Genomic DNA, 108,571 nt, shown 5'->3' with positions numbered 1-108,571 from the left:
CAAAGCCACCAGCACGTTGGTGGCGACATGCCAATGCCGCAGCCGTGTGCTGCGACCGATCAGGGGTTGGATCACCGTTGAGCTGAGCAGCAGACCGGTGAGGATCCAGCCCATCCAGAAGTGGGATTGCCAGAACAATCCTGTCCAGGGCTGATCACTCAGCCGTTCCACGGCCGGTTGAAGCCCCAGGGTCAACATCCCTCCCCAGGAGATGGCAGCCGCCAGCAGCCGCTGCCAGATCAGGCGGCTGCGCAGTAAGGAGATGTACCCGATCAGCACCACAAAACCCGACAGCAGCACGAGGCCGATCTCTGCTCCTGTCAGGCTGTGGCTGAGGCCGATCAGCACCGCCACCAGAACTCCGCCGGTCACCCAGGCGCCGTGCTGGGCATGCTCAAGGGGCACCGTGTCCGCAATCGGGTTGATCTCCAATCGCCGTTCCCGCGCCAGGATTCCCAATCGGATCGTCGCTCCCGTCACGGGGTAGACGATTAACATCATCACCACCGGATGGATCAGCCCCCACCATTGATGGGAGCTGAGGTTCTGCAGAGCCTCAGATTCAGCCAAAAACAATTGCAATCCTTAGACCAGGGTCGCTCATCGGGGGCACAGGGGGGCAAAGCGCATCGGACCTTGCGGTGGACTTGCCTCACGATCCATATTCGTTGATCTTGATTTTCCGCCAGCGCTCACAACGACCGATGTTATTGCACTAAGCACGTATCTTTAACGTGAATTCTTTCGATAATGCGAAAGGAAGTTTAATGAGGTTCTCATTGCTTTATGTAAAAATAAATCATTGTCAATCGATTGAGGTGAGTTGATAGGTTTCGTCGTCCCAAAGGATCAATGAAAAGCAGTTCCAGAGTTGATGAAGTTGCAGTCGCTTAACGCTGCTGAATTTGTTCTCATTATATTCATGGCACATACGAAGGCGGTAATTAGGGATTCTTTCGGACAAGTGGTGAACGTGATGGTAGGCAATGTCTGCTGTAAACCAGTTGAGTATACGAGGCATAATTAAAAAAGATGATCCGTCAATTGCTCCCTTGAGGTAACTCCAATCTTTGTCGCCGCTAGCATATGATTCTGGGAAATTGTGCTGAACAAAAAAGACAGCGATCATAATTGCGGCGCTGACGCTCATGATGGCTGAATATAAAATCCAAAAATGCCAGTGACCAATCGTATTTCCAATCCAATACCAGGCCAGTAAAACACAGATGCTATTGGCAGTTGTGTCATAAACTTCTCCTTTAGTGTAAAAGAAGCTTGACTTATGACTGTTGATAAATGAGCTTATGTTGAATGTTTGCCCGCTTGAAAGTTTGCAAAATGCATCCGAGAATGCGTTGGCGGTGAGCTCAATAAGGCCAAGCATTAGTGCTGCTCTTGGTTTGAGAACAAGATAGTAGAATCCCCCTGGGAGAAGTATTGCTGGATGACGTAAAAATTGGTACATGAATTGAGAGCTTTTGTTTCTTGCGTTGTATTCGCGACGTGTTGTGAGAGCGGACGGGCCTCTGTATCGATTCCAATTACCGTTGTGTTTGTGGTGAAATGCATGGCCTCTTGACCAGGGGTGATGAGGCATTGCGTGGACAATGCTCAACAGAAAGGCGGCAATTCGATTAGCAGTTTTCGATCCAAATAAGCTGTGGTGACCACAGTCGTGCATCAGTGAAAAGCTTCTGCTCAAAAATAGAATGATTAATATAAAAAGTGCTGGGACTAAAACGAGCGAGACTGATGTTAGTTCGTTGGTGAGATTGCCAATGGCAATGCAGCATATGATCAACGGGATTATCGTGTTGATAATTTGCCAGGTCGCAATTCCGTCGTCGCTTTGCATGTAAGGCTTGATGTTTAAATCAATGCGCCTAAGGGCTCTTGATGACAGGTTTGTGGTGGCGTCATGTGTCAAGGGAATGAGCTCAGTTGGATTGTTGATCTTGAAATAGTTCGTTCGGAACGCTTGTCTGAATTGTTTGAGCTGAATTCTTAAGGATTTGATCTGTATTGATGCATTGGGACGTCATTCTCTCGAATGACGCTAGATTGTTCAATATGTTAATCGATTAATCCATGATTTGGATGGACGACCAGGGCCTTCCTCAAAAAAAACCAAGAGCTCTTACTTACTCGGAGATGATGAATGGTGGTCGCTCCCGGATCGATGAGAAAACCCATAAGCGTGAGCTTGAGATGCACCGTCGTGAAATTATCCTGGAAAGACACGTCAATCATTTAGAGCAGTCTTTGAAAATCGCCGAGTGACTGTGACTTCTTGGGATCAGGTTTTTTTGGCATAAAAAAACTCCTGCCAACCCCTGGTGAAGGTGGCAGGAGTTGAAAGAGCTTTCGGCACAACCAAGGCTGTGGCCAGAATTGAAAATCAGACCTTTTTGAGTAGTCCACCTTTTTAGTACTGTACTGCTTTTTGAGAAATTTTGGAGAGTTTGAGTAGGGTTTGAGCAAATGCCTCATTCCGTCAGGCACTTGGCTCAACAAAGACAGATAGCGACAAGCCTGCGCGAATGATGAAGCGAGGTTGTTACGCACGTTCATAGGCTTGACACGGGCGTATGATCTGTCTGTAGCAACTGCTACAAAACGTTCACCTCTGTACGCAGGGGCGCAGACACTCCAAGCCACGGAACGGGGACTTGGAATTTTCTGAGGGACAAACCATGACTGCTCTTCTCTACAGAGGTCACTCCTACGAAGCCCAAGCACCTTCGCTCAAAGCTTGTGTCGAGCTGACCTACCGCCGCGAGCACTACAACACCTGCCGCGAAGAAGTCGCTCGCAACGCTCATCCACGCCTGACCTACCGAGGTGCTTCGTACACCAAGTGATCAAGGCTGAATCAGATCCCAAGCCCCTGCCTCAAGCGGGGGTTTCTTTTTGGTTGGACTAGTTTGACGAGTTGATTAGGAATGCGCAGTGAATACGGAGGCGGCGCTGTTCAGGAACTAAGCCGGAATCACTCTGGATTGGTCTCCTGAAGTTGCTCAACGATCTTTCTTGCTGATTCGACTTGGTCATCGCCAAGCAATTCCTCAAGAACTCTCACTGCAACCTGAAGGCCGCCCTCCAGTGAACTGGTGTCGTACTTCTCGACAGCATCCTCTTCACCGGTGTAGGTCTCGCCCTCGCCGTAAAACTCGTAGGAGCCTGAACTCAGGCTGAAGCCTGCGGTCCATGTGCATTCCACGAAGCTCTTGTCTTCTGCGATGAAGAGTTCTGCTGTTGGCTCTTCTTGGACTGCTGCTGACTCGATGCCTTCCCAGCCCATGCAGACCAGTGCATTGACTCTCTCGAAGTCACGATTGCCGGGATGCGCCTCTAGCTCTGAGAAGTCAGTCAAAGCGAGCTGAGCTCAACGTTCTGCCCGTTCAATTAATGTCGATCACGTTGTGCGTTCCACCGAAGGCTCTGAGGCCAGCTGGCCCAGGCGCCCTTCTCAGAAGAGTTGCAAGCTCTGGGCACCAACGTGGCGTGCTGAAACTGGTTGGGCTCCTGAAGCTGGCTAATTAGTTAGTCAGGCCTGAGCTTCCAGCAGCTCAAGCTCGATTTCACGTCCTTTCAGCCTGTTGAGCATGTCTTGGCTGTGATCAATGGGCGTTCCGTAGTACTCATACTCCATCTGGTACTGCGGCAGGACGGAGCGCAGTCCACGGCGTTTCTGCCGAGCCAGATAACGATGAAAGCGGTTGTACGACCTTGATCGACTCATGGCACCTCCTTCAGTTGTAAGTCCGTTGTAAAGCTCCTTTAGGGGTGTGAACTGTATTGGATCGAACCATCTGGAAAACTTCAGCACGCATAAAAACCGGTGCAAGCTCTAGCACCAACTTGGCGTACTGAGGCTGGTTGGGCTCCTGGAGCTGGCTAAGCGTTGGTTATGCCGCTGACCTTCTGACACAGAACGCTCCAAGGATCTGAACCGCTGCCAACACTGATTTTTAGCTAGCCGCCCATTCGCTTGGTTGAGCCGAGGTGAGATCAACGCCGTGACTATTGATCCACTCTGCGTACTTGGCAATAAATGCCTCAGCAGCTCCCAATACAGTGGTCAACGAGATCTTGATTGCTCGCCCTTGTGAGTGGACGCTTGACACACTAGATAAGCAATAAATAGACATTCTATTTCACTATCGATTACGTTTTAATTATCATTAAAGCGCTAATGCCATGCCACTCTGTCGTACTAGATACTAAAATACGGTTGACAAAGAGGCTAATATTGAAAATGTCAGTATTTAAAGCTATGGCTGGCTTTTTCAGGCCTGGAAAATCGAATCGAACAAGTATTGAATTTCTTTTGGCCGATTTCATAAATGATAGAGATTCAAATAGTTTGCTTGAACCTTTTTATGATAAGAAATTGGATTTACTTGCCAATAGTCAATGGGGAGAAGAAGGTCCTTTGGAAAGAGTTGTAAGATCGAATAATGATTTAAAAGAAATTCTAAAATATCCTGGAATTTATAGAAATTCTATTTGTATAATAGAGCCCGCTAAGCATGTCGGAGTAAATCCATATGGGAATGAGGTTAAAGCATCTATAAATATTGCGTACTTGTCTCAATATATAGCCGACTGCGATTCAATATTGATACCACTCTGGGAGGCTGGTCCTTTAAATAATGAACTTTTAATAGAATTGATTAAAAACTGTATTATGTGTTTCGTAGAGGGGGGTTATCCAACTTTAAAAGATTGCAAAAGCTTTGATGATACAAGTATTAAGCTAGAAGATTTGCAAGAAGTTGCTGAGGAAATTATACTTTCAAGGGATTCAAACTCATCTCCTGCTATATTTATTTGCCTAGGTCATCAACTTGCTGCTCAGGCTCATATAGAGATAATTAAAAGAGCGACTGATGACTGTTTATCATTTTTGATTAATTGTGAAGATAGTAATTACTATCTAGACAATCTCAGGAAGAAGTGTACGGAAATTATCTTGGTTGGAGAAAGTTTATGTGTTTATAGAAATGAAAAGATAGTTGCAAAAGGCTGGAATGATAGTTGTTTTGCAGTTGCGCTTAACCTTAAGCCTGAGGTCGGCAAAGTAGACCTAAAGAAATATTCGCATTCTGGACTGCATCCTAGTGATGAATTTTCAAATTTACTTATGTGTCATGAGCTATCTCACGAGCATGAACTGGGTGTTGTCGAAAAATTTATTACTTATGAAAAAAACCTCCATATAGAAATGTTTCATAGCGATGTAGTTAACCAGGAAGCAATTCTTTTTGCTAATTGGGCATTTGGAGAATTGCACAAGGCAGTTTATCCTATAAGAAAGAAGATATTGATATCAGATCTATCTTGGATTTTGAATCTACCAACATCTGTTGAAATTGTTTGCTCAACTCGTATAAATGGAGAAGTCTGCACAGAAGTAGCAGCTACTTGCATAAATTATTTAGATTATCAAACTCAAAAAATACGAAAATCGTTTACTTTCCAATTTCATCCTGAATTGCTAGATGATTTGTCAATTTTTTACAATAATATGCCTGATTTTAAAACTTTGAAAGATGACGATGGCATTAGATTGCTTTCAAGGGTAATGTATCAGGCACTAATTAATTAGACAAAATGGTGTTTAACTAAAAGGAAAAAATCAAAAAAAATCTCCTGATACCGTTCAATAAAAACGGTATCAGGAGATTGAATAAAGTTTGAATGGGTACTCGTAAAAAGCTGAGAGCTCTCGTTATGAACCGAACTTAAACCTTTCTGGAGTAGTACTCCACCACCAGCAGTTCGTTGATTTCCAGGGCAACCCACTCGCGTTCACAGCGACCGGTGACCTTGGCACTGAGCTTGGCCTTGTCCAGTTCCAGGTGGGTCGGCACGTTGGCCAGACCGGGGAACTCCAGGTTGCCTTCAGCCAGCTGTTTACTGCACTTGCGCTCGCGGATGGCGACCACATCGCCGGGTTTGCACTGGTAGCTGGCGATGTCGGTGACACGGCCATTCACGGTCACGTGGCCGTGGTTCACCAGCTGACGGGCGCCGGGCACGGTTGGACCGAAGCCGAGGCGGAAACAGACATTGTCGAGACGGTTCTCGAGCAGCTTGAGCAGGTTGGTTCCGGTGGAACCCTCCTGGGCGCGCGCTTTCTTCACGTAACGCACGAGCTGACGCTCGGAGACGCCGTAATTGAAGCGAAGCTTCTGCTTCTCTTCGAGACGGATCGCGTATTCAGAGCGCTTGCGACGGGCTTGGCCGTGCTGACCGGGGGGATAGGACCGCTTTGCGGCCTTCCGGGTGAGACCGGGGAGGTCTCCCAAGCGCCGCGTGATCCTCAGACGAGGGCCGCGGTATCGAGCCATGGATGGGAAGGTAGAGGTTGGATTCGTGCCGGGCTTGGCCATGCTGGAACCGGATCAGTCCCAGGTGACGCCGCAAGTGCACGAACCAGCCACTGTATCGGTCAGCCCATTGGGTTCCGTACTCGCTGCGATCAACGCCGCGCTGGCCTGGCTGATGCTGGCTGGAATCAATTTCTACAGGCGTTTCATTTCGCCGCTGATCGGTCCCCGCTGTCGCTTCACCCCCACCTGCAGCGCCTACGGCCTGGAGGCGATTCAGCGGCACGGCCCTTGGAGGGGTGGTTGGCTCACCGTGAAACGGCTGCTGCGCTGCCACCCCTTCACCCCCTGCGGATGTGATCCGGTGCCGGACTGATGCAGGTGTTGGTGCTGTACAGCCGCCAGGGCTGCTGTCTCTGTGAGGGGCTCGAACAACGATTAATGGCCCTCAACCTGGCTGGGCTTGGGATCACGCTGCAGGTGATTGACATCGACGGCCACGACTTACCCACCGAGCTGAAGGGCCGATACGACCTGGAGGTGCCGGTGCTGGTGGCCCAGGGCCGGGAGCTGCCACGGGTGTCACCGCGGTTGGCCGGTGAGGGCCTGTTCAACTGGTTGCAACGGACCCTGTCCAACCCTGCTGGATCGGCTTAGAACGAGCCGAGTTGTGGCCGATCGGATGGGTCAGTCGTTGCATGACCTGCTGCGGGATGTCGGCCTGGATGTGCCTGCCGGTCTGGTCGATCCCCAGCTCATGTCCATCACCAGCGATTCGCGCCTGGTGGGTGAGGGATCGTTGTTTCTGGGCCTGCCGGGGGAGCGCGTTGATGGCGGTCGTTTCTGGAGGCAGGCATTGCAGGCAGGTGCTGCCGCTGCTGTGATCGGACCTTCCGCCGCGCAGGAGCTGCCTCCCGCCGCCGATCAGCCGGTGTTAGTGCTGCGCGAGCCAGTGGCGCGCAGCATCGGTGAATTAGCGGCTTCCTATTGGGGGCATCCCTGCCGCCGGATGGCACTGATCGGTGTCACCGGTACCAATGGCAAAACCACCACAACACACCTGATCGAGCATCTGGCGGCTCGAGTTGGTCAGCCCACCGCCCTGTTCGGCACCTTGGTGAACCGTTGGCCTGGCCACAGCATCACGGCCACCCACACCACATCGGTGGCTGATCGCCTGCAAGCCCAGCTGGCAGAAGCAGCAAGTGCCGGCAGCCAGCTGGCGGCGATGGAGGTGAGTTCCCACGCCCTTGTTCAGGAGCGGGTGGCGGGGTGTCGCTTCGCGGGGGCTGTGTTCACCAACCTCACCCAGGACCACCTTGATTACCACCGCACGATGGAGGCCTATTACAAGGCCAAGGCGCGTCTGTTCACGCCTCCCCTGCTGGACGGGGACGGACCTTCGGCGGTGGTGAACAGCGATGACCCCTGGGGGAGCCGTCTCGCCGAGCAGCTGGGGGGTCGTTGCTGGCGCAGCTCCTTTGGAGACCCGCAAGCGGAGCTGCAGATGGTCGACCTCGAGATGACCGGACAGGGCGTCCATGGACGCTTGCTCAGTCCCGCCGGATCCGGCGCTTTCTGTTCTCCGCTGCTGGGGCGCTTCAACCTGATGAACCTGTTACAGGCGGTGGGCGTACTGCTGCAACGGGGTCTGCCCCTGGAGCCGCTGCTGGAGGCTGTCGGCAGCTTTCGGGGCGTGCCTGGTCGGATGGAGCGGGTGGTCGTGAACGGTGCTGAAGCTCCCGCCTTGCCCACTGTTCTTGTGGATTACGCCCATACTCCTGATGGTCTTGAGAATGCCCTGGCAGCGTCTCGGCCTTTCACCGATGGTCGGCTGGTCTGCGTGTTTGGCTGTGGTGGCGACAGGGATCGGGGCAAGCGGCCTCAGATGGCAGCCATTGCTGCTCGCCTGGCGGACCGGGTGGTGGTCACCTCCGACAACCCGCGCACGGAAGATCCCGATCAAATCCTTGCCGATGTGGTGGCGGGGATCCCCTCCGGTACCGACCTGAGCGTGAAGCGCGATAGGGCCACGGCGATCGCGGAGGCCATTGCTGATGCGTCAGCGGCGGACCTGGTGTTGATCGCCGGCAAAGGACATGAGGACTATCAAATTCTCGGTACCGAGAAAGTGCACTTCGATGATCGGGAAGAGGCGGAGCAGGCCCTGAGAGGACGACCGTAAGTGGCACGAAATAGGTGAAATATCAGTAAAATATGTTTTCAATATTGTGCAATCGCTGTGGTCAGTGCCTTGGTCTCAGCCTCTGTTGTGGTCACGTGGGTGCAGGCGCGCAGGCAGCTGGGATCCGCCAGGCCGCGGATCCACAGGCCCTGTTGTCCGAGCTGCTGCACCACCTCTGCAGGGGCTGCGTCATGGCGCAGTTGAAAACTCACCAGGCCGCTGGCGGGGGGCACCTGCAGCAGCGGCGTCAACCCGTCCAAGTTGTTCAAGGCCTGCCAAAGCGCTTCACTGCGCGACTGGATCCGAACCCAGCGTTCGTAACTCGTCCCCTCCTGATCCAGTAGATCAAGCGAACAACGCAGACCGGCCATCAGGGGCACGCAACTGGTGGCCACCTCAAAACGGCGGCTGTCGTGATGAAACGGATCTGAGCTGCTCAGGTCTGCCTTGCTTTCATCCCGCAGGCTGCGCCAACCGATCACGGTGGGTTGGCCCTGTTCCAGCACCCGTTCGGACAGGGCCATGCCCCCCAGACCCTCCGGGCCGCAGGCCCACTTGTGGCCGGTGAAGGCATAGATGTCTGCGGCAGCAGCGGCCTGCTGCACAGGAATCTGTCCGAAGCTCTGGGCCGCATCCACCAGCAGGTAGGGCGACTGAGGGTGCAGAGCAAGCCGTTCCGCAACGGCGGTGATGGGCATGATCTGACCGGTGTTCCAGAGCAGATGGCTCAGCACCACCAGCCGCGTGCGGGGGGTGAGGCTCTGCTCAAGAGCATCCATCACGCCCGCATCGCTGCTGGGTTGATCGCCTCGCAGCTGCTTCACCGGCAGCGTGTCGATCAACAGGCCCTCACGCCGGGCCAGCTCCACGCAGGCTGCGACAACGCCTGGGTGCTCGCAGTCGCTGATCAACAGGCGATCGCCTGCGATAAAGGGCAAACCCCACAGCGGCAGGACACAGCCGCTGGTGACGTTTTCACTGAGGGCCAGGCGATGGGGCGCCACCCCACAGAGCTGGGCAAGGCGTCTTCGGGTGCTGGAGACTTCGGCGCCGATGAACGGCCACACATCGGTGGTGAACGGACCGAGTTCCTGAATGCGTCGCCAGCTGGCCTGGATGGCCTCCAGCGATGGTGTTGGCAGGGGCCCCTGGCCGCCATAATTGAAGTAGGTCTTGTTGAGCAGGGCTGGACATTGTGATCGCAACTCGTTTGTGTCCATCTTGCTTTTTCCTGACTAGGGTGTGACTAAAGCTGTGACTAAAGGTGCCTTTTCGGAAGCATCCGACATACGTGCGTCAGGCCCGCAATGGCTACCAGTTGCAGCGTGGCGTTCCCAAGGACGTTCAGCCAGTCATAGGCAAAACGATTTGGGTTGAGGCTGCTGGATCGACCTACCGCGTCGCACAGAGGCTCTCAGCTGCATTTGCAGCAAAGACAGATCGACTGATTGCTGAGGCTCGCAATGAGGTTTCACTGACTGGCGACGAGCTAATTGATTTTGTTCCTCAACGGTTTGATCTGTCTGATCCAGAAATTGTCGAAACGCTGCTTACTGGCTGTGATGTTGAGGTTGAGGAAGGGTCGATAACTCTCGATCAAGCGGCCAGATACAGAGCGATTTTGAAGGGTGAGAAGCAGCCACCAGACCACCTGTCCAAAGAAGAGCTGATCCAGCAGGCCAAGGCACTGAAGTCACCTGCAGCACGGACGGAGATCGCTTGGAAGGCTGCCTTGGACGATTTCTTGACACACTCTGCAGTCACGTACCCAACGTCTGCTTCACGCCAACACGCCGTTGCTTATCGCTCCTCGTTGCTGTCACGTCTAAGTCCTTCAACTGTCAAAACGCGTCTCGCATTTCTTTGTGGACTCTGGTCAGTGCTTTGTGAACTACGACCGGATTGCACCCATATATTCAAGGGCTTAAATACGCGGATCAAGGTCGTTAAAGTCAGAAAACTTGATGTCACAATCACTGATCCATCACAGTGGAATGGGTCGGGTGAACAGATAGAGATTTTCAAGTTCCTTTATTTCACTGGTGCTCGACTTGCTGAGATTGCTGGCTTGCAAGCAGAAGACCTGCTTGATGACCGGATACTGATCCGACCCAATGCGTTAAGACCCTTGAAGAGCGATTCCTCTGCGAGGTCAATTCCAATTCATCCAAGATTGAAGTCTTTGTCTATTGAGATGCGCGAAAGGAAAGATCTTTTGTGGCCGGGTCAGTACCAAGGGGCGAATAAGCGTTGGGGAGTCAATCTTTCAAAGCCGTGTAGGAAAATAGTTGGAATAACTCCCAAAGGTTTTAGAGACAGAGCGGCAACCATATTGAGAGCACATAACATGAATGAGGCTGTTGTCGTTACTTTGCTTGGCCACACACCTAATTCTATTTCTATGGCATATGGCGCTACTCCTTGGAGTGAATTGAAGCGAGCTGTGAATCTTCTCTAAGACTTTGAAGAAACAAAATGGACAAGGCTGTCCAGCATCATTCGTAAGCCTACTCAAATACTACAAAAGTTCAATCAATTTCACACTCACTAGCAATTACTTGTAATCGGGTTCAGGCGGCATTGTGAGCACGTCAAGTTGAAGCAGTCAAATCACGCAAAATGGAAGAGTGGAATGAAATGCTTGCTGAATGGCAAGACGACCCTCAAGCTGCTGCAAATCACATGGTCTTTGGTATGAATATTGACCAAAGAAGACAAGCAAGAGGTAATCCTATGACCTCAGTCCCCACCTGGGTTTAAAGCGGTCCGACACGTATACAGGGGGAAGAGAGTGGGTGTACTCTTCTTTCTGTACCTTTGGGGATGACAAACCATCCCCTTTATTAATGTCCAGGTCGAGCGCAGCGAGACGGACATTCTGTAAGTACCGCCCAAAGACAAGTAAACCAAAAGACACATTGATTTAACTTGTACTAACTCCTGGTTGATTTTGGAAACGCTTTGTGTTACTACTTATCAACTCTTTGTTTACTCGATGGACAAAATAAACAACATGTTTAATAAATAGGTTTGCTTGATCTTTTTGCCAAGCTTGAATCTGAATATCACTATGTCCATTGAAGGGACATCTTGATATTACTATTCATACTGTATGGATACAACAACCTTCAAGCGAATAAAAAACAGGAGCATTACCTGTTGGTTGTCTTAGCTAACGGAGGTGATTGGCCGTTAGCAACCATTGGGTGCACTGGTTCATCTAAATCACATGTCATAAAAAAAGCCGTCCTTATGGATGGGTATGTTTAGCTCAACGAACGTCTGGTGACCTTGCATTGGTTCAATTCCAATGGTTCGTATTGGTATTAGTCTCCTACGTCCTTCGTGATGTAGGTGAACTAATACCCAATCTTTAATCTAACATCTGATTAATCAAAATCACAATAGTCATTTATCAATGTACAATCAAATCAATAGTGATCACATCCAGAAAAGCAGAGAACAGGAGTTGTCAAACATGACTTATCAGAAAAACGAGCTTGAACAATTGGCTGACTACATCAGAAGTCAAGGTTATAAGCATCCCCTTCTACACCAGACAAAGGTACTAAGAAAGTGAAGCACGCAAGAGAAATTACGCCAAGAGTCTTCGATCAGATCTGCAGGGTTGACAGGTAGCAACTGCATCCTGTCAATTCTGTAGGTTTTATCTTTTCGTGCCCCGCCTTCTCTTTCTATGGCTCACTGAAACCAGAGCCAAGCCAGGATGTCTCACCGAAGAGACCGGTGCCTTGTTAAGATATATGGACTTTGATTCACGCAAATGTCAGTTCTCCATCACACGCTTCGTTTAGGGGCTGCCGCATTGTCCCTAAGCCTGTTGACCTCTACGAGCGCTTTCGCAGGAGGTCATATGGGTGATAAGGATCACACCATGCCCTCCATGGACATAGTTGACACGGCTGTTACTGCGGGCAGCTTTGAAACCCTAGCGGCAGCGCTTGGTGAGGCTGGATTAGTAGGAGCACTCAAGGGTGAAGGTCCTTTCACCGTTTTTGCACCAACAGATGAGGCCTTCGCAAAGCTTCCTGATGGGACAGTTGCATTGTTGTTAAAGCCTTCAAACAAAGAGAAATTAACTGATATCCTTACGTATCACGTTGTTGCTGGAAATGTAAAAGCTGCAGATGTCGTCAAGTTGTCTAGTGCTGAAACACTCAATGGTAAGTCAATTACAATCAAGACAAAAGATGGAATGGTTTTTATTGACCACTCCACAGTCACAAAGGCAGATATCAAAGCTACGAATGGCACAATCCACGTGATTGATACTGTATTGATCCCGGAGTGATCATCTATAGGACGACATTTGTTACAGCAAGTATCAAGAAGCAGCTGTCTCTGCAGTAAGCTGCCTTGTGATCGGGAATGCATAGGTAGCACCGATAAAGCACTCGATCAGCAAGGTATTAACAATTGTAGTCTTGATGTCTGAGAAATTAAATTCAATAACCGTGTCAGGACAGTCATTGAGTGCCAGTCCTGTGGAGCCACAACGTACGTCAACGCAGGAATAGACACCATGACAGCCAAGGCTGCCATGGAACGCACCTGCAAGGTATGTAGCCCACCTCAGAACCTTCCAAGTAATCAAGGTTGGTGGCTGGAGTTTGGTCTTGATAAGAATCCTGGAGTTTATGGACCGATGCCATGGCTACGAACTGGCCGTAGGTATCGCATGGAGGAAGCTAGACGCATGGGAATGATGGCCTGGGTTTGGCACGATGAGTATGAGGAGGACCGTAAAGGTGTTCAACCACAATCATCAATAAACAATTAAAACCAATCTATCAGTGTCAAATTATTTAGATCAACTACGTGAAAAAGTCAGGCTCAAGCAAATGGGATTGAAAGAACCAAAGAAACAACCTTCAGGTCTACCTTCTATCTATGATCACATCAATACAAATACCAAGGATTCAAAGAAATGAATGAACCAATGTCTGACTCCTACAAACGAGAAGTAGAAGAGTTCAAGAAGTGGGCTGACAACTCACTGGGAAGGTGTGAGGACTTCAGGAATGGTGTGTCTCCACGTCCTAGATATGAACGACCTTATGAACCTCCAATGTCGGTCGGAATGGTCAATCACGATGTGAACTCCTTTACAACGGTCATAACGGCTTGAGCGTCATGACCTTTACGGAATTGGTTAAACAGATCGTTACCAGTGGTACTTCCTTGATGGAGAAGCTCCATTGCTCTAGCGAACTGGTATCTTGTGATGTCTTTGGGGTCGACGTTGGTTCGGATCTCAGTCCACTTGCTGACCGCATTTGGATCAGGCATTAATGCCTTAGCCCACTTCCGAAACTCAAAGCGCATCCACTGATTGGCTTCGTAGGTAAGACGCCACTCGCCATTAAGCCACTCGTGTACCTTCTCCCACTCAATGCGACCAAGAAACTCTTGTTCAGTGGTAGCTGCCACATCACTGGCGCTGTATCCGTAAGCGAAATCCTCGAACTCTTGAGATAAGACTTCGTTGGTCTTTAGGCTGTTTGTTATCTCAGCATTAATTCCTGTAGATCTAATCGAAGCCAGCTCTTAACTGCAGCAGCGTTCTGATCTGGAGTTGCAGTCTTGTCATCCTTCAGTACCAACTGGAGGTGCCATTCAGCCTGAAGGGTTTCGACTTTAATGTCCATTGACTTGAACGATTAGTTGGCAGTTGAATTAATAGCCCTTTTCAAAGATACATGCATTTACTGGCGTCCGCCTCGCTTGCAAATAACAACCTTATTGTATCACATTCTATGATCACAAAATAAAAATGAACCAAGAACCAACACCGAAAGAAGCTCTTGACCGATTCAGGTCAAGCAATCAAACAAAAGCTACTGAGATCAAGCCAAAATAATCTGAGCTGGCTTTACCAAGTCTTCTTGATGTGCTTGAGCATCTGAAGGGCGCACGCTAGTTACAGAAACTAACATGACTACCTTAGATCCCTTGCTTTGACTGGGATCTGCCTCGCTTGTAGTCAATAAGCAAAGCAAATCACACGACTTTGATCAGCCAAAAGCTTTTGCTCACCTACTGCGCGTTAGTTTCTATGACTAACGTGCTCTTTTGCGGGTGCTATAACTATTTCAACGATTCATCCAATCGATGACACCTGGTAGAAACGTATCCGTACAAGAGCTTCTCGAGCATCTTGCTTCAATTAAAAATGCAAGTAGTCAGCAAGCTTTTAATGAAATACGTGACAACCTTCAGAGGTTAGGGATATACGATCTATTGCTAGACGCTGAGGAGAAATACAAGGAGTTCTGGGACCACCTAGGGGACATCAAGATCATTGAAATGTTTGAGCAAATCGACCTTGATTCAAAGGAGATTAACTCTGCTGAGCATAAGGAGATTTTTAGCTTAGAGAGCAAGCCATATCTCAACCAGCAAACTAATGTGTACAAAGCCTTTGCTGCCTGGCATCTGCATAACATTGAGTCGGGTCAGAACGAACCAGTCTTTACGCCAGACCAGCTGCGAGGGATGGCTGATCGTTCTTACTTACAGTTAGAGGAGGAGATTGAATCTGAGGATTCCAATAACGTCCTGACTGATCCTGAGACGGCTGGAGAAGATCTCAAGTTCGCAGTCCGTGCTGATATCCTCCGATTGCTGGATGTGATCGAAACGCTTCGGGTTCTAGACGTCGAGATGCCAGCTCAGGTCATCTCTTGCTTCCTATTCATAGCCAGTCGTCCTGACGGTTGCACTACAGCTGAGATGCAAGAGGAGCTAGGTCTTACGGCTGCCAGCATGTCGCGCAACACAACGTGGCTAACTGGTCAGCACCGGAGCAATCCGGATCGAGGACTGAACCTGATCACCAAGAAGGTATACGAACCAAACAAGCGGCTACGTTACCTGCGACTTACACAGCAGGGACGCAACCTAGCCAATAAGTTGTCCACTCAACTTAATGGCTAAGTTTGCCTTCACTATGTGACCTGCTTACTATGAATCAGCTCAGTAGTTCAACCGACGCCAATGTCACGCCGAGCTTTTGCCATTGCTGCGGCACTGTCTGTACTTGCACTTGAATCTCCGTTTATTACTTTCAATGCAAACCCATTGCCAAGGCAGTATTTCAATCAAGGAGTAAAGAAATATGAGGCAGGCAATTATCGAGGAGCAATTGATGATTGGAGTAAGGCAATAGAGATTAATCCTCAGGATGCAATTGCCTACAATAGTCGTGGTATTGCCAAGGATAATTTAGGTGATTATCAAGGAGCAATTGCTGGTTTCAACAAGGCAATAAAGTGTTAGGGATTGGTTCTATAATGCTACCTTCTATTACTGAAGTCCAAAATAGTTTTTGGCTCGTTGAAGCCACTCATTTGTCTTTTTTGTGTTGCTCGGCTCGTCGCTTCAGGTTGTCAGCTATTTCTTCATGTTCCTTGACATATTTATCGATTTGTAATGCAGGTGCATATTTTTGCTGTATCTGATTAAGGCGACCTCGCATTTTTAGCGCCCACCACAGTGCTGCCCCTGCCGACCCAGAACTCAAGGCAACCAGTAACCAGCTCATCGAGCTACCCATAGCTTTGACTATTCTGACAGGGTCATCGACTCATACCCTTGCCGCGCCGGTCGGCCACGTCTGCGCTGTTCACGCGATGTCCATAGACAAATTGATATAAGGAAGCCAATCAATGTGGCAAACCTCTTATCAACCAGGACTCATAGACAAAGAAAAGAAGAAAGAAGGTGGCGATACCGCCGACGAGGAGTTTTCCGTTCATTGGTCCTCCTCTGGTGGCAGCGGTCGTTCTCTACGAAGCTTCTCTGTCCATCTCTCAATCAGCCGTTGAAACAGCCAACCCTTTTCTCGTCTCCATATTTCTTCTCGCCGACGTCTTGCTTGACGTTCTTCTTTGTTATCCTCAAAATATTTACTCCACTCCGGTGGTTCATATCCATGGATTTTCATATATGTCGCGCGTAAATTATTGATCAGCTCCGAGTAATCAAGGCTTGTGAAACCGATTTCTTGAGTGAGCCAGCAGATTTCAGCCAGACTTTGCTTAGGAGTGTAAGGACCCCAAACTTCAGTCTTGCCGGCTGGGATGCAGTAGCTGCAGTGTTGCTGAAGCAGTTCTCGCAGTGCGTAATTCTCTTCAGGCTCAGGGCCGTAGTTGTTTTCCTTGAAAGCGACTAGATAGAGTTGAGCCATGTTTTTTAGAGCTTTGACTCCAGAGTCGAATCTTGATTACTATTTTATTGTATTAGCTTCCTCAAAAATTTCAAGAAAATATTTCTGAGTGGTCATTACGTATTTGACTGCACCTCACTTGCCCAGGTCAGCAACGTGTAGCAGTGTTGGTCGCTGACATAGGAGAAGAGCTGTCAGGTCATACAGACGCATGAGGTCCTGGCTTACTTCAGACCATCCACAAGGTCCCATTTCTCTTCCGTTTAGATCGAACTTGCGTCCAGCACACCTGTTCTGCATCTGCTTCAGGTGTTTGGGTCAAGGGGGGGGGGATCTGGCGAAAGTGATGCTAGTGGCGCCGAACGATGAGTTACAGCAAGATAAGGACTGGCAAAGTCCAGTTGTCGTGCACACTCTCCGAGAAAAACTCTTCCACTCGTTGAACTCTGCGGACGAGCAAGGAAGGGCGACTAATGCCGTCAAGGCAATAGGTCTGATGATCGTCTTGTCCATTGGAGTGGCGATCATCGCTACGGAACCTGTTATTCGATCATCACTGGGAGATTTACTCGTAAAAGCTGATGTCGCGTTATCAATAATCTTCCTGATCGAATATGTAGCGCGACTCTGGGTCGCTCCACTTAGGGACGGAGCAAGAAGAGGCATTCAAGGTGCTTTGGACTACGCCATTACGCCTTTGGCAATCCTGGATCTAATTGCAATCGCACCAACCATCTTTGGTCTCATCTCCCCTGAACTGTATTTGCTCAGGATTATTAGACTGACGCGGATCGGAAGAGTAGGTCGTTCAAAGCGTTTTCGGAAAAGCATCAAGTATTTCAACCAAGCACTGACTGCCAAAAAAGAAGAACTTCAAATTTCCGCAATTTATTCGGGAGTTGTTATTTTTATTAGTAGTGTATTAATGTTTTTAGTGGAAGGGCGTGTACAAGAAGAACAGTTTGGATCAATACCAAGATGCCTGTGGTGGTCTGTAGTTACAGTGACGACAGTTGGATATGGGGACACCTATCCCATAACAGCACTGGGGAAACTTGTGGCAGCATTGACTGCCATATGCGGGATCGCTGTGATTGCAATCCCAATCGGCATTATCTCGGCAGGTTTCACTGAGTTTCTGGGATCGGAGATTTCTAGAGAAGATCCTTGAATGCCGTTAAAGCATTAAAAAACTCTTCTGCAATTTTTCTTTATTTGAGCCATACAAGGGATCTCAAAGAATAATAAAAATTTCTTAGAGGTCTTTACGTATATACGAAGGAGCTGATTGACCCCCATACCCCGTCGTTCTAAGGCTCAGCAGAGGGACCCAGACAGCCTCTACAAGGTATCCAAAATACAAAACAAAGGGATTCCATCACGGAAGGATCTAGCAATCAATAAAGACTCGTATGGCGTCTCTCTTCGGGATGTCACGGACTAGTGCTCAACTAGTTACTAGTTCAATGACTTGGTCACAAAATCAAATCTGCCGAATCAATATCGACACTCCCCTTTATTCGAGCCACTTCAATGTCATTGGAATCACAAATATAGGTTCGTTTTTTCCAGTATTCCCAGGAGAAGTCTCCACTAATTCCACTTAGGTCTAGCTTGTCTTCAAAGATTTTAAAATCTTTAATGTAAGCCCGATAGCCATCCTTGAGAATAAACGTGTCTGAGCCACTACCACCTTTTACAACATCGTATTTACCTTTTTTCCATAAACCAGAATCAATGATGTGATCGCATTCCTTGCCATCAATCTTATCAGCGCCTTTGTAGCCGAATATTTTATCTGCACCATTGCTTCCTTTTAGCTTGTCTTTCTTGTTGCTTCCTTCAATGATATTCATGCCATTCGAATTATCTTGTTGATCATTTTGAGGTATCGAAAAGTCTTGGCCAAAACTCTCAGCTTCACTAACCGTTACGCTGATATCTGAATTTTTAATTTCTTTCCAATTATCATTGTATTCGCAGGTAGAGTAAAATTTATTTTTAAATTGCCATAGCCCAGTATTTGTGCCATTAATATTTTCTAATGCAAGCAACTGCCATTTTTTGCTTTTTCTAGAATGAGTTCCGTCAGGTGTTAGTACATCAAACGTGCCGGAACCATTTGCATTTTGCGCATAATAAAGCCCATTATCATCTATCAAAAGATGTGTATCACCATCCTTCTCTACATAAGTACGATCTGATGTTGTCGGAGTAGGTGTTGGTGTCGGAGTAGGTGTTGAGTCTGAGCTATTTCCTGAGTTGTCGATGACTATTACATTGGACCCATCGTCATCGTAGTTGCTATCATCTTCATAGTAATAGTCGTCGCCGTAGTCAATATTATCTTCATAGTAATAGTCGTCGTCGTAGTCACTATCGTCTTCATAGGAATAGTCATCAGTATTAGTATCAGAAGTAGGTGTTGGTGTTGGAGTAGGTGTTGAGTCTGAGCTATTTCCTGTGTTGTCGATGCCAATTATTAAGTTGTCGTTGACAATTACATTGGACCCATCGTCATCGTAGTTGCTATCATCTTCATAGTAATAGTCGTCGTCGTAGTCACTATCGTCTTCATAGGAATAGTCATCAGTATTAGTATCAGGAGTAGGAGTAGGAGTAGGAGTAGGAGTAGGAGTAGGTGAGGGTGAGGGTGTGGGTGTAGGTGAGGGTGTGGGTGTAGGTGAGGGTGTGGGTGATGGCTGCGCATAACTGTCTTTAAAAAGATCGTCTAATTCTTGCTCCGAGTAATTATCTGAATTAATCGCAATATTTGGTCTGCTGTATCTATTTGTCTCGAAAAGGCCTGAAAGAAAATTCCATCTAAAATCAATATCTTCTGGAGTTGTCTGCCTGAAGACGTATAATATATCTATTAACTGGCAGTCGCTAAGGCAAAGAACAGAAGGAAGAACAAAATAATGCCAATAACGAGATGTTGATCAGAGATTTCCTAATCTCAGATGAACTCAATTGCTTGAGATAGTGATTCGAGATTAGCATTCTTCCTGTCAAAAAGAATAAATTTGGCATCCCACCAATCAATCTCATCGGCACTATCAATACTCAATCCGTTGGCAGAGCCATTTTCATTGTAATATAGAATATCATCGTAGAGAATGAATGAAGTGCTGCTCTGTGCAATTTCGTAAACCCCTTCTATAGACCTCGCTGTTGCAAGAGCGTTATCATATTTATTAAAGAAAGCGGAATCGAATAAAAGTTTGTCACCAGTCAAAGGGTCAAACTCACTAAGCCAGTATGATGAAGAGTCTAATTTTTCTACACCATTTCTATTGACACGATAAGAAGGAGGAATGTCGAAGACCAACAAGTCTGAACCCATGCCAATTCTGATTATGTCAAATATATAAGCTTGCTCATAATATCTTTGCACCTCAATTATGTCGTCTTCCCAGGTACCTCTAATGTTTCCCTTTTTTCTTGGAATAGAAGACTCCCTGGCTAGCTCTAAATAATCAGAAGTGTTTTCAGAAGTATTGGGCTCTACGGATTCACGAGTCTCTCCACCTTCAACTTCAACGTCTTCAGGATTAGTCTTTTTCACCAGGACTGATCCACCTTCGTGCTCAATTATTGAATGCTTTTTCTTTTTGGAAATAATGAATTCTCCATTGACTTGAATTGAATCTCCTTCGTCTGAGTCATAATCTTTAACTATGTCTCTACCGTAAAGACAAATAAAGAGATCTTTTCCTCCCTTGCCTTTAATCTTGTCATTTCCAAGTCCACCGTTGAGTATGTCGTCTCCGTTGCTACCTGTGATTTTATCGTTCCCATCCATTCCATAAATACTTGCATTTATGGATTCCGCTTTAAGTTTGTCGTTGCCTTGTGTACCACGCACCATATTGATTTCTTCCGCTGGAGTTGTCTCAGGTGTCGGTGTTGGCTCAGGTGCAGGAGCAGGAGTTGGCTCAGGTGCAGGAGCAGGAGTTGGCTCAGGTGCAGGAGCAGGAGTTGGCTCAGGTGCAGGAGCAGGAGTTGGCGCCGGAGTCGTTCCAGAAGCAACAAAAGTTCTAGCTAACGTAAGGGCTGAGTTCAGATCTAGATAGTTACCATCTTCTACTAAAGTGTTAAGTTCACGATATTTGACTGCACTCTCTGTGAGAATTTCTTCAATATCAGCAGGAGTGAAATTGTTATTCTCTGCTTTAATTAATGCAGCAGCTCCGGCAACAACTGGGCTTGCCATGCTCGTGCCACTTAAATCAACGTACGCTGAATTTGTGACTGTGCTTAAAATTCCGCTACCTGCAACTCCATCCAAATTTCCACCTGGTGCTGCAATCGTGACAGAAGATCCATAGTTTGTATACCATGACTTTTCGCCTGTATTTGTAACAGCAGCTGTTGAAATGACACCGTCTAAAACACTGCTAAAAGCTGCTGGGAGTGTTAGATGTATGCTGTTGTCGAGATCATCATTTCCAGCTGCGATTACGACTGTGCAATCATTATCAACAGCATACTTTAATGCTTCATAGTAGCTTGCGTATCCATTGGGATCTACAATACGCCATTGGTCAATTGTTGAGTATTGATATGTACCCCCCAATGACATGTTAATTACATGTGCGCCATTATTGACCGCATAGTAAATAGCTTCAATCAGATCCGAAGTGTAATAATTATCGTATCCACTAAAAACATCTAAGGACATCAGCTGTACGTCCCAGGCAACTCCTGCTACACCCCTGCTATTATTGCCTTTTGCACCAATTGTTCCGGCTACATGTGTTCCGTGGTCATCAGGAATTACGTAGGGTGAATTTGTGACGAAATTCCAGCCGACCAAGTCATCTACATAGCCATTTCCATCATCGTCTATTCCATTTCCGAAGATCTCGTCCGAATTAATCCAGATATTTTCTTCAAGATCTGGGTGGTCAGTTTGTATGCCTGTATCTATGACAGCTACAACGATTTCTGACGCATTTGTTCTGTAGCTCCATGCTTCAGGAGCCATAATGTCTTGATCGTCAATTCCACCAGCTTGTCCTGTATTGATTAAGTGCCACTGACTTGGAAATAGAGTGTCATCGGGTAATACAGCGCTTTCATAATAGCTAACACTATCAAACCCCACGCTGAAACTTGAATCTGAATTGTAGCCATCTAAATCCTCGTAATGTGAAATCTCTAGAATGTAATCTCCAGGGACTAGTCCTTTAAATAGTGTTTCATCGGAGCTGCCTTCTTCTTGTGCCGTAGCAATGTTTTCGTACTCGTTAAGTACGCCATTGTATTTGAAAAGAGTAATATCTAGGTCGTCGGTAAAATCATACAAATCAAAATATGTGTATATAGTCTGTGCTCCGCCAACATTGAAGTAAATGTCGTAGAAACCTCCAGGCGCTACGGATGCTTCTAAGAAACTATTTTCATTGACTGAATGTTGTCCCCATTCGTAAATATTTCCAGAAGTTTCGTCAGCCGATGCAGCATTCTCGTAGTAGGTAACACTATCGAATCCCACGCTGAAACCTGAGTCTGAATTGTATCCGTCTAAGTCTTCGTAGTGTGAAATTTCTAGAATGTAATCCCCAGGAACAAGCCCTTGAAATAGTTCTTCTTCTGTGCTCCCTGCTTCTTGCGATTTTTTAATACTGTCATACGCTTCCGTCAATTCATTATACTTGAAAAGGTCTAGGTCTAGATCGTCGGTAAAATCATACAAATCAAAATATGTGTATATAGTCTGTGCTCCACCAACATTGAAGTAAACGTCGTAGACGCCTCCAGGCGCTACAGATGCTTCCAGATAGTAATTCTCGTTTGCCGAATGTTGTCCCCACTCGAAGTAATACTCGGACATTTCAACTGAAAAATCATCTTTTTATCCTTAGCATATTACTTTTGTAATTGCAACATTTGATAAAACTGCTTGTCTTCAGCACTACGACTGCTTGTCTTCAGCACTACTACGAGTCGGTGTGTATGTGCAAATCTCTCATCAATTCCTACCTATCGAAAAACAACAACAATTTCTGAGAGGTCATTACGGATTACGAAGTAGCTGATTGACCCCATACCCCCGTCGCTCTAAGGCTCAGCAGAGGGTCCCCAGACAGCCTCTACAGGCTTCCATCCCACTCGCAGCAAGTCTCTCCAAAGAGCTTCTGCAACGTCCCTGCGCAGCCATACACGGGTCTTCAGGAGTGGTGGCTCGCCTGGAATGGGGACGCCTGTATCGACAAAGACCTTGGGGTCTCTGATCCAGCTCCTCTCGTCTCGATGGAACCGCTTGGTTTCTTTGGTCGCCGGATCTTGAATGAAGCCCTCTGACCCCATAGCCTGACATCAGTACATACGTACCAATATATGTCTGGTAGCTGGGTCTGCTCAAGCTTTCAGCAGCATCTGCTCAAACAACGCCTGAAAACAGCTGGCGCGACTGGTCCTCAGGACTATGGAGTCCAAATTCTGTGACTAAAGGTGTGACTAATGCTCTCAACGCTATTCTCTAAAAGCCGTTGTGCTGCAGTAGATCTAGGCTTGTCAGAATGGTAGTGCGTCCTAGTTGAAGTAGGTCTTGTTGAGCAGGGCTGGACACAACTCCCGAAACGCCATCTGGCAGACACCGCTGGATCTGCTGAAACTAGGGGAGTTGTGCACTTTTCACGGTCTGGAGATGTCTCAGCAGCCTCAGCCGCATCATCCGCTTCTAAGAAGTGCACTCTGGATGAATGGAGCGGCTCCTCTGCGCCATGCCCTGGGGCCCTATCCAGGGGCCTTGATTTCGCTCAATCTCTTGGCGGCCCTGTTCAGCCATGCGCATTCAGATGCCTCGATGCGCATCCTCCATGGATACAGCTCCATTGGGTTGATACCCGGTCTGCTGACCTGTGGCCTGGCCGTCAGATTGATGCTGAAGGATCGTCAACGTGCCAAGTTTGCGCTTGCCGTGATCTGGTCCCTGATTAACGGCATGCTGCTGATTGTGAATACCTGGATCGCTTTCCAGGGGATGGGAATTCCCAACGGCAATTTCTTTCATCTGGCACTGGCTGCGGCGATTGCCATCAACTTGCGCTTGGCCTGGCGCATCAAGCAACGCCCAGTGTCTTTCGGAACGGTCTCTGGCCGAGACCTGTGGAGAACCCCATGACCACCAGCGACTGGCTCTGGATCCTGCATCCGGCCCTTGCGGTGGTGCTGGTGTATCCCCTGCTTGGGGTGGTGGTGCGACTGGCCTGGCAAACGCGGCAGCGGCGGTTGGCCGGTGTGAAGCATCCGGTCACGGTGGGCCGCGATCACAGCGATCTCGGCCGTTGGCTTGCAGCGGCTGTGGTGCTGATCGTGCTCGTGCCCCTCACTGTGGTGATCGGCACCAAAACCACCCCAGCTGAGTTCGCCGGTGGGGCCTGGCGGGCTGCGCAACTGCTGATGGTGTTGGTGGGCACCGTGGCCAGCCTGGTGGCCTTGCTCCGCTGCAAGGCCGCATCCCTGCGTCTTGCCTTCAGCCTGATCACCTGGATCGGTGTGCTGAGCCTGGGCGCCCAACCAGAAGTCTGGCGATTGTCGGATAACCCCTTATCAGCGGCCTTCTGGCAGTCCCACTACTGGTCCGGCGTTGGCGTCACCGGACTGATGCTGTTTTCCCTCGGTGCCAAGCCAGAAATTCTGAAGGACCAACGGCTTCGTCGCCTGCACATCACTGCCTCGGTTCTGGCTGCGGTGCTGTTTCTGGGCCAGGCCATCAGCGGCAGCCGTGATCTGTTGGAAATTCCCCTGAGCTGGCAGAAGCCGGCGGTGTATTCCTGCGATTTCGCAGCCAGGGAGTGCCCTCCCGTGTTGGTTCAGGAGGCCTCGTAAACCCAGACCTCTCTTCCGTCGATGAGCTCCCGTCGGCAGCGTTGGTAGACCCTGGGCACCTCCTCCCAGGCATCCAGTGCCAGCCAAAAGGAGTCAGGGATCCGATAAACCTCACCCTCCACCTGAGTAGAGCCGGCCCGCAACATCGGATATCCGTCAAATTCGATCAGGTCGACCTGATCCAAGGCCCCTCCCGCCTCGGCAAGGGCCCCGAGTACCAGTTGATGAGCGCTGCCGCCGGCTTTGAGGCTGCCGTAAACGAACAGGCGATCCACGAACAGCCCTGGTTCAGAGCACCTGTACCACTTCGCTCACCTCGGGGATGGACTCACGCATCTTGCGCTCGATGCCCATCTTGAGGGTCATAGTGCTGCTGGGGCAGCTGCCGCAGGCGCCCTGCAGCCGTACCTTCACGATCGGCCCATCCAGTTCCACTACTTCAACGTTGCCGCCGTCGGCCATCAGGAAGGGCCGCAGCTCATCGAGCACCTTTTCCACGTTCTCCAACGTCAGGGCCATGGTTTCGGTGCTCATCGGGCTCAGGCAAGGATCAGCTCGCCAAGCCTACGGAGCGGCCCCATAGGGTGACGAGAGCGGTTATCACCCTTTCTCGGTGCAGCAGGACGGCTCCTTCAGCGCAGACGCTCGCTTCGATGCCGTGCTGGTGGGCGCCGGAATCATGAGCGCCACCCTGGCGGCACTGCTGCATGAGCTGGATCCAGGGCTGCGGCTGCTCCTGGTGGAGCGTCTGGAAGGTCCCGCCCGGGAGAGCAGTGCGGCCAACAACAATGCCGGCACGGGTCATGCCGCCAACTGCGAGCTGAATTACACCCCGATGCAGGCCGACGGCACCGTGGCCACGGCCAAAGCGGTGGTCATCAACGCCGGTTTCGAGCGCAGCCTGGAGTTCTGGGGCTCCCTGCGGGAACGCGGCGAGCTCGACACCAGCACTTTCCTGCATCAGGCCGCCCACATCAGTGCGGTGTGGACACCGGTGAACATCGCCTTTCTGCGGCAGCGTTTTGAGCAGTTGAGTGAGATTCCGGCCTTCGCTGCGATGCGTTGGAGCGAGGAGCGCACGGAACTCACCGACTGGATGCCGTTGGTGATGGCAGGGCGGGATCTGAAGCAGTCAGTGGCGGCCACTAGGATCGAGCGTGGCACTGATGTGGATTTCGGCGCCCTCACCCGCGCCTATCTCGAGCCGCTGCAGCGCAGCGGTGCGCTCTGTGTGGAGTACGGCACCCAGGTGCGTGATCTCAAGCGTCTGCGCCGGGGTGACATGAGGGAGGCCGATTGGCGGGTGATCCTGCAGGGTCCCTCCGGCAAACGGGAGGTGCGGGCGCCGTTTGTGTTCCTGGGGGCAGGCGGTGGCGCCCTGCCGCTGCTTCAACGCTCCGGCATTCCGGAAGCGGATGATTTCGCAGGCTTTCCGGTAAGCGGTCTCTGGTTGGTGTGCGGTGATGCCCAGCTGGCGGCCAAGCAGCGGGCCAAGGTGTATGGCAAGGCGGCGGTGGGGGCGCCACCGATGTCGGTGCCTCATCTCGATACCCGCTGGATCGATGGTCAGCGCTCACTGCTGTTTGGTCCCTTTGCGGGATTCAGCAGCAAATTTCTCAAGCAGGGGTCGCTGTTCGATCTGCCGGCTTCCGTGCGGCCGACCAATCTGCTGCCGATGCTGCAGGTGGGCGCCACCAACATCGAGTTGGTGCAGTACCTGATCAACCAGCTGCGCCAAAGCCCTGAAGAACGCCACGACGCGCTGCAGCAGTTCATGCCCACGGCCCGTTCGGAGGACTGGAGCCTGTCGGTGGCGGGCCAGCGGGTGCAGATCATCAAGCGCAGCAAACAGGGGGGACGGCTGCAGCTGGGCACGGAGGTGGTGGCCTCCAAGGATGGTTCGCTGGCGGCGTTGCTGGGGGCCTCGCCCGGAGCCAGCACAGCGGTGACGATCATGCTGGAGGTGCTGCAGCGCTGTTTCAAGCAACAGCTGGAAAGTGCCTCCTGGAACGAGCGTTTGCAGGCGTTGTTGCCGAGCATTCACGGCGACCCGGTTCAGGATCCTGCGTTGCTGCTGGCGATGCGTCAGCGCAGTGATGCCCTGCTGGACCTGAAGGGCTGAGTCCTATTTGGCCAGATTCACCAGCACCACACCGGCGGTGATCAAGCCGATGCCGATCAGTTGGGTTGGATTGAGCAGTTGGCCGTAGGCGAAGCGGCCCACCAGCACGATCACCACGGTGCCGATACCGCTCCACAGGGCATAGGTGATGCCCAGGGGAATGCTCAGAACCACTTTGGAGAGCAGAGCCATGGCGATGGCATAGGCCAGAAAAACCAGCAGGGTCGGTACGGGCTTGGTCATGCCCTCCGACAGGCGCAGGCAGGAGGTGCCGATCACCTCAGCACTGATCGCCAGCAGCAGCAGGGTCCAGGGATTGCTCAGAGACATCGGTGGTTCATCGGCACTGGTGACCCCTCCTTAGGATTGGTTCAACGAAGAACCTTGGACCCGAGACGGGATTCCGCTGCTGCATGACCGACGCCCCCGTCTCACGGATCCGCAACTTCTGCATCATTGCCCACATCGACCACGGCAAGTCGACCCTGGCTGATCGGTTGCTGCAGGACACCGGCACGGTGGCCAACCGGGACATGCAGGAGCAGTTCCTGGACAACATGGATCTGGAGCGGGAGCGGGGGATCACGATCAAGCTCCAGGCCGCGCGGATGAACTACACCGCGGCCGATGGGGAGGAGTACGTCCTCAACCTGATCGACACCCCTGGCCACGTGGACTTCTCCTATGAGGTGAGCCGCAGCCTGCAGGCCTGTGAAGGGGCGCTGCTGGTGGTGGATGCCAGCCAGGGCGTGGAAGCCCAGACCCTGGCCAATGTGTATCTGGCGCTGGACAACGATCTCGAGATCATTCCGGTGCTGAACAAGATCGATCTGCCTGGGGCGGATCCGGATCGGATCAAGGAGGAGGTGGAGGCGATCATCGGGTTGGATTGCGACAACGCCATCCCCTGTTCGGCCAAGACCGGCCTTGGTGTTCCTGAAATCCTGCAGGCGGTGGTGGATCGGGTGCCCCCACCGAAGGATGCGGTGGAGGAACCCACCAAGGCGCTGATCTTCGATTCCTATTACGACCCCTACCGTGGCGTGATCGTTTATTTCCGGGTGATTAGCGGCCGGATCAACTGCAAAGACAAAGTGCTGTTGATGGCCAGCAAGAAGACCTATGAGCTCGATGAAATCGGGATCATGGCGCCGGATCAGAAGAAGGTGGATGAGCTCCACGCCGGTGAGGTGGGCTATCTGGCGGCTTCGATCAAGGCCGTGGCGGATGCCCGCGTTGGCGACACCATCACCTTGGTCAATGCGCCGGCGGATGAGGCCTTGCCCGGATACACCGAGGCCAAGCCGATGGTGTTTTGCGGTTTGTTCCCCACTGAGGCCGATCAATATCCGGATCTGCGCGATGCCCTCGACAAATTGCAGCTGTCTGATGCGGCGCTGAAGTACGAGCCGGAAACCAGCAGCGCCATGGGCTTCGGCTTCCGTTGTGGCTTCCTTGGTCTTCTGCACATGGAGATCGTGCAGGAGCGGCTTGAGCGTGAATACGACCTTGATCTGATCGTCACCGCGCCATCGGTGATCTACAAGGTGAACATGATCGATGGCTCCGAAGTGATGGTGGACAACCCCGCCACGCTTCCCGATCCGCAGAAGCGCGAATCGATCGAAGAGCCCTACGTGAAGATGGAGATCTATGCACCGAATGAATACAACGGTGCGTTGATGGGCCTCTGCCAGGAACGGCGTGGTGAGTACATCGATATGAAATACATCACCACTGACCGGGTCACGTTGATCTACGAATTACCTCTGGCGGAGGTGGTGACCGACTTCTTCGATCAGATGAAGACGCGCACCCAGGGCTATGCCTCAATGGAATACAGCCTGATTGGTTACCGCAAGAACCAGCTGGTGCGCCTGGATGTGTTGATCAACGGCGAGCGGGCCGATGCCCTCACAACGATCGTTCACCAAGACAAGGCTTACAACGTGGGCAAAGCGTTGGTGGAGAAACTCAAGGAACTGATTCCTCGCCAGCAGTTCAAGATTCCGATCCAGGCCTCGATCGGTAGCCGCATTATTGCCTCCACAAGCATTAGCGCTATCCGCAAAGATGTGCTCGCCAAGTGCTACGGCGGCGATATCTCCAGGAAGAAGAAACTGTTGAAGAAGCAGGCCAAGGGCAAGAAGCGGATGAAGGCCATGGGCAAGGTGGATGTGCCACAGGAGGCCTTCATGGCGGTGCTGAAGCTGAATGATGGCGGGGGGAGTTGAACACTTTCAATAAATTTCAAAGTGACGCATTGCTGTTCTCTTGCTGCTGTCCATCGACGTCCACCAGCTTTTGAAGTCCCACCACCCGTTCAGGGTTGAGCTCCATTGAGGCCCGGATGGCCCGATCGGAGATCGCCAGGTGATCGCTCTCCGGCAGCACCAGAACGCCATCCGTTTTCTCCAGCCAGAGGCTGGTGCGCATGCTCGAGTGCAGCAGCAGCTCCTGCTGCACAACCTTGGGATTGCCTTCCCCTTTCACCAGACACATCTGGATGGAGTCGGCGCTCCGACGCAACTCCCGCTCATCGTTTTGGATCAGGTTGCGTTGTCCGATCCACAGGCCTACCCCCGAAGCTCCTGTGAATCCAATAGAGACCGCGAGATAGGTGGCCAGTTGTAGCTGCCCCTGAAGACTGCCGAGCAGGTGCCGTCGCCAGGATCGCGGAGTTGTCCATCCCCCATTCCCCCGTTCCTGGAGGGATGATGCACCCATTGATTGGAAGCCTGGTTTTGAGCCTCAGCCTTTCCACACGGATGGCCCGTTGGGGGCTCGTGATCGTGGGCATTTATGGCCTCATCGCTCTGATCACACCGTTGCTGGTGGCCTTGAGTTGGTTGCCCGATGCCAATGCTGGCCTTGCCAATCCGATCTATGTGCCCCCCAACTTTGAGCACTGGTGCGGCACGGATCGCCTGGGGCGCGATGTCTGCATGCGCACCATGGCCGGCAGTGGCGTGGCCCTGCAGGTGGTGCTGCTGGCGGTGGGTCTGGCCCTGCTGGTGGGTGTTCCCCTTGGGATGGTGAGTGGCTACATCGGCGGCGCTGTGGACCGTGTGCTGGTGCTGTTGATGGACACGCTCTACACCCTGCCGGTGCTGTTGCTCTCTGTGGTTTTGGCCTTTCTGCTGGGCAAGGGCATCCCCAATGCCGCTGCTGCCCTCTGTGTGGTGTATGTGCCGCAGTACTTCCGGGTGGTGCGCAACCAGACGGCTCAGGTGAAGAGTGAGCTGTTTGTGGAAGCCGCCCGCACCCTCGGGGCAGGGCCGTTGTGGATCCTGCGCCGCTACCTCTTCCGCAACGTGATCACCTCGGTGCCTGTGCTGCTCACCCTCAACGCAGCCGATGCTGTGCTGGTGTTGGGGGGCCTGGGCTTTCTGGGCCTTGGGCTTCCGGAAACCGTGCCCGAATGGGGTGGAGACCTCAATCTGGCGCTGGCAGCCGTGCCCACCGGGGTGTGGTGGACCGCTCTGTTCCCAGGGTTGGCCATGTTCATCCTGGTGCTGGGATTGTCCTTCCTGGGCGAAGGCATCGAGGCATGGGTGAGCGGCGCGGAGAACCGACCGACGTCAAACTGACGGCAGCGATTTTTCACGCCATGCCCTGGTGGATCAGCCTGTTGTTCCTGGCGATCTCCGTGATGCTGTGGATGTCAGGCCGCAACAATCCTGACGATGTGATCGGACTGCTGGAGCGGTTCCTGGCAGCACTGCTGATCGTTGTGGTGGTGTTGGTCAGCCAGAACCTGCTGCTGGAAAGCGTGGCTCTGGTTGCGGCCCTGCGCTTGCCCTTGGCGTCGCGATCAAGCCACTGATGGTTCAGTGACTGATGATTCAGCGGCAGGAGGGGGGCTTCACCTCACGGATGGAAATCCTGCAGGAGCTGGGGAACAGGGCATGGGCTGCCTCCACTGCCTGGCCGAGATCGACGGACTGCAGCATCTCCTCGCCCCATTCCTCGCCGCAGTGGTAGGTCACGGCGTAGTCGTGCATTGCTTTGTCGTCCATTCCTGACAATTCGCTGATTCGGTTATGGCTCAGCAGCGCCTCCATCGGCAAGGGGGCGGGCGGATATCAGCAGCGCAACTTCACGGTTCGGGGCAGCTCTTCCAGCAGTTCTCCCTTTTCATTGAGTTCCAGGTAAGGACGACCCTGCTCTCGGCACCAGGCGGCCACTTGCGGATAGGCCCACTCGAACAGAAGCCTTGCGTAGTGATCTGCTGACAACCCCTCCCCCTGGGTTGGCGCTGTTCCGGCCGCCTGGCGCTGTCGCAGTGCTTCGAACAGCAGGGTGGCCGTGGCGACCGAAACATTAAGGGACTGCACCATGCCCCGCATCGGGATGAACAGTGCCTCATCCATCAGATCCCGGGCTCGATCGGTCAGGCCCCATTTCTCCGCCCCCAGTACGAAGGCAGTGGGAGCGGTGAAGTCACAATCCCGGTAGTCCTTCGCTTCAACCCCCAAGTGGGTGCCGTAGATCCGAAATCCCTCTTTTTTGAGTTTGCTGATTGCGGTCTCGATGTCTGGATGGTCGTTAAGGGGCACCCATTTCTGACTGCCCTGGGCGGTGCTGTTGAAGGTGCGCGGTCGTCCCTGCAGGCTGACGATGTGAGCTTCAAGAGCACCAACCGCATCGCAACTGCGCAGGATGGCGGAGAGGTTGTGGGGCTTCTCCACATGCTCGAGCAGCACCGTCAGATCTGCCATGCGATGGTTCAAAACGGATTTCAGCCGTTCAAACCGTCTGGGCAGAAGGGGCATATCTGAGTTGAGTCGTCAGAGGAGCAAATGGGATCCCTTCAGCTTCTCAACCCCAGGCAATGCAACGACAAACTCTGCCGACTGGTCGCCATCGATGTCAAGGGAAAGGGTTTCCTTGGCAAACCGTACTTCGCCGGCCGTTCCTGAGAACTTGCCCTTTTTGATGAACTGCAGCTCATCAGCAAGGGCTTGCAAATTGATCTTGTCCTTCTTGCCGAAATCAAGGATGTGATCGCGCCCTTCCTCATTCACCAACGAGTCCTCCAGGGCGGTGTAAAGGAAACGGTCCTTGCCTTTGCCGCCGATCAGCACATCGGCGCCCAGGCCGCCGTGAAGGGTGTCCTTGCCTTTAAGTCCGATGAGCAGATCAGCTTGATCTCGTCCGTTCAGTTCATCATTGAGGTCCAAGCCTGTCTGGGTGAACTGGACTGTTGCCAGGAGCTCGTCCGTCAGACCGAGCTTCTTGGTTTTGATCCCGATGTCCTTGAAATCGAGATAGATCGGAACGGCTTCGCCACCGGGAAGCACCGCCAGCACCTCAACGGTGAAAATCAAAGGGCTGTTCGAGGGGATGGTGTCGCCAATGGCTTGCTCCCCATAGGCAAGCTCCGAGGGGATCTTGAGCTCCACAACCTCACCGAGCTTCTGACCGTTCAGCCCCTGATCCCAGCCCTGGATCACTTGCCCCGCTCCGAGAACGAAGTCGAAGGGGGTGCGGCCTTCTTCGGGTTCAAAACTGCTGAAGTCGAAACTCGCATCAAATTGCTCACCGTTCAGCAGCTCGCCCTGGTAATGCACCAGGAGTCGATCGCCGTCTTGAAGCTTGCGGCCTTTCGACTTGCGCAACACCGTCGTGGTGAGCTCAGTCACGGAATTTTGAGACATTAACGTTCGTACGTTTCGGCTTACTTTGGCGAAGAACGCTGCGGCTGCTTGGTTCGGTGGAGCGCTCTTTTGATCAGCGCGTGTGGCTGATGGTGTCGCGCATCCCATCTGGACAGCTCGCCACCTACGGGCAGATCGCGGATCTGATCGGTGCCTATGGCTGTGCCCGGCAGGTGGGGTGGGCTTTGCGTCGTCTGTCGTTGCCCTCAAACGTGCCCTGGCATCGGGTGGTGAATGCCCAGGGGCGTATATCGATGAGCCTCAGCCGCGAGGGCAGCGACTGGATCCAGCGGGAGATGCTGCTGGCGGAAGGGGTTCCTGTGGATGAGGAGGGTCGTTTGCCGTTGAAGGAACGGCTGTGGCGGCCGGACGCTATGTCTGGATCCTGAGGGTTGACTGGATTGACGCAGCCGCAAACCAAAGGACTGGCTCCACGCAGGCTCGCCTGGGAGGTGCTGCAGGCGGTGGCAGCAGGTGCCTATGCCGATGTTGCTCTGGAACGGGCCTTGCGGGAGCGTCCCCTGTTTGGAGCCGATCGGGGCCTGGCCACGGAACTGGCCTATGGAGCGATCCGCCGGCGTCGCCCCCTGGATGCCTGGCTGGACCGGCTGGGCAAGATTCCGGCGTCGAAACAACCGCCCAAGCTGCGCTGGCTGCTGCACGTGGGGCTCTATCAGCTGCTCTGGATGGAGCGCATTCCCGCCTCCGCTGCGGTGAACACCACCGTGGATCTGGCGAAGGCTGTTGGTCTGGCCCGTCTGGCTCCTGTGGTCAACGGCATGCTGCGCTCCGCTCTGCGGGCTCAGGAGTCTGGCCAGTTGTTGGACATACCCACCGACTGGGCTGCCGCTCTCGCCCTTGAGCATTCATTGCCGGACTGGTTACCGCCGCTGCTGCTGCAGTGGCGAGGGGCAGAGGGTGCCGCCGCCGTGGCGGCCGCCTGCAATCAGGTGCCCTCCCTTGATCTGAGGGTAAATCCCTTGCGGGCATCGAGGGAGGAGGTGATGGCTGCCATGGAAAGTGCCGGGATCAGCAGTCATCCCATCGATGGTTGTCCCCAGGGCTTGCAGGTGGAGGGTCACAAGGGTGACCTGCGCAGCTGGCCCGGCTACGACGACGGCCATTGGTGTGTTCAGGATCGGGCAGCGCAGTGGGTGGCACCGCTGCTGGCTGCACTGCCCGGTGATCGCATCCTGGATGCCTGTGCTGCCCCGGGGGGGAAGACAACCCATCTGGCAGAGCTGGTAATGGATCAGGCTGAGATCTGGGCTGTGGACCGTTCGGCCGGTCGCTTGAAACGGGTGGCGGCCAATGCTGCCCGGCTTGGCCATGGTTCGATTCAGGCCCTGGCAGCGGATGCCGAGCAGCTCTTGAAGGATCGTCCCGAGTGGCGCGGCCGTTTCCAGCGGATCCTGATCGATGCCCCCTGTTCTGGGCTTGGCACTTTGGCCCGGCATCCTGATGCGCGTTGGCGGATGACCCCCTCTGCGATAGAAGGTCTCTTGCCCCTCCAGAGGGCGCTGTTGGAGGGGCTACTGCCGTTGCTGGCCGAGACCGGAACCCTTGTATATGCCACCTGCACGATCCACCCAGCGGAGAACACGTCTCAGGTCCGGTGGCTACTGAAGCATCACCCTGAGCTCAACTTGCTCGATGAAACCCAGCGCTGGCCCGATGCTGAAAGCGGTGGTGATGGTTTCTATGCCGCGGTTCTTCAGCGCCGTTGAATCTGCGGTTTGAGCCAGTTGCGCCGGCCGTTCACCTCAGCAGGAGGCTCACCCGGTGGTTCGGGTTGAGCTGTAGGGCCTGGACTTTGCTCAAAAAGTGGCTGGGTGTAAGGGACCGGGGCAGGGAGAGGGACAGGCGCAGGAGCCATCGATGGATCGGGTTCCCAGCGTGGGGCTGTGTAAACGGGCTTTGGCGCGTAGTCGTAGCCGCGGTAAGGGATTTTTTTGTCTGTTTTCTTCGGTTTGGCTTTGCCTGGCGGCTTGAACGGACGTTTCAGAACGGGTTTTGCCGGGAACGGCTGCTGAGGAAACTCGTCCTCGATCTGAACCATGAATTGCTTCCAGGTCCAAGCGGCTTCCCCGCTGTTGCTCTTTGTTTCTTTGTTGTTGTCGTAGCCGAACCACACAGCTGTGGTGAGCTGCGGGATTGATCCGATAAACCAGAGATCGCGGGCACCTTCGGAGGTTCCCGTCTTGCCCGCCACAGCTCGGTTGTCCAGCTTGGCGGCGATGCCCGTACCACCGGTCACGACCCGTTGAAGCATCCAGTTCATGGCATCAGCGACATCACTGTCCAGAGCGCGACGGCCGCGATCGCCATCAATGCGACGGCTCCAGATCAATTCATCCTTGGGACCGCGGATTTCTTCGAACGGTGTCGGTTGCACAAATACCCCGCGGTTCGTCACACCGGCATAGGCCGCGGCCATCTCCAGCACCGTCTGTTCGTAGGCCCCGATCGCCATCGGGTAGTACTTGCCAAGCGGACGGGTCGTGCCGATATCAAAGCCATTGGCGGTCTCGATGATGGCGTCGAAGCCCACCTTGTCCTGCAATTGGACGGCAACCGTGTTCAGTGAGTTCTTCAGAGCATCTGCGAGGGAGACCGGTCCGAAATATTTGGCGCCGAAGTTCTTTGGGCAGTAACCCCGCCAACAACGTGGCGTATCCAAAAAGATGTCCTCCGGTTTGATGCCCCGGTTGATGGCTGCCGCGTAGGGGAAGAGCTTGAAGGTGGACCCCGGCGATCGAAGGGCCTGGGTGGCGCGATTGAACTGGCTCGCGACGTAGCTCTTCCCGCCCACCATGGCGCGAACGAGACCGGTGCCCGGTTGTATGGAGACCAGAGCCCCCTCGGTGTCGAAGGGGGCATGCCCAAGGATGACCTGCTGGGCCTTCTTTTGCCAGTCGAGGTTGAGGCTGGTGCGCACCTTGAGTCCGCCCACTTCCAGCTGTTCCTGGGTAACGATTTTGGGGAGCTCCTGGGCCACCCAGCTGGTGAAGAACGGTGCTGCGCTGTTGAAGTATTTCGGTGTGGCCGGCTTCAGATTGAGCGGAGAGTTTCTGGCCGCTGAGGCCGCGGTGCTGGTGATGAAACCCTCCTGACGCATCCGCTCCAGCACGATCGATCGTTGCTGCCGCGCCAGCTCTGGATTCACCAGAGGCGAGTACACTGATGGTGCCGGGGGAAGTCCAGCGATGAGAGCGGCTTCCGGCAGCGTGAGCTGATCTGGTGTTTTGGAGAAGTAGTTCCAGGCGGCGTCCGCCACGCCATAGGCACCGGATCCGAGATACACAAAGTTGAGGTACTGCTCAAGGATCTGCTGCTTGCTCAGCTGACGTTCCAGCTTCAGGGCCAGAGCTGCTTCCTTGAGTTTTCGAATGATGGTGCGGTCCTGGCTGAGAAAGACCGTACGGGCCAGCTGCTGGGTGATGGTGCTGGCGCCTTCCCGCACCGATCCCTGTCGGACGTTGGTGACCACCGCGCGGGCAATTCCCCAACCATCGACCCCGTCGTGGTCAAAGAAGCGCCGGTCTTCGGCGGCGATAAAAGCCTGTTGAACCAGCAGGGGCATGGAGCCCGGCTCCAGCTTGTCCCGGGTGGCTGGCCCCAGTTTCTGGATGATGCGCCCCCGCGTGGAGAGCAGCGTGATGGTTCCTGGGCGATTGAAGTTGGCGATGCCGCGGGCATCAGGCAGAGCCGTGTCGATCAGCTTGGTCAGCGCCCGAGTTCCGAGAGCAGCACCGACGCCTACACCCGCTGCAGCTGCGGCGATGAGGGCCCAATGCAGACGGGAGCGGTTCACATCAGCTGAGTGAGTGGACTGTGGCCCACGGCCAGCGCCGTCACCAGCATGCCGAGCACGAGAAAGGGTTGAGCGCTGGCTTGGTATTTGACGTCAAATTCCACGGGGTCCCGCAGCAGCCAGATGTCCTGGAAGGTGATCTGGGGCACGATCAACAGCACCAGCAGAACAGCAGCGAAATGCTGACCGATGGCAATGAGAACGGCAACCATGGCCAGCTGGAAGATGTCGATCATTCCGGCGCTGATCCAACTGGCCGTTTTGATCCCGAACACAACGGGGAGCGACTGAAGCCCCAGTTCCCGGTCCCCCTCAACGCTCTTGAAATCATTCACCACGGCAATGCCCAGGCCGGCGAGGCTGTAGGCAAGGGTCAGAAGAGCCGTACTCCAAGTCAGTTGACCGAACAGGGCCTGGCCAGCCCACCAAGGCAGTGCGATGTAGCTGGCTCCAAGGGCGTAGTTTCCCAGCCAACCGTTCTGCTTCAGCTTCAGCGGTGGAGCTGAATAGATGTAACTGACAAAAGATCCCCCCAGGGCCAGCAGGAACACCACCGGAGTGCTGTGGTCGGCCCAGAGGTCAAGGCCGTAGGACAACGCCAAGCCAGCGATCAGCAGCAGCCAGATCTGCAGCTTGACTTGTCCCAAAGGAATGGCACCGGAAGGTATCGGCCGATAGGGCTCATTGATCGCGTCGATGTCGCGGTCGTAGTAATCGTTGATGGTCTGGGTGAAGCCCGCAAGCAGGGGGCCGCTCATCAACATGCAGGCAAATGCCGCCAGCACGTGGTCCAGCTTCCACTGGTAGTTGCCACTAGCCGCGGCACCACAGATCACACCCCAGATCAAGGGAATCCAGGTGACCGGTTTCATCAGCTGCAGCCGCAGCTTCCAGATGTTGGTGGTGCCGGAGGCACCTTTCATGCCCAGCAGCTGACGTGCGTCGCTCACAGGGAATGTCCTCAGGCAGCTGCGATTTCGTCTTCGAAAAACCAGTTGGTGGAGCCATCGCTTAGTTCCACCACCACACCGATGCCCTTGCCGTCCACGGTGCGGAATTCCTTCACCGTACCGCTGGCGTCAGCTTTGAGCAGGTCCACCAGGCTTTGAGGAATCCGATCACGCACACGGGTGACGCGGATCTTGGAGCCGATGTTGATCGACGCAGCCTGGGACATGGCCTGCAAGGCTTGAATAGTGGCGCAACCCTAACAGTCGCTTTTGCGCCGTTCCGATGGTTGCTCTCCGCTTGATTCCCTGCCTGGATGTCGCCCGCGGACGGGTGGTGAAGGGCGTCAACTTCGTCGGTCTGCGGGATGCCGGTGATCCTGTGGAACTGGCCTGTCGCTACAGCGGCGCTGGGGCGGACGAGCTGGTGTTTCTCGACATCGCGGCCAGCCACGAAGGGCGTGGCACCTTGATCGACATGGTGCGTCGCACCGCTGAATCGGTCACAATACCTTTCACCGTGGGTGGCGGGATCTCCACGGTGGAGGGCATCACCGATCTGCTGAGGGCCGGGGCCGACAAGGTGAGCTTGAACTCCTCAGCCGTGCGACGTCCTGAGTTGGTGCGTGAGGGGGCTGAGCGTTTTGGCTGTCAGTGCATCGTTGTGGCGATCGATGCCCGCAGGCGGGATGTGGATGCCTGGGACGTTTTTGTGAAGGGTGGGCGCGAGAACACCGGTCTGGATGCCGTGGATTGGGCGCGACGGGTGGCGGAGCTCGGTGCTGGCGAAATCCTGCTGACCTCCATGGATGGCGATGGCACCCAGGCGGGCTACGACCTTGCCCTGACCCGTGCAGTGGCGGATGCAGTGCCGGTGCCGGTGATCGCCTCCGGTGGTGCCGGTTGCATGGACCACATCGCCCAGGCCCTGGAGACAGGACCGGACGGTGGCCATGCCTCCGCTGCCCTGCTGGCTTCCCTGTTGCATGACGGTGTTCTCACGGTCGAGGAGATCAAGCAGGATCTGCTGGCGCGAGGTCTGTCGATTCGTCCGTGAAACCAGGTGACCCCGCTGCGGTTGAGCAGCTGTTCGATTCGGTCGCATCCCGTTACGACCAACTCAATGACCTGCTGAGCCTTGGGCTGCATCGCCAGTGGAAGCGCCAGTTGCAGTGCTTGCTCAGCCCCGCAGCTGGAGAGACCTGGCTCGATCTCTGCTGCGGGACGGGGGATCTCGCCCTTGAGCTGGCCCGCCGCGTTCGGCCCGGTGGCTCAGTGCTGGGTCTGGATGCCGCGGCAGCACCGCTGGAGCTCGCCCGTCAACGCCAAAGCCGTCAGCCCTGGCTGAATGTTGTGTTCCAGCAGGGGGATGCCCTGTCCACGGGGCTGCCGGACGCCTCGGCCGATGGGATCGTGATGGCCTATGGCCTGCGCAACCTCGCGGATCCAGCGGCGGGACTGAAGGAGATGGCCCGTCTGCTAAAACCAGGTCGCCGCGCTGGTGTGCTCGATTTCAATCGCCTGGCGACGGCGGGGCCTGCCGCGGACTTCCAGCGCTTTTATCTGCGTAGGCTTGTGGTGCCGGTGGCGTCTGCGGCTGGTCTCAAGGAGGAATACGCCTATCTGGAGGAGAGCTTGAAAGGGTTCCCCGATGGCACGGCTCAGGAGCGTCTGGCCCTGGAGGCGGGATTTGCAGAGGCCAGTCATCACACCCTGGTGGCGGGCCAGATGGGAATGCTGCTGTTGCAACGGTGAAGCTTGTGTTGCGTCGCTTGCGACACAGGCGATTGGTGTTGTAAAGCTAAAGACAAGTTTAAGAAGGGGTCTGCAGTGGCTTTCCCGCTCCCGACGCTGCTTCCCACGATTGAGGAGTTGCTTCAGGAGGTGCAGTGGTTGGATGGACTGATCCTGGTGACCGATTCAGCGCGCGCCAGCTTTGTCTCCTTTTCGCAGGTGGATCCCCTGCTCCGGCGCCTGCGCCAGCGACCCAAGGGCCATGAAGTGGCCGAAAAGCTCTGCATGTCCTTGCTGGAATCCCACGGCAAGGGCGGCGCCAAGCCGGTGCTCGTGTTCCAGGGCGATGGCAGTTTTTGGCTCGGGTTGATCGGACCGAACGGCAGCAACCCCCATCGCCATCACGCCATTGCTCACCTGCACCGCTGTCTGGCTTTGAAGAGCTGAGGTCTGCCAGGCTCGGGTCGTTTGCATCCCTCTGGTGATGGAGCGGCTCAGTTGCCTCCAGTCGATCCAACGGGTTGAAGACCACCCTTATCACCACGTCTTCACCGAAGCGGCGCTGCCGGAGGCGATCTATTCAGAACTGGAGGCGACCTTCCCTGAAGAGCAGATCCTGGGCCGGGTCCAGCGGATGGATGGCGGCAGCCCCACCCGACGTCTGAAAACCCCAGAAGCACTGGCCTGGAGCGATCTCCCTCCCATCTGGGAGGACTTCCTGCGGTTTCACACCAGTGCCGAGTACTTGCAGGCGGTGGTGCGTCTGTTTGAGCCCCAACTGCTGCTCTGTCTCGGACCGAGAGGCTTGCAGCGGTTGCTTGCCGGTTCGGTGGCACCAAGGCGGATGGGTGGCCCATCGGATCTCGTCACCGACTGTCAGTTCGTGCTGAACGAGCCCATCGGCGGGGCGTCCACCAATCAGCCGCCCCATGTGGACAACCCCAAGGAGATCTATGCGGGGCTCCTCTACATGCGTTCACCTCGAGATCAGGCATCCGGTGGTGAGTTCACCCTGCATCGGCTTGATCAGCCGATCCGCCGGATGGACAAGGCCATCGGCCGGCAGCTGGCGCCAAAACTGCGCATGCCGTTGCACTCGTTGCCGTACCGGCGCAATTGCTTTGTGCTGTTCCTCAACACCCGCGGTGCTGTCCACAGCGTTACCCCACGCCGCGATCCAGTGGTGCGTCGCCGCAGCATCAACATCATTGGCCAGTTCGCCGGTCGGGAGCGGATGTGGCGGATCCCCGAGTTCGACAGCCGTTCCTCCCGTCTCAGGCAGCTCGGCCAGTTGGCACGAACGGGCTGGCCAGGTCGATGGGGCAGGGGGGCTGACTCCCTAGGCAGAATCAACCCCAAGGCACCTTCGCTTCGCAGTGCATTTTCAGGACATCATCTCGACTTTGCAGCGCTTCTGGGCGGATCAGGGATGCCTGCTGCTGCAGCCCTACGACACCGAGAAAGGGGCCGGCACCATGAGCCCCCATACGGTGCTGCGGGCGATCGGTCCGGAACCATGGGCCGTGGCCTATCCGGAGCCCTGCCGCAGGCCCACCGATGGCCGCTATGGCGATAACCCCAACCGGGCTCAGCATTACTTCCAGTTCCAGGTGCTGATCAAGCCCTCCCCGGACGGCATCCAGGAGACCTACCTCGCCTCTCTGGAAGCCCTGGGCATCAAGGCAGCCGACCACGACATCCGCTTTGTGGAGGACAACTGGGAATCCCCCACCCTCGGCGCCTGGGGTGTGGGCTGGGAGGTGTGGCTGGACGGAATGGAGGTGACCCAGTTCACCTATTTCCAGCAATGCGGCGGGATCGACTGCAAACCGGTGTCGATCGAAATCACCTACGGCCTCGAGCGTCTGGCCATGTACCTCCAGGACGTGGAGAGCATCTGGGATCTGAGCTGGAACCCTGAGCGCAACTACGGCGACATCTGGCTGCCTTTTGAAAAGGGGCAGTGCCACTTCAACTTCGAGGGCTCCGATCCCGAGCGGCTGAAGCAGCTGTTCGCCATCTATGAGGCCGAGGCCTCTGACCTGATCGAGAAGAAGCTGCCGGCTCCAGCACTGGATTTCGTGCTCAAGTGCAGCCACACCTTCAACCTGTTGGAAGCCCGCGGCGTGATCTCGGTCACCGAACGCACCGCCACCATCGGTCGGATTCGCACCCTGGCCCGCAAGGTGGCGGAAACCTGGCTGGCGGAGCGTGAAGCGCTGGGATTCCCGCTGCTGGAGGGGGGAACACTTCCGTCAGCGGCCTGATGACTCCTGCCCCGATTCCCCTCTGTTCAGTCCTGCGCCCTGCTGCTCTGCCTGGCCTTGCTACTGCGGGGGCTGTTCTGGGGGGCTCCTCTGCCGCAAGCGTCTGATCCATCCCACTCGATCCAGCAGAACTGCTCCGACGTGCAGCTGACCGGTCGGCTGCTGGCGGATGCCCGACGGTTTGATGACGCCTGCTCCGCTCTGGTGGCGGTGGAGTGGATCGACGCGGTTCGTCGTGACGGACGCACGGAGCTTCAGCTCCGCCCTTGTCCGGATCCGCCCCGCCAAGGTTGGCGGGTTCGGGTGCGCGGGCCGCTGAAACGCCCCGCTGCTGGTGTCCACCCCCTGCTGCCTGGTCCGGCGGAACGCTTGGCGGCCCGGGGCAGTTGGAGCCAGCTTCGGGCCACGAGCATCGAGGTGCTCAACCGGCCCTGGACCCCTATCGCCGATCTGCGGCGGCAGGTTGCTGATCGTCTTCAGGCCGCGGCTGGACCAGAGCGAGGCGGGTTGCTGGCGGCGCTAGTGCTGGGGAGCGCCCAGGTGCAGCTTCCCGATGAACTGCGCCAGGCCTTTCGGGTGGCTGGGTTGTCCCATGCCCTGGCGGCGTCAGGCTTCCACCTCTCTGTGCTGCTGGGTGCTGCGCTGGCGGTGGGGCGCTGCCTGGGGCGTTCCCTGCGACTGGCCCTGGCGGCCTTGGCTTTGTTGATCTTTCTGCTCTGCGCCGGGGCGCAACCATCGGTGGTGCGGGCGGTGTTGATGGGGGCCACGGCGCTGCTGATCCGGGAGTCCGGTGAGCGCAGCCGTGGCTTCGGGGTGTTGCTGCTCACCCTCAGCCTGATGCTGCTGGTGCATCCCGCCTGGGCTCGCTCGATCGGTTTTCAGCTCAGCGCTGCCGCCACAACGGGCTTGATCCTCACGGGCCCTGGCCTGGAGCGGTGGTGGGCGGAGTGCTTGCCGACGCGGCTCGGCTGGTTGGCACCAGCCCTGGCTGTTCCCCTCGCGGCGATGTCCTGGACCTTGCCGCTGCAGCTGCTGCACTTCGGCTCTGCTCCCCTCTATGCCTTGCTGGCCAACCTGTTGGCGGCTCCACTGCTGGCCCCGTTGACCCTCTCGGCCATGGGTCTGGCTTTGGCATCGCTGCTGTTGCCGGCGGCGGCACTGCCGCTGCTGGCCTGGCCCGTGGCGCAGTTGGCTGCACTGTTGATTGCTCTGGTGAGCTGGATCAGTCACTGGCCATCCTCAGCCCATGGTTGTGGCGTTGCTGGTGCTCGGCTTGCTGCCATGGCTGTTGACTGGCTGGGGGCGCTGGCGGCCGATGGGGTTGCTGCTCACGCTGTTGGCTGTGGGGGTGCAGGGATGCGTTCAGCTGGCAGATGGTGTGGTGGCGGTTCAGCGAAGCCGGCAGCACTTGCTGCTGGCCCGCCATCAGGGCCGTGGCGCACTCGTCAGTACCTCAGCTGATGTCAGCAGTTGCCGGATGGCCCGCCGCCTGGCGGATGTCCATGGCCATCAACGGCTGGACTGGGTGATGCTGTTGGATCCCGTGGCCACTGAGGCGATGGCCTGTTGGCAGGGTCTGGGGCATCGCGTGGTGGCACTGCATCAGGGGCGCGACGGTCTTGTCGTTGGTCAGCGCCTCCTCAGTGATGGGCTGTCCGTGGAGCTGCTTTCGGATCGCGGCCAGGCAATGCTGCTGCGATTGGTGATCAGCGCTGGCGCCTGCTGCCCCGGCCCCAGGCCCTCTGGGCGCTGCAGGATCAAGGCAGCTCCGCCAATGTCGATGGCACCTGGCTTGGATTTCAGCCCAATCGCACCGAGCGACGCTGGTTGAAGGAAGGCGGAATGGAGGTCGGCCTTTAGAGTTAACTCACGCCAATTTGGCGTATGGAGAGGTGGCAGAGTCCGGTTGATTGCGCACGACTCGAAATCGTGTAGGGGTCAAACCCTCGTGGGTTCGAATCCCACCCTCTCCGTTTTGATCAGGAGTGAAACAGCAGCACCAGGCCCTGTTGCACCTGGTGGAACTCCCGTTCTTCGCGACTGAGGTCAAGTCCCACCTTGAGTCCCTCCTGCAGGGCGTCGTCGAAGGGAGGTGTTGTCGGGGCTGTGTCATCAGTCCACAGCGCTGCGATGCCCACGGCCGTGGCATGCCACCGGAACCGATTCGTGGTGCCGATGTCCGGTTCATTCAGAGCCTCCTCGAGCAGGAGGTTGATGGTGGTGTTCGTGCTGGACATGTCGCAAGCATCGTCACCAGATGCAGGTGCCGCAACGGGCTGAGAGACTTCGTTGCGTTCGGGGTTGAGTGGCGCGATGGCTCCAGCAAAGGAGGATCTCCCCCAGCGCATCGCCCTGGCCCACGAATGGTTCACACCGCGATCCACAGGCGGGGCTGAGCTGGTGGTGCAGGCGATCGATGCTTTGTTGTGCGAACTCGATCGCACGCCGCAACTGGCGGCGCTGGTTGATGGAGAGTCATCACGGTCGGGTAGCTGGTTGTCCGGGCGCAACATCCGCACCAGCCCGATCCAGCAGTTGCCCTGGGGCATCAGCCATGTGCAGCAATATCTGCCGCTGCTGCCCCTGGCGATTGAGCAGATCGACCTGGGTGATGCCGAGCTGGTGATCAGCAGCAGTCATCTTGTGGCCAAAGGTGTGCTGACGGCTCCGGATCAGCTGCATCTCAGCTATGTGCACACGCCTGTGCGATACGCCTGGGATCAGATGCACGCATACCTCAGCCGATCTGCATTGGCGCGGCGGGGGGTCGGTCCTCTGATCCGCTGGCAGCTGCATGCCCTGCGCCAGTGGGACCAGCTCAGCGCCAAGCGGGTCGATCACCTGCTGGCGAATTCCCGCTTCACCGCCCGGCGCATCCAGAAGTTTTGGGGATGTCAGGCCCAGGTGTTGCACCCACCGGTTGCCGTGGAGCGCTTCCGCTGGGATGCCCCGCGCGACGACATTTATCTCTGCCTCTGCCGGTTGGTGCCGTACAAGCGGGTGGATCTGGTGGTGGAAGCTTTCAATCGTCTGGGTATGCCGTTGGTGGTGGTGGGTGACGGACCTGAGCGACAGCGCCTGGAAGCCTTGGCGGGTCCCACGGTCACCCTGCTGGGGCGCCAAAGCCAAGAGCAGGTGGAAGCGCTGATGTCCTCCTGTCGGGCGTTTGTGTATGCGGGGCTGGAGGATTTCGGTATCGCCCCGGTTGAGGCGATGGCAGCAGGAGCCCCGGTGATCGGACTCGGCCGTGGTGGCCTGCTGGATACGGTGCGCTGCGCCACGACCGGTCTCGAGCAGGCCACGGGTGTACTGTTCCCGCAGCAGAGCGTCAGGTCGCTGGTGGAGGCGGTGAGCTGGTTCGAGCAGAAGCGGATCTGGCGGCAGCTGGATGCCGCTGCGATCCGGCAGTGGGCCGAACGGTTTCGACCTGAAGCCTTCAAGGCCCGGTTTGAGGCAACCCTCCGGCAGGCCTGGACCGCCCATCAGAGCCGCTGTGCCGTTGCAGCGAGTGACCCTGCTGGGATGCCAGCCCTGCAGCTGTGACGTTGAGTATGCCGAGACGCAAGATGAGCCTTTGATCACGGCCTCCCGCCCTTCCTTGCGACAGGCTGCCGGGCTGGCCATCGGTCGAAGCTCTTACAAGCCGCATCTGGCGGTGATCTCCTCACCTCCCTCGCGGTTGCCAGCCGGGACGCTGATCCGTCAGCAGAGCCGCATGGGACGGGGGCTGAAACGCAGCGGCGACATCCTGTTCTCTCTGGCTGTTCTGGGTCTTGGATCACCCGTCCTGCTTTTGTTGGCCCTATTGGTCAAGCTGAGCTCCCCTGGTCCTGTCTTTTATGTGCAGCGACGCGTCGGACGCGGTTATCAGCGTTTCGGCTGCATCAAGTTCCGCACGATGCGTCCGGATGCGGATGCTGTTCTGGCCAAGGTGCTGGAGAACGATCCGGCGCTGCGTGCCGAGTACGAACGCGACTTCAAGCTGAAGCGTGACCCACGCATCACCACCATCGGGCGTTTTCTGCGCCGTTCCAGCCTGGATGAGCTTCCTCAATTCCTCAATGTGCTGCGCGGTCAGATGAGCGTGGTGGGTCCTAGGCCGATCGTGGACAAGGAACTGCAGCGCTACGGCGCCTACATGGACGAAGTGGCCTCCGTCCGTCCGGGACTCACTGGGCTCTGGCAGGTGAGCGGCCGCAACAACCTCAGCTACAAAAAACGCGTCAAGCTGGATCTCGCCTACGCCAGGGGACGCTCCTTCAACCTGGATCTGGCCATCATCCTGCGCACCTTTGGGGTGCTGCTGTTGCCGATGGACCGCGGCGCTTACTGAGTCAGTCCAAGAAGAACGATCCAGAGCAGCTCCAGGCGGATCGTCAGCTTGAGGATTGTTTCGATGGCTTGGCGGTCGGGTTCCGGCTGATCGGCCGCCAGCAAGGGTTTCTCGACCCAGGTTGCTCCGTAACGATTGCGGCCGCCGAGGCGCACCCCAGCGCAATGGGCATAGATCGCCTCCGAACGCCCGGCGTTGGGGGAGGGATCCGGGGCTCCGTCCTGTTCCGCTGCTTGCACTAACGCAGACCAGCGATGCCAGGGGGCGCTCACCAGCGGCAGGCTGACCATCACCACACGGCAGGGCAGCCAGGTGAGCAGATCATCCAGCCGCGCACCTGCAGTCCCGAGCCAACGCAGCCGGCCTGTGCGGTAACCGAGCATGGAATCGAGGGTGCTGGATGCTTTGAACATCCAGGCCAGTGCCAGGGGGCCTGGCGCCGCGGGGTTCAGGCGCCACAGCAAGCAGCCTGCAGCCATCCAGAACAGAGGCGCGAATAATCCATCGACCGCGTTTTCGGAAGCGGTTTCCGCACAGGCCCGCAGGATGCCCCCTCGCTCCAGCTCGCTCACATCACGGCCCACAATCCAACTCAGTTTTTGCCGGGCCAGCGTGGGTTCATCGGTGGCTTGTTCCGGCAGGGCCTGAAGCACTGCCATGACGCTCTCGTAAAGGCTGCGACCCGCCAGGGCACTGGCCAGGGCAACTACCAGAACAGGCCAGCCGATCGGACCGGCCGTGCGGCAGACCCATTCGATTGCCCAGCCCAGCAGACCACTGCTGACCACCAGAACCACGGTGATGAGTCCACCGCTGAGCCGAAGTTTCCAGGGGTCGTCCCTCGCCAACGACTCCAATCCACGACGCAAGGTCTGGATCCACCAGCCCATCACCACCACTGGATGCAGCATCCAGCGGGGGTCTCCCACGAACCAATCCAGCCCGGTGGCGGCGGCAACCGCCAGAACTCCGGGCTGGAGCGCCATGGCTTCAGGCGTCCTTCAGCCAGCTGAACATCGAACGCAGGCCCTTGCCCACCTTTTCGATCGGGTGTTGGGAGTCGCGGTCGCGCACCTTCTTCATCTCCGGCTTGCCGGCCTCACATTCGGCCACGAAGTTCTTGGCAAAGGTGCCGTCCTGGATGTCAGCCAGAACCCGCTTCATCTCCGCCTTGGTGTCGGCAGTGATCAGCCGGGGCCCGCTGACGTAATCGCCGTATTCCGCAGTGTTGGAGATGGAGTCACGCATCGAGGTGAGACCACCTTTCACCATCAGATCCACGATCAGCTTCACCTCATGGAGGCACTCGAAGTAAGCGAGTTCAGGCTGGTAACCCGCCTCCACCAGGGTCTCGAAACCAGCCTTCACCAGCTCGGACAGACCGCCGCAGAGCACCGCCTGTTCACCGAACAGATCGGTTTCGGTTTCTTCCTTGAAGTTGGTTTCGAGAATGCCGGCACGGGTGCCGCCGATTCCCTTGGCGTAGGCCATGGCAAGGCCACGTGCCTGACCGGAAGCATCCTGCTCGATCGCGAACAGCGCAGGCACACCCTGGCCGTTCTGGTACTCCCAGCGCACGGTGTGACCAGGACCCTTGGGGGCGATCATCACTACATCCACATCGGCGGGGGGCTTGATCAGCTCGAAGCGGATGTTGAAACCATGGGCGAAACTCAACACCTTGCCAGACGTGAGGTGAGGAGCGATCTCCTTCTCGTAGACGTCCTTCTGGAACTCATCCGGCAGCAGCACCATCACCCAGTCGGCTTTGGAGCATGCATTGGCCACGCTGAGGACCTCTAAGCCATCGGCTTTGGCCTTGTCTGCGGAGCGGCTGCCGTCGTAGAGGCCAACCACCACGTTCACGCCACTGTCCTTCAGGTTCAGGGCGTGGGCATGGCCCTGGGAGCCGTAGCCAATAATGGCCATGGTCTTGCCATTCAGCAGACCGAGATCGGCGTCGGAGTCGTAAAAGAGCTGGGCCATCCGGGGCGGGCGTGCGGAGCTGTGCGATGCACGAGCTTACGCAGTGGCCGTCCCGAGGGTCAGGCTTCGTTGGGGTGGGAGATCACCCGATCGATCAGGCCGTAGTCCTTGGCTTCCTCGGCACTGAGGAAGTAATCGCGGTCTGTGTCCTTCTCGATCTTTTCAAAGCTCTGGCCGCTCATGTCGGAGAGCGAGCGATTGAGCATCTCCTTCATCCGCAGAATTTCACGGGCTTCAATTTCGATGTCGCTGGCCTGACGGCGACTGGTGCCCCCCAGCGGCTGGTGAATCATGATCCGGCTGTGGGGAAGCGCCACTCGCTTGCCTTTGGTTCCGGCTGCCAGCAGGAAAGCGCCCATGGAGGCGGCCAGGCCCACGCAGATGGTCACCACCTCGCTCTTCACATATTGGATGGTGTCGTAGATGGCCAGGCCGGCTGTGACTGAGCCGCCTGGAGAATTGATGTACAGGTAGATCGGCTTGCTGCTGTCTTCCGAATCGAGGTAGAGCATCTGGGCCACAAGGCTGTTGGCGATGCCGTCATTCACTTCGGAACCGAGGAACAGGATCCGTTCCACCCCCAGACGGGTGTAGATGTCAACCCAGCGCTCCATCTGGCTGCCAGGGAGGCGGTAGGGAACGCTGGGAGTACCGATCGGCATGGCTCAGAGATGAGAGAAACGAGTGAAAAACGAGGATGGGGGATTCAGATGGCGGGGCTGTTCGGCAGCTCCTTGCGGCTGCTCAGCACGCGGTCGATCAGGCCGTATTCCACCGCCTGATCCGGGGTCAGGTAGCTCATCCGGTCGGAATCCTTGCTCAGCTCGTTAACTGAACGCCCTGTGTTGGTGGAGAGAATTTCAAGCATGGCCTGCTTGTTGTGCAGAACCTCCTTCGCACGGATCTGAATATCCGTTGCCTGACCCTGAGCACCGCTGCGGGGCTGATGCAGAACGATCGAGGAGTGGGGGAGTGCTGCACGCTGCCCCTTGGTGCCAGCGGAAAGAATCACGGCTGCGGTGCCCATGGCCTGGCCGATGCAGATGGTGTGAACCGGCGGCTTGACGTAGCGAAGGGTGTCGCAGATGGCGAAAGCTTCTGTTTCGAAGCCGATGGCATCACCTGAGTACCAGCTGGTTCCAGTTGAATTGATATAGAAATAAATGGGTTTCTCGGGATTGTCGAATTCCAGAAAGAGAAGCTGGGCAATGATCAGCTCGGTCACGTCGATGCCCATTTGACGCTTGGCGTCGTCGTCAGAGAACAGGGGCAACCCCAGGTACACAATCCGCTCTTTGAGCAGCAGCGAGGGAAGATCCGGGGGGGGAGTCCGCATCACAGCGCTGTCGCCGTAATAAGGAGCTGATGTCGTCATCTACCGCGTCTCGACTCGTGTGGCAGGAGCCTAGCGGGGGTCTTCGGCCTTGGGGTTGTTCGCTTTGGACGGTTTGCCCTTGCTCTTAACCCTGGAACCGGCGGCTGTCGTGCCGCTCCCGAGACGGGCGAAAACCATCCGTCCGGTTGGGGTTTGCAGGGCTCCAGTGACGACGACAGGCTTTCGTTGGCCGATCAATGGCTTGGCGTCGTTGACCACCACCATCGTGCCGTCGTCCAGATAGCCCACTCCCTGGCTCTCCTCCTTGCCCTCGCGAACGATCTTGAGATTGAGCTCATCGCCAGGCTGGACCTCCGGTCGCAGGGCGATCACCAGTTCACTCAGGTTCATCACCTTGAGGTTCTTGACACTGGCCACCTGAGCCAGATTGAAGTCAGCGGTCACCAGGGTTCCACCGGTGTCATCCGCCAGTTGCAACAGGCGATCGTCCGTGCCGTTGCCGTCGTACCGCGTGCTGTTGATCACCAGTCGCCGGCCATAGGTCTCGCGCAGATCCTTCAGCAATTTCAGGCCGCGACGGCCCTTGGCGCGCTTTTCAATGTTGGTGGAGTCGGAGAGCTGCTGCATCTCGCTGATCACCGTTTCCGCCACGATCACCTGACCTTCCAGCAATCCGCAGGCGAGCATTCCTCGGATCCGGCCGTCGATGATGACGCTGGTATCGAGGATTTTTGCGGTCGCTGGGGTCAGCACCCCGTCCGCCACCAGCAGGGCTTCGGTGCTGGCTGGATTGAGCAGGCGCAGCAGGGTGCGTCCGTGGACCTCGGCCAGGTTGCTGCCCAGGATTCCGAAGAACACATTGCTCACCACCGCCAGCAATGGCTTCAGCAAGACAACGCCGCCGGCAAACGGCAGCAGCAGCACCGGCAGCAGCAGGAGGTTGGCGACCAGCAGGCCCAAGATGAGTCCAACTGCACGACTGACCAGCAGGTCCGTCGGCATGGTCCGCACCTGCTGCATCAACCGGACCCGCAACCGCTTGAACACGAGCCCGGCCAACAGGCCCGCTGCTCCCCCGGCCGCGGTCAGGATCAGGCGCAGTTGCTCAGCATCCGTGTTCGGGTTGACCAGCTGTTCCGGCAGCAGATGAATGCCCAGCCATCCGGCGGCAGCGCCGGACCCCACGAACAGAAGCAGGATGAGCAGATCCACCATGGGCTCAGGTCGTGGCAGCTCAGGTCGAACGTTCGCAGCATGCCCTATCCACCACCGCCCCGCAGCGCCTATCTCCACATTCCTTTTTGCCATCGACGCTGTTACTACTGCGATTTCGCTGTTGTGCCGCTGGGGGATCGCGTGGACGCAAGGGAGGGCCCCGGCAGTCGCTCCATTGAGGATTACCTGCGGTTGCTTCACCGCGAGATCGCTTCCGCCGCGAGCGGTCCGCCGTTGTCGACGGTCTACATCGGTGGTGGCACTCCCTCCCTGCTGACAGCGGATCAGATCGCCGAACTGTTGGCAGCCCTGCGTCGACAGTTCGGCCTGCAGCCGGGTGCGGAAATCACCCTTGAGATGGATCCCGCCAGCTTTGATCAGGACCAACTCATGGCAGTGCTCGCTGCCGGTGTGAATCGCATCAGCTTGGGTGGCCAGAGTTTTGATGATGCCGTTCTGATCGACCTCGGCCGGCGTCATCGACGGGCTGATCTGTTGGAGACCTGCCGCTGGATGCATGCGGCCCATCAGGACGGAGATCTGCAGAGCTGGAGTCTTGATCTGATCCAGAACCTGCCGGGACAAAGCTTTGAGCACTGGGACGACCAGCTGGACCAGGCCATCGGCAGTCAGGCCCCGCATCTGTCGGTCTATGACCTGTCCGTTGAGCCAGGCACGGTGTTTGCCCGCAGGGCTGAGCGGGCGGAGCTGGACCTGCCGGAGGAAGAGCTGGCGGTGCGCTTGATGGCCCACACCAGTGCACGGCTTGCCGCAGCTGGATTGAGCCGCTACGAGATCTCCAACCATGCCCGTCCCGGCCATGCCTCCCGCCACAACCGCGTGTACTGGAGTGGTGCCGGCTGGTGGGGCTTCGGTATGGGGGCCACCTCAGCTGTCAGGGGGGAACGGCTAGCGCGCCCCCGAACCCGGGAGGCGTATCGCCGCTGGCTGGAGGCACCTCCACCGCTCAACGTTGGCACTGGCATGCCTCTCGATGAACTGTTGCTCGTCGGACTGCGTCGTCGTGAAGGTGTTGTTCTGACAGGTCGCGATGGTCAGGCTTTGGAGGAGCGCTGGCGACCGTTTCTGGAGCAGGGACTGCTGCAGAAGTGCTCCGGTCGATGGCAACTCAGGGATCCGGAGGGGATGGCCCTCAGCAATCGGGTGCTGCTGGAGGTGGTGTTGTGGTGGGAGTCTGTGCAGAAATCCACGACCGCAGCGCCTCCACAAACAGCTGCTGCCCGGGAATCAGGGCCGGGCTGAAGGGTGGTTGCTGCTCCGTTAGGCCCAGCAGGTCCGCGGTGACGCGGATCTGGCCATCGCAGTCGTCTCCAGCACCGATGCCGATCACAGGGATCAGGAGTCGTCGTCGCACCTCTCCCGCCAACGCCGAGGGGACATGCTCGAGCACAAGCGCGAAGCAACCAGCCTGCTCAAGGGCAATCGCCTGGTTGAGCAGCCGTTCCTGACTCACCGGATCTTCGGCTTGCCGCCGGTAGCCGAGACGATGCACCGCCTGCGGCGTCAGTCCCAGATGGCCCATGACTGGAATCCCCATCCGCACCAGCCGGTCGATCACGGCCAGGACCTCAGCCTCGGCTCCCTCGAGCTTGACGGCGGCAGCGGGTGTTTCCTTCAACAGCGTTCCGGCGGCCTGAACGGCGAGGTCTGCCCCGCATTGGTAGCTGAGGAAGGGAAGGTCGCAGATCAACAGCGGTTGCTTGGAGGGAGCTGCGGCGAATCCGCGGCTGACCGCAAGGGTGTGGTGCCGCATCTGATCCAGAGTTACCGGCAGGGTGGTGGCATGTCCGAGGGCCACCATCGCCAGGGAGTCACCCACCAGAACAGCATCCGCGCCTGCGGCTTCCACCAGGGCTGCAGAGAGACTGTCCCAGGCGGTGAGGATCGTGATCGTTCGACCGTTCTGCTTCTGTCGGATCAGATCAGCTGGACGCACGGGCTCTGGAAGCCACAGTGCTCATTGCTAGCATCAAGGGGACTCGGGCCATGCGGCTCGGACGCCCAAATCTGGTCAGGACCGGAAGGTAGCAGCCACACGGGATGCTCAGAGCAGGCGTGGATTCCGGGTCACCCAATTCCCTCAAGTGGGATCGTTGGTCTGTTGCTGGCGTTGCCGTAGAAATTCGGGGATCCGAGCGCCGTTCTCATCAATCTCGCGCCGTAGCGGCTGAACCAGAAGTCCGCTGGCACTGCTGCGGTCTCGGCGGTATTGCTGACCTTGATCAAATCCCGTGGCGATCACGGTGACGTGGATTTCGCCTTCCAGGGCTTCATCCACCACAGCACCAACAATGATGTTGGCCTCTGGGTCCACCACGTCGTAGATCACTTCAGAGGCGGTGGTCATGTCCTCGAGGGTCATGTCACGGCCGCCGCTGATGTTGATCACACAGCCCTTGGCACCGTCGATTCGCTCGGTTTCCAGCAATGGGCTGCTGATAGCCGCTTGAGCGGCCTCAACCGCCCTTGAGCGGCCGGATCCAATGCCGATGCCGAGCAATGCTGTTCCTGCTTCCGTCATCACGGAACGCACGTCGGCGAAGTCGACGTTCACCAATCCGGGGCACGTGATGATGTCGCTGATGCCTTTCACACCCATCCGAAGCACGTCATCGGCACTTCGAAAGGCCTCCTGAAGCGGAGCGGGGGCGATCGCTTCCCGCAAACGATCGTTGGGAATCACAATCAAGGTGTCCACGTGCTCCGCCAAGCGGGCGATTCCTTCATCGGCCTGGCGCATGCGGCGGCGGCCTTCAAAACCAAAGGGTTTGGTCACGATTCCCACGGTGAGGGCTCCGACCTCACGGGCAACCTCCGCGACAACGGGGGCGGCACCCGTTCCGGTTCCACCACCCATTCCCGCAGCGATGAACACCAGATCCGAACCTTGAAGGGCGTCGTGGAGGTCTGTGCGGGACTCTTCGGCGGCCTTCTGACCGATGGTGGGGTTACCCCCAGCACCAAGTCCTCGTGTGAGGGTTTGCCCGAGTTGGAGACGATGCTGTGCCTGAGATTGAATCAGGGCTTGGGCATCGGTGTTGAGCACGCGATAGGCAACACCCTCCAGATCACTGAGGATCATCCGGTTGACGGCATTGCTGCCCCCACCCCCAACACCGATGACTTCAATCTTGGCGTTCTGGCTGGGCTGGATCCCCGAGGCGTCAAACGATGTACCGCTCCCCATCTCCATCGTCGAGGCCGATTTGCATTGGTTTGGCTGCATTATGTCCCTGAAGGCTTAAACCGTCTGCAGATCGGGAGCAAACGCTGTCTCCCGTCCATTACTCATCCTTTTTCTTGGTTGCGGGCTTGACCGGCAACTGAATTTCCGGGCGATTCGGATTGCTCAGGTCGATCACCGCTCTATTCCCTGCCAGCAGATGCGGTGGCATGGATTGATCCAGCTCAACGATTGCGTCCACCTGCTGCATCAACAGCTGGTTGTCATCTCCAAGATCAATGCGTCCAAGGGTTTGATGGCGAAGACTGACGGCGCCATCCGGATGAAGCGTGATGGTCTGGAGCTTGTCGTTGAGGCGGATGTGCTGCTGAAGCACAGTCGCAATCAGCGATCGGCGCTCCGATGTCCAACCTTTGACCGTGATGGCTGTGCTGGGTGCTGCTACTGGTGCTGCCGCATTGATCCGAATCCACTGACCTTCGGCATCGACGTAGCCTGCTTCAAGACCGCTGGGTTGCTGGCGAACCGCTCGTGCGACCGGCGTCTGATCCACCAGGGCGACCTCCAAGCGAGTTGGAAGCAGATGTCGACTCACCTGGACAGATTGCACAGGCAGGTTGTCACGCAATGACCGTTCCAGATTCGAGGGGTTGATCTCCAGCAGTGGTTGCGGAAAGCGAAGCTGGCTGACCTCGGCCACCAGTGCTGGGCTTGTGCTGGTTGAACCCCGGACCACCACCTGATCGGATCCCGTCAATGTCCAGCCGAAGCGCAGCAGTGACCAGCCAAGGACGGTACTCAGACTCAGCAGAGCCAAAGTGCGCCAGATGTTGATCAAAAGTTGCTGGCGTTTCTGACGGCGCAGAGCCCGCCGGCGCTCCAGCTGAGGGGAGACAGACTTCAAAGATCGCAGCGGGCACGCGCCATCAGTTGCTCACCCCAGCGACGGGCCTGATCTGCATCGGAGAAGGGAACATCCATTTGCAGATCCGTTCCCACCAGCCGCAGTCGGCAGGGACCTTGCGACTCCACCGTTAGTGGAGCATCGCCCGACGCCAGTGCCATCAGTTCCACCAGTTCCAGTCGGCAAACGTCAAAGTCGCCCTGATCCTGGAACGTGCCGGCTTCGAAGCGACACCAGACCAGGATTCCGTCCTTGAGCTGGGCGCCACCGCATCCATCGAGTTTGACCAATTCAGCCCCTTCGGCCCAGGTGCGGAAAAGGGACTGGCGGCGGCGTTCAAGCCAGCCCAGTGCGGCCAAGAGCACAAAGGCCAGCAACAACGGAAACCAGAGCAGACCCTGGCTCATCGCTCACTCCTGATCAGCAGGATTTGTTGATTCATTGTCCTGCGCTTTCGAGCAGTTCGTGCACGAGCTGTTCGAGTGTTACGCCAGAGGCCTCCCAAAGCATGGGGTACATGCTCTGGGAGGTGAAACCGGGCAGGGAGTTGATCTCATTCAGCCAAACCCTGCCGCTGCTGTCGTCGTAGAAGAAATCCACCCTGGCCATTCGGGTGACGCCCACGGCAGCGCAGGCCTGGATGGACTGGCTCTGGATCGTGTCGATGATGTCGTTGGGCAAAGGAGCTGGAATCAGCGTGGTGCTGCGGCCAGCGGTGTATTTGCTCTCGTAGTCGTACCAATCCGCATCGAAACGAACTTCCCCGACGACGGAGGCTCGCAGGGTTGTCCCGCCCAGGACAGCGCATTCCAGTTCTCGGGCTTGCACCCCCTGTTCCACCACGAGGCGTGGATCAAGAGCTGCGGCCAATCTCAACCCCTGGATGAGCTCCTCACGGTTCCAGGCTTTGCTGATGCCCACCGACGAGCCCAGATTGGCTGGCTTGATGAAGCAGGGATAGCCCAGGCCGGACTCGATTCTTTTCAGAAGTGCTTCCAGGCGGGCCGCATCGCTGAGCTCGTCTGCCTGTGCGCAGACGTAGGGCACCTGAGCGAGACCCGCACCTGCCAGGGCAGCTTTCATGGCCTGTTTGTCCATGCTCACCGCTGAACCAAGAACCCCGGCACCGACGTAGGGCTGCTGCATCAGTTCGAACAGCCCCTGAACCGTGCCGTCTTCCCCGTTCGGTCCATGCAGAACCGGGTACCAGACCGCAACGGCATCGGTGCCTGCTGGCAGGCCGCGGAACCCGGGGGCAGGTAGCGGTTGGGGGAGATCCGAGTCGGCTGGAGGACAGCCGCTGCTGAGAACCTTCCCGGCGAGATCTGGGCCCCACCAACGTCCGTCGCGATCGATGTAAATGAGGACCACCCGATAACGTTCACGGTTGGCGCCAAGGGTCAAGCCTTTGGCAACCGTTTGTGCGGAGCGGATCGACACATCGTGCTCACCGGAGCAGCCGCCGAAGACAACACCGACCGTGGTGGGGCTGGATGACATCGCCTGGAACAACCCCGCACTGAGGCGCCAAAGGTATCAGCGTTGTTCGACGCAGGGCAGGGGGGTTCCGCTTAACGAGAACGATCGGACTTCGTCGATGCGGACGTTCACCAGATCACCTGTCTTGTGTTGATGACCATCGGGGCCTGCTGCCTGGAAAAAGGTCAGTCGGTTGGTGCGTGTTCGCCCCATCAGCTGGCTGGGATCCTTGGGATTGATGCCCTCCGCCAGCACTTCCTCGGTGCGGCCCGCATACCGCGCGTTGCGCTCACGGGCGCAGCGTTCCACCAGGGCATTGATCGTCTGGAGTCGCATCACCTTCACCTCCTCCGGCAATTGGTTGTCCCAGGTTGCAGCGGGTGTATTGGGCCGCGGCGAGTAGGCCGCGGTGTTCACCTGGTCGAAGCCGATCTCCTCGATCAGATCCAGGGTGCGCTGGTACTGGAGGTCTGTTTCACCTGGGAAGGCCACGATCACGTCCGCACTCAACGAGGCATCGGGCATGCGCTCACGGATGCGGTCAATGATCCGTCGGTAGCTCTCAACGGTGTAGCCACGGGCCATGGCCCTCAGGACGTCGTTGTCGCCGCTTTGGAAGGGGATATGGAAGTGCTCGCAGAGTTTGGGAAGGTCGGCGCAGGCATCGATCAGCCGCTCTGTGAAATAGCGCGGATGACTGGTGGCGAAGCGGATGCGCTCGATACCGCTCACGTCATGGACCTGATGCAGGAGGTCCGTCAGCGTGTGTTGCCGGCGCCCCTCCGGTGTGATCCCCGGGAGATCTCGCCCGTAGGCATCGATGTTTTGTCCCAACAGGGTGATCTCCCTGTAACCCTGAGCGGCAAGGCCTTCCATTTCCAAGCGGATGGCCTCGGGAAGCCGTGATTGCTCCTTGCCACGCACTGAGGGCACCACGCAATAGGTGCATCGCTCGTTGCAGCCGTAAATCACATTGACCCAACCGCAGATGCTGCTGTCCCGTCGTGCAGTCGTGATGTCTTCCAGGATGTTGTGGTCTTCAGTTGCAACCACCTGTTGACCGCTGTCTACCCGGTTGAGCAGCACTTCCAACCGATTCGCATGCTGGGGACCCATCACCAGGTCGAGTTCGGGCACCCGCCGCAGCAGGGATTCGCCTTCCTGCTGGGCCACACATCCGGCCACGATGAGGGTGAGATTCGGATCCAGCCGTTTGCGCTGGGCCTGTCGACCGAGGTAGCTGTAAACCTTCTGCTCGGCGTTGTCGCGGATCGTGCAGGTGTTGTAAAGAACCAGATCCGCCTCCAGTTCGGCGTCGGCTGCTCGATACCCCATCGACTCGAGGATCCCGGCCATCCGCTCGGAATCCGCCTTGTTCATCTGGCAGCCGAAGGTGGTGATCCAGTAGCTGCCGCGGCTCTGCGCGTTTGCAGCTGGCACAAGGGTTGAAGCGGATGCGGTCAAGTTCGGATCAGAGCCGTTTCCAGTGTGTTACCACAGACACTGGAATCATGTTGGTGAGGGCGAGCGAGGGGATTCGAACCCCCGAATAGCGGCGCCACAAGCCGCTGCCTTAACCACTTGGCGACGCCCGCCGCGTCAGTGAGAATCTACCAATTCATGTTCCAGCTGACCGGGTGCCGCGCTCCGTCCTTCAACGACAAGGCCCCATCGCGGTCGCAATGGCCGCACTCGTCACGGTTGGGGTTGGTTTGGGTCTCGTGCTGACCAACCCTTCCATGGAGGATTACGAGGAGCATGCCGGCGAGCAGTTGGTCGCCTTTCTCTCCAGTGAGTTGTGTCAAGGCGAAGGGCTGCCGATGGTGCTGCAGCTATGGATCCGCGACTGTCCTGGATTGGTGGCATCACAGCAGGCCGCACTTGCGGATTTAGCGGTCAACTTCACATCCCGTCTCAACCTGGGCGTCGTCAGCCTGTTCACCAACAAAATCGGTGGGCAGCGATTGCTTCCCGGGCTGACCTTGCCGGAGGTTGAAGTGCTGACCCTCGGCGTCGCTGGGCAGTTTGTTCTGCTGCGAACCGTGAGCGACCCGGGCAGCCTCGAATGAGCGGAGCGTCCTCTCAGCTGGAGGCATGGCTGCCGCGAAGCCTGCTGCGTCTACGACGTGGATCGACCATCCCCGCCGCCACAGCCGAGGGGCTGACCCCCGTGAGGTTGTCCTGGGTAGATGGGCGTCTGCAGGAACCCGAGCTGCTCAGCACACCAGCTGATCGCTTAAACGCACTGGTGTTGCCGCGATTGGTGGATCCCCATGTTCACCTCGATAAGGCTTTCACCTGGTCGACCCACCCCAACCTCGGCGGCACTTACGACGGTGCCCTTGAGGCCAACATGAAGGAGCATGGGATCCGTGATCTGCAGGCGGTGCTAGCCCGGGGTGACCAGGCCATCTCCAGGGCCTGTGACCACGGTCTGCGGGCCATGCGCAGCCACATCGACAGCCTGGGGCCCGGCGCAGATGCCAGCTGGGAGGCGCTGCAGGCGTTGAAGACGCAATGGCATGGCCAAATGGAGCTGCAACTGGTGGCCTTGGTGCCCATCGGTCACTGGGCCACCAAGGAGGGGAAACAACTGGCCAATCGGGTCGCTGCCAGTGGTGGGTTGCTCGGGGGTGTTTTGGTGCCCCCCTGCCGCGGCACATCCGTTCGGCGGGATCTGCAGGCCCTGCTGACGTTGGCGGAGGAGCTCGGCTGTGGTGTCGACCTTCACATCGATGAGGCGAACCATGGTCCAGCTCAAGGACTGCAGCAGCTGCTCAGGGCGCTCGAGCAGGTTCCCTGCAGTCAGCCGATCACCTGCAGCCATGCCAGCAGTCTTGCTTTGTTATCGCCGCAGCGCTTGCGACGCCTGGCTGAGCGGATGGCGGAGCATCGGCTGCAGGTGGTGGCGCTGCCGTTGACCAATGGATGGTTGCTGGGCCAGTCACCGGAGGCCACTCCATTGCGCAGGCCGCTTGCCCCGATTCGGCAACTGCAGCGGGCGGGTGTTCGGGTGGCGTTGGGTGGCGACAACGTCGCTGACCCTTGGTTTCCAGCAGGAGACTTTGACCCGTTGGCCCTGATGGCCAGTTGCATCCCCCTGGCCCAGCTGGCCCCCTGGCAACGTCTGGGCCTCTCGCCCTTCACCACGGCCGCCTCTGCTGTGATGGGTCTGGGTTGGGATGGACGGATCGGCTGCGATGCACCAGCCGATCTGATCGTGCTGGAGGCGGACAGCTGGTCGGAGGCGCTGCGCCGCCCACCGGAGCGGCGGGTGTTGATCGGTGGTCGTTGGTGGAAGCCCGGAAGGCGCTAGACCGCACCTTGATGTTCCACCGCGATTGATGGCGTCTACGGAATCCCTGGCAGCCCTGGCAGCGGAGCTCGCAACTGCGGACGACCTGGAGTTGCTCCAGGGAGCTGCAGACCTGCAGCGCTATTCCAAAGACGCGTACGACTATTCGCCGATCCTGCAACCGCAGCTCGAATCCTGCAGGGCGGATCTGGTGGTCCGGCCCTTGACCGTCGCCGGGGTAGAGCGGTTGGCAGCGGCCTGTGGACGCCATGGCGTCCCCCTGACCCTGCGGGGCTCAGGCACCGGCAACTACGGCCAATCCGTGCCGCTGGAGGGGGGAGTCGTCATGCTCAGCGGGGCACTGCGGGAGGTGGAGCACCTGGACCCATCCACTGGTGTGGTGACGGTTCAGCCCGGTTGCCTGATGCGGGATCTCGACCAGCATCTGCGGGCCCATGGCCGCCAGTTGCGATTGCTGCCCAGCACCTGGCGTAGTGCATCCATCGGTGGGTTTCTGGCTGGTGGCTCCGGCGGCATCGGGTCAATCCGCTGGGGCTTTCTGCGCGACCCAGGCCATCTCCTGGGTGCCGAGGTCATCACCGTGGAACGGGAACCACGACGTCTGCAGCTGGATGCCACCGAGGCGGAGGCGTTGAACCACGCCTATGGCACCAACGGCATCCTGACCCGCTTGCACTTGGCCACGGCACCTGCGATCAACTGGCACCAGATCAGTATCGACGTGGAGACCTGGGGCGCTGCTGTGGCACTGCTGCAGCGCTGCACTCGTTCTGCGGTGGAGTTGCTCCTTGCCACCCTGTTGGAGCGATCTGTTCTGCAATGTCTGCCAGCTTGGAGTGGCCCTGAATCGGACCGCCACCGGCTGCTGTTGTTGGTTGCTCCGGATGGCCTGAGCACCCTGGCTCGACTGGCGGCCGCATCCGGTGCCGTGCTGCATGACCTTGGCCCTGAGGATCTGGCGGGGGGGCAAGGCCTGCGCGAGTTGAGTTGGAACCACACCACCCTGCACATGCGCTCCGCGGATGCCGGCTGGACCTATCTGCAGATGTTGCTACCGGAGCCTGAGCTGCCTGCGATGGAGCAGCTGAAGCAGCGATGGGGCGATGCGTTGCTGTGGCACCTGGAAGGGGTCCGCCAGCAGGGGGCAGCGCGTTTGGCGGCACTTCCCCTGGTCCGCTGGAGCAGCGCTGAGCAACTGGACGCATTGATGAGGGATTGCAGTGAGCTGGGAGCCGTTCTGTTCAACCCCCATGTGATCACCGTTGAGGATGGGGGCCTTGGGGTGGTGGATGGTGATCAGGTGGCCGCCAAGCATCGCTATGACCCCGATGGCCTGTTGAATATTGGCAAGTTGCGGGGTTGGCTGGAATCGATCAGCAGCCCAGGCTGTCCAGGGTCGCTACACCCGTCACGGGGTTGACTCCGTCGGCGTCGCGGCAGAGGCGCCGCTGGTCATCAAGGTCCAGCAGGGCATCACTGAAGTCAGCTCCCGCGATCTGAGCATCGCTGAAGCTGCTGCCCGACGCGATGATTCCGGTCAGAACGGCGTCGCGCAGATCCGTGCCGGCGAAGTCAGCTCGATCCATCAGCGCATTGGAGAGATCTGCGCCGCTGAAATTGGCTTCGGCAAAAGCACCCTGCGTGAAGATCGCGCCTTGCAGATCTGCACCGCTGAAGTTCGCTCCACGGCCGACGGCACCGGCAAAGGAGGTGTTGGCCAGATGCTGATCATGAAAGTCGCCACCGCTCTGGTTGGTCAGGGTGTAGTCCACGGTCTCCTGAAACAACGCCCGGTCCTGCAGACCAACGCCAGCTGAGGTGTCGAGGGCCGTTGCCGGGAGCACCAGGACCAGCAGAGGCAACAGCAGCGACAGCAGCAAGGTTGGCATCGATACGGCACGGAGGGGCTTCACTCTGCCTGCACCAACCCCTGCTCGAGCAGATCCCCGATCAGATAAAGGGAACCGGCGAGCACAGGCATCGGTTGAGGCCAGCCTCTTGTTGTTTCGATTCGCTTCAGCGCATCCTCAGGACTGGCGGCATCAATGAGCTGATCCTTCCAGTGCGGCATGGCTTTCAGGAGTGCATCACGCGTCCAGCTGCGGTGGTTGGAGACCGGCACGATCCAGGCCTGATCCTGAGGCAGCAGCAGCAGCTGCAGCATCTCCAGCGCCTGCTTGTGGGCTTGGATGCCGAGGATCCACACCACACCCCGCCCATGGCCCTGCCAGCGCTGCCGCTCCAGGGCCAGTTGCTGAGCGGCGGGTGGGTTGTGGGCGCCATCGAGAAGAAGCGGATGGCCCTGCCAGGTCACGGTCTGCAGGCGGCCGCTCCAACGGGCCTTGGTAAATCCAGCCCGGATCGTGGTCTCATCCAGGTTCCATCCCAGAGGCCGCAGAGCCTGCAGCGCTCCACGGGCCACGGCCGCGTTGCGGCGCTGCCAGCTTCCCGCCAGCCCCAGAGTCCAGTCGCTGGGCAGAGGATCAACCCACTGCAGACCGGCGTTGTTGGCCTTGCAGGTCTGTTCCAGCACCGCCCGTACCGGCGCCAGTTGGTCTGAGCTGATCACCCGTGCTCCTGGTGTGATCACAGCGGCCTTCTCCTCGGCGATGGCCATCAGGGTGGATCCCAGGTGTTCACAGTGGTCAAGGCCGATGCTGGCCATGGCGATCACCGGTCGCTTGGGATGGGCGGTGGTGGCATCCAGCCGACCCCCCAATCCCACCTCCAGCACCAACAGCTCCACAGCCTCGGTGTGAAAGTGCGTCAGGGCTGCGGAGAGCAGTTGCTCGAAGGGGGTGAGCTGATGCTCCGCGCAGAGCTCTTGCTGGGCCAGCAAGAGCTGGCGGAGATGGCCTTCGCTGATGGGGATGCCATCAATCGCGATCCGCTCACACCAGCTCACCAGGTGAGGGGAGGTGGTGATGCCGCTGCGGAGGCCTGCCTGCTGCAGCGCTGCGCTGAGAAAGCTGGCAATCGAGCCCTTGCCGTTGGTTCCGGCCACCTGAATCGCGGGAATGTCTCCACAGGGAGACCCCAGGGCCTGAAGGGCATGGCGCATCCGCCCGAGCTGCAGGTCCATGCCCCGCAGATCAAAGCGCGGGATCAGATCCGACAGCTGCTGTTCCGCCATCGAGGCGATCAGACCAGCTCAGCGAGGGTCGCGTCCAGTCGCCTGAGCAATTGGCGCACCTCTTTTGCGGAGATCACCAGAGGAGGCACCATCCGCAGCACAGTCGCTCCAGCTGCCACCAGCAGAAGCCGCTGCTCAATTGCGGCCTTCGCCAGCTGTGGAGCTGTGACACCACAGTCCTGATGCACCACCAGGCCCTGAAGCAGGCCCCAGCCGCGCACTCCTTGCAACAGCTGGGGGTAACGCGCGACGAGATCCTGGAGTCCCTGCTGCAGCTGCTGCCCTCGTTCCTCCACATTGCGCAGCAATCCCCTGCGCTGAATTTCCTGCGCCACGGTCAGTCCAGCGGTGCAGGCAAAGGGGTTGCCACCAAAGGTGCTGGCGTGATCACCGGGCTCGAACACATCCGCTTTGGCGTTCACCAGCAGGGCGCCGATTGCATGGCCGCCCCCCAGTCCCTTGGCCAGGGTGAAGGCGTCCGGTTCGATGCCGAGCTGTTCGTAGCCCCAGAGCCGACCGCTGCGGCCCATGCCCACCTGCACCTCATCAAGGATTAGCAGGATGTTGCGCTCGCTGCAGAGGTGGCGCAGGCGCTTGAAGAAGCCCGCATCGCCGGGGTGAACCCCCCCTTCACCCTGCAGAGGTTCAAGCAGCACGGCTGCCACCGCCGGTCCGTTGGCTTCATGGCGTTCGAGCAACGACTCGAAGGCATGGATGTCGTTGTATGGGAAGTAATCGAAGCCCTCAACCATCGGTTCGAAGCCCTGGTGGTAGCGCGGCTGGCCTGTGGCGCTCACAGCTGCCAGGGTGCGGCCATGGAAGCTGGCTGAAGCGGTGAGGATCCGCGGCCGGTCGATGCCGCGCTTCAGATGACCGTGCTTTCGAGCGAGCTTGATGGCTGCTTCATTGGCTTCAGCGCCGGAGTTGCAGAAAAAAACGCTTGCAGCACAGCTGTGCTGCACCAACCAGGTGGCCAGGGCGTCCTGCTCGGGAATCCGGTAGAGATTGGAAACGTGCTGGAGACGGCGGAGTTGACGACCGAGGCTGCGGCGCAGGGCACGGTCGCTGTGGCCAAGGGTGTCCGTGGCGATGCCGGCAACGGCATCAAGATGACGTCGGCCCTGGTCATCCCAGACCCAGCAACCACTTCCCCGCACCAAGGTGAGGGGAAAGCGGTTGTAGGTGTTCATCACCGCCTCTGGATGGGAGCCGGGGGACTTGAACCCCCAAGACCAGTGGCCGGCTGATTTTGAGTCAGCTGCGTCTACCAATTCCGCCAGGCTCCCGTACTAGGGATTGTATGTAGTGATGCCCCCGACTTCAGCCCTGCTGCCGTTCGAGCTGCGCACCAACGGCGTTTAGCTTCGCTTCGACGTTGTCGTAGCCGCGATCGAGATGCTTGAGGCCAGACACCTTGGTGGTGCCATTTGCGGCGAGACCTGCCAACACCATGGCTGCTGCGGCTCTCAGGTCACTGCCCGTGACAGGCGCTGCACTGAGCTGTGCAACACCCTCAACGATGGCGGTGCTGCCGTCCACGCGGATGGAGGCCCCCATGCGCTGAAGCTCAGCAACGTGCTGAAGCCTGTTCTCATAAATCTTTTCGCTGATCACGCTGGTCCCCTGGGCGGTGGCCATCAACGCCATGAACGGAGCCTGAAGATCGGTCGGGAAGCCAGGGAACGGTTGGGTGGTGATGTCGACCGCCTGGATGTCACCGGGGGTGATGGAGATTCCTGTCTGATCGATCTCCAGCTGGCAGCCACAGTCCCGCAGCTTTTGCAGAACAGCACTGAGGTGCTCAGGAATCACCGGTTCCACCCGCAGCGGTGATCGGGTGATCGCTGCGGCGATCAAAAAGGTGCCAGCTTCGATCCGGTCGGGAATGACCGGGTAGTTCCGCACGCCGTGGAGACGCTCGACACCCCGAACCTTGATCACCGGTCCCCCGGCGCCGCTGATGTCCGCACCCATCTGGATCAGCAGGTTGGCCAGATCCTGAACCTCGGGTTCCTGGGCGGCGTTTTCAATCGTGGTGGTGCCGCTGGCCAGTACTGCCGCCATTAGCAGTGTTTCAGTGGCCCCCACGCTTGGACAATCCAAAACGATGGATGCACCCGTGAGCCGCTTGCTGCTGCCCTTGAGGCAAGCCGTGACAATGCCGTGTTCAACACTGACGTGCGCCCCCAACGCTTTGAGTCCCCGGATGTGCTCGACAACGGGACGAGCGCCGATGCGACAACCACCAGGCAGTGGCACCCTGGCGTGCCCCAGTCGTCCAAGAAGTGAGCCGATGCAAAAGAAACTGGCGCGAAGGCTGTTGACCAGTTCATAGGGGGGTTCGTGGCTGCTCAGAGTTCCGGCATTCAGGGAGACACTGTCAACGGAGTGTTCAACCTGGACGCCAAGGGCTGACAGGATCCGGCCCATGCCTGCGATATCGGTGAGATTGGGAACATTTGTGAGTTCCACGACCTCGTCTATGAGGAGACTCGCGGTCATCAGCACCAGGGCTGAATTCTTGGCTCCACTGACCTTCAGAACACCTTGGAGACGACGGCGCCCTACGATCGAAAGGAAGGGGTTGAGAATGTCTTGATACACTGGGGACGCCACCGTCATTTCCCGCCCTGCTTCCCGATTGCACGCAGTTTGACAACCAGATGTGAGACCGTCTAGACGGCCGGCAGGGAAACTGGTTTCAACGGTCACCAAATCAGGGTTCGGTGTCCGGGGTCACGATGCCGTATGTTCACCTAGTCGCTTGGGCGACACGCCAGCGGATGTGGCGGAATTGGTAGACGCGCTAGTTTCAGGTACTAGTGGTGGCAACATCGTGGGAGTTCAAGTCTCCCCATCCGCACTACCTTTGACTTGAGATCGTCTTCTCACAAGTCATGATCGTCCTGAAGATTTCAAACGCATCTGAGGTCGTCGCTTCCAAGGTCGGTCGTTTTCTGGAGCGCTTGACACCCGATTCGGTCGACCAGTCGGCGGTCGAAGACCAGTTGATCAAAAAATTGATTGAAAACCTGGCGGCGGAAGGATTGAAGGGGGAAATCGCAGCCATTAATGGTCTCGACCTCGACGGTTCTGATCTGTCGCTGAAAACAGAACTCAAGGTCCGGAAGCACACAAGCTTCTGATCAGTAGCTTGCCGGGTGTGTCGGATATATTGATCAGCAGCCGCAGGAACCCTCTTGTCAAGCGGTTGCGCTCGTTGTCCAGCCGTGCAGGACGCGGGGAGGAGGGACTTCTGCTGCTCGAAGGCACCCATCTGCTGCAAGAGCTGGTGCGTCTCAAGCTTCAGCCGGCTGAGTTGATTGCGACAGAGCGCTGGTATCAGCGGCACACTCAGCTCCTGGTGGGCGTAAACCAGGCGATCCCCCGTCGTCTCGTCACCGATGAGGTGCTGACAGCAGCGTTGAGCACCGTCACTCCCGATGGCGTGGCCAGCTTGTGCCCGTTGAACGCTCTTCCAGAACCACCAACGGAGGCCCATTTCCTGCTGGTGCTCGACCGGATTCAGGATCCAGGGAACCTTGGAACGTTGTTGCGCACGGCGCTGGCTGCTGATGTTCAGAATGTCTGGTTAGGCTCGGGAGTTGACCCTCTTGGCAGCAAGAGCCTGCGTGCTTCAGCTGGAGCCCTGCTGCAGTTGCCACACCACCGCTTTGGCCCTGATGAAGACACAGCGATCAGCCAACTCACGTACGAACTGAAACGTCTTGCCGCAGGTGGAATGCAGGTGGTGGCCACTTTGGTTCCGGGTTCTCAAGTTCCTATCCCTCCAGTGCCGTACTGGGAGCTCAACTGGCGGCTGCCGACAGCTCTTGTGCTGGGTACCGAGGGAGGTGGACTGTACCCTGAGCTGCTGGCCTGCTGCACCCACGCCGTGACCTTGCCCCACAGTTCCCGGGTGGAGTCGCTGAATGTGGCGGCGGCAGCTGTGCCCCTCCTCCTGGAGCGACGACGGGCGACAATGACCGCCACAACGCAGCAGTCCGGGTGAGCGACGCCAGTTTCGACTTCGACGTCATCGTCATCGGCGCCGGTTACGGCGGCTTCGATGCCGCCAAACATGCCGCTGAGCATGGCCTCAAAACCGCCATCATTGAATCGCGGGAGATGGGCGGCACTTGTGTCAATCGCGGCTGTGTGCCGTCCAAGGCGCTATTGGCAGCCAGTGGCAAGGTGCGGGAACTGGCCGACGATCAGCACCTGGCCAGTTTCGGGATCCATGCGGCACCTGTGCGCTTCGAACGGCAGAAGATCGCTGATCACGCCAACCAATTGGTGAAGACGATTCGCACCAACCTGACCAAGACCCTGGAGAGAGCAGGCGTCACAATCCTGCGGGGGCATGGCCGTCTGGAGGGATCCCAGCGGGTGGGACTGCGCGAACCCAGTGGTGTTGACCGGGTCCTCAGCGCAAAAGATGTGATCGTGGCGACAGGCTCTGACCCGTTTGTTCCGCCTGGGATCGAAACGGATGGCCGCACGGTGTTCACCAGTGACGAAGCCATCAACCTCGAGTGGCTGCCGCGCTGGATCGCCATTGTCGGCAGCGGTTATATCGGTCTGGAGTTCGCTGACGTTTACACCGCCCTTGGTTGCGAGGTGACGATGATCGAGGCGCTTGATCGGGTCATGCCCACCTTTGACCCCGACATTGCCAAGATCGCTGGACGTCACCTGATCGATGGCCGTGACATCGACGCCCGTTCAGGCGTTCTGGCCAGCAAGGTGACCCCTGGCTGCCCAGTGCGGATCGACCTCTCGGACTTCAACAGCCGTGAACTGGTGGAAACCCTTGAGGTGGATGCCGTGCTGGTGGCCACCGGCCGGGTGCCCAGCAGCAAGGGGTTGAACTTGGAGTCGCTCAACATTGAGACCAACCGCGGCTTTGTGCCCATCGACGACAGCATGAGCGTTCTGGTCAACGGTCAGCCGGTGCCGCATCTCTGGGCCGTTGGCGACGTCACCGGAAAGCTGATGCTGGCCCACACGGCTGCGGCTCAGGGCAAAGTTGCGGTGGACAACATCCTTGGCCACAACCGCACCATCGATTACCGCAGTATCCCTGCTGCCACCTTCACCCATCCGGAGATCAGTTCGGTGGGACTCACGGAGGCAGAGGCCAAGCAGCTCGCCGAAACGGATGGTTTTCAGCTGGGGTCCGTTCGGAGCTATTTCAAGGCCAATTCCAAGGCACTGGCGGAGCTGGAAAGCGATGGCCTGATGAAGCTGCTGTTCAACAAGAGCAGTGGAGAAGTGCTGGGCGCTCACATCTACGGACTGCATGCCGCTGATCTGATTCAGGAGGTTGCCAATGCAGTGGCACGTCGTCAGAGCGTGCGGCAGTTGTCAACGGAGGTGCACACCCATCCCACCCTCAGCGAAGTGGTGGAAGTGGCCTACAAGCAGGCTGCCTCCCAGCTCACCGCCTGAGTAAGCCCTTATTTCTGATTGCCATGGAGATCCGTCGTCGTCCCCCCAATCCCAAGGTGCGCGTGGCGTATCTGGAGTACGCCGTTCCCCACGACGAGGAGGAACCCAAGAACATTCTCGAAAAGATCGTCTGGACCAAGGACCGTGAAGTGGATGCCGCCCGCGAGCGGGTGCCGTTGCAGACCCTCAAACGGCAGATCGAGGATCTGCCGCCGACACGGGACTTCCTCGCTGCACTGCGCGAGGCACCTGTTCAGCCTGCCGTGATCGCTGAAGTGAAGAAGGCGAGCCCCAGCAAGGGGGTGATCCGGGAGGATTTCGATCCTGTCGCCATCGCCAAGGCCTACGCCGCCGGCGGTGCAAGCTGCCTGTCTGTACTCACCGATAAGACCTTTTTCCAGGGCGGCTTCGACGTGCTGGTTGAGGTGCGGCAGGCGGTGGATCTGCCTTTGCTGTGCAAGGAATTCGTCCTCAGCCCCTATCAGCTGTTCCAGGCACGCGCGGCCGGTGCTGATGCCGTGCTGCTGATTGCAGCGATCCTCACGGATCAGGATCTGCGTTATCTAAGCAAGGCCGCAGCGGCTCTGGGCCTCATGGTGTTGGTGGAAGTCCATGACGCCACTGAAATGGACTGGGTGCTCAGCATTGGCGGCTTCCCCTTGATCGGCATCAACAACCGTGATCTCACCAGCTTCGAGACGGATCTGGCCACCACCGAGCAGCTCATGGAACGCTTCGGCGACCATCTTCAGGATCAGGGCGCGTTGCTGGTGAGTGAGTCAGGCCTCTTCGACCGTTCCGATCTGGACCGGGTCAAGGCCGCTGGCGCCGATGCCGTGTTGGTTGGCGAAGCGCTGATGCGTCAGCAGGATGTTCAGTCGGCCCTGACCAACCTGATCCACGGTTGAACTGGAACGGTCCTGCAGAATGATTCTTTTAGGGGCGGTGCCTTGCTGATCAGCATCCTCACCGGTTTCGCTGCCGGTGCTGTTCACGTCGTTGGTGGCGTTGATCATCTGGTGGCGATGGCTCCCTTTTCGTTGCGCAAGCCCTTGCCGGCCCTGCGTGCAGGCTTCGCCTGGGGAGCCGGTCATTCGGCCGGAGTGGTGCTCCTCGCTGTGATCTCAATCGGGCTCAAGGATCTGGTCCATGTGGAGACGATGTCCTCCTGGGCTGAGTTTCTGGTGGGCGTCGCTCTACTGGTGGTGGGTGCCCTGGCGGTGAGAACGGCCTTCGGTCTTGAGCTGCACAGCCATGAGCACCATCACGAGGGTGACCAACCGCACCAGCACTTGCATCTGCATGTGCGTGGACAAGGCAACCACAGGCGCCATGCCCATGCCGCTTCTGGACTGGGGCTGCTGCATGGACTGGCCGGTGCCAGCCACCTGCTGGCTGTGATCCCTGCCTTGGCGCTGCCTCCCGCCGCTGCGTTTGGCTACCTGGTGGCGTACCTCTGCGGTTCCATTGCCGCGATGGTTGCCGTGGTTGCTGTGGTGTCTTTCCTCACGCTGCGCAGCGGTGCACGGTTGCTTCCCTGGCTGGTGGGTGGCACCGGTGCCCTCTCGATTGTCACGGGTGCCATTTGGTTGCAGAAGACGTCGGCTGCGATTTTCTGAGACACGACGTCGCCACACCAATCAGCAACGCCAAGGGGATGGGCCCCAGCTGACGGCTGTCGGTGCTGGCTGAAGGGTTGTCACCCAGGAGGGTCATGCCGTTGGCATCCATCCCGTGCATCCGTTTGACCAGACGAACCCCCGGTTTGCTGGGATGCCACGCCACGACAACGTCACCGGGTTGGGGACGGCGCCGCTGGTTCACCAGGATCCGGTCTTCGGAGCCCAGGTGCGGAAGCATGGACTCCCCTTGGACTTTCAACAGCTGACGACGGCCACAAAAAAACAGCAACAGATCCTGAAGACCTGCTGCTGCAAGAGGAGGGAGCAAGTGGTTCCGATTCAGGAGGCGGTGACCCAGGCGTCGCTGCGGCCCTTGGATTGCCAGAACATGCCGTGAACTTTCTCGACGGCAGCCATCAATTCCTCAGCTTTTGCCTGGTCAATGTTGACCTTGCAGGCGCTGCAGAGCTTGGCGGCTTTCCAGAAGGTGTCGTGCAGATCGGGGAAGGTGGCCAGGTGCTCCGGCTTGAAATAGTCGGTCCACAGGATCAGCAGTTCCTTTTTGGTCTTTTGCGCTTCCTCCTCCTTGATGGCCACGTAGCGACCGGAGGTGTTGTTGTAGGCAGCAAGAGCCGCAGCATCACCTGCAGCTGGAGCCTCCATGGCCTTGAGCTTCTTGGTCATGGAGAGGACGGCTTCAGCCGCAACACGGGCAGAAGCTGGGTCGTATACGCCGCAGGGTCCATCGCAATGGGCTTCCGCCGCAGGTGCGGGAAGGGCGCGAACGAGGGCGGTGAGGGCCGAGCGCAGCATCGGTTGGGAACGAAAGTGCTTGCGTTAAGCCTAACTGCGGCCCATCACTTCACGTCGAGCAGCTCGACTTCGAACACCAGGGTGGCGTTGGGGGGGATGACGCCGCCAGCACCGCGGCTGCCGTAGGCGAGATCCGGCGGGATCACCAGTTTGCGCTTGCCGCCGACCTTCATGCCGACCACGCCTTCATCCCAACCTTTGATCACCCGTCCGGCTCCGAGGGGGAAGTTGAACGGGGTGCCCCGGTCGTAGCTGGCGTCGAACTGCTTGCCGTTTTCAAGGGTTCCCCGGTAGTGCACTGCAACGGTCTGGCCGGAGGCGGCTTCCGCTCCTTCGCCGACCTGCAGTTCTGTGATCTTCAGTCCGCTGGCTGTGATCTGGGTGTCGGGGGCGTCGAGGGGGCCGCCGAGGGCGGAGGCATCGGCCTGGTTGGTGTCGGGAGCCATGGCGAACAAGGTTGGGTTGGGATCATCCGGATCCAGCTCGAAGCTGGACCGCGCTACTACGGCGCTGGTGGTCTTGGCGACAACGCTGGCGGTTGCGGCGGTGCTGGTGGCAGCTGCTGCGTCGGCTGCTGCTGCGTTGACAGTGGAGGGGGCCACCAGCTGACTGACCAGGGCCAACAGCAGGCAGAGCACGCAGACCGTGGAGCTGATCAGGATGTCGCGCATGACTGCCGCATTGAATGGCCTTGATTCTGGCCCCCGGACGGTTGGCCTAGTCGGCACGATTCAACTGCCGCAGCTGTTGCTCGATCCGGTCGATGCGGCCGCGCAGTTCATCAAGTTCCTTCTGACTGGCCACACCGATGTCCTGCAGGAGGTTGTCGCGGTTGCGCCCGATGTCTCGCTCAACCTTCTCCTCCAGTTCTGGTGTTTCCCCCCGAAGCGCCTTCATCACATCGTCCACAAGTGCTGAGGCCTGGTTGGGGTCCAGCCGGCCGCGACTGACCCAGTCCTGGGTGACCCCGCGCAGACGATCGGCCACCAGGCTCGTGGTGCCGAGGCCGCGCAGAAGCAGTTGTTGCAGAGGGTTGCCGGAGTCCATCCGTCTCAGTTGCGGCCTGGCATCAGGATGACGCTGCTGCGCATCGCTGACCATGGGCGATCTCCGATCCCAGCCACTGCTGCGAGCTGTTCTGGGTGGCCTCCTGGCCGGACTGGCCCCAGGAGTTGCCGGTCCCTTGTCGATGCTTCCTGCTCTGGCCCTGCTGTGGTCGCTGGTGGAACGACCGCGTGATGCGGTGCTTTGGGGTCTCTTGGCTGTATTGATCAGCCACCGCTGGCTGCTTGGCTTGCATCCACTCACTTGGATGGGTCTGCCGGCATGGCTCAGCCTGCCGGTGGCTGTGGTGATCTGGCTGAGCTGCGGAGTTGCTGCAGCCCTGTTGCTGCTGCTGTGGGCGCTGTTGGCTCGGTTGTGCCGCCGGAGGGACGGGACTTGGCGATTCGGAGCAGTTCTGATTTTGGCTTTGGTCTGGGGAGCAGCCGAGTTGCTGCTTGAGGGGTCTCCGTTGTTCTGGATCGGTGTTGGAGGCAGCGTGCTGCCCCTGGATCGCCCCCTGGCTGGCCTGGGCCGCTGGCTGGGCAGTGGCGGACTGGCCACGCTCCAGCTGCTCTGGGGTTGGGGGCTCTGGCAGCTCTGGCGCCGTCGGGGGCGACGCTGCGCCGGGTGGTTAATCTCCCTTCTGCTGGCCCATGCCGTGGGGGCACTCAGTTTGAGTCCACCGCCCGCCCTCGCTGCCCTGCGACTTGGTGCCTGGCAGCCGGCGATTCCCACCCGTGAAAAATTCAGCCCGGAGCGTCAGCGGCGCTTCCAGTCGGCGCTGTCCTCGGCCTTGAAACAGGCTCAGGCTCTGAAGGTGGAGGCGTTGGTAGCGCCGGAGGGAACCCTGCCGTCCCACTGGCAGCCTGATGAGGACGGTTTGCCCTTGCCGTTGATCAGCGGAGGCTTTCGCTGGGTTCGGGGGCAGCAGCGAAGCAGTGTGTTGCTGGCAAGGCCCGATCGTGCGGGGGTAGAGCCCCTCGTGGACAAGCATCGCCTGGTGCCGCTCGGTGAGTGGTTGCCACCGCTGCCGGCAGGCTTCACCCGGGGGTTGTCGGCGGTGGGGGGGCTCCAGCCGGGAGATGCCTCTCGTTTTGCGAATACCTGGCCATCACCTATTGCTGTGGCGATCTGCTACGAGATCAGCAATGGACGGGCTTTGGCCAAGGCGACGGCACAGGGGGCGGAGTGGTTGTTGACGATTGCCAATCTCGATCCTTACCCCCAGCTGTTGCAACGGCAATTCCTGGCCCTGGCTCAGCTGCGGGCCATCGAAACCGGTCGCGATGTGTTGAGTGTTGCAAACACCGGGCCGACGGCCCTGGTGTCGGCGGATGGAACCGTGCAGCTGTTGTTGGAGCCGCAAACCGACGCTATCGCGGCGGCTGAGCTCCTACGGAGGCAACAGCTGACGGGTTATTCGCGGTTGGTCTGGGCCTGGTCGTCCCGCTGAATCAGCCCTCCACCCAACACCGTTTCTCCTCTGTAGAAGACGGCGGCCTGTCCGGGTGTGATGGAGAACTGATCATCGAGGAATTGCAGCCGGCAGCGGTGAGGCCGCTGGAGCGCTTCATCCTCTGGTGTGTGGGGAATCGGGGTGAGTTGTGCTGCAACCGGCTCACTGCGATAGCGCATCTGAACCTCCAGCTCCAGCGGCTGCTGGAGCGGTGCGATGGAGACCCAATTGATTGCCCCCACCACACAGCTGCGTTGCCCCGCCTCCGCCCGGGGCGCCACCACCACCTGATTCATGGCGGGGTCGAGCCGGATCACGTGGAGCGGTTCCCGCCAGGCCACCCCCAGCCCCTTGCGTTGACCGATGGTGAAGTGCTCGATGCCGTCATGCTCACCAACCACCGTGCCGTCACTCAGCACGATCTCGCCTTGTCGTGGAGGCAGATAGGCGTCGAGAAACGCCCGCATGGAGCCATGGTGATCCGCAAGGCAGAGATCCTGGCTTTCCGGTTTCTCCGCGGTGCGCAGGCCGTGTCGAGCTGCTTCCAGTCTGGTGTCGGCTTTGGTGAGTTCGCCAAGGGGGAACACGATCCGTCCCAGCACCTCCTGGGGCAGGTCGTAGAGGAAATAGCTCTGGTCTTTGCGACTGTCGAGCCCTCGCAACAACTGATGCCGGCCTTGGTCACCGCCATGGCGGATCCTGGCGTAATGGCCTGTGGCAATCCGGGGCAGCCCCCGTTCCTCGGCGGCCCAGTCGAGCATCGGCCCGAACTTCACCGAACGGTTGCACTGGGAGCAGGGCAAGGGCGTGATGCCGTCGCGGTAGCCGTCCACCAGCCGCTGCACGATTTCCTTTTGAAAGGTGTCCCGGGTGTCCACCACGTGATGGGGAATGCCGAGCTGTTCGCAAATTCCGGCTGCATCCACAAGGCCTTCAGCGCAACAGGCGCCCTTACCACTCATCAACCAAAGCGTGAGGCCCTCTACCTCCCAGCCCGCTTCGACCAACAGTGCCGCGGTCAGGGAACTGTCCACTCCACCGGACAGACCAACGGCAACGCGGTGCTCTACCGGCCAAGTCCGCAGCCGCTGCAATGCTGCGTCTCCTGCTGCAGTGGGAAGGCGATCAGTTGAGCTGGTGGCGCTGTTCATCGACGGTGTTGACCTTCCTCCAGTGTGTGGGGTCGTGAAGCGGCGTCGATTGGGTTTGGTCGAGCCGATCGCCCAAGTTCCAGCTGAACCGCAGAATTGATGTCACGTTTTCGGGACAATTGTGTTGGAGGCAATTTTGTTTTATGACGGTTTCGATATGAAAAATTGGTTAGGGGACATTGGTCCAAATCGAGCGTTATTGAATCAAATGCGAGGAAATTCTGAAGTGTTTCGATTTGCTCGCACAAATCTGAAAGGTTGCTGAAAACACTTCTGTTTTTTGGATCTTCATAAGAAAGTTCTCACACCACGGCGGAGGACACGCAATGGTTTCAACATCTCAGAAACCCATCGACTCTCAGCGCCGCCGCAGTAGCGATCCTGTTAGTTGGTATTTGACCACGATCGGCCGAATTCCTCTGCTTACCCCGGCAGAAGAAATCGAACTGGGCAATCAGGTCCAGGCGATGATGACCCTGACCGAAGACGGTTCTAAAACTTTCGAAGACCACGAGCTGACGGGGAAGCAGCGGCGGATGCTCCGCATCGGTCGACGGGCGAAAGAACGAATGATGAAGGCCAACCTTCGCCTGGTTGTGAGTGTTGCCAAGAAATATCAAGGAAAAGGTCTGGAACTGCTGGATCTGATCCAGGAAGGATCTTTAGGCCTCGAGCGTGCTGTTGAGAAGTTTGACCCCACCCGCGGATACAAATTTTCCACGTACGCCTTCTGGTGGATCCGCCAGAGCATGACCCGTGCCATCGCCTGTCAGTCCCGCACCATCAGGCTTCCGGTTCACCTCAGCGAGCGCCTCACCACGATTCGCAAGGTGAGTCTTGATCTGGCTCACAAGCTTGGTGCGATGCCCAGCCGGGTGGAAATCGCAGAAGCGATGGACATTCCCCTCGATGAGCTCGACTCACTCCTGAGGCAGGCTCTCACCACGAGCAGTCTCGACGCCCCTGTGAATGGCGAGGAAGGCCGCAGTTTCCTGGGTGACCTGATTGCCGACTCTTCCCTAGATGAGCCGCTCGACATCGTTGAGCAACGCATCCATCATGAACAGCTCGGACGCTGGCTCAGTCACCTCAGCGAGCAGGAGCAGCATGTGCTCAAGCTTCGCTTTGGACTCGAAGGCAACGAGCGTCACACCCTGGCTGAAATCGGGAGGCTGATGGACGTCTCTCGAGAGCGTGTCCGTCAGGTGGAGCTCAAGGCATTGCGCAAGTTGCGCAACCTGACCCGTCGGCTGCCCAGCGGAATCTGAGCAGTCGGACGGATCTGGGTCAGTCTTCAGCCCAGATGTAGCGGGTGAGCTCCGTTGGATCGGGCTCAGGAGCCGAGAGGGCGAACTCCACACAGTCCTGAACGATGGCATCGATCTCTTTCTCGATGCTTCGCAGTTCGTCGCTGCTCACCAGATTGGCCTCGCAGAGATCGCGCTCAAGAGCCTTAATCGGGTCGCGCTCGGCCCAGAACTGTTTCTCCTGTTCAGCGCGGAGTTCATCCGGGTCTGCAAGTGAGTGACCACGGAATCGATAGGTCAGGCACTCCAGCAGGGTGGGACCTTCCCCTGCGCGCGCCCGTTCCACGGCTCGTTGGGCCGCGGCGCGGACCGCTAGCACGTCCATGCCGTCCACCTCTTCGCCGGCCATGCCGAACGACGCTGCTTTGCGCCAGATCTCCGGATCACTGGTGGCACGGTCATGGGCCATGCCGATGGCCCACTTGTTGTTTTCCACCACGAACAGGATCGGCAGCTTCCACAGTTGCGCCATGTTCATGCACTCGAAGAATTGGCCATTGTTGCAGGTGCCATCACCGAAGAACGCTGCTGTGACGGCGTTGCTGGAGGCGTCCCCCAGGGCATCACGCTTGTAGCGGCTGGTGAAGGCTGACCCCAGAGCAACGGGGATGCCCTCTGCGATGAAGGCGAAGCCCCCCAGCAGGTGGTGCTCCTTGGAGAAGAGGTGCATGGAACCACCCCGCCCCTTGCTGCAGCCTGTTTCCTTGCCGAACAGCTCACTCATCACCTCCCGCGCTGGAACACCGGCGCTCAGGGCGTGCACGTGGTCTCGATAGGTGCTGCAAAACCAATCGTGCTGGCGCTTCATGGCGCCGATCACCCCGGTGCTCACGGCCTCCTGGCCGTTGTAAAGGTGAACGAAGCCAAACATCTTGCCGCGGTAATACATTTCCGCGCACTTGTCCTCGAAGCGACGGCCGAGGGTCATGTCGCGGAACAGCTCCAGCCCCGTCTCCCGGTCGACAGTGGCCCGCTGGGCTGTGACGAGGTTGGACAGGCGTTCGGCGTGGGGACCAGCGGCTGCGCTGCCGATGGGGGCGGTGTCGACCGCAAGGTCCTGACCCATGACCGTCCTAATCAATGGGGGTGACTGTAAGGGCCAGCCGTTGTGCGATGGGCAAAATCCCTGACACTGACTAAAGTTCGCCCTTTGGGGACCTGTGGACGTTGGATCTGCCCATCGATCATTTCCGGCTGCTGGGTGTCAGTCCCTCCGCCGATCCAGCCTCCATCCTGCGGCGTCTTCAGACCCGCAGTGACAGTCCGCCGGACGATGGCTTCACCCATGAGGGACTGCTGCAGCGGCAGGCGCTGTTGCGTCGATCAGCTGATCTGCTGACGGATCCGAGTGAAAGGGCTGACTACGAGGCAGCGCTGCTGTCGTTGAGCTCGATCCATCCCAATGAAACCGTCGGCCTCGATCTCGCTGCCAGCAGCGAAGTGGCTGGATTGATCCTGCTGTGGGAGGCAGGAGCGGCCTTGGAAGCGTTCCAACTCTCCCGGCAGGGTTTGCAGCCGCCTCAGGCGCCAGCCCTTGGCAGTGGCCGTGAAGCCGACCTCACGCTGCTGGCAGCCCTCGCCTGCCGCGACGCGGCCCGGGATGAGCAGCAGCAGCGGCGTTACGAGTCCGCTGCACAACTGCTGCGGGACGGCATCGAACTGCAGCAGAGAATAGGCAAGTTGCCGGATCAGCAGGCCCGCCTTCAGCTGGAGCTGGATGACCTGCTGCCCTATCGGGTGTTGGATCTGCTGAGCCGGGATCTATCCGATGCCGAAGCCCGCCAGCAGGGAATCTCCCTGTTGGATCAACTGGTGCGCGATCGGGGTGGTTTGGATCCTGAGGGACTGGATTCCGATGCCCCAGCTGCCATGGGGCAGGCTGATTTCGAATCGTTTTTCCAGCAGATCCGCCGCTTTCTAACGCTGCAGGAGCAGGTCGATCTGTTCCGTGGTTGGTTCGCGGAGGGCTCCAGCGAAGCCGGTTGTCTGGCGGTCTTTGCCCTGGCAGCTGCGGGCTATTCACGACGGAAGCCTGAGTTCCTCGAGCAGGCCCGCGAACAGCTGCAGCGGTTGGGGGCATCCGATCTGGATCCGATGCCGCTGCTGGGCTGTCTTGATCTGTTGTTGGGCAATGTTGCGGAGGCCTCGCTGCACTTCAGTGCCATCCGTGACGAGGAGCTCCTGCGCTGGCTGGCGGAGCATCCCGGCGATCATCTTGCGGCCCAGTGCGAGTACTGCAGGGTCTGGCTTGAACGGGATGTGCTCCCCGGTTATCGGGATGTCGATGCCGCCGGCGTTGACCTCGACGCCTGGTTCGCAGACCGTGATGTGCAGGCCTATGTCGATCGCATCGATCGCCAGTCGGCCCGTCTTGTTGGCTCTGCTGCAACCGTGACAGGGGCTGGATTGAGCTCTGTGCTGTCGGCTGATGCCAGCACGCTGCATGAAACGGCGTTGGACGACGACCAATTGCCGGTTGAGGAGGCTTCGTCCTCCGACACGGCCTTTGAAAGGTTGCCCAACCGTCTCAGATGGGTGGTGGCGTCAGTGGTGGTGGGCTTGTTGGCCGCTTTGGCCGCTGCTGTGACGCTGCGCCCGCGGGAGACGGCTCCGGTGGTCTTGCAACCCGAGCCGGATCGTCAGGACGCCGTTGAGCCCAAGTCGTCGGCGCAGGATTCAGCAACCCTGAAACCGAAAGCGATCCTTCAACCGGAGGCGTCCAAAGTTGCAGCTCAGCTGCAACCACTGCTCAGTGATGCGCCCGATGACGCTCAACTGCGGATGCTGGTTCAGGGTTGGCTTGACAGCAAGGCCCAGGCTCTCCAGGGCCAGCCCTCTCAGCTTCCTGTGGTGGCGCGGCAGCATTTGATCGATCGGGTGGATCAGGAGCGGGCTGCGGCCGTTGCCGCGGGCACCACCACAGTTGTCAAGGCCTCGGTGACATCCCTTGATGTCGTCAGCCGACAGCCGCGTCGCATCGAATTGCAGGCCCAGGTGGCTTACAGCGACAGCACCACTGATCGATCCGGCACTGTGGTGGATCGCACTGAGCCGGGCAACCTTACGGTCACCTACATCCTGGGTCGTGACGCAGATCAGTGGAAGCTGACGGCCTACGTCCCACAGGGTTGATTCTTCCTCGCAGCGTCGCTTTTTACGATCGGGATACTGAATCAATCGAGCCGCCCCAATGTTCGACGAGCTGTCAGCCCGGTTTGAGGATGCGGTCAAAGGGCTGAAAGGCCAGGACAAGATCAGCGACACCAACGTTGAAGGCGCGCTGAAAGATGTGCGTCGTGCCCTGCTGGAGGCCGACGTGAGCCTTCCAGTGGTGAAGGACTTCGTTGCCGATGTGCGCGAGAAGGCCGTCGGTGCCGAGGTGGTGCGCGGTGTCAGTCCGGATCAGAAGTTCATCCAAGTGGTGCACGAGCAGCTGGTGGAGGTTATGGGGGGCGATAACGCCCCTCTGGCCAACGCGGCTGAGGCGCCAACGGTGGTGTTGATGGCAGGTCTGCAGGGTGCAGGTAAAACCACGGCCACGGCCAAGCTCGGCCTGCACCTCAAGGATCAGGGGCGTCGTGCCCTGATGGTGGGTGCCGACGTCTACCGGCCAGCCGCCATCGAGCAGTTGAAAACGCTCGGTGCTCAGATCGATGTGGAGGTGTTCAGCCTCGGTGCTGAGGCCAAGCCAGAAGACATTGCCGCGGCTGGTCTGGCCAAGGCGAAGGAGGAGGGCTTCGACACCTTGCTGGTGGACACCGCCGGTCGCCTTCAGATCGACACCGAGATGATGGAGGAGATGGTGCGGATCCGCACCGCCGTGCAGCCCGATGAGGTGCTGCTGGTGGTGGATTCGATGATCGGCCAGGAGGCTGCTGAGCTCACCCGTGCCTTCCACGACCAGGTGGGCATCACCGGTGCAGTGCTGACCAAGCTGGATGGTGATTCCCGCGGCGGTGCCGCCCTCTCAATCCGCAAGGTGAGCGGTCAGCCGATCAAGTTCATCGGCACCGGCGAGAAGGTGGAGGCGCTCCAGCCCTTCCACCCCGAACGGATGGCCAATCGCATCCTAGGCATGGGCGATGTGCTGACGCTGGTGGAGAAGGCGCAGAAGGAGGTTGAGCTCGCAGATGTCGAGAAGATGCAGAAGAAGCTGCAGGAGGCGACGTTCGATTTCTCGGACTTCGTGCAGCAGATGCGTCTGATCAAGCGGATGGGGTCGCTCGGGGGCTTGATGAAGATGATCCCAGGCATGAACAAGCTCGACGACGGGATGCTCAAGCAGGGGGAGCAGCAGTTGAAACGGATCGAAGCGATGATCGGTTCCATGACGCCGAAGGAACGGGAAAACCCCGATCTGCTGGCAGGTCAGCCGTCCCGTCGTCGCCGCATCGCTGCTGGCAGTGGTCATCAACCGGCGGATGTCGACAAGGTGCTGGCGGACTTTCAGAAGATGCGTGGCTTCATGCAGCAGATGAGTCGTGGTGGCATGCCTGGCATGGGCGGCATGCCTGGCATGGGCGGCATGCCTGGCATGGGCGGCATGCCGGGAATGGGCGGTATGCCTGGCATGGGCGGCATGCCGGGAATGGGCGGTATGCCTGGCATGGGTGGCATGCCTGGCATGGGCGCTATGCCGGGTGGTGGCGGGCGGCCCGGTCGCGGTGGTCCTCCAAAGCGCCAGAAGCCAGCTAAAAAGCGTCGCGGTTTCGGAGATCTTTAGGCCGGAAGGTATGGTGGTTGTTTGGCGGCTGCTGCGGCACTGCCTGAATCACCTTCCAACCTTCACACCAAGGCCACGATGATCAAGCTCCGCCTGAAGCGGTTCGGTAAGAAGCGGGAAGCGAGCTTCCGCCTCGTGGCCTCCAACAGCACCTCCCGCCGGGATGGGCGTCCGCTCCAGGAGCTTGGCTTCTACAACCCTCGTACTAAGGAGACCCGGCTCGACACCGAGGCGATTCGTGAGCGTCTGGGCCAAGGTGCCCAGCCCACCGATGTGGTACGCACGCTGCTCGAGCGCGGTGGCTTGATTGAAAAGACGATCCGCCCTGCGGAGACCGTTGGTAAAGCCAAGCAGGCTGCCAAGCGCGAGGAAGAGGCCAAGCAGGCCGCCAAGGAAGCTGCTGAAGCCAAGGCAGCCGCTGAAGCGGAAGCCGCAGCCGCTGCTGAGGCTGCCAAGGCTGAAGACGCCCCTGACGGTGAGACCGAATCCAGCGAAGGCTGATCTCCCCGGTGCCTGAGGACGGCGCTCGCAACCGCTTCATTTTTGATCTTCCCGATCTTGAGGCAGCTTTGGCCCTGGCTGGAGCTGCAGAAACCACCCTGCATCGCCTCGAGGCTCTGACAGGAGCGTCCTTGGTGTTGCGGGGGCTTCAGTTGATGATCACCGGGCGGCCGACGCAGATCGAGCGGGCCGCTGCGGTGGTGGAACTGGTGAGGCCGATCTGGCAGGACGGGCAAGCCGTCTCCAGCGTTGATCTTCAGGCTGCTCTTGGTGCCCTCAGCAGCGGTCAGGGCGACGACCATGCTGCGATGGGAGAACAGGTGCTGGCACGCAGCCAGACCGGTTCGATGCTCAGACCGCGGACGCTGCGGCAGAAGCATTACGTCGATGCCATGGAGCGACACGATCTCACCTTCGCGCTTGGACCCGCGGGAACGGGCAAGACCTTTCTAGCCACGGTTCTGGCGGTGCGAATGCTGACGGAGCGCAAGGTGGAACGATTGGTCCTGACCCGACCCGCTGTTGAGGCGGGAGAGCGACTGGGGTTTCTTCCTGGAGATCTGCAGCAGAAGGTGGATCCCTACCTACGGCCGCTGTATGACGCCCTGCATGCCCTGCTGGGGCCAGACAAAACAACGGTGTTGCTGGAGAAAGGTGTGATTGAGGTGGCTCCACTGGCCTACATGCGGGGACGCACCCTCAGTGACGCGTTTGTGATCCTGGATGAGGCGCAGAACACCACACCGGCTCAGATGCGCATGGTGCTGACCCGCCTGGGCGAGCGCTCTCGGATGGTGGTCACCGGTGACATCACCCAGGTTGATCTTCCCCAGGGTGTTCCGAGTGGTCTGGTGGAAGCTTCCGATGTGCTGGATGGCGTTGAGGGTGTTGCCGTGTGTCGGTTGACGTCAGCTGATGTGGTGCGACATCCGCTGGTGCAGCGGGTGGTGGAGGCCTATGCCCGCCTTGACGACCAGCGGTCGTCAAGGCCTGTGCGTCGATAGGGAGATCCGAACCCCAGACCCTTGTCAACGCTGGCAGGATAATTGGAGTGATTGTGGTCTGGTCGACATGCCAGCAAGCAGCAATTTCCAACAGGCCATCCGCGACGCGCAGTCCAGCGCCCTGGTTGGACCCAATGTGGTCAACAAAGCCCTGCCCTACGTCGGTGGCGGCATGGTCCTCACCTCCGTCGGGGTGATCGGCGGTTTGTCGATGATGGCAACGCCGATGTTCATGCCCATGTTCTGGGTGGCAGTTATCGGCAACTTGATTCTGTTCTTCGTGGCGCAGAACGTCGCGATGAAGGGCAATAACGCCACGGCGTTGCCACTACTGGCCGTTTACAGCCTGATCACCGGTTTCACCCTCAGTGGTCTGGTGGCTCTCGCGGGTGCGGTTGCCGGAGTCGGAGCCGTCGGCACCGCTGCCCTGGCCACGGGCATCACCTTTGTGATCGCCTCGATTGTGGGGCGCCGCATGAGCGACAGCGTTGGTCAGGCGTTGTCCGGTGTTGTCGGCCTGGGGTTGATCGGCCTGATCCTGGCGATGGTGGTTCAATTCATCGGTGGAATCTTCGCTCCGGCGATGTTCCATGGCACCAGCTTCGAGCTGATGATTGCCGGGTTCGGCACGGTGCTGTTCGTTGGCGCAGCCTTCGTCGACTTCTACACAATGCCTCGTGCTTATCGGGATGAGCAGTACCTGGCGGGTGCCCTCAGCATGTATCTCACCTACATCAACCTGTTTATCTTCATCCTGCGATTGATCATCGTGCTCAACGGCGGAGGCCGCCGCGACTGAAACGCTTGATTGCGATCGGATAGCTCCTTTCGAAGTTGATTCTCTTCCTTAACCCCCGGATGATCCGGGGCTTTTTTTTGGTTGGTCTCAGCCCTCAGTCGTCGGCGACGGCGTAGACGCTCTTGCTGATCGCAACACGCTGCTCGGCGTCATAGCCCCACTTCTCCAGAAAGGCGACATCAGCACCTGTGTTGTTGACCGTTGCCTCCAGCAGTTGCTCCAGCCGCTCCTTGACGAGGGCCGGCTCCAGTTGACGCAGCAATTCCGAGCAGCGGCTGCTCACCCGTTGCGATCCCGCCTGCTGAGCGCTGTCACCGGATCGGCCGTGAGCAACCGCCATCGCTGTGCTCATGGCCAGGTTGCGCACGCTCAGTTCAACAACTCCGGAGCCTGCGGCACGCAACTGCCCCACCACAGCATCCGGCAGTCGATCCATCAGCGCGCTGTCGCCAGCCAGGCTGACCACAAAGAACCCCCGAGCGCCGTCGCGGCTGGACACCATTTCTCCGATTCGGTCCGCCAGCACCTCATCGCTGATCTCCTCGTTCTCCCACTGCTGCAGCCAGGCAGCGGTGATCTCCATCGCCTGCTGGAAGGTGGGTTGCTGCTCCGCCATGGCTGTGATCTGCCCTGCGGGCCAGGCTATGGCCGGAACTGCACAACGAAACGGGGACAGTGACGGCGCAGACTTGCGTCATGCATTCCACTTCGTCGTCGAAGAACCACCGCTCCGGCTTCATCGCACTGATCGGCAGGCCCAACGTGGGCAAATCCACCCTGGTGAACCAGCTGGTAGGGGAGAAGGTGGCGATCACCTCGCCTGTGGCCCAGACCACCCGTAACCGTCTGCGGGCCATCCTCACCACCGAGGACGCCCAGATGGTCCTTGTGGACACCCCAGGCATTCACAAACCCCACCACTTGCTGGGGGAACGGTTGGTGCAAAGCGCCCGCAGTGCCATCGGCGAAGTGGATCTGGTGGTGCTGTTGCTGGAGGGCTGTGAGCGGCCGGGGCGTGGGGATGCCTTCATCGTCAATCTGCTGCGGCAGCAGCCGCTGCCGGTCTTGGTGGCCCTGAATAAATGGGACAAGCTGCCGGAGGATCGTCATGCGGAGGCAGAGGCGGCCTACGGCGAGCTGCTCCAGGAGACGGCTTGGCCGATTCACCGCTGCAGTGCCTTGTCCGGAGAGGGCTGCAGCGCACTGAGCTCGGCGATGGCGGACCAGTTGCCTCTGGGCCCGCAGTTGTATCCCCCGGACATGGTCTCTGACCAACCGGAGCGGGTGTTGATGGGAGAGCTGATCCGAGAGCAGGTGCTGCTGCACACCCGCGAGGAGATTCCCCACAGCGTTGCGGTGACCATCGATCGCGTGGAGGAACTGCCTGCTGGCGGCAAGGGTGGCGGGCGTACGGCTGTGCTGGCCACGGTGATGGTGGAGCGCAAAAGCCAGAAGGGAATCCTGATCGGCAAAGGCGGGGCGATGCTCAAGACCATCGGCCAGGGCGCCCGGCTGCAGATGCAGACCCTGATCGACGGGCCGGTGTATCTGGAGCTGTTCGTGAAGGTGGTTCCCGACTGGCGCAGCAAACCGGCTCGGCTTGCCGAGCTGGGCTATGGGGTGGACTCCTGATGCTGTCGCTGCTCAGCCGCACCAAGAGCTTCCGTGACCCCTGGGTGGGGCATCCGATGCTGAACCGGCGTTGGCAGTTGCATCGCCATCGCGTGCAGCTGGCGGAAGCGCTCTGCCGCTGGCGTCGCTGGTTGAGACCGGTCCAGGAGCGCCAGCTGGAGCGGGATGGTTTTCTGTTGGTGCAGGACGTCTTGCCGGAGCCGACATTCAGGGCCGTGCGGGATGAGGTGGAGGCTCACCTGGCTGCTTCTCAGGCGCAGCATCCGATGCCCGCCAACGAGCGAACAGGATTCCAGCCCAAACAGCCGTTCCCCGGGGGGTTCGATCGCTACGACGGCGGCACTCTCAACCGATTCCTGCACATCGATCCCGTGACGTTGCCCCACGCGGCGGTGGTGAGCCGCGATCCCCGCCTCAGCCGTTGGTCCCGCCAGGCGATCGGTGTACCGATGGATTTGCACAAATTGGACGTTTACCTCACGGTTCACGGTGAAGAGAGCCGCACGCCCGATCTGCAGAAGGACCTGCACCGCGACACATTTTTTCGGGCGCTGAAGTTCTGGCTGTTTCTGAGGCCTGTTGCGGCAGAGGATGGTCCTTTTGAAGTGGTGCCCGGCAGCCATCGGCTCACCCCAGAGCGGCTGCGCTGGGAGCAGGACACCGCCAATGCGGCGATCCGCCAACAGCAGCAGCCGGATGTCTCCGGCTCGTTTCGAATCCAGGAGAAGGATCTTGAGGCCCTTGGGCTGCCGGCGCCGGTGGCTTTGCCCTGCCAGGCCAACACCCTGGTGCTGGCGGATGTGTTTGCCTTCCATCGGCGTGGGGCCGCTCAACCAGGACGTGAGCGCCTGGCCCTCTACGGCTGGAACCGTCCTTACCCGTTTTTGCCCTTCACCTGGTGAAGCTGACTGAGAAGATGGACTGATGAGCGACCAACCCTTCCCTCCGGCAGATGCCGCAGCGTTTCTCGGGCTCTGTGCCGGCGAGTGGATGAGCCTGCGCAGCAGCTTTGAGCTCTCAAGCGGCGGCGACGATGACTGGCACAGCAGCGAACGCGGAGAGCTGGTGGTGCGATTCGGCGAAGCAGTGGATGAAGCGGAAGGGGAGCTGGTGGTGACCGCCCCTGGAGGCGCCACCACCACCCTGCGGTTTTTTCGGGATGGTGCCTTGGCCATCGATGGAACAGCCGCGGGGCAGTGGCGCTTCTGGCCTGACGGCAGCATGGAATTGAACCTGTCGCGCCCAGATGGGATGACGGTTCAGGAGCGGATCTGGTTCACCCGCGCCAATCTGCGACTGCGCAGCACCACGGCCACCGATCAGGACGGAACGCCGCGGCAGGGGAGTTTCTGTACGGACATCCGCCGGGTGTCCAAAGCTGCCGCCTGAACCCTGATGGCGCCCTATCGCCTCGATGTGGTGAGTCTGGCGCCGCAGGCCTTTGCGCCCTTGCTCGAGCTGGGGGTGATCGGTCGTGCTTTCGGGAGCGACATTGCCGAGTTGCATCTCCACAACCCCCGCGATTTCGCCACCGACCGCTACCGCAAGGTGGACGATGAGCCCTATGGGGGCGGCGCCGGCATGGTGCTGAAGCCGGAACCGGTGTTCGCAGCGGTGGAGTCGATTCCCCGGCGCAGCAGTGCTCGGGTGCTGCTGATGTCTCCCCAGGGGCGTCCTCTGCATCAGGCCGATCTGCAGCGTTGGGCCCATGACCACGATCAGCTGGTGCTGCTTTGCGGCCATTACGAGGGCTTTGATGAACGCATCCGCAGCCTTGTCGATGAGGAGGTGTCCGCCGGTGATTTCGTGCTCACCGGTGGCGAGCTGCCGGCGATGACCGTGATCAATGGGGTGGTGCGGCTGTTGCCGGGAACGGTCGGCACAGCCCAGTCACTGGTGGAGGAAAGTCACAGCGCGCTGTTGCTGGAACATCCCCACTACACCCGACCGGCGGAGTTCCAGGGCATGGCTGTGCCGGCGGTGTTGCGGAGCGGAAACCACGCCGCCATCGAGACCTGGCGCCAGCAGCAGCGGGAGCAACGCACGCGGGATCGTCGCCCCGATCTCTATGCGCGCTGGAGAATGGCGCGTGATGACGCTGGAGCGGCCATGCAGATGCGGATCGGCAACGGGTACGACATCCACCGGTTGGTGCAGGGCCGCGCGCTGATCCTCGGTGGGGTCACCCTGGAGCATCCCGATGGGCTTGGCCTTGATGGCCACAGCGATGCAGATGTGCTGGTGCATGCGGTGATGGATGCCCTGCTTGGTGCGCTGTCGCTCGGAGACATCGGCAAGTACTTCCCGCCGACGGATCCGCAATGGAAGGGGGCCGACAGCCTCCAGCTGCTGGAGCAGTTGGTGGCCTTGGTGACGCAACGGGGTTGGCAGGTGGTGAACGTCGATGCGGTGGTGATCGCCGAGCGGCCCAAGCTGAAACCCCACATCGAGGCGATGCGCGGCAATATCGCAACCCGTATCGGGATCGCTGCCGATGCCGTTGGTGTGAAGGCCACCACCAACGAACGGCTGGGACCGGAGGGGCGGGAGGAAGGCATCAGCTGTCAGGCCGTTGTCCTGCTGGGCCAGCCGTGACTCGCGCTATCGCATTGCTTCTGGCCATGCTGCTGGGGGTTGCAGCACCAGCCATGGCGGAGCAGGGGGTGATTGAACAGTTGCGACTGGCTGTGCCGGCCTCCCATCGCGAGCTCTGGTTGCAGGCCGAGGCCAGCAGCTGGCAGCCCTGGCTGGAGCAGCAATCTGGATTCGAAGGACGCCAGCTGTTCTGGGATCCACAGCGAGAGGAGGGCCTGCTGCTAATCCGTTGGAGCAGCCGTGAGCAATGGAAAGCCATTCCTGCTGCCGAGGTGGAGCGGGTGCAGGAGGTCTTTGAGGCCCAGGTGAATCAGGCCTTGAAGCGGGATCCGGCCGCAGGGACGTTGTTCCCCTTGCTGGCGGAAGGCGAACTTCGGGTTCAGGAGCTGCCTTCTCGATGATCGACGCTCGCCTGGACCTGAAGCGACGGGAGCGGCTTGGCATGGTCGAGGCGGTCTGGGGTGAGCACAAGACCGCCGAGCAGATCATCACAATCCTGGAGCGGTTTTCAGCGGCCGATGAGTTGGGTTTGGTGACCCGGGTGTCATCAGAGAAGGCCGATGCGGTGCTGGCAGCTCTTCCTGCTGTGAAGGCTCATGCTGATGCCCGCTGTCTGACCCTTGGGGAACTGCCTGCCCCGCCACCCGGACCGCCGCCCGTGGCGGTGCTCAGTGGTGGCAGCAGTGATCGCAGCGTCGTGGCAGAAGCAATTCTTGCTCTGAGCTGCCATGGCATTGCCGTGGATCCGCTGATGGATGTGGGGGTGGCGGGCCTGCATCGGCTGCTGGACCAGCTCCCACGACTGGAGTCTGCTGTTGTGTTGATCGCCTGCGCCGGCATGGAAGGGGCTCTGCCGACCGTGCTGGCTGGGTTGGTGCCTCAGCCGATCATCGGTGTTCCGGTTTCTGTTGGCTATGGCATCAGCCAGGGAGGCAGGACAGCTCTCGAGGGCATGCTTGCCAGCTGTGCACCGGGGTTGACCGTGGTCAACATCGACAACGGTTATGGAGCAGCGATGGCAGCGTTGCGGATGCTGCGGGGTCGTTGATGGTCAGCCTGCCTGGCCGCCGTTGAAATCTCCCAATCGCTCCAATTCAGCGGAGTTGTGATCGGTTTCCACCTGCTGCAGTGTGCTCATCAGAGCACTCCAATCGGATCGTGACAGCTCCCCATCCTGTTGCCATTCCATTGCGCGTGGATCGGGAGTCAATGAATTCGAACAAATGTGCTTAATCGAAAACTAGGTGTTGATCCTGAGGAAAAGTGCTCATATTGCGCTCGATCTGCGGAAGAAAATCTTCAGATCCTCAGAGATGCTGCAAGTTCGGGTAGGCAGTGAGAAGTTCCTCGGCGCTGAGGACATCGCCGCGGCCCTCCGGTTGCCAGATCACCTCAAGCGCCATCAGTTCCGAGGACGCCGTTGAACCGAGGATGCGCAGCGTCTGGCGTAGGTCCTCACCGGTGCTGGCTCCCTTGAGGCTGGCCGTTGCGGTGGATGCCACCAGCAGGGTGACCACAATGAATTCATTGGTGGCATCCGCATCGCCCACTTTCTCGGTGGTCCCGCCGCTGAGCTTCTGTCCGCCGACATTGCTGGTGAGTTCGGCATCGAGCTTACTGCGCTCGTTCATCGACAGCCGATTGAACGTGGATTCCGCGCTGCTGAACGGCACACTGCCGCTCTCTGCATTGGCGTAGACCCAAAGCTCAGGCTGGCGCAGCAAGGCCAATGTGGATTCCTGCAACAGCCGCTGCAGGCCACTGGAGCTGGAGGTGTCGGAGGAGACCGCCAGTCGGCGCAGGTCCTCCTGTAGCGACTTGGCGCTGGCCAGCATCCCCACCTGCACCTGAAGCATGTTGACTTTGCTGGGGACCGCCGGCATTGGCGAACCTCCACCAATGGCAGGGGCGCCGCCACCACCGCGAACGGCGTTAACCAGAACCCCAGCCACGGCCATCAGGATCAGCAGGCCGAACAGTCCACCGCCGCCGAATCCGAAGATCGGAATGATGAACGGGAAGCCGAAGCCACCGCCGCGGTAGCCACCTCCGCGCATGCCACCGCCATAACCACCGCCGTAGCTGCGGCCACCGGTGCGTGGCATCGATGGTGCTCGGAAGCTGCCGCCCCCCATCCGACCACCGCGGGCGGCATCGGCCGGTTGGGCACTGATCAACCCGAAGCCGAACACCACCAGTGGCACCAGAACGGTGGCCAACAACCGGCGGGTCCAGGTTTGCTTCCGAGCGATCAAAACGACGAACTATTGCTGAATCGACTCTAGGAACCACCTCCAACGATGGTGACGATCTCCAAGCTGTCGCCTTCACCCACTGTTGTGCTGGCCCAGCCACCACAGGGCGCGATCACACCGTTGTGCTCTGCCACCACCAGCTGGGGGTTATGTCCCAAGGCGGTGATCACCGCTTCGAGGGTTGGAGGCATCGGCTCAGGGTCCAGGCAGCGGACTTCGCCATTGACTGTGAGCTTCAGAGCCATGGATTAAAGGGTTGGGCGCGACAGGCTGCTAAGCAGGTTCTGACTGGCCTTTTCGGGATTGTCAGCTCCCATGATCGCTCCGATCACCGCCACGCGCCGGCACCCCACTGCCATGAGCGCATCAAGGTTGGCCTGGGTGATGCCACCGATGGCGAACACCGGCTTGTGCGTGATGGCCAGCGCTTCACCCACCAAGGCAGCGCCGATGGCCGGCCGCTCCGGCTTCACGGCGGTGTTGTTGACGGGACCAAGACCCAGGTAGTCGCATTCCTCGCGGTGTGCTTCCGCTACCTGGTTCAGGGAATGGGTGCTGCGTCCGAGGAGACGTCCGGGGCCGATCAAGCCACGGGCCACATCAGTGGGCAGGTCGTCCTGACCCAGATGAACGCCGTCGGCATCCACGGCCAGGGCCAGATCAATCCGGTCGTTGATGATCAACAGAGCGCCGTGATCACGGCAGAGAGCAGCCAGGGTTCTGGCTTCCGCCAGTCGTTCCAGGTCGCTTCCGGATTTACAGCGGTGCTGAACCATGGCCACACCGCTGCGCAGAGCAGCTGTCACACGATCGACCAAGTCAGGGCATGGGCTGGTGATCAGGCAGAGCTGGCAGTCCTCCAACCGGTTCCGACGGTTGTTGCCGCTGGTCGCTGTGAGGCAGGTCACCTCCAGGTCGTAAAGGCCGTAGCGGATGGCGGCGGCCTCAGCGGACAGAGGGGCATCCACGTTGCGCCCGTATTCCTCCAGCACTCTTAGGGCTTCCTGCACCCGGCCGCAGTTGGCCTCCACGACTTGCCGGGGGCTGTGACGGTCGAGCTGCGCCGGATGCTCCATGCCCGCACCAGGGTCGGTGACGGTGGAGCGGGCTCGCTTGTAGCGCTCCTGATGCAGCTTGCCGAGTCGCTGACGCCAATCCTTGAGGCTGATCACCAGGTCATCCCGCTCCAGTCCGAAACGGCACCAGTCCTCAACGACCCTCAGCCCTTCGCGGGCTCGATCGAGATTGGCATCGATCAGCCTTGCCACACGGGGATCCAAGGACGACTCGCAACCCATCAGATTCGTGGCACCCTTTGGAGGATCGCACTCCCTTGAGTCATGGAGAACGGTGGATCTGACAGTCCCATGCACGTTCTTGTGTGGGGCATCGTGTTGCTGGGGGGAATCGGCGTGTTCATCGTCTGGGGCCTGGCCAACGCTTACCCAACACCGGTCTGAACCGACAGCAGCGACCGGGCCTGGTCGGCATCTCGGCCGATCTGAGCACTGAGTTCCTCCAGTCCGCTGAACCGCTGCTGACCGCGGAGCCGCTGCACGGGTTCCACCGTCAGCTGGCGGCCCTCCAATTCGATCGTGCGGTCCAGCAGGTGCACCTCCACAGCCGAGGGGGAGGTGGGATCCACCGTCGGTTGCGGACCCAGATTCATCACGGCGGCCAGGGGCTGATCCCCGCTGTCCACCCAGGCCCAGGCGGCATATACCCCCAGTGCCGGCAGGAACTTGCGGCCGTCCACCTGCAGATTGGCGGTGGGCCAGCCCAGTTCGCGACCCAGACCACGGCCCCGCACCACCCGACCGCGGAAACGGTAGGGACGGCCTAGCAGGGACTTGGCGGTGTCCAGATCGCCGGTGTCCAGAGCAGCGCGGATACGGCTGCTGCTCATCCGTCCGTTGGCGTCCTCCACGATCTCCGTCAACAGCACCTCCACCCCCCGGGCCGCGGCCACCTGGCGGAGTAGGTCAGCGTCTCCACTGCGCTTGTAGCCGAAGCGGAAGTTGGCCCCCACGACGATCCGCTGCGCCTGCAGGGTCTCCAGCAGCACGGTGTTGACGAACGCTTCTGCACTCAGCTGGGCCAGCTCCGGGGTGAAGGGAACCAGCACCAGCTGCTCAATGCCCAGCGGCTGCAGCAGCTCCAGCTTTTCGCTGGGCAGATCCAGCCGCAGTCGGGCTTCACCGAACAGCACCTCCCGCGGGTGGGGCCAGAAGCTCACCACCGTGGGCACCGCAGAGGCACCCGCGATGGCCTGGCCGATCACACGGCGGTGGCCGGCATGCAGCCCATCAAAACTGCCCAGTGCCAGAGCGGTCGGCCTGCGGGCGTCCTGTGGCGAACAAAGGGGGATCAACGCGGGGTGCAGACGGTGCGCTTTGGTGGCAAGTTTGGACGACTGACCCCCCAGCCATGGCGGATCGCCTTGATTTCCAGCAGCTGTCCTTCGGTGTGCGTCGCATGGGCTGGATCCGCTTCTGGATTCAAGTGGTGCTCGGCATCGTGGTGGTGGGGGTGCTGCTGTTCAACAACGTGGGTAGCAGCCTGGCCCGTAACGCAGAGCGCGCCGTCGGCCTTGGCCCTGGCCTCTCTCTGACGACCCTGGCTTTCCTGGTGCTGCTCTACAGCCTGTGGCAGGGCTGGTTGATCGTGCGCACCGGTCGTGCGATCGACAGCGGCGCCAGGCCAAGTCGCAGGGAAACCGCTCGTTTGATCAAACGGGGGTTGATCGCAGACCTGCTAGGTCTCGTGTTCGCGGCCATCGGCTATCAGGCCCTTGCCGGCAGCCTGTTTGTGCAGGCGTCGATGCAGACCCCCGGCATCGCCATCGGAGGTCGTGGCATGGCGGATAACCTGGCCATCACCTCCCTGGAGATGCTGTCAGTGCTCAGCAACACCCAGGTGCTGTTCGCCCACTTGATCGGCCTGCTGTTCTCACTGTGGCTGCTGCAGCGGATCTATCGCACCAGCTGATCCTTCAGCTTCAGCTGCGGCAGTCCACTGAGGGATCCCCGCCAGAACAGATCGGGTTGGATCGGGGTGAGGGATGGACTGTTGGCATGGATCTGAGCCACATCGCTGGGCCAGTCCCGCGGACCTTCACCGGCAGACTCCAGGTCGTTCACCACTTCACCGGCCAGCCAGTAATAGGCCCGACCCCGCGGGTCCACCCTGGAACTGAACTGCTCGTCATAGCGGCGGATCGACAGGCGGGTCCAGCGCAGCGGGCCCATGGCGTCCCGATTGCAGGGGGGGATGTTGAGGTTGAGTAGCAGGTTCTCCGGCCATTGATCCGCCAAGGCCTGTTCGGCGATCTCCACCGCCAGTTCGGCGCCGGCCTGGAACTGCCGCCACTGGAAGCAGGCGCTGCTGATCGCCATTGATGGGATGCCCTCCAGGGTGCCTTCCATCGCCGCAGCGACGGTGCCGGAGCAGAACACATCGGTGCCCAGGTTGGGGCCGTGGTTGATGCCGGAGAGCACCAGATCAGGTTTGTCCTTCACCAGTTCGAACAGGGCCAGCTTCATGCAATCCGCCGGTGTGCCGGAGCAGGCCCAGGCGGTCACGCCAGGAACGAACAGTTCATCGGCCCGCTCCGCCCGGATGGGGGTCTGCAGCGTGAGGCCATGGCCGGTGGCGGAGCGCTCCTGATCCGGGCAGACCACGGTGACGTCGTGGCCGCGGGCGACGGCAGCCGCCGCCAGGGTGCGGATGCCTTCGGCGAAGACGCCATCGTCATTGCTGATCAGGACCCGCATGGCTTGGCTGGTGGGTGGGGGGAACCTAAGCGGGCTGGCTGCTTACAGTCAGCTGCCTTTCGCCACAGGCCCGTGAGCGCCCCGGTCACCCTGCAGCAGCTCACCGATCAGCTGGATGCGCTCGAGCAGCAGGCCACAACCGAAATCTTCGAGGCGTCCGATGCCGCGGCCCTCGAACAACTGCGGGTGGGTCTGCTAGGCAAAAAAGGACGGATCTCTGGGGTGCTCGGGGCCATGGGCAAGCTGCCTGGCAGTGAACGCCCGCTGGTGGGTCAGCGGGCCAATGTGCTCAAAACCCAGGTGCAGAGCCTGCTGGCTGAGCGTCTTGCGGCGGTGAAGCAGGCTGCGATGGCGGAACGCATCGCCCGCGAAAGCATTGATGTGACGGCGCCGGCGTCGGGGATCCCGATGGGGCACCGCCACCCCTTGATCACCACCACCGAGGAGATCGTCGATCTTTTTCTCGGCCTCGGTTACAGCGTGGCCGAAGGGCCCGAGGTGGAGAAGGACCACTACAACTTTACGGCGCTGAACATTCCCGAGGACCATCCGGCCCGGGACATGCAGGACACCTTTTATCTGAAGGGTGATCTGCTGCTGCGGACCCACACCTCACCGGTGCAGATCCGCCACCTGGAGCAGAACCCGCCACCGGTGCGCATCGTCGCCCCTGGACGGGTGTATCGACGCGATGCCGTCGATGCAACCCACTCGCCGGTGTTCCATCAGGTGGAGGTGCTGGCCATTGATGAGGGACTCGACTTCAGCCACCTGCGCGGCACGGTGATGGCCTTCCTCAAGGCTTTCTTCGGCGACCTGCCGGTGCGCTTCCGGGCCAGTTACTTCCCCTTCACGGAGCCTTCAGCCGAGGTGGACGTGCAGTGGCGGGGGCGTTGGTTGGAGGTGATGGGCTGTGGAATGGTCGATCCCGCTGTACTGGAGGGTCTGGGCCTCGATCCCGAGCGCTATAGCGGCTTTGCGGCTGGTCTGGGGGTTGAACGCTTCTGCATGGTCCGTCACGGCATTGACGACATCCGCCGGCTTTACACAAGCGATCTGCGCTTCCTCGAACAGTTCTGACTCCCATAAGCTGAACACGTCTTAGCTGTAGCGGTCAGTGCCCCGGATCGGACTGATCGTGAATGACGGCAAGCCGCTGGCGGTGCAGACGGCGGACACCATTCAGCAACGGTTGGAGCTGGCTGGCCACGCGGTGGTTCGCGCCAGTAGTTCCGGTGGCATGGTGGGCTTCGCTAATCCGGATCAGCATCTCCGCTTGCTGGGCTACAGCGCCTGCGTGCCGGAGGGGTTCAACAGCAGCATTGCCCTGGCGATCGTGCTGGGCGGTGACGGCACGGTGCTGTCGGCAGCGCGGCAGACCGCACCGGTGGGGGTTCCGATCCTGACCATCAACACCGGCCATCTGGGCTTTCTGGCGGAGGCTTACCTCGGCGATCTCGACCGGGCACTGGAGGTGGTGCTCACCGAGCAGTGGACGATCGAGGAGCGCAGCAACCTGGTGGTGAGTGTGATGCGAGGGGACCAGCGCCGCTGGGAAGCCCTGTCGCTCAACGAGATGGCACTGCACCGGGAGCCGCTCACCAGCATGTGTCACTTCGAGATCGCCATCGGGCGTCATGCGCCAGTGGACATCGCCGCCGATGGCGTGATCCTCTCCACTCCCACCGGCTCGACGGCCTATGCCCTCAGTGCCGGCGGTCCGGTGATTTCACCCGATTGTCCGGTGCTGCAGCTGACGCCGATCGCTCCCCATTCCCTGGCCTCCCGCGCGCTGGTGTTCAGCGACCGTGAACCGGTGACGGTGTTCCCGGCGACTCCTGAACGTCTGATGATGGTGGTGGATGGCAGTGCTGGTTGCTATGTCTGGCCTGAGGACCGCGTTCTGATTCGCCGCAGTGAACACCCGGTGCGTTTCGTGCGGTTGGTGGATCATGAGTTCTTCCAGGTGCTGCGCAACAAGCTGGGTTGGGGCCTGCCGCACATCGCTAAGCCAGATAAGGGATGACCGCTGAGCCGCTTCTGCTGTTGGTGGGAGCGTCAGCGGTGGCTCTGGCTCCACGGCTGGCGGCATCGGGCTACAGCACAGTGGATTGGCTCAGTGCCGGTGTGGCCTCCAGCACGGCGCAGGTGGGTGAGGAGCCGCTAGCGGCGGTGCTGGCTGCTGATCAGGCCGCCAAGGTGCGGGACCTGCGTCAGCGCTTCCGGGGGATGCCGATCCTTCTGGATCTGAAACAGGACAGCGTTGATGCCAGGGCGGCCTGCCTTTGCGCCGGGGCGGATGACTTCTGGCTGTCGTCCATTGGTCCCAGTGATCTGCTGCTCCGCCTGCGGTTGCATCGCACCGTCCAGGCCCGCCTGGGTCATCGGCCGACGTTGCTGGAACTGGGTGATCTCAGTCTTGATCGCGCCACCCGTCAGGTGCGACGGGCCGGCCGCACCGTGGCCCTCACGGCCCGTGAGTTCGCCTTGCTGCTGGTATTGATGCGGTCGCCTGGGCAGGTGTTCAGCCGTGAGCAGTTGCTGCAGGAGGTTTGGCAGGACGAACGGGCCAGCAGCAATGTTGTGGAGGTGTATGTGCGTTATCTGCGCCAGAAGCTGGAAGCCGACGGCGAATCGCGGTTGCTGTTGACGGTGCGCGGTCGTGGCTACAGCCTCGGTCCTGTCGTCGGGGAAGGCTGAACATGGATCTACCGGCACCGCAGCAGCTGCCCGTCACCGCGCAATGGTGCCTGGAAGACCGGCGCTGCATCGCCCTGGAGGTAGCCCGCACCCCACAGCAGCAGCAGATCGGTCTGATGCAGAGGCCGGCCCTGCCGCCGCTGCGGGGCATGTGGTTTCCCTTTGACTCTCCCAGGCCGCTGAGCTTCTGGATGCTCAACACCCTGGCGCCGCTGGACATGCTGTTTCTGCGGGGCAACCGGGTGATGGCCATTGCGGCTGATGTTCCGGTTTGTCCGAAGCTGCCTTGCCCCAGCTACGGCCCGGCGGATTCCAGTGATGGGGTGGTGGAGTTGCGGGCCGGGGAGGCCCGTCGCCTGGGCATTCGCCCTGGCGATCCAGTCCAGATTGAGACGATATCGTCTTAATGAATAAACGTGTTTGTCACGATTTTGTGCCTTTCAGGCTCAGGATCGGGTTCATTGGAGCCAGGCGGGTGCCATTGCTGAGGGGTTGGCCTCGCCAGGCCTGCAATTGATTGAGCTGCACCGTCAGTCCTGACTGTTCCAGCAGCGGCCGCAGTGTGGCCACCGCTTCAAGGGTCGCCAGCGGAATCACCACGATCCCTGATGGACGCAACCGTTGCAGCACGGCCTTCAGCAGCGTCTCGCGATGGGGGCCGCCACCACCCAGCAACACACGATCCGGTTGGTCCAGGCCGTCCAGCAGGTCGGCGGACAGCAGGCTCAGCGCATCGGTTTCCACCACGGCGCTGGGCATCACCTTGAGCCGCTGGGCATTGGCCTGGATCAAGGCAGCCCCACCGGCCCTGCGCTCCACCGCCAGCAGCCTGAGCTGGGGCCGCAGGCGAAGGGCCTCCAGGCCGATGCTGCCCGTGCCGGCCCCAATGTCCCAGAGCACGCCTTGATCGGGCAGCTCCAGATCCGCCAGCAACTGGATGCGTGCCTCCCGTTTGGTCATCAGCCCGGGATGATCCGGGTGCTGGAGGTACAGGCCATCCTCCAGACCGAACAACGGCAACGCCCTCTCGTTCGGAATGGACGGTTCCTTGGCGATCAACAGCGCCACCAGCAAGGGCTGCAGTGGCTCCGGCAGGGGGGCATCGGCCGGGATCAGCCGCATCCGTTCGTCGGCATGGCCAAGGTTTTCCCCCAGCCAGAGCTGATAGCTCGCCTCCAGACCGCTGCTTCGCAGACAGCGGCGCACGGCGTCGGCACCGCCACGGCCAGGATCGGTGAGCACCGCCAGGGCCCTCGGCCGCGTCTGCAGTTCCCGGGCCAGGGGCTCGGGATCGCGTCCATGCAGGCTCACCCAGCGGGCGTCCTGCCAGGGACGACCGATGCGGGCAAAGGCCATTTGCAGGCAGGTGGGCGCGGGATGAAAGCGCAGCCGCTCCGGCCCGAGGCGCTCCGCCAGAATTCTGCCGATGCCGAACCAGAGCGGGTCCCCACTGGCCAGCACCACCGCATTGGTTTGAGCGGAGAGCGCGCTGAGCACCTCCACCAGATGGCGGGGGTCGTCGCTGTCGATCAGGGGAACCGGGCATTCCAGCCACGTTTCAAGGGCTGGCTGAAGCCGGCGCGGTGCGGCGATCTGTTCGGCAGCTCGAATCAGGGCTTGCTGCGCAGCGGGCAGCGAGGCCGGTGCCCCTGCGTCAGTGCCGATCACATCGATCATTCAGCCATTCTGGTGGCCAGACCTCTTGAAGCCATGGCACGGGCCGAGCTGGTGGTTGATCGAGTGGTGGCAACGGGATTCATCCGCCCATCGGTGCTCTGGCGGGGGCTGCAGCGCTGCCGTCCCTCGTTCTCCCATTGGGGGGTGGGTTTGCTGATCGGCCTCAGCGGTCTATTTGTGGAGCCGTTGGCATGGCTGCAATCGCTTCTGTTTGCCAAGCGGTTGCGGCGGGCGCAGCTGCCGGACGATCCGATCGTGATCATCGGCCATTGGCGCAGTGGCACCACTTTTCTTCACCAGCTGCTGGCCTGTGATTCCGCCGTGGCAACAGCCCGCAACACGCTCACGGTGGCTCCCCAGGTGGCGTTGCTGCTTCAGCCCTGGATTGCCCCTTTGATGAAGGTCTGGATCACCCGGGTTCGGCCGATCGATGCGGTGCCCTGGGGCCCGGATGACCCCCAGGAGGACGAACTCGGCTTGGCAAGGCTTACCTTCGACACCAACATGGGTGGCATGGCATTCCCGCGGGACTATCTCGCGAACTTTCGCCGGCACGTGCTGGAGACCAGCACGGCCTATGAGCGGCAGTAGTTGACGTTCTGCAGGCTCACCTGGCTGCATGACGGTGCAGGCAAATCGCACTGGTTGATCAAGAACTCGGTGCAAACCGCCCGAGTGAGTCTGGTGCTGAAACATTTCCCCAGGGCCCGGTTTGTGCTGCTATTCCGATCTCCGGTCGACTCAATCCGCTCGTTGGTGCAAATGAAGCAACGGTTGGGGGCGTTGGTGGGGATGCAGCCGCTGCCGGATCCCCGTACACAGGTTGAAGAGACGGCGACGGCCCATCGGGAGCTGCTGGAAGCGTTTGAGGCCTCCCTTCATCTGATCCCAGCGCAACAGCTGTTGGAGCTGGACTATGACGACCTGATCAGCCAACCGCTGCAGGCTGTTGAAGGCATTTACACCCACTTCGGTTTGACCAGCTGGCCGGTGGCCGAGGCGCCGATCAAGGCCCGCATTGATCGAGCACGGTCCTACACCGCTGATCCGGTGCAGCTGCCGCCGCTGGCGGAGCGTCGCCTTCAGGAATTGGTGAAGGCGTTATGAGCCCCTCCAGTCAGCGTCGTCAACGCCTGCATGAGTTGTTGCTGGCCCTGATCGCTCGCGAGGAGGACCTGCCGCTGATGGACAGTGAGCATCCGCAGCTGGATGGAGGGACGGCTCCAGGGCGTTGGTTGGACCAGAACCGGCGAACGCTGCAGCGGTATCAGGCGTTGGTGAGAACGGCGGTGACCCTGGATGCCCTGCTGGATGCCGAAGACAGTCCGCCTGATTTCAGCGCTGGCTGAGCTGGTGAAACCTGGCAATCTGGGGCGACTGCCCGCACTGCATGGCCCCCTTCGGACTTTCCGCTCTGCGTTCGCTGCTGGGGCGTGGCGTCAACAACACACCATGGCAACCGCCGGAGGCCAGCTGGAGTCGTCGCTTCGGCCTGGGCTGGGAGTCGCCTTACACCGTGCGGTACGCCAGCAACCTCGACGATGGCCCCGACCACGGCATGCCTCTCGGCGGCTTCGGGGCTGGCTGCCTCGGCCGTTCCCCCAGCGGAGCCTTCAACCTCTGGAACCTCGATGGTGGGGAGCACTGGTTTGGATCGATCCCCGACTGTCAGTTCGCCCTCTGGGAGCAGCAGGGCGAGGACGTCCGTGCCCATGCCCTGGCCACGGCTCCAGACCGTGATGACACCGACCCCAGTGGCGGCACACCCCTGAGCGCCTGGCAGTGGTACCCCGCCAGCACCCAGGGCCGCAGCACCGGCACCTACGCCGCCCGCTATCCCCTCAGCTGGACCCACCACGAGGACGTTTACCGCGCCGGCGTTCTGTGCGAGGCCTTCAGTCCCATCCTTCCTGGGGATTACCAGCGCACCAGTTATCCGGTGGCGGTGTTCCGCTGGCAATTCAGCAACCCCACCGATCAGCCGCTGGAGTTGTCCCTGATGCTGTGCTGGCGCAACACGGCGGGTTGGTTCACCAATACCGACGCTGCCGCGGAGGTGCATTTTCGTGATGACGGCAGCCCGGAGCACAACTACGCCCCGGCGATCGGTCGTGGTGAAGGACAGCGCAACCGCCAGGTTGATCAGCCGGGATTGAGCGGTGTGCTGCTGGAGGGCCAGCCCTCGATGCCACTGGCGGAAGGCGAGGGTCAGTGGTGCCTGGCTCTGCCGGATGACTTGGACGGCGTGCAGGTGATGCGCTGCAGCCGCTGGGATCCCAGCGGTGATGGCAGTGAGTTGTGGACCCCCTTCGCCGCCGATGGGCGGATCCCCGACAGCAACAACGACCGTGCCAGCCGTTCCGGCGAGCAGGCCAGTGCTGCCATCGCCGTGAAATTCACGCTGGCTCCCGGTGCCAGCCGTGAGATTCCGCTGGTGATCAGCTGGGACCTGCCGGTGACGGCTTTCGCCAGTGGCAGTAGCGCGCTGAGGCGTTACACCGACTTCTTTGGCAGCAGCGGTAACAATGCCGCCGCCATTGCTGCAGAAGCCCTGCGCGATTGGCGCCAATGGCGGGAGCAGATCGATGCCTGGCAGCAGCCGGTGTTGGCCCGCACGCAATTGCCGGAGCCGCTGCGGATGGCGTTGTTCAACGAGCTCTACGACCTCTGCAGTGGCGGCAGCCTCTGGACTGCGGCGTCACCGGCGGATCCCCACGGCCGCTTCGGTGTTCTGGAGTGCCTCGACTACGCCTGGTACGAAAGTCTTGACGTGCGTCTGTACGGCTCACTGGCGCTGTTGCAGCTCTGGCCGGAGCTGGACAAAGCGGTGCTGCGCAGTTTTGCCCATGCTATTCCTGCCGCGGATGCCAACCAACGGCCGATCGGTTGGTATTTCACCCAGGGCCGTGGCCGGGTGGAGGCGGACCGCAAGGTGGCGGGAGCGACGCCCCATGACTTGGGGGCCCCCAACGAACGTCCCTTCGACGCCACCAATTACACCGCCTATCAGGACTGCAACCTCTGGAAGGATCTGGCCAGTGATTATGTGCTGCAGGTGTGGCGCACCTTCCGCCTGGCGCCCACCGGCGAAGACCTGCGCTTTCTGGCGGAGTGCTGGCCCTCAGCGGTTCAGGCCCTCGATTACCTCAAAGGCTTCGACGTCAACAACGATGGTCTCCCCGATAACGGCGGCGCCCCTGATCAAACCTTTGACGACTGGCCGTTGCAGGGTGTGAGTGCCTATTGCGGCGCACTCTGGATCGCGGCCCTGGAGGCCGCGCTGGCGATGGCTCAGCGGTTGCAGCTTGATCTCGGTCTGGACACCGCCGCGGAACAGCGGCGGTTCGGTGCCTGGCTCGAGCAATCCCGCGCCAACTTCGACGACCTGCTCTGGAACGGCGAGTACTACCGGATCGATGCGGAGAGCGGCACACCGGTGGTGATGGCGGATCAACTCTGTGGTGACTTTTACGCCCGGCTGCTGGGGCTGCCACCGGTGGTCAGTGACGCCAGGGCACGCAGCACCCTGAAGGCGGTGAAGGAGGCCTGTTTTGAGCGGTTTGAGTCTGGACGTCTCGGCGTGGCCAACGGTCTGCGGCGGGATGGCAGTCCCCTGGACCCCAACGGCACACACCCTTTGGAGGTGTGGACCGGCATCAATTTCGGTTTGGCCAGTTACTACCGGCTGATGGGAGAGAGCAAAACGGCGTTGGCCATCTGCTCAGCCGTGGTGGGCCAGGTGTATTCAGGAGGTATGCAGTTCCGCACACCTGAGGCGATCACCGCTGTGAACACCTTCCGTGCCTGCCACTACCTGCGGGCCATGGCCATCTGGGGCCTGTGGGCCACGGACACCGGGTGGGAGCGGATTCCCGGCGTGGCGGAACGCTGAAGCGTTTCTCTCGGTGCTTCACCAAGCTGGCGGTAATCGCGGGCGAAATGATTGCGACTGCTGAAGCCGAAGTGGGTTGCCACGGCCTGGACTGTGCTGAGCCCCATCGACTCTCGGCGTTGCGGGTTCAGCAGCACCGCCTGTACCTGGCCGAGACGGATCTGTTTCAGCAGGGCCATCGGCCCCATGACGAAGCTGGCGCAGCAGCTGTGCACGATTGAGGAGCGCGACGCGAAGAACGTGGTGGTGAGGTCTTCCAGGGAGATGACTTGCCTGGGGTTCTCCTGCCCCCAGGCGATGAGGTCCTTCATCAGCCCGGCGCGATGGCTCAAATCGCCGCCATTGAGCTGGCTCAAGCGTCGGTCGCTTAACAGTTCCAGCAGTTCGGCTTCAATTAGTTCCGCCTGAATCGGATCGTGAAGTTGTGGCCTGGTGAGCTCAACCAGCCGCTGGAATTGCTCAGGGGTGACGGCGGCCGAATTCACACTTTTGATCCGATCCAAGGCCCGCTGTTCCTTGAGTTGACCATTTGTAACAAGCAATCTCAGGTGCTTTGTGCCGTTTTTGTGGCCAATCTGAGGCTTAGGATCTGCTTCTGAGGCGGGTGAAGCCAGACTGCGGTTATCACTTCGGCCTGTCGAGACGTGGAGCTGCTTGGCTTTCTACTGTCCGTTCTGGCGATCGCCTTTGTTGTCGCCAAGCTGGTCTTCAACCGCAAAGCTCATAAGGCCAGAAGCCCAAGGCGCATAAGGACACCTTCCTTCCGTGAGCCTCCTTCGTCAGGCCTCAAAGCAGAGGCATCTGAGACGCCGACGCCTGATTCATCCGAGCTGGAGGCAAGGACACCCAAAGCCTCTGAACCGCCCTTAGTTGAGACAACTGAGTTCGGCGTGGATTGGTATATCGAGCAAGGCAACGCAGGAAAGACTTTTGGCGAGATTCTCGGAATAATGTTTCCTCAGACGCTTGTCGGTGGGAAGCAGACTTGGGAAGTTCTCAAAGACGCTCCGGAAAACAAGCACGATCTTGATTTGATGCTGGCCTGTTGCAAGGCCGAGATGGAGTCGTCTCAGATCAACATTTGGTTCCCTGCTCCTGCTTACTTCAAGCGGGTGGCGATCATCCTGCGCAAGCAAAAGGATTACGCCCGAGAGATCGGAATCATCGAGCTGTATTGGCAGCTATGCGATCGGGTTTATGAAGCCAAGAGAGAGGACGGAGACACGGCGCAGATGCGGACTAGACAGCTCTCGGCAATCAAGAGCAACTTTCAACATCGCTACGACAAGGCCAAGCAGTTGCTGGAGAAGCAAAGGGCAAGGCTTAAACCCGATTCTCAACAACCAGCGAGCTAACCACGCTTGAGCCATTTCAGTCACGCAACCACCGCCAGAACCTTCCCAGCACGCCGTCAGGGCAGTCACGCAGAGGCAGTCCTGCTAAGCGCAAGAGGCAATAAAAAACCCGCCATTGCTGACGGGAGAAGATGCCAAGAAAGGGCGAAGCGTCTAAATCTCAACAGTATTCGCAAGACTTAAGTCATGACGTCCTTTTATTTTTGCTTGCCAATATTCGCCGTCGTCGATGTAAGTATTTTTTCCACGTATTTCCCATGAATACTTATTACCCCAATCGTTCATGCGTGACAAACCTATTCTGTCCTCGGTGATATCAAAGTCTTTGATAACTGTTCCCCAAGCGCCATCATCAATTACAAACGTATCACGACCTGAGTTACCCCAAACCTTGTTAACCCTTTTCGTCCAATTCCCACCATGAATCAGGTCATCTCCTGCACCGCCTTTAATTTTGTCATCTCCTCGACCTCCGTAAATCATGTCATCGCCATCGTCACCGAGCAGTTTGTCATTAAACTCTGATCCGTAGATCTTGTTATCTGCCTCAAACAATGAATCAAGTGCAGAATCTGTATCTTCAACACGAGAATTAAATCCACTTATCGTAATGGCTCCTTCCCGTTTGAATGAATAAATAATAGAATTGAACTTAGACCTAGCAAATGCATCCTCCGAGTCTAGGTCGAAATTACCTCTAACAGAAATGCGCACATCAAATTTGTTTCCGTCTATCTACGCAGTACCATTTCCACCGAAAGAGCGCTTAGTTGCTGTGAATGAAGAATTATCTAATTCAAAATAATTAGGCGGTGCAGACGGATCCATCCTCACTGGATTCTTAAATTTCCTGTAGTCCAACGTAATTGTATTAGACATAAATAGTAGACAATTGAATTGTGAGGCTCATGCCTCTTCAAAACTTACCATCGCCGTTTCATCTGGAAAGCGCCCCCCTAACTGAGGGATTTATTCGGCCGCCCTTCTCCCCTAACTGGGTGAGTCAGTCACGCAACCACCGCCAGAACCTTCCCAGCACGCCGTCAGGGCAGTCACGCAGTCATCATCGACACATGTTTGGCTGGAAAACCATGAGGTACTAAACATACTCTTTCTATCGAGCAATGGCTAAGGGTTACTGGAATATCTCAGGCGCTGTAACTAACCCAGAAGGGATGGGTCCTTACCTCCAAGCTGTTGAGCCTTACCTGGCGAAGTTCAACGCTCGCTTTCTTTGCAGAGATCTCAAAACCGATGTTCGTGAAGGTGACGCAGGTCACTTGACCGTGATCATCGAGTTTGACTCTCTAGCTTCAGCCAAGGCCGCTTACGACGCCCCTGAATACCAAGAGATGCGGAAGTTCCGTCAGCCTCACTCCAAAGTCTCACTGTCAATCATTGAAGAAGGCGATCACGCTGGTCACTGATTACCCCGAAGCCACCGCCAAAGCTTTCCCAGCACGCCATCAGGGCAGTCACACAGAGGCAGGCCGGCTAGGCGCAGGAGGCAATAAAAAACCCGCCATTGCTGACGGGGTGAGTGTTCTGTCGGGAGATGGACTGGAGACTGAGGCTCTTTATTCCACAGCCGCAGCGGCTTCTACGCCAGGCCACATGGCAGCAAACTGAGAATCAGAAACGACAGCTTTTACGTCAAACTCTATTCCGTAGCCCTTAATCCAAGGGCCAAGATGAGCCCACACTTTACCGATATCGCTTGCTTCAGCGATTGCCACACCGCTGCCGCTGACTGGTTCGCAAACTCGGTACTTTAATTCAAATCCATCGAAGTTGTCGCCAGGTGCTCCTGCATTGATGTAACCGGCAAAACCTGGGCATGACTCCCAGGATCCTTCAACGGTAGGGAACTTCCAAACGATGAGGTAGTGCTGCAAAGGTCTGTGGAAAAACTGTTATCAAGGTAGCCATAGCCGAATTTGAGAACAGCAAGTTGTCTGCAATTAAACATTGAACCTGACTGCCAAAAAGAACTGCGCTGGTCTCCCAAGAAAATTCAAAGGCTCACTCCCAGGTGCCAAGCCACCATCCTGTCCCTCTCGACTCGTGTGATGAACAGGTCAATCCAATCCAGCAGCAACTCTTCCACTGCAGGCTTTCCTAGGTTTGAATGCCGCCATACAGCCACCGCTTGAACTTGTCAGGGTCATTGGCTTGCAGTGCTGCAACCAGTTCTGCCAGTAGGAACAAAGCGATGCGGGTGTCTTGAAACATGGGTCAGACGTGACTGCCTGAATTGTTCCCCGCTGCAGACCTAACGACTAACCCACCGCCAAAACCTTCCCAGCACGCCGTCAGGGCAGTCAAGCAGAGGCAGTCCTGCTAAGCGCAGGAGGCAATAAAAAACCCGCCATTGCTGACGAGGCTAAGACATTTAATGCGCTGAGTCTATTCAAATCCACCCTGACAATGGATAGGTACTCTGATCCCAACCCACAGTGTAGAGGGCCTCAAACGCTGTATCAACAGGAGGCTTCACCGAATTGCTATTCAACTGACTAGTGACAACATTCTCAATTTGGTTAGTTAGATAGTCATCTGTCGAGTCCAACTGCTTTGCAACGCTCTATAAGGCTGAGAACACACTTGAGAACTCAGTCGTGGCGGGAATCTCCCTTGGTTGCTGTGGCTTGCATTAGGACCGCTGTTCGTTGGTGGCGATCGCCAGCCGTTGCAACCGCTGTTTGCAGACCATGGTCACCTGGATTTCACAACCTGGCTGAAGCACGAAGTACGAGTCCTTCAGGCTGCTTTGAAAGCCATGGATGCTGAGGGGCGACACCTCTTCACCCCTCACCAGGGGGTGGTCACCTCGACTGTTAATGGAGAAGGAGAGAAAACCAGGCCTGCGGTCGCCCTGACAGACCAGCATCTGGTCGGTTTTGATCGAAATCAGGGGCAGGACAGCGTTGCCGGTCAACTGAAACCTGCCATTCAGTGAACCGGCACTGAGCTGACTGACGCCCAGTCCGATACCTAGTGATTTGAAGATCTCGCCGAGTTCCCCGGCTGACTAAAAATTCATAGGAGAATTATCTGTGAATTCCACGGGGCTCCAAGCCGGACTGTGAGAATCCGCCCACTGACCGATCTCCGATGCGCCGGCTGCTCTGCTGTTTGATCGCCGTTCTGGTGCTGTTCACGGCGGCACCCCAGGGATGGGCCCAGGTGCATGAGCACGAATCCGATAACGGCACGCGGATGGTGCGCAGCCTCGAGAGCCTTCGCGATCTGGACTACGACAGCTGGCAGGCGGTGGCCTACCGCGAGGGGAAGCCCGGTGAACCCGTGGTGCTCCGCATCGTTGGTTATCCCGGCAAACTCCGCCTCGACCATCCGGTAAGTCTTCAGGTGGAGGCCGGGCGCAGGACCTGGGCCCTGGACGACATCACCCTCGCTAACCCTGCCCTGGCCACCGATGGCCGTGAGGCGGCCGCGGAATTCGCCCTCGACCCCCTTCTGGATGACCTCAGCAACAACCGACCCCTGCGTCTGATGTTGCCAGGGGTTTTCACGGAGCTACCGGTGCCTCCCTACGTGGTGGGTGAGTGGCGGTCATTGCAGGACCTGCCCCTGAGCTGATGTGGGATCTCTGGATGCGCCGGGCCCTGGCGTTGGCTGCGCTGGCTGAAGGTCGCACCAGCCCCAATCCCCTTGTGGGAGCTCTTGTTCTCAACCGTGAGGGCCGATTGGTGGGGGAGGGGTTCCATGCCCGCTCGGGTGAGCCCCATGCCGAGGTTGGGGCTCTGGCCCAGGCCGGAACCGCCGCCGCCGGTGGCACGTTGATCGTGACCCTGGAACCTTGCTGCCACCACGGCCGCACACCTCCCTGCACCCGCGCTGTTCTGCAGGCCGGGGTGGTCAGGGTCGTGGTGGCGTTGGAGGATCCGGATCCGAGGGTGGCTGGTGGCGGGATTGCTCAGCTGCGGCAGGCCGGTGTTGAGGTGATCACCGGTGTGCTTCGGCAGGAGGCCGCAGAGCAGAACCGGGCCTTTCTGCATCGCGTCCGCACGGGTCGCCCTTGGGGGGTGCTCAAGTGGGCGATGGGGCTCGATGGCAGAACCGCGTTGCCCAATGGCGCCAGTCAGTGGATCAGTGGTGCCGACTCCCGTCGCTGGGTGCATCAGTTGCGGGCGGGATGCGATGCGGTGCTCGTCGGCGGTGGAACTGTTCGCGCCGATGACCCCCTGCTCACCAGCCGCGGCCATCGCGATCCGGAACCGCTTCGGGTTGTGCTTAGCAGTGGTCTGGACCTTCCCGCCGAGGCACAGCTATGGGACACAGCATCCGCCGCGACCCTGGTGGCCCATGGCCCGGAGGCTGCCGGCAAGCAGGCTCCGAACGGTCCGGAACGGCTGGAGCTGGAACAGTGCGAGCCCCTGCCGCTGATGCAACACCTGGCAGCCCGGGGCTGCAATCAGGTGCTGTGGGAGTGCGGACCAGAGCTGGCGGCTGCGGCCATCCGTCAGGGCTGTGTGCAGGAGGTGGCTGCCGTGCTGGCCCCGAAACTGATGGGTGGAACAAGAGCACGAACGCCTCTGGGGGAACTGGGTTTCACCGCCATGGATCAGGTGCTCAGTGGCGCGTGGCAGCCTCCCCGGCCCATCGGTGATGACTGGTTGCTCTCCTTGCGGCTCGGGGGCTGAGTCCACCAACGTGCAGAGTGCTGCCATGAAACAGCCGAACGTCCAGCAACTCCGATCGCTTCGGCTCTCAGCTCTTGCACGCAATGACAGGGCCATTGCAGAACTGAATTCACGCATCTCCAACTCGCCCGACTACCTGGTGGAGGAGCTGATGATCCGTCACGGCTGGCCTGCCCACGAAGCACTGTGTGCCGTGCAGCAGCTTCAGGAGAAGGCGCTTCAAGGCACAACAGACCAGAGTGCAGTTTGAGGCATGGGCAGCTGAATGCTCAGGCGATGGAACCTCCGGTACCACTAGTGATACGGGCGTTTTGGAGCCTCCTCTGCTGTTCTCGCATCGCGGTCGAGACTGCTGGCGAAACGGCCGATCAACACCCCCATCACCGCCGCCAGATAAAGCGGGCCGGCGATGCTGGTGAGCACACTCACCATCCGCGACAGAGGCAGCATTGGATTGATGTCGCCGAAGCCCACGGTGGTGAGACACACAGGGGCGTAATAATTGATAGCGGAAAAGGCATGGGCTGCCGCCAGCACGCTGTTGTCCCCGGTTTGCGCAACGGTCAGCGGTTCGAAGCTGCCGGGTTGGATGGTTTCCATGGCACTCATCACCAGTCCAGCGGTGAGTCCGATGTGCAGGTAGCCCGCGGTCGCCCCCATCAGCAGTGATTCGGTCACCTTGGGCTCATCGGCAAAGCGTTTGACCAGCCGAATCACACTCCAGCCCACCAACACACTCCAGCTGAGCGCCAGCGGAACGCCGCTGTATATGAGTTCAAGCGGCGTGAGCAGCCATAGCCACATGGTCAACACCGCAAACAGCCCCAAGCCGCGGTAAATCCGATCACTCCAGTCAGGGGCCTGGCTGTCGCGCACCATCACCTGGGTCAGCAGCAGCGCGATCAGGCTGTAGCCCACATAGCTAGCCCAGATCAGCCGTGGGAAGGCAAAACCCACCAGCACCAGCAGCGTGAACAGCAGCAGAAGACGCAGATGCGATCCCTTCTGCCGTCGCGCCATGGCCCTGATCCCTGTCTGTCGGCATGGTGCGCCGGCAGAGGCCTCAGAACAAGCTGAGTTGAGATGTGCCGCGCCGGCTCCAACCATCACTCGGCCATGGGTCCAGCATCGGCTCGAGGGCCCGGCGATGGGCTCCATCCCCCGGCTCCAGCCAGAACTCCTCGAGGCCCCGGGGAATGATCACGGCCATGCGGTCGTGCAGGCTCTCCAGCAATGTGTTTGGGCTGGTGGTGATCACACAGCAGGTCTCCACCTCAGTGCCGTCAGGGCCGATCCAGCGATCCCAGAGCCCGGCCAGCCAGAACAATTGTTGGTCCAGTCGCTGAATCTGCTCACCCTGTTCCAGAAACCCATCCGCCGGCAACAGGCAACGGTGATGACGCCAGGGGCCGCGGAAGGAGGCTTTGTCCTCCAAGGTCTCAGCGCGGGCATTGATTGGCCGCGGTCCCGCCAGTGGATCTTTGACCCATCCCGGCAGAAGGCCCCAGAGCATATGGCTGGCCATGCTTTGGCTGTGTTCGCGCCTTAGGGCCAGCACCGGTTCCCCCGGGCTGATCAGCCGTCGTGGTGCGTAGTGCTGCAACCAGCCGGCATCGGCGTCCCGTAACCAGGGCTGGAGCAGCGCCTGAAGCGCCTGCAATGGCGTATCGAGGCTGTAACGGCTGCACATGGACGTGACGTTAGAAGGCGTTCGGTTCTCACACCCGTAAGCAACGGTTCATCCCTCGTAGCGTGATTTGATCTAGGGCAGATGCCATGCCGATCCGACAGGACGACAACCGACCGAACCGTCGCTTCGGAATCATCAACCTGGTGTTGATCGGCTTCGGAGTGCTGCTGCTATTGAGCAGCTTCGTGCCCAACAACGCGATGCAGCAGGTGCCCAAGGTGCCCTATTCGCTGTTCCTCGATCAGGTGAATGATGGCGCCGTGAAGCGCGCCTACATCACCCAGGAACAGATCCGCTACGAGCTCAGCGATCCGGAGGAGGGCACGCCGCCGGTGCTGGCGACCACGCCGATCTTCGACATGGATCTGCCCCAGCGGTTGGAAACCAAGGGTGTTGAGTTCGCCGCTGCCCCGCCGAAGAAGCCCAACATCTTCACCACCATCCTCAGCTGGGTGGTGCCGCCGCTGAT

Annotated in this window: 122 protein-coding genes, 4 tRNA genes and 1 other RNA gene (2 of these 127 cut by a window edge); 67 read left to right on the top strand and 60 right to left on the bottom strand. The window is 59.0% G+C overall.

The annotated features are described in order from the left end of the window. Both SynA1524_RS08470 and SynA1524_RS08465 read right to left on the bottom strand, forming a co-directional pair. Window positions 1-570, bottom strand: the 5' portion of a protein-coding gene (locus tag SynA1524_RS08470; RefSeq protein ID WP_286188546.1) for a DUF4079 domain-containing protein. The gene continues 78 nt to the left of window position 1, outside the view; the window shows 570 of its 648 coding nt (coding positions 1-570); the start codon lies at window positions 568-570; the stop codon falls past the left edge of the window. Window positions 571-805: 235 nt separating this feature from the next. Beyond that, on the bottom strand, window positions 806-1,927 hold the full coding sequence (locus SynA1524_RS08465) for a fatty acid desaturase (protein WP_286188545.1): 1,122 nt from the start codon (window positions 1,925-1,927) through the stop codon (window positions 806-808). A gap of 170 nt (window positions 1,928-2,097) precedes the next feature. Here SynA1524_RS08465 and SynA1524_RS08460 point away from each other — a divergent pair, with 170 nt between their 5' ends. Further along, complete coding sequence (locus SynA1524_RS08460; protein ID WP_186496807.1) at window positions 2,098-2,280, top strand: hypothetical protein; 183 nt, start codon at window positions 2,098-2,100, stop codon at window positions 2,278-2,280. 413 nt (window positions 2,281-2,693) lie between these two features. Next, entirely contained in the window at window positions 2,694-2,861 is a 168-nt protein-coding gene (locus SynA1524_RS08455; protein WP_186496806.1) for a DUF4278 domain-containing protein, read from the top strand. Between the two features lie 128 nt (window positions 2,862-2,989). Here SynA1524_RS08455 and SynA1524_RS08450 read toward each other — a convergent pair whose 3' ends face one another. Together SynA1524_RS08450 and SynA1524_RS08445 are read right to left on the bottom strand one after the other, a co-directional pair. Beyond that, entirely contained in the window at window positions 2,990-3,373 is a 384-nt protein-coding gene (locus SynA1524_RS08450; RefSeq protein ID WP_186496805.1) for a hypothetical protein, read from the bottom strand. Between the two features lie 174 nt (window positions 3,374-3,547). Further along, complete coding sequence (locus SynA1524_RS08445) at window positions 3,548-3,742, bottom strand: hypothetical protein (RefSeq protein ID WP_186496803.1); 195 nt, start codon at window positions 3,740-3,742, stop codon at window positions 3,548-3,550. A gap of 516 nt (window positions 3,743-4,258) precedes the next feature. Here SynA1524_RS08445 and SynA1524_RS08440 point away from each other — a divergent pair. Then, window positions 4,259-5,611: a hypothetical protein gene (locus SynA1524_RS08440; RefSeq protein WP_186496801.1), complete on the top strand. Its 1,353-nt coding sequence runs from the start codon at window positions 4,259-4,261 to the stop codon at window positions 5,609-5,611. Between the two features lie 136 nt (window positions 5,612-5,747). Here the strand turns inward: SynA1524_RS08440 and rpsD are convergent, their stop codons facing one another. Continuing rightward, window positions 5,748-6,356 (bottom strand): 30S ribosomal protein S4, encoded by a 609-nt coding sequence (gene rpsD / locus SynA1524_RS08435; protein WP_011128556.1) that lies wholly within the window; start codon window positions 6,354-6,356, stop codon window positions 5,748-5,750. A 76-nt stretch (window positions 6,357-6,432) separates the two neighbouring features. Between rpsD and yidD the strand changes: the two genes are divergently transcribed. Genes yidD through SynA1524_RS08420 form a run of 3 tightly spaced genes read left to right on the top strand, consistent with a single transcriptional unit; the run spans window position 6,433 to window position 8,520 of the window. Next, a complete protein-coding gene (gene yidD / locus SynA1524_RS08430) occupies window positions 6,433-6,711 on the top strand; it encodes a membrane protein insertion efficiency factor YidD (protein ID WP_502707920.1) in 279 nt (92 codons plus the stop codon). Then, window positions 6,711-6,992 (top strand): glutaredoxin family protein, encoded by a 282-nt coding sequence (locus tag SynA1524_RS08425; protein WP_186496799.1) that lies wholly within the window; start codon window positions 6,711-6,713, stop codon window positions 6,990-6,992. Before yidD ends, SynA1524_RS08425 begins: the two co-directional genes overlap by 1 nt. Window positions 6,993-7,017: 25 nt before the next feature. Next, window positions 7,018-8,520, top strand: a complete 1,503-nt coding sequence (locus tag SynA1524_RS08420) for a UDP-N-acetylmuramoyl-L-alanyl-D-glutamate--2,6-diaminopimelate ligase (protein WP_186499581.1) — start codon at window positions 7,018-7,020, stop codon at window positions 8,518-8,520. A 38-nt stretch (window positions 8,521-8,558) separates the two neighbouring features. Here SynA1524_RS08420 and SynA1524_RS08415 read toward each other — a convergent pair whose 3' ends face one another. Next, a complete protein-coding gene (locus SynA1524_RS08415; RefSeq protein ID WP_186496798.1) occupies window positions 8,559-9,740 on the bottom strand; it encodes an aminotransferase class V-fold PLP-dependent enzyme in 1,182 nt (393 codons plus the stop codon). Between the two features lie 71 nt (window positions 9,741-9,811). Here SynA1524_RS08415 and SynA1524_RS08410 point away from each other — a divergent pair, with 71 nt between their 5' ends. Then, on the top strand, window positions 9,812-10,978 hold the full coding sequence (locus tag SynA1524_RS08410; protein WP_186496797.1) for a site-specific integrase: 1,167 nt from the start codon (window positions 9,812-9,814) through the stop codon (window positions 10,976-10,978). 1,383 nt (window positions 10,979-12,361) lie between these two features. Next, a complete protein-coding gene (locus SynA1524_RS08405; protein WP_286188543.1) occupies window positions 12,362-12,832 on the top strand; it encodes a fasciclin domain-containing protein in 471 nt (156 codons plus the stop codon). A 797-nt stretch (window positions 12,833-13,629) separates the two neighbouring features. Here SynA1524_RS08405 and SynA1524_RS08400 read toward each other — a convergent pair. After that, window positions 13,630-13,971: a hypothetical protein gene (locus SynA1524_RS08400; RefSeq protein WP_186496795.1), complete on the bottom strand. Its 342-nt coding sequence runs from the start codon at window positions 13,969-13,971 to the stop codon at window positions 13,630-13,632. Between the two features lie 681 nt (window positions 13,972-14,652). Between SynA1524_RS08400 and SynA1524_RS08395 the strand changes: the two genes are divergently transcribed. Beyond that, window positions 14,653-15,477, top strand: a complete 825-nt coding sequence (locus SynA1524_RS08395) for a hypothetical protein (RefSeq protein WP_222930479.1) — start codon at window positions 14,653-14,655, stop codon at window positions 15,475-15,477. Between the two features lie 60 nt (window positions 15,478-15,537). Next, window positions 15,538-15,819 (top strand): tetratricopeptide repeat protein, encoded by a 282-nt coding sequence (locus SynA1524_RS08390; protein ID WP_186496793.1) that lies wholly within the window; start codon window positions 15,538-15,540, stop codon window positions 15,817-15,819. A gap of 67 nt (window positions 15,820-15,886) precedes the next feature. Here SynA1524_RS08390 and SynA1524_RS08385 read toward each other — a convergent pair whose 3' ends face one another. Then, window positions 15,887-16,084: a hypothetical protein gene (locus SynA1524_RS08385; protein WP_186496792.1), complete on the bottom strand. Its 198-nt coding sequence runs from the start codon at window positions 16,082-16,084 to the stop codon at window positions 15,887-15,889. Between the two features lie 210 nt (window positions 16,085-16,294). After that, window positions 16,295-16,729 (bottom strand): hypothetical protein, encoded by a 435-nt coding sequence (locus SynA1524_RS08380; RefSeq protein ID WP_186496791.1) that lies wholly within the window; start codon window positions 16,727-16,729, stop codon window positions 16,295-16,297. 475 nt (window positions 16,730-17,204) lie between these two features. Here SynA1524_RS08380 and SynA1524_RS08375 point away from each other — a divergent pair, with 475 nt between their 5' ends. Continuing rightward, window positions 17,205-17,879 (top strand): ion transporter, encoded by a 675-nt coding sequence (locus tag SynA1524_RS08375; protein WP_286188542.1) that lies wholly within the window; start codon window positions 17,205-17,207, stop codon window positions 17,877-17,879. A gap of 304 nt (window positions 17,880-18,183) precedes the next feature. On the opposite strand, the gene SynA1524_RS08370 is transcribed toward SynA1524_RS08375, so the two are convergent. The 3 genes from SynA1524_RS08370 to SynA1524_RS08360 form a co-directional block, all read right to left on the bottom strand. Next, window positions 18,184-18,870, bottom strand: coding sequence for a hypothetical protein (locus SynA1524_RS08370; RefSeq protein WP_186496789.1), 687 nt, complete (start codon window positions 18,868-18,870; stop codon window positions 18,184-18,186). 797 nt (window positions 18,871-19,667) lie between these two features. Continuing rightward, window positions 19,668-22,547, bottom strand: a complete 2,880-nt coding sequence (locus tag SynA1524_RS08365) for a S8 family serine peptidase (RefSeq protein WP_186496787.1) — start codon at window positions 22,545-22,547, stop codon at window positions 19,668-19,670. 227 nt (window positions 22,548-22,774) lie between these two features. Next, window positions 22,775-23,023 (bottom strand): DUF1651 domain-containing protein, encoded by a 249-nt coding sequence (locus tag SynA1524_RS08360; protein ID WP_186496785.1) that lies wholly within the window; start codon window positions 23,021-23,023, stop codon window positions 22,775-22,777. A 391-nt stretch (window positions 23,024-23,414) separates the two neighbouring features. Here SynA1524_RS08360 and SynA1524_RS08355 point away from each other — a divergent pair, with 391 nt between their 5' ends. Next, window positions 23,415-23,840 carry a hypothetical protein gene (locus SynA1524_RS08355; RefSeq protein WP_186496783.1) on the top strand — a complete coding sequence of 142 codons (426 nt, stop codon included), beginning with the start codon at window positions 23,415-23,417 and terminating at the stop codon, window positions 23,838-23,840. After that, window positions 23,837-24,547: a DUF4079 domain-containing protein gene (locus SynA1524_RS08350; RefSeq protein ID WP_186496781.1), complete on the top strand. Its 711-nt coding sequence runs from the start codon at window positions 23,837-23,839 to the stop codon at window positions 24,545-24,547. Before SynA1524_RS08355 ends, SynA1524_RS08350 begins: the two co-directional genes overlap by 4 nt. Here the strand turns inward: SynA1524_RS08350 and SynA1524_RS08345 are convergent. Next, the gene (locus SynA1524_RS08345) at window positions 24,532-24,822 is read right to left on the bottom strand and encodes a gamma-glutamylcyclotransferase family protein (RefSeq protein WP_186496779.1); all 291 of its coding nucleotides are present in this window, start codon (window positions 24,820-24,822) and stop codon (window positions 24,532-24,534) included. The two genes, SynA1524_RS08350 and SynA1524_RS08345, sit on opposite strands and share 16 nt — an antisense overlap. 13 nt (window positions 24,823-24,835) lie before the next feature. Beyond that, on the bottom strand, window positions 24,836-25,081 hold the full coding sequence (locus SynA1524_RS08340; protein WP_011128549.1) for a NifU family protein: 246 nt from the start codon (window positions 25,079-25,081) through the stop codon (window positions 24,836-24,838). Window positions 25,082-25,160: 79 nt separating this feature from the next. Here SynA1524_RS08340 and SynA1524_RS08335 point away from each other — a divergent pair, with 79 nt between their 5' ends. Then, window positions 25,161-26,669: a malate:quinone oxidoreductase gene (locus tag SynA1524_RS08335; protein ID WP_186496777.1), complete on the top strand. Its 1,509-nt coding sequence runs from the start codon at window positions 25,161-25,163 to the stop codon at window positions 26,667-26,669. A gap of 3 nt (window positions 26,670-26,672) precedes the next feature. Here the strand turns inward: SynA1524_RS08335 and SynA1524_RS08330 are convergent, their stop codons facing one another. Continuing rightward, window positions 26,673-26,999 carry a DMT family transporter gene (locus tag SynA1524_RS08330; protein ID WP_011128547.1) on the bottom strand — a complete coding sequence of 109 codons (327 nt, stop codon included), beginning with the start codon at window positions 26,997-26,999 and terminating at the stop codon, window positions 26,673-26,675. A gap of 83 nt (window positions 27,000-27,082) precedes the next feature. Here SynA1524_RS08330 and lepA point away from each other — a divergent pair, with 83 nt between their 5' ends. Next, window positions 27,083-28,903: a translation elongation factor 4 gene (lepA, locus tag SynA1524_RS08325; protein ID WP_186496775.1), complete on the top strand. Its 1,821-nt coding sequence runs from the start codon at window positions 27,083-27,085 to the stop codon at window positions 28,901-28,903. A gap of 16 nt (window positions 28,904-28,919) precedes the next feature. Here the strand turns inward: lepA and SynA1524_RS08320 are convergent, their stop codons facing one another. Continuing rightward, window positions 28,920-29,396, bottom strand: a complete 477-nt coding sequence (locus SynA1524_RS08320; RefSeq protein ID WP_186496773.1) for a hypothetical protein — start codon at window positions 29,394-29,396, stop codon at window positions 28,920-28,922. Between SynA1524_RS08320 and SynA1524_RS08315 the strand changes: the two genes are divergently transcribed. Both SynA1524_RS08315 and SynA1524_RS08310 read left to right on the top strand, forming a co-directional pair. Next, entirely contained in the window at window positions 29,387-30,259 is an 873-nt protein-coding gene (locus tag SynA1524_RS08315) for an ABC transporter permease (protein WP_186496771.1), read from the top strand. The genes SynA1524_RS08320 and SynA1524_RS08315 overlap by 10 nt on opposite strands. Continuing rightward, window positions 30,220-30,495, top strand: a complete 276-nt coding sequence (locus tag SynA1524_RS08310; protein ID WP_353616553.1) for a hypothetical protein — start codon at window positions 30,220-30,222, stop codon at window positions 30,493-30,495. Before SynA1524_RS08315 ends, SynA1524_RS08310 begins: the two co-directional genes overlap by 40 nt. Before the next feature lie 19 nt (window positions 30,496-30,514). Here the strand turns inward: SynA1524_RS08310 and SynA1524_RS08305 are convergent, their stop codons facing one another. Genes SynA1524_RS08305 through SynA1524_RS08295 form a run of 3 tightly spaced genes read right to left on the bottom strand, consistent with a single transcriptional unit; the run spans window position 30,515 to window position 32,314 of the window. Further along, entirely contained in the window at window positions 30,515-30,733 is a 219-nt protein-coding gene (locus SynA1524_RS08305; protein ID WP_222930521.1) for a hypothetical protein, read from the bottom strand. A 21-nt stretch (window positions 30,734-30,754) separates the two neighbouring features. Continuing rightward, on the bottom strand, window positions 30,755-31,444 hold the full coding sequence (gene trmH, locus SynA1524_RS08300; RefSeq protein WP_186496769.1) for a tRNA (guanosine(18)-2'-O)-methyltransferase TrmH: 690 nt from the start codon (window positions 31,442-31,444) through the stop codon (window positions 30,755-30,757). 15 nt (window positions 31,445-31,459) lie between these two features. Next, window positions 31,460-32,314, bottom strand: coding sequence for an FKBP-type peptidyl-prolyl cis-trans isomerase (locus SynA1524_RS08295; RefSeq protein WP_186496767.1), 855 nt, complete (start codon window positions 32,312-32,314; stop codon window positions 31,460-31,462). A gap of 71 nt (window positions 32,315-32,385) precedes the next feature. Between SynA1524_RS08295 and SynA1524_RS08290 the strand changes: the two genes are divergently transcribed. Both SynA1524_RS08290 and SynA1524_RS08285 read left to right on the top strand, forming a co-directional pair. Continuing rightward, window positions 32,386-32,718 carry an MGMT family protein gene (locus tag SynA1524_RS08290; protein WP_286188541.1) on the top strand — a complete coding sequence of 111 codons (333 nt, stop codon included), beginning with the start codon at window positions 32,386-32,388 and terminating at the stop codon, window positions 32,716-32,718. Window positions 32,719-32,730: 12 nt separating this feature from the next. After that, window positions 32,731-34,056 (top strand): 16S rRNA (cytosine(967)-C(5))-methyltransferase, encoded by a 1,326-nt coding sequence (locus tag SynA1524_RS08285; protein WP_186496764.1) that lies wholly within the window; start codon window positions 32,731-32,733, stop codon window positions 34,054-34,056. On the opposite strand, the gene SynA1524_RS08280 is transcribed toward SynA1524_RS08285, so the two are convergent. From SynA1524_RS08280 to petP, 3 genes are read right to left on the bottom strand one after another with little or no spacing between them, the layout of a single operon-like run. Beyond that, complete coding sequence (locus SynA1524_RS08280) at window positions 34,044-36,143, bottom strand: transglycosylase domain-containing protein (protein WP_186496762.1); 2,100 nt, start codon at window positions 36,141-36,143, stop codon at window positions 34,044-34,046. The genes SynA1524_RS08285 and SynA1524_RS08280 overlap by 13 nt on opposite strands. Then, window positions 36,140-37,093 (bottom strand): chlorophyll synthase ChlG, encoded by a 954-nt coding sequence (chlG, locus tag SynA1524_RS08275; protein ID WP_186496760.1) that lies wholly within the window; start codon window positions 37,091-37,093, stop codon window positions 36,140-36,142. The genes SynA1524_RS08280 and chlG overlap by 4 nt, the downstream gene beginning before the upstream one ends. Window positions 37,094-37,104: 11 nt before the next feature. Further along, on the bottom strand, window positions 37,105-37,320 hold the full coding sequence (gene petP / locus SynA1524_RS08270) for a cytochrome b6f subunit PetP (protein WP_011128538.1): 216 nt from the start codon (window positions 37,318-37,320) through the stop codon (window positions 37,105-37,107). Window positions 37,321-37,376: 56 nt separating this feature from the next. On the opposite strand from petP, the gene hisF reads away from it, so the two are divergent. From hisF to SynA1524_RS08240, 7 genes are all read left to right on the top strand, one after another. Continuing rightward, entirely contained in the window at window positions 37,377-38,147 is a 771-nt protein-coding gene (hisF, locus tag SynA1524_RS08265; RefSeq protein ID WP_186496759.1) for an imidazole glycerol phosphate synthase subunit HisF, read from the top strand. Continuing rightward, window positions 38,144-38,845 (top strand): bifunctional demethylmenaquinone methyltransferase/2-methoxy-6-polyprenyl-1,4-benzoquinol methylase UbiE, encoded by a 702-nt coding sequence (gene ubiE, locus SynA1524_RS08260; RefSeq protein ID WP_186496757.1) that lies wholly within the window; start codon window positions 38,144-38,146, stop codon window positions 38,843-38,845. Before hisF ends, ubiE begins: the two co-directional genes overlap by 4 nt. A 75-nt stretch (window positions 38,846-38,920) precedes the next feature. Continuing rightward, window positions 38,921-39,271: a hypothetical protein gene (locus SynA1524_RS08255; protein WP_186496755.1), complete on the top strand. Its 351-nt coding sequence runs from the start codon at window positions 38,921-38,923 to the stop codon at window positions 39,269-39,271. A gap of 929 nt (window positions 39,272-40,200) precedes the next feature. Next, complete coding sequence (glyQ, locus tag SynA1524_RS08250) at window positions 40,201-41,091, top strand: glycine--tRNA ligase subunit alpha (RefSeq protein WP_186496753.1); 891 nt, start codon at window positions 40,201-40,203, stop codon at window positions 41,089-41,091. 57 nt (window positions 41,092-41,148) lie between these two features. After that, on the top strand, window positions 41,149-42,552 hold the full coding sequence (locus SynA1524_RS08245; protein ID WP_286188540.1) for a ComEC/Rec2 family competence protein: 1,404 nt from the start codon (window positions 41,149-41,151) through the stop codon (window positions 42,550-42,552). A 16-nt stretch (window positions 42,553-42,568) separates the two neighbouring features. Continuing rightward, window positions 42,569-42,922 carry a hypothetical protein gene (locus tag SynA1524_RS13050; RefSeq protein WP_286188539.1) on the top strand — a complete coding sequence of 118 codons (354 nt, stop codon included), beginning with the start codon at window positions 42,569-42,571 and terminating at the stop codon, window positions 42,920-42,922. Between the two features lie 55 nt (window positions 42,923-42,977). Further along, window positions 42,978-43,064: transfer RNA gene (locus tag SynA1524_RS08240), tRNA-Ser, on the top strand. 6 nt (window positions 43,065-43,070) lie between these two features. Here SynA1524_RS08240 and SynA1524_RS08235 read toward each other — a convergent pair. Further along, entirely contained in the window at window positions 43,071-43,328 is a 258-nt protein-coding gene (locus SynA1524_RS08235) for a DUF8674 family protein (protein WP_186496751.1), read from the bottom strand. 76 nt (window positions 43,329-43,404) lie between these two features. On the opposite strand from SynA1524_RS08235, the gene SynA1524_RS08230 reads away from it, so the two are divergent. Both SynA1524_RS08230 and SynA1524_RS08225 read left to right on the top strand, forming a co-directional pair. After that, window positions 43,405-44,634, top strand: a complete 1,230-nt coding sequence (locus SynA1524_RS08230; protein ID WP_186496748.1) for a glycosyltransferase — start codon at window positions 43,405-43,407, stop codon at window positions 44,632-44,634. A 31-nt stretch (window positions 44,635-44,665) separates the two neighbouring features. Continuing rightward, complete coding sequence (locus tag SynA1524_RS08225) at window positions 44,666-45,424, top strand: undecaprenyl-phosphate galactose phosphotransferase family protein (RefSeq protein WP_186496746.1); 759 nt, start codon at window positions 44,666-44,668, stop codon at window positions 45,422-45,424. On the opposite strand, the gene cbiB is transcribed toward SynA1524_RS08225, so the two are convergent. The 5 genes from cbiB to SynA1524_RS08200 are packed head-to-tail and all read right to left on the bottom strand — an operon-like array spanning window position 45,418 to window position 49,961. After that, window positions 45,418-46,410 (bottom strand): adenosylcobinamide-phosphate synthase CbiB, encoded by a 993-nt coding sequence (cbiB, locus tag SynA1524_RS08220; RefSeq protein ID WP_186496744.1) that lies wholly within the window; start codon window positions 46,408-46,410, stop codon window positions 45,418-45,420. The genes SynA1524_RS08225 and cbiB overlap by 7 nt on opposite strands. A 4-nt stretch (window positions 46,411-46,414) precedes the next feature. Next, window positions 46,415-47,410: a ketol-acid reductoisomerase gene (ilvC, locus tag SynA1524_RS08215; protein ID WP_186496743.1), complete on the bottom strand. Its 996-nt coding sequence runs from the start codon at window positions 47,408-47,410 to the stop codon at window positions 46,415-46,417. Between the two features lie 59 nt (window positions 47,411-47,469). Continuing rightward, window positions 47,470-48,072 carry an ATP-dependent Clp protease proteolytic subunit gene (locus SynA1524_RS08210; RefSeq protein WP_049692312.1) on the bottom strand — a complete coding sequence of 201 codons (603 nt, stop codon included), beginning with the start codon at window positions 48,070-48,072 and terminating at the stop codon, window positions 47,470-47,472. 44 nt (window positions 48,073-48,116) lie between these two features. Continuing rightward, complete coding sequence (locus SynA1524_RS08205) at window positions 48,117-48,785, bottom strand: ATP-dependent Clp protease proteolytic subunit (RefSeq protein WP_186496742.1); 669 nt, start codon at window positions 48,783-48,785, stop codon at window positions 48,117-48,119. A 30-nt stretch (window positions 48,786-48,815) separates the two neighbouring features. Then, window positions 48,816-49,961, bottom strand: coding sequence for a PIN/TRAM domain-containing protein (locus SynA1524_RS08200; RefSeq protein WP_186496741.1), 1,146 nt, complete (start codon window positions 49,959-49,961; stop codon window positions 48,816-48,818). A 39-nt stretch (window positions 49,962-50,000) separates the two neighbouring features. Between SynA1524_RS08200 and hemW the strand changes: the two genes are divergently transcribed. Further along, window positions 50,001-51,224, top strand: coding sequence for a radical SAM family heme chaperone HemW (hemW, locus tag SynA1524_RS08195; RefSeq protein WP_186496740.1), 1,224 nt, complete (start codon window positions 50,001-50,003; stop codon window positions 51,222-51,224). Here the strand turns inward: hemW and panB are convergent. Continuing rightward, window positions 51,115-51,918 (bottom strand): 3-methyl-2-oxobutanoate hydroxymethyltransferase, encoded by an 804-nt coding sequence (panB, locus tag SynA1524_RS08190; RefSeq protein ID WP_186496734.1) that lies wholly within the window; start codon window positions 51,916-51,918, stop codon window positions 51,115-51,117. The two genes, hemW and panB, sit on opposite strands and share 110 nt — an antisense overlap. A gap of 39 nt (window positions 51,919-51,957) precedes the next feature. Here panB and ffs point away from each other — a divergent pair. Continuing rightward, window positions 51,958-52,055, top strand: an RNA gene (gene ffs, locus SynA1524_RS08185) — signal recognition particle sRNA small type. Window positions 52,056-52,062: 7 nt separating this feature from the next. On the opposite strand, the gene ftsZ is transcribed toward ffs, so the two are convergent. The 6 genes from ftsZ to SynA1524_RS08155 all read right to left on the bottom strand — a co-directional run bounded on the left by ftsZ (window position 52,063) and on the right by SynA1524_RS08155 (window position 57,144). Continuing rightward, on the bottom strand, window positions 52,063-53,175 hold the full coding sequence (gene ftsZ / locus SynA1524_RS08180) for a cell division protein FtsZ (protein ID WP_186496733.1): 1,113 nt from the start codon (window positions 53,173-53,175) through the stop codon (window positions 52,063-52,065). A 91-nt stretch (window positions 53,176-53,266) separates the two neighbouring features. After that, entirely contained in the window at window positions 53,267-54,070 is an 804-nt protein-coding gene (locus SynA1524_RS08175; RefSeq protein ID WP_286188538.1) for a cell division protein FtsQ/DivIB, read from the bottom strand. Next, window positions 54,067-54,477: a hypothetical protein gene (locus tag SynA1524_RS08170; RefSeq protein WP_186496731.1), complete on the bottom strand. Its 411-nt coding sequence runs from the start codon at window positions 54,475-54,477 to the stop codon at window positions 54,067-54,069. Before SynA1524_RS08170 ends, SynA1524_RS08175 begins: the two co-directional genes overlap by 4 nt. 31 nt (window positions 54,478-54,508) lie before the next feature. After that, window positions 54,509-55,570 carry a D-alanine--D-alanine ligase family protein gene (locus SynA1524_RS08165; protein ID WP_186496729.1) on the bottom strand — a complete coding sequence of 354 codons (1,062 nt, stop codon included), beginning with the start codon at window positions 55,568-55,570 and terminating at the stop codon, window positions 54,509-54,511. Window positions 55,571-55,606: 36 nt separating this feature from the next. Further along, entirely contained in the window at window positions 55,607-57,013 is a 1,407-nt protein-coding gene (miaB, locus tag SynA1524_RS08160; protein WP_502707894.1) for a tRNA (N6-isopentenyl adenosine(37)-C2)-methylthiotransferase MiaB, read from the bottom strand. Window positions 57,014-57,071: 58 nt separating this feature from the next. After that, a tRNA-His gene (locus SynA1524_RS08155) sits at window positions 57,072-57,144 on the bottom strand. 42 nt (window positions 57,145-57,186) lie between these two features. On the opposite strand from SynA1524_RS08155, the gene SynA1524_RS08150 reads away from it, so the two are divergent. The 3 genes from SynA1524_RS08150 to SynA1524_RS08140 are packed head-to-tail and all read left to right on the top strand — an operon-like array spanning window position 57,187 to window position 60,285. After that, window positions 57,187-57,618, top strand: a complete 432-nt coding sequence (locus SynA1524_RS08150; protein ID WP_186496727.1) for a DUF4359 domain-containing protein — start codon at window positions 57,187-57,189, stop codon at window positions 57,616-57,618. After that, window positions 57,615-58,865, top strand: coding sequence for an amidohydrolase family protein (locus tag SynA1524_RS08145; RefSeq protein WP_186496725.1), 1,251 nt, complete (start codon window positions 57,615-57,617; stop codon window positions 58,863-58,865). Before SynA1524_RS08150 ends, SynA1524_RS08145 begins: the two co-directional genes overlap by 4 nt. Window positions 58,866-58,893: 28 nt before the next feature. Continuing rightward, the gene (locus SynA1524_RS08140) at window positions 58,894-60,285 is read left to right on the top strand and encodes an FAD-binding oxidoreductase (protein ID WP_186496723.1); all 1,392 of its coding nucleotides are present in this window, start codon (window positions 58,894-58,896) and stop codon (window positions 60,283-60,285) included. On the opposite strand, the gene SynA1524_RS08135 is transcribed toward SynA1524_RS08140, so the two are convergent. The 5 genes from SynA1524_RS08135 to murA form a co-directional block, all read right to left on the bottom strand. Next, window positions 60,239-60,754: a pentapeptide repeat-containing protein gene (locus SynA1524_RS08135; protein ID WP_186496721.1), complete on the bottom strand. Its 516-nt coding sequence runs from the start codon at window positions 60,752-60,754 to the stop codon at window positions 60,239-60,241. The two genes, SynA1524_RS08140 and SynA1524_RS08135, sit on opposite strands and share 47 nt — an antisense overlap. A 20-nt stretch (window positions 60,755-60,774) precedes the next feature. Then, a complete protein-coding gene (locus SynA1524_RS08130) occupies window positions 60,775-61,998 on the bottom strand; it encodes a bifunctional folylpolyglutamate synthase/dihydrofolate synthase (protein WP_186496719.1) in 1,224 nt (407 codons plus the stop codon). A gap of 8 nt (window positions 61,999-62,006) precedes the next feature. Further along, the gene (locus tag SynA1524_RS08125; RefSeq protein WP_186496717.1) at window positions 62,007-63,188 is read right to left on the bottom strand and encodes an aspartate aminotransferase family protein; all 1,182 of its coding nucleotides are present in this window, start codon (window positions 63,186-63,188) and stop codon (window positions 62,007-62,009) included. Between the two features lie 13 nt (window positions 63,189-63,201). After that, window positions 63,202-63,284: transfer RNA gene (locus SynA1524_RS08120), tRNA-Leu, on the bottom strand. A 34-nt stretch (window positions 63,285-63,318) separates the two neighbouring features. Next, window positions 63,319-64,620, bottom strand: coding sequence for a UDP-N-acetylglucosamine 1-carboxyvinyltransferase (gene murA, locus SynA1524_RS08115; RefSeq protein ID WP_186496715.1), 1,302 nt, complete (start codon window positions 64,618-64,620; stop codon window positions 63,319-63,321). Between the two features lie 157 nt (window positions 64,621-64,777). Here murA and SynA1524_RS08110 point away from each other — a divergent pair. From SynA1524_RS08110 to SynA1524_RS08085, 6 genes are all read left to right on the top strand, one after another. Beyond that, window positions 64,778-64,861, top strand: a tRNA-Leu gene (locus SynA1524_RS08110). Between the two features lie 34 nt (window positions 64,862-64,895). After that, entirely contained in the window at window positions 64,896-65,144 is a 249-nt protein-coding gene (locus SynA1524_RS08105) for a DUF8653 family protein (protein ID WP_186496713.1), read from the top strand. 29 nt (window positions 65,145-65,173) lie between these two features. Continuing rightward, window positions 65,174-66,010, top strand: a complete 837-nt coding sequence (locus SynA1524_RS08100; protein ID WP_186496711.1) for a TrmH family RNA methyltransferase — start codon at window positions 65,174-65,176, stop codon at window positions 66,008-66,010. After that, the gene (gene lpdA, locus SynA1524_RS08095; protein ID WP_186496709.1) at window positions 66,007-67,449 is read left to right on the top strand and encodes a dihydrolipoyl dehydrogenase; all 1,443 of its coding nucleotides are present in this window, start codon (window positions 66,007-66,009) and stop codon (window positions 67,447-67,449) included. Before SynA1524_RS08100 ends, lpdA begins: the two co-directional genes overlap by 4 nt. A 23-nt stretch (window positions 67,450-67,472) precedes the next feature. Continuing rightward, window positions 67,473-68,357, top strand: a complete 885-nt coding sequence (trpC, locus tag SynA1524_RS08090) for an indole-3-glycerol phosphate synthase TrpC (protein WP_186496707.1) — start codon at window positions 67,473-67,475, stop codon at window positions 68,355-68,357. 42 nt (window positions 68,358-68,399) lie between these two features. After that, the gene (locus SynA1524_RS08085) at window positions 68,400-69,068 is read left to right on the top strand and encodes a hydantoin utilization protein A (protein ID WP_186496705.1); all 669 of its coding nucleotides are present in this window, start codon (window positions 68,400-68,402) and stop codon (window positions 69,066-69,068) included. Here the strand turns inward: SynA1524_RS08085 and sodX are convergent. From sodX to SynA1524_RS08065, 4 genes are read right to left on the bottom strand one after another with little or no spacing between them, the layout of a single operon-like run. Next, window positions 69,022-69,399 carry a nickel-type superoxide dismutase maturation protease gene (gene sodX, locus SynA1524_RS08080; RefSeq protein ID WP_286188537.1) on the bottom strand — a complete coding sequence of 126 codons (378 nt, stop codon included), beginning with the start codon at window positions 69,397-69,399 and terminating at the stop codon, window positions 69,022-69,024. The two genes, SynA1524_RS08085 and sodX, sit on opposite strands and share 47 nt — an antisense overlap. An 11-nt stretch (window positions 69,400-69,410) precedes the next feature. Beyond that, window positions 69,411-69,884 carry a superoxide dismutase, Ni gene (sodN, locus tag SynA1524_RS08075; protein ID WP_186496703.1) on the bottom strand — a complete coding sequence of 158 codons (474 nt, stop codon included), beginning with the start codon at window positions 69,882-69,884 and terminating at the stop codon, window positions 69,411-69,413. Between the two features lie 44 nt (window positions 69,885-69,928). After that, window positions 69,929-70,555 carry an FKBP-type peptidyl-prolyl cis-trans isomerase gene (locus SynA1524_RS08070; RefSeq protein WP_186496701.1) on the bottom strand — a complete coding sequence of 209 codons (627 nt, stop codon included), beginning with the start codon at window positions 70,553-70,555 and terminating at the stop codon, window positions 69,929-69,931. Window positions 70,556-70,601: 46 nt separating this feature from the next. Then, the gene (locus tag SynA1524_RS08065) at window positions 70,602-70,931 is read right to left on the bottom strand and encodes a phasin family protein (protein WP_186499574.1); all 330 of its coding nucleotides are present in this window, start codon (window positions 70,929-70,931) and stop codon (window positions 70,602-70,604) included. 52 nt (window positions 70,932-70,983) lie between these two features. On the opposite strand from SynA1524_RS08065, the gene SynA1524_RS08060 reads away from it, so the two are divergent. Continuing rightward, on the top strand, window positions 70,984-72,381 hold the full coding sequence (locus tag SynA1524_RS08060; protein ID WP_186496699.1) for an apolipoprotein N-acyltransferase: 1,398 nt from the start codon (window positions 70,984-70,986) through the stop codon (window positions 72,379-72,381). Here SynA1524_RS08060 and mnmA read toward each other — a convergent pair. Beyond that, window positions 72,345-73,535: a tRNA 2-thiouridine(34) synthase MnmA gene (gene mnmA / locus SynA1524_RS08055; RefSeq protein ID WP_186496697.1), complete on the bottom strand. Its 1,191-nt coding sequence runs from the start codon at window positions 73,533-73,535 to the stop codon at window positions 72,345-72,347. The genes SynA1524_RS08060 and mnmA overlap by 37 nt on opposite strands. Before the next feature lie 326 nt (window positions 73,536-73,861). On the opposite strand from mnmA, the gene SynA1524_RS08050 reads away from it, so the two are divergent. Next, on the top strand, window positions 73,862-74,803 hold the full coding sequence (locus SynA1524_RS08050) for an RpoD/SigA family RNA polymerase sigma factor (RefSeq protein ID WP_186496695.1): 942 nt from the start codon (window positions 73,862-73,864) through the stop codon (window positions 74,801-74,803). A 19-nt stretch (window positions 74,804-74,822) separates the two neighbouring features. Here SynA1524_RS08050 and pdhA read toward each other — a convergent pair whose 3' ends face one another. After that, window positions 74,823-75,908 carry a pyruvate dehydrogenase (acetyl-transferring) E1 component subunit alpha gene (gene pdhA / locus SynA1524_RS08045; protein WP_186496693.1) on the bottom strand — a complete coding sequence of 362 codons (1,086 nt, stop codon included), beginning with the start codon at window positions 75,906-75,908 and terminating at the stop codon, window positions 74,823-74,825. 101 nt (window positions 75,909-76,009) lie between these two features. Here pdhA and SynA1524_RS08040 point away from each other — a divergent pair, with 101 nt between their 5' ends. The 5 genes from SynA1524_RS08040 to SynA1524_RS08020 all read left to right on the top strand — a co-directional run bounded on the left by SynA1524_RS08040 (window position 76,010) and on the right by SynA1524_RS08020 (window position 81,869). Further along, window positions 76,010-77,974 (top strand): IMS domain-containing protein, encoded by a 1,965-nt coding sequence (locus SynA1524_RS08040; protein WP_186496691.1) that lies wholly within the window; start codon window positions 76,010-76,012, stop codon window positions 77,972-77,974. A gap of 58 nt (window positions 77,975-78,032) precedes the next feature. After that, complete coding sequence (gene ffh / locus SynA1524_RS08035) at window positions 78,033-79,565, top strand: signal recognition particle protein (RefSeq protein WP_186496689.1); 1,533 nt, start codon at window positions 78,033-78,035, stop codon at window positions 79,563-79,565. Between the two features lie 78 nt (window positions 79,566-79,643). Beyond that, window positions 79,644-80,066, top strand: a complete 423-nt coding sequence (rpsP, locus tag SynA1524_RS08030; RefSeq protein ID WP_186496687.1) for a 30S ribosomal protein S16 — start codon at window positions 79,644-79,646, stop codon at window positions 80,064-80,066. Window positions 80,067-80,074: 8 nt separating this feature from the next. Continuing rightward, the gene (locus SynA1524_RS08025) at window positions 80,075-81,070 is read left to right on the top strand and encodes a PhoH family protein (protein WP_186496677.1); all 996 of its coding nucleotides are present in this window, start codon (window positions 80,075-80,077) and stop codon (window positions 81,068-81,070) included. 67 nt (window positions 81,071-81,137) lie between these two features. Then, entirely contained in the window at window positions 81,138-81,869 is a 732-nt protein-coding gene (locus SynA1524_RS08020) for a Bax inhibitor-1/YccA family protein (protein WP_186496675.1), read from the top strand. Window positions 81,870-81,963: 94 nt separating this feature from the next. On the opposite strand, the gene SynA1524_RS08015 is transcribed toward SynA1524_RS08020, so the two are convergent. Then, a complete protein-coding gene (locus SynA1524_RS08015; protein ID WP_186496673.1) occupies window positions 81,964-82,485 on the bottom strand; it encodes a sll1618 family protein in 522 nt (173 codons plus the stop codon). A gap of 80 nt (window positions 82,486-82,565) precedes the next feature. Between SynA1524_RS08015 and era the strand changes: the two genes are divergently transcribed. Genes era through larB form a run of 6 tightly spaced genes read left to right on the top strand, consistent with a single transcriptional unit; the run spans window position 82,566 to window position 87,144 of the window. Beyond that, window positions 82,566-83,501, top strand: a complete 936-nt coding sequence (gene era, locus SynA1524_RS08010; RefSeq protein WP_186496671.1) for a GTPase Era — start codon at window positions 82,566-82,568, stop codon at window positions 83,499-83,501. Continuing rightward, window positions 83,501-84,403 carry a phytanoyl-CoA dioxygenase family protein gene (locus SynA1524_RS08005; protein ID WP_186496669.1) on the top strand — a complete coding sequence of 301 codons (903 nt, stop codon included), beginning with the start codon at window positions 83,501-83,503 and terminating at the stop codon, window positions 84,401-84,403. Before era ends, SynA1524_RS08005 begins: the two co-directional genes overlap by 1 nt. A 22-nt stretch (window positions 84,404-84,425) precedes the next feature. After that, on the top strand, window positions 84,426-84,890 hold the full coding sequence (locus SynA1524_RS08000; RefSeq protein ID WP_186496666.1) for a phycobiliprotein lyase: 465 nt from the start codon (window positions 84,426-84,428) through the stop codon (window positions 84,888-84,890). 6 nt (window positions 84,891-84,896) lie between these two features. After that, window positions 84,897-86,096, top strand: a complete 1,200-nt coding sequence (gene trmD, locus SynA1524_RS07995) for a tRNA (guanosine(37)-N1)-methyltransferase TrmD (protein ID WP_186496665.1) — start codon at window positions 84,897-84,899, stop codon at window positions 86,094-86,096. Further along, window positions 86,093-86,497, top strand: a complete 405-nt coding sequence (locus SynA1524_RS07990) for a TIGR03792 family protein (protein WP_186496664.1) — start codon at window positions 86,093-86,095, stop codon at window positions 86,495-86,497. The genes trmD and SynA1524_RS07990 overlap by 4 nt, the downstream gene beginning before the upstream one ends. Next, on the top strand, window positions 86,494-87,144 hold the full coding sequence (gene larB, locus SynA1524_RS07985) for a nickel pincer cofactor biosynthesis protein LarB (protein ID WP_186496663.1): 651 nt from the start codon (window positions 86,494-86,496) through the stop codon (window positions 87,142-87,144). Before SynA1524_RS07990 ends, larB begins: the two co-directional genes overlap by 4 nt. A 3-nt stretch (window positions 87,145-87,147) precedes the next feature. On the opposite strand, the gene SynA1524_RS07980 is transcribed toward larB, so the two are convergent. From SynA1524_RS07980 to SynA1524_RS07960, 5 genes are all read right to left on the bottom strand, one after another. Further along, window positions 87,148-87,285 (bottom strand): DUF8633 family putative protein, encoded by a 138-nt coding sequence (locus SynA1524_RS07980; protein ID WP_186496655.1) that lies wholly within the window; start codon window positions 87,283-87,285, stop codon window positions 87,148-87,150. 118 nt (window positions 87,286-87,403) lie between these two features. After that, window positions 87,404-88,351, bottom strand: coding sequence for a DUF1517 domain-containing protein (locus SynA1524_RS07975; protein ID WP_186496653.1), 948 nt, complete (start codon window positions 88,349-88,351; stop codon window positions 87,404-87,406). 26 nt (window positions 88,352-88,377) lie between these two features. Beyond that, on the bottom strand, window positions 88,378-88,596 hold the full coding sequence (gene thiS / locus SynA1524_RS07970) for a sulfur carrier protein ThiS (protein WP_186496651.1): 219 nt from the start codon (window positions 88,594-88,596) through the stop codon (window positions 88,378-88,380). 3 nt (window positions 88,597-88,599) lie between these two features. Then, the gene (locus tag SynA1524_RS07965; RefSeq protein ID WP_186496649.1) at window positions 88,600-89,649 is read right to left on the bottom strand and encodes a thiamine phosphate synthase; all 1,050 of its coding nucleotides are present in this window, start codon (window positions 89,647-89,649) and stop codon (window positions 88,600-88,602) included. Window positions 89,650-89,792: 143 nt separating this feature from the next. Next, window positions 89,793-90,722, bottom strand: coding sequence for a bifunctional riboflavin kinase/FAD synthetase (locus tag SynA1524_RS07960; protein ID WP_186496647.1), 930 nt, complete (start codon window positions 90,720-90,722; stop codon window positions 89,793-89,795). A gap of 56 nt (window positions 90,723-90,778) precedes the next feature. Between SynA1524_RS07960 and SynA1524_RS07955 the strand changes: the two genes are divergently transcribed. Then, window positions 90,779-91,339: a DUF3611 family protein gene (locus SynA1524_RS07955; RefSeq protein WP_186496645.1), complete on the top strand. Its 561-nt coding sequence runs from the start codon at window positions 90,779-90,781 to the stop codon at window positions 91,337-91,339. Here the strand turns inward: SynA1524_RS07955 and surE are convergent. After that, window positions 91,324-92,124 (bottom strand): 5'/3'-nucleotidase SurE, encoded by an 801-nt coding sequence (gene surE / locus SynA1524_RS07950; RefSeq protein WP_186496643.1) that lies wholly within the window; start codon window positions 92,122-92,124, stop codon window positions 91,324-91,326. The genes SynA1524_RS07955 and surE overlap by 16 nt on opposite strands. A 72-nt stretch (window positions 92,125-92,196) precedes the next feature. On the opposite strand from surE, the gene pheS reads away from it, so the two are divergent. Genes pheS through SynA1524_RS07930 form a run of 4 tightly spaced genes read left to right on the top strand, consistent with a single transcriptional unit; the run spans window position 92,197 to window position 95,231 of the window. Beyond that, window positions 92,197-93,204: a phenylalanine--tRNA ligase subunit alpha gene (gene pheS / locus SynA1524_RS07945; RefSeq protein WP_186496641.1), complete on the top strand. Its 1,008-nt coding sequence runs from the start codon at window positions 92,197-92,199 to the stop codon at window positions 93,202-93,204. A gap of 37 nt (window positions 93,205-93,241) precedes the next feature. Then, window positions 93,242-94,150 (top strand): NAD(+) kinase, encoded by a 909-nt coding sequence (locus tag SynA1524_RS07940; RefSeq protein ID WP_186496639.1) that lies wholly within the window; start codon window positions 93,242-93,244, stop codon window positions 94,148-94,150. Then, window positions 94,147-94,824 (top strand): winged helix-turn-helix domain-containing protein, encoded by a 678-nt coding sequence (locus SynA1524_RS07935; RefSeq protein ID WP_186496637.1) that lies wholly within the window; start codon window positions 94,147-94,149, stop codon window positions 94,822-94,824. The genes SynA1524_RS07940 and SynA1524_RS07935 overlap by 4 nt, the downstream gene beginning before the upstream one ends. Before the next feature lie 2 nt (window positions 94,825-94,826). Continuing rightward, window positions 94,827-95,231 (top strand): DUF192 domain-containing protein, encoded by a 405-nt coding sequence (locus SynA1524_RS07930; protein ID WP_186496635.1) that lies wholly within the window; start codon window positions 94,827-94,829, stop codon window positions 95,229-95,231. Window positions 95,232-95,247: 16 nt separating this feature from the next. Here SynA1524_RS07930 and cbiE read toward each other — a convergent pair whose 3' ends face one another. Next, window positions 95,248-96,501, bottom strand: a complete 1,254-nt coding sequence (gene cbiE, locus SynA1524_RS07925; protein WP_186496633.1) for a precorrin-6y C5,15-methyltransferase (decarboxylating) subunit CbiE — start codon at window positions 96,499-96,501, stop codon at window positions 95,248-95,250. A 12-nt stretch (window positions 96,502-96,513) separates the two neighbouring features. Between cbiE and SynA1524_RS13215 the strand changes: the two genes are divergently transcribed. Genes SynA1524_RS13215 through SynA1524_RS07910 form a run of 4 tightly spaced genes read left to right on the top strand, consistent with a single transcriptional unit; the run spans window position 96,514 to window position 100,393 of the window. Beyond that, a complete protein-coding gene (locus SynA1524_RS13215) occupies window positions 96,514-97,092 on the top strand; it encodes a sulfotransferase (protein ID WP_353616552.1) in 579 nt (192 codons plus the stop codon). Then, window positions 97,093-97,608 (top strand): sulfotransferase family protein, encoded by a 516-nt coding sequence (locus SynA1524_RS13210; protein WP_353616551.1) that lies wholly within the window; start codon window positions 97,093-97,095, stop codon window positions 97,606-97,608. After that, window positions 97,605-97,850 carry a DUF8678 family protein gene (locus tag SynA1524_RS07915; RefSeq protein WP_186496631.1) on the top strand — a complete coding sequence of 82 codons (246 nt, stop codon included), beginning with the start codon at window positions 97,605-97,607 and terminating at the stop codon, window positions 97,848-97,850. The genes SynA1524_RS13210 and SynA1524_RS07915 overlap by 4 nt, the downstream gene beginning before the upstream one ends. Window positions 97,851-97,891: 41 nt before the next feature. Next, complete coding sequence (locus SynA1524_RS07910) at window positions 97,892-100,393, top strand: GH116 family glycosyl hydrolase (RefSeq protein ID WP_186496629.1); 2,502 nt, start codon at window positions 97,892-97,894, stop codon at window positions 100,391-100,393. On the opposite strand, the gene SynA1524_RS07905 is transcribed toward SynA1524_RS07910, so the two are convergent. Continuing rightward, on the bottom strand, window positions 100,312-100,896 hold the full coding sequence (locus SynA1524_RS07905; RefSeq protein ID WP_186496627.1) for an AraC family transcriptional regulator: 585 nt from the start codon (window positions 100,894-100,896) through the stop codon (window positions 100,312-100,314). The genes SynA1524_RS07910 and SynA1524_RS07905 overlap by 82 nt on opposite strands. A 141-nt stretch (window positions 100,897-101,037) precedes the next feature. Between SynA1524_RS07905 and SynA1524_RS07900 the strand changes: the two genes are divergently transcribed. Continuing rightward, window positions 101,038-101,748 carry a hypothetical protein gene (locus SynA1524_RS07900; RefSeq protein ID WP_186496625.1) on the top strand — a complete coding sequence of 237 codons (711 nt, stop codon included), beginning with the start codon at window positions 101,038-101,040 and terminating at the stop codon, window positions 101,746-101,748. 153 nt (window positions 101,749-101,901) lie between these two features. Here SynA1524_RS07900 and SynA1524_RS07895 read toward each other — a convergent pair whose 3' ends face one another. Continuing rightward, window positions 101,902-102,462, bottom strand: coding sequence for a calcium-binding protein (locus tag SynA1524_RS07895; protein WP_186496623.1), 561 nt, complete (start codon window positions 102,460-102,462; stop codon window positions 101,902-101,904). A 410-nt stretch (window positions 102,463-102,872) separates the two neighbouring features. On the opposite strand from SynA1524_RS07895, the gene SynA1524_RS07890 reads away from it, so the two are divergent. Further along, window positions 102,873-103,175 (top strand): DUF1330 domain-containing protein, encoded by a 303-nt coding sequence (locus tag SynA1524_RS07890; RefSeq protein WP_186496621.1) that lies wholly within the window; start codon window positions 102,873-102,875, stop codon window positions 103,173-103,175. A gap of 150 nt (window positions 103,176-103,325) precedes the next feature. Here SynA1524_RS07890 and SynA1524_RS07885 read toward each other — a convergent pair whose 3' ends face one another. Both SynA1524_RS07885 and SynA1524_RS07875 read right to left on the bottom strand, forming a co-directional pair. After that, on the bottom strand, window positions 103,326-103,643 hold the full coding sequence (locus SynA1524_RS07885; RefSeq protein WP_186496619.1) for a DUF3303 domain-containing protein: 318 nt from the start codon (window positions 103,641-103,643) through the stop codon (window positions 103,326-103,328). A 758-nt stretch (window positions 103,644-104,401) separates the two neighbouring features. After that, entirely contained in the window at window positions 104,402-104,686 is a 285-nt protein-coding gene (locus tag SynA1524_RS07875) for a hypothetical protein (protein WP_186496617.1), read from the bottom strand. 176 nt (window positions 104,687-104,862) lie between these two features. Here SynA1524_RS07875 and SynA1524_RS07870 point away from each other — a divergent pair, with 176 nt between their 5' ends. From SynA1524_RS07870 to SynA1524_RS07860, 3 genes are read left to right on the top strand one after another with little or no spacing between them, the layout of a single operon-like run. Beyond that, on the top strand, window positions 104,863-105,348 hold the full coding sequence (locus tag SynA1524_RS07870) for a DUF3122 domain-containing protein (protein ID WP_186496615.1): 486 nt from the start codon (window positions 104,863-104,865) through the stop codon (window positions 105,346-105,348). After that, window positions 105,348-106,412 (top strand): bifunctional diaminohydroxyphosphoribosylaminopyrimidine deaminase/5-amino-6-(5-phosphoribosylamino)uracil reductase RibD, encoded by a 1,065-nt coding sequence (ribD, locus tag SynA1524_RS07865; RefSeq protein WP_186496613.1) that lies wholly within the window; start codon window positions 105,348-105,350, stop codon window positions 106,410-106,412. Before SynA1524_RS07870 ends, ribD begins: the two co-directional genes overlap by 1 nt. Before the next feature lie 25 nt (window positions 106,413-106,437). Beyond that, the gene (locus SynA1524_RS07860) at window positions 106,438-106,662 is read left to right on the top strand and encodes a hypothetical protein (RefSeq protein ID WP_286188536.1); all 225 of its coding nucleotides are present in this window, start codon (window positions 106,438-106,440) and stop codon (window positions 106,660-106,662) included. A 44-nt stretch (window positions 106,663-106,706) separates the two neighbouring features. Here SynA1524_RS07860 and SynA1524_RS07855 read toward each other — a convergent pair whose 3' ends face one another. Both SynA1524_RS07855 and SynA1524_RS07850 read right to left on the bottom strand, forming a co-directional pair. Further along, window positions 106,707-107,432, bottom strand: a complete 726-nt coding sequence (locus tag SynA1524_RS07855; protein WP_186496609.1) for a potassium channel family protein — start codon at window positions 107,430-107,432, stop codon at window positions 106,707-106,709. 43 nt (window positions 107,433-107,475) lie between these two features. Next, on the bottom strand, window positions 107,476-108,102 hold the full coding sequence (locus tag SynA1524_RS07850) for an SOS response-associated peptidase (protein WP_186496607.1): 627 nt from the start codon (window positions 108,100-108,102) through the stop codon (window positions 107,476-107,478). 86 nt (window positions 108,103-108,188) lie between these two features. Here SynA1524_RS07850 and ftsH point away from each other — a divergent pair, with 86 nt between their 5' ends. Beyond that, window positions 108,189-108,571, top strand: partial view of an ATP-dependent zinc metalloprotease FtsH gene (ftsH, locus tag SynA1524_RS07845; RefSeq protein WP_049692271.1) — the 5' end (the start) only. Its footprint extends 1,492 nt past the window's final position; 383 of the gene's 1,875 nt are visible here — the first part of the coding sequence; its start codon is at window positions 108,189-108,191; the stop codon falls past the right edge of the window.

Source organism: Synechococcus sp. A15-24, assembly GCF_014280195.1.
Lineage (GTDB): Bacteria > Cyanobacteriota > Cyanobacteriia > PCC-6307 > Cyanobiaceae > Parasynechococcus.
The sequence above is the reverse complement of the archived record's forward strand: the minus strand, read 5'-3'. Positions and strand labels throughout refer to the sequence as shown.

Excerpts from the sequence above, each read along its gene's own strand:
- hisF (WP_186496759.1), top strand. The coding sequence starts at position 37,377 with ATGGTTGCTCTCCGCTTGATTCCCTGCCTGGATGTCGCCCGCGGACGG.
- SynA1524_RS08385 (WP_186496792.1), bottom strand. The coding sequence starts at position 16,084 with ATGAGCTGGTTACTGGTTGCCTTGAGTTCTGGGTCGGCAGGGGCAGCA.
- cbiE (WP_186496633.1), bottom strand. The coding sequence starts at position 96,501 with ATGATCGATGTGATCGGCACTGACGCAGGGGCACCGGCCTCGCTGCCC.
- SynA1524_RS08375 (WP_286188542.1), top strand. The coding sequence starts at position 17,205 with ATGATCGTCTTGTCCATTGGAGTGGCGATCATCGCTACGGAACCTGTT.
- SynA1524_RS08065 (WP_186499574.1), bottom strand. The coding sequence starts at position 70,931 with ATGGACTCCGGCAACCCTCTGCAACAACTGCTTCTGCGCGGCCTCGGC.
- ftsZ (WP_186496733.1), bottom strand. The coding sequence starts at position 53,175 with ATGGAGATGGGGAGCGGTACATCGTTTGACGCCTCGGGGATCCAGCCC.
- pdhA (WP_186496693.1), bottom strand. The coding sequence starts at position 75,908 with ATGGGTCAGGACCTTGCGGTCGACACCGCCCCCATCGGCAGCGCAGCC.
- SynA1524_RS08005 (WP_186496669.1), top strand. The coding sequence starts at position 83,501 with ATGCTGTCGCTGCTCAGCCGCACCAAGAGCTTCCGTGACCCCTGGGTG.
- SynA1524_RS08425 (WP_186496799.1), top strand. The coding sequence starts at position 6,711 with ATGCAGGTGTTGGTGCTGTACAGCCGCCAGGGCTGCTGTCTCTGTGAG.
- cbiB (WP_186496744.1), bottom strand. The coding sequence starts at position 46,410 with ATGGCGCTCCAGCCCGGAGTTCTGGCGGTTGCCGCCGCCACCGGGCTG.
- SynA1524_RS07910 (WP_186496629.1), top strand. The coding sequence starts at position 97,892 with ATGGCCCCCTTCGGACTTTCCGCTCTGCGTTCGCTGCTGGGGCGTGGC.
- SynA1524_RS08105 (WP_186496713.1), top strand. The coding sequence starts at position 64,896 with ATGATCGTCCTGAAGATTTCAAACGCATCTGAGGTCGTCGCTTCCAAG.
- SynA1524_RS08145 (WP_186496725.1), top strand. The coding sequence starts at position 57,615 with ATGAGCGGAGCGTCCTCTCAGCTGGAGGCATGGCTGCCGCGAAGCCTG.
- surE (WP_186496643.1), bottom strand. The coding sequence starts at position 92,124 with ATGCGGGTCCTGATCAGCAATGACGATGGCGTCTTCGCCGAAGGCATC.
- SynA1524_RS08380 (WP_186496791.1), bottom strand. The coding sequence starts at position 16,729 with ATGGCTCAACTCTATCTAGTCGCTTTCAAGGAAAACAACTACGGCCCT.
- sodN (WP_186496703.1), bottom strand. The coding sequence starts at position 69,884 with ATGCTGCGCTCGGCCCTCACCGCCCTCGTTCGCGCCCTTCCCGCACCT.
- SynA1524_RS07930 (WP_186496635.1), top strand. The coding sequence starts at position 94,827 with ATGGATCTACCGGCACCGCAGCAGCTGCCCGTCACCGCGCAATGGTGC.
- SynA1524_RS08235 (WP_186496751.1), bottom strand. The coding sequence starts at position 43,328 with ATGTCCAGCACGAACACCACCATCAACCTCCTGCTCGAGGAGGCTCTG.
- SynA1524_RS07890 (WP_186496621.1), top strand. The coding sequence starts at position 102,873 with ATGGCTAAGGGTTACTGGAATATCTCAGGCGCTGTAACTAACCCAGAA.
- SynA1524_RS08070 (WP_186496701.1), bottom strand. The coding sequence starts at position 70,555 with ATGCGCGACATCCTGATCAGCTCCACGGTCTGCGTGCTCTGCCTGCTG.
- SynA1524_RS08015 (WP_186496673.1), bottom strand. The coding sequence starts at position 82,485 with ATGGCGGAGCAGCAACCCACCTTCCAGCAGGCGATGGAGATCACCGCT.
- SynA1524_RS08125 (WP_186496717.1), bottom strand. The coding sequence starts at position 63,188 with ATGAACACCTACAACCGCTTTCCCCTCACCTTGGTGCGGGGAAGTGGT.
- SynA1524_RS07860 (WP_286188536.1), top strand. The coding sequence starts at position 106,438 with ATGAAACAGCCGAACGTCCAGCAACTCCGATCGCTTCGGCTCTCAGCT.
- SynA1524_RS08200 (WP_186496741.1), bottom strand. The coding sequence starts at position 49,961 with ATGGTGGATCTGCTCATCCTGCTTCTGTTCGTGGGGTCCGGCGCTGCC.
- SynA1524_RS08460 (WP_186496807.1), top strand. The coding sequence starts at position 2,098 with ATGGACGACCAGGGCCTTCCTCAAAAAAAACCAAGAGCTCTTACTTAC.
- SynA1524_RS07980 (WP_186496655.1), bottom strand. The coding sequence starts at position 87,285 with ATGGAATGGCAACAGGATGGGGAGCTGTCACGATCCGATTGGAGTGCT.
- SynA1524_RS08350 (WP_186496781.1), top strand. The coding sequence starts at position 23,837 with ATGACCACCAGCGACTGGCTCTGGATCCTGCATCCGGCCCTTGCGGTG.
- SynA1524_RS08390 (WP_186496793.1), top strand. The coding sequence starts at position 15,538 with ATGTCACGCCGAGCTTTTGCCATTGCTGCGGCACTGTCTGTACTTGCA.
- SynA1524_RS08415 (WP_186496798.1), bottom strand. The coding sequence starts at position 9,740 with ATGGACACAAACGAGTTGCGATCACAATGTCCAGCCCTGCTCAACAAG.
- SynA1524_RS08340 (WP_011128549.1), bottom strand. The coding sequence starts at position 25,081 with ATGAGCACCGAAACCATGGCCCTGACGTTGGAGAACGTGGAAAAGGTG.
- SynA1524_RS08395 (WP_222930479.1), top strand. The coding sequence starts at position 14,653 with ATGACACCTGGTAGAAACGTATCCGTACAAGAGCTTCTCGAGCATCTT.
- SynA1524_RS08360 (WP_186496785.1), bottom strand. The coding sequence starts at position 23,023 with ATGGGGTCAGAGGGCTTCATTCAAGATCCGGCGACCAAAGAAACCAAG.
- petP (WP_011128538.1), bottom strand. The coding sequence starts at position 37,320 with ATGTCCCAGGCTGCGTCGATCAACATCGGCTCCAAGATCCGCGTCACC.
- trmH (WP_186496769.1), bottom strand. The coding sequence starts at position 31,444 with ATGCCCCTTCTGCCCAGACGGTTTGAACGGCTGAAATCCGTTTTGAAC.
- SynA1524_RS08165 (WP_186496729.1), bottom strand. The coding sequence starts at position 55,570 with ATGTCATCCAGCCCCACCACGGTCGGTGTTGTCTTCGGCGGCTGCTCC.
- SynA1524_RS07855 (WP_186496609.1), bottom strand. The coding sequence starts at position 107,432 with ATGGCGCGACGGCAGAAGGGATCGCATCTGCGTCTTCTGCTGCTGTTC.
- SynA1524_RS08050 (WP_186496695.1), top strand. The coding sequence starts at position 73,862 with ATGGTTTCAACATCTCAGAAACCCATCGACTCTCAGCGCCGCCGCAGT.
- SynA1524_RS08140 (WP_186496723.1), top strand. The coding sequence starts at position 58,894 with ATGGCGTCTACGGAATCCCTGGCAGCCCTGGCAGCGGAGCTCGCAACT.
- SynA1524_RS08020 (WP_186496675.1), top strand. The coding sequence starts at position 81,138 with ATGCCAGCAAGCAGCAATTTCCAACAGGCCATCCGCGACGCGCAGTCC.
- trmD (WP_186496665.1), top strand. The coding sequence starts at position 84,897 with ATGGCGCCCTATCGCCTCGATGTGGTGAGTCTGGCGCCGCAGGCCTTT.
- SynA1524_RS08365 (WP_186496787.1), bottom strand. The coding sequence starts at position 22,547 with ATGTCCGAGTATTACTTCGAGTGGGGACAACATTCGGCAAACGAGAAT.
- SynA1524_RS07935 (WP_186496637.1), top strand. The coding sequence starts at position 94,147 with ATGACCGCTGAGCCGCTTCTGCTGTTGGTGGGAGCGTCAGCGGTGGCT.
- larB (WP_186496663.1), top strand. The coding sequence starts at position 86,494 with ATGATCGACGCTCGCCTGGACCTGAAGCGACGGGAGCGGCTTGGCATG.
- ilvC (WP_186496743.1), bottom strand. The coding sequence starts at position 47,410 with ATGGCCCAGCTCTTTTACGACTCCGACGCCGATCTCGGTCTGCTGAAT.
- SynA1524_RS07965 (WP_186496649.1), bottom strand. The coding sequence starts at position 89,649 with ATGGGTTGCGAGTCGTCCTTGGATCCCCGTGTGGCAAGGCTGATCGAT.
- SynA1524_RS13050 (WP_286188539.1), top strand. The coding sequence starts at position 42,569 with ATGGCCCGCCGCCTGGCGGATGTCCATGGCCATCAACGGCTGGACTGG.
- SynA1524_RS07850 (WP_186496607.1), bottom strand. The coding sequence starts at position 108,102 with ATGTGCAGCCGTTACAGCCTCGATACGCCATTGCAGGCGCTTCAGGCG.
- SynA1524_RS08455 (WP_186496806.1), top strand. The coding sequence starts at position 2,694 with ATGACTGCTCTTCTCTACAGAGGTCACTCCTACGAAGCCCAAGCACCT.
- SynA1524_RS08420 (WP_186499581.1), top strand. The coding sequence starts at position 7,018 with ATGGGTCAGTCGTTGCATGACCTGCTGCGGGATGTCGGCCTGGATGTG.
- SynA1524_RS08210 (WP_049692312.1), bottom strand. The coding sequence starts at position 48,072 with ATGCCGATCGGTACTCCCAGCGTTCCCTACCGCCTCCCTGGCAGCCAG.
- era (WP_186496671.1), top strand. The coding sequence starts at position 82,566 with ATGCATTCCACTTCGTCGTCGAAGAACCACCGCTCCGGCTTCATCGCA.
- SynA1524_RS07955 (WP_186496645.1), top strand. The coding sequence starts at position 90,779 with ATGGCGGATCGCCTTGATTTCCAGCAGCTGTCCTTCGGTGTGCGTCGC.
- SynA1524_RS08205 (WP_186496742.1), bottom strand. The coding sequence starts at position 48,785 with ATGACGACATCAGCTCCTTATTACGGCGACAGCGCTGTGATGCGGACT.
- SynA1524_RS08355 (WP_186496783.1), top strand. The coding sequence starts at position 23,415 with ATGAATGGAGCGGCTCCTCTGCGCCATGCCCTGGGGCCCTATCCAGGG.
- SynA1524_RS08330 (WP_011128547.1), bottom strand. The coding sequence starts at position 26,999 with ATGTCTCTGAGCAATCCCTGGACCCTGCTGCTGCTGGCGATCAGTGCT.
- rpsP (WP_186496687.1), top strand. The coding sequence starts at position 79,644 with ATGATCAAGCTCCGCCTGAAGCGGTTCGGTAAGAAGCGGGAAGCGAGC.
- SynA1524_RS08060 (WP_186496699.1), top strand. The coding sequence starts at position 70,984 with ATGGGCGATCTCCGATCCCAGCCACTGCTGCGAGCTGTTCTGGGTGGC.
- SynA1524_RS08135 (WP_186496721.1), bottom strand. The coding sequence starts at position 60,754 with ATGCCAACCTTGCTGCTGTCGCTGCTGTTGCCTCTGCTGGTCCTGGTG.
- SynA1524_RS08230 (WP_186496748.1), top strand. The coding sequence starts at position 43,405 with ATGGCTCCAGCAAAGGAGGATCTCCCCCAGCGCATCGCCCTGGCCCAC.
- SynA1524_RS08000 (WP_186496666.1), top strand. The coding sequence starts at position 84,426 with ATGAGCGACCAACCCTTCCCTCCGGCAGATGCCGCAGCGTTTCTCGGG.
- ribD (WP_186496613.1), top strand. The coding sequence starts at position 105,348 with ATGTGGGATCTCTGGATGCGCCGGGCCCTGGCGTTGGCTGCGCTGGCT.
- rpsD (WP_011128556.1), bottom strand. The coding sequence starts at position 6,356 with ATGGCTCGATACCGCGGCCCTCGTCTGAGGATCACGCGGCGCTTGGGA.
- hemW (WP_186496740.1), top strand. The coding sequence starts at position 50,001 with ATGCCCTATCCACCACCGCCCCGCAGCGCCTATCTCCACATTCCTTTT.
- mnmA (WP_186496697.1), bottom strand. The coding sequence starts at position 73,535 with ATGAACAGCGCCACCAGCTCAACTGATCGCCTTCCCACTGCAGCAGGA.
- SynA1524_RS08310 (WP_353616553.1), top strand. The coding sequence starts at position 30,220 with ATGGGTGAGCGGCGCGGAGAACCGACCGACGTCAAACTGACGGCAGCG.
- ffh (WP_186496689.1), top strand. The coding sequence starts at position 78,033 with ATGTTCGACGAGCTGTCAGCCCGGTTTGAGGATGCGGTCAAAGGGCTG.
- SynA1524_RS08440 (WP_186496801.1), top strand. The coding sequence starts at position 4,259 with ATGTCAGTATTTAAAGCTATGGCTGGCTTTTTCAGGCCTGGAAAATCG.
- SynA1524_RS08445 (WP_186496803.1), bottom strand. The coding sequence starts at position 3,742 with ATGAGTCGATCAAGGTCGTACAACCGCTTTCATCGTTATCTGGCTCGG.
- SynA1524_RS07870 (WP_186496615.1), top strand. The coding sequence starts at position 104,863 with ATGCGCCGGCTGCTCTGCTGTTTGATCGCCGTTCTGGTGCTGTTCACG.
- SynA1524_RS08320 (WP_186496773.1), bottom strand. The coding sequence starts at position 29,396 with ATGGGTGCATCATCCCTCCAGGAACGGGGGAATGGGGGATGGACAACT.
- SynA1524_RS08315 (WP_186496771.1), top strand. The coding sequence starts at position 29,387 with ATGCACCCATTGATTGGAAGCCTGGTTTTGAGCCTCAGCCTTTCCACA.
- SynA1524_RS08130 (WP_186496719.1), bottom strand. The coding sequence starts at position 61,998 with ATGGCGGAACAGCAGCTGTCGGATCTGATCCCGCGCTTTGATCTGCGG.
- SynA1524_RS07915 (WP_186496631.1), top strand. The coding sequence starts at position 97,605 with ATGAGCCCCTCCAGTCAGCGTCGTCAACGCCTGCATGAGTTGTTGCTG.
- SynA1524_RS08305 (WP_222930521.1), bottom strand. The coding sequence starts at position 30,733 with ATGGAGGCGCTGCTGAGCCATAACCGAATCAGCGAATTGTCAGGAATG.
- thiS (WP_186496651.1), bottom strand. The coding sequence starts at position 88,596 with ATGGCTCTGAAGCTCACAGTCAATGGCGAAGTCCGCTGCCTGGACCCT.
- lepA (WP_186496775.1), top strand. The coding sequence starts at position 27,083 with ATGACCGACGCCCCCGTCTCACGGATCCGCAACTTCTGCATCATTGCC.
- murA (WP_186496715.1), bottom strand. The coding sequence starts at position 64,620 with ATGACGGTGGCGTCCCCAGTGTATCAAGACATTCTCAACCCCTTCCTT.
- SynA1524_RS08170 (WP_186496731.1), bottom strand. The coding sequence starts at position 54,477 with ATGAGCCAGGGTCTGCTCTGGTTTCCGTTGTTGCTGGCCTTTGTGCTC.
- trpC (WP_186496707.1), top strand. The coding sequence starts at position 67,473 with ATGGAGATCCGTCGTCGTCCCCCCAATCCCAAGGTGCGCGTGGCGTAT.